The 93,063-nt window shown below is 70.8% G+C and carries 83 protein-coding genes, 1 tRNA gene and 5 pseudogenes; 46 read left to right on the forward strand and 43 right to left on the reverse strand.

Translation table 11 applies throughout. The annotated features are described in order from the left end of the window. Positions 1-58: 58 nt before the first annotated feature. From ACZ60Q_RS13115 to ACZ60Q_RS13140, 6 genes are all read right to left on the reverse strand, one after another. Positions 59-436, reverse strand: coding sequence for a VOC family protein (locus ACZ60Q_RS13115; RefSeq protein ID WP_469632511.1), 378 nt, complete (start codon positions 434-436; stop codon positions 59-61). Positions 437-490: 54 nt separating this feature from the next. Continuing rightward, positions 491-2,092, reverse strand: coding sequence for a sigma-70 family RNA polymerase sigma factor (locus tag ACZ60Q_RS13120; RefSeq protein ID WP_469632514.1), 1,602 nt, complete (start codon positions 2,090-2,092; stop codon positions 491-493). A gap of 277 nt (positions 2,093-2,369) precedes the next feature. Beyond that, positions 2,370-2,564: an antitoxin gene (locus ACZ60Q_RS13125; protein ID WP_469632516.1), complete on the reverse strand. Its 195-nt coding sequence runs from the start codon at positions 2,562-2,564 to the stop codon at positions 2,370-2,372. A 313-nt stretch (positions 2,565-2,877) separates the two neighbouring features. Beyond that, positions 2,878-3,903: an MASE1 domain-containing protein gene (locus ACZ60Q_RS13130; protein ID WP_469632519.1), complete on the reverse strand. Its 1,026-nt coding sequence runs from the start codon at positions 3,901-3,903 to the stop codon at positions 2,878-2,880. 63 nt (positions 3,904-3,966) lie between these two features. Then, a complete protein-coding gene (locus ACZ60Q_RS13135; protein ID WP_469632522.1) occupies positions 3,967-4,800 on the reverse strand; it encodes a PP2C family protein-serine/threonine phosphatase in 834 nt (277 codons plus the stop codon). A gap of 101 nt (positions 4,801-4,901) precedes the next feature. Further along, on the reverse strand, positions 4,902-5,522 hold the full coding sequence (locus ACZ60Q_RS13140) for a DinB family protein (RefSeq protein ID WP_469632525.1): 621 nt from the start codon (positions 5,520-5,522) through the stop codon (positions 4,902-4,904). A gap of 160 nt (positions 5,523-5,682) precedes the next feature. Here ACZ60Q_RS13140 and ACZ60Q_RS13145 point away from each other — a divergent pair, with 160 nt between their 5' ends. Beyond that, the gene (locus ACZ60Q_RS13145) at positions 5,683-5,952 is read left to right on the forward strand and encodes a hypothetical protein (protein ID WP_469632528.1); all 270 of its coding nucleotides are present in this window, start codon (positions 5,683-5,685) and stop codon (positions 5,950-5,952) included. A 17-nt stretch (positions 5,953-5,969) separates the two neighbouring features. Here the strand turns inward: ACZ60Q_RS13145 and ACZ60Q_RS13150 are convergent. After that, positions 5,970-6,042: transfer RNA gene (locus ACZ60Q_RS13150), tRNA-Trp, on the reverse strand. A gap of 199 nt (positions 6,043-6,241) precedes the next feature. Between ACZ60Q_RS13150 and mptB the strand changes: the two genes are divergently transcribed. The 3 genes from mptB to ACZ60Q_RS13165 all read left to right on the forward strand — a co-directional run bounded on the left by mptB (position 6,242) and on the right by ACZ60Q_RS13165 (position 10,339). Then, a complete protein-coding gene (mptB, locus tag ACZ60Q_RS13155) occupies positions 6,242-7,756 on the forward strand; it encodes a polyprenol phosphomannose-dependent alpha 1,6 mannosyltransferase MptB (RefSeq protein WP_469632530.1) in 1,515 nt (504 codons plus the stop codon). A 310-nt stretch (positions 7,757-8,066) separates the two neighbouring features. Then, positions 8,067-9,743, forward strand: coding sequence for an ABC-F family ATP-binding cassette domain-containing protein (locus ACZ60Q_RS13160; RefSeq protein ID WP_469632533.1), 1,677 nt, complete (start codon positions 8,067-8,069; stop codon positions 9,741-9,743). A gap of 35 nt (positions 9,744-9,778) precedes the next feature. Continuing rightward, complete coding sequence (locus ACZ60Q_RS13165) at positions 9,779-10,339, forward strand: AAA family ATPase (RefSeq protein ID WP_469632536.1); 561 nt, start codon at positions 9,779-9,781, stop codon at positions 10,337-10,339. 50 nt (positions 10,340-10,389) lie between these two features. Here ACZ60Q_RS13165 and ACZ60Q_RS13170 read toward each other — a convergent pair whose 3' ends face one another. The 5 genes and pseudogenes from ACZ60Q_RS13170 to ACZ60Q_RS13190 form a co-directional block, all read right to left on the reverse strand. Next, positions 10,390-10,614 (reverse strand): hypothetical protein, encoded by a 225-nt coding sequence (locus tag ACZ60Q_RS13170; RefSeq protein ID WP_398597932.1) that lies wholly within the window; start codon positions 10,612-10,614, stop codon positions 10,390-10,392. Between the two features lie 116 nt (positions 10,615-10,730). Continuing rightward, positions 10,731-11,353 (reverse strand): annotated as a pseudogene (locus tag ACZ60Q_RS13175) (hypothetical protein). Positions 11,354-11,425: 72 nt separating this feature from the next. Continuing rightward, complete coding sequence (locus tag ACZ60Q_RS13180; RefSeq protein WP_215109589.1) at positions 11,426-12,046, reverse strand: L-threonylcarbamoyladenylate synthase; 621 nt, start codon at positions 12,044-12,046, stop codon at positions 11,426-11,428. 127 nt (positions 12,047-12,173) lie between these two features. Next, a complete protein-coding gene (locus ACZ60Q_RS13185) occupies positions 12,174-13,190 on the reverse strand; it encodes a hemolysin family protein (protein WP_469632539.1) in 1,017 nt (338 codons plus the stop codon). Next, complete coding sequence (locus ACZ60Q_RS13190; RefSeq protein WP_469632542.1) at positions 13,187-14,524, reverse strand: hemolysin family protein; 1,338 nt, start codon at positions 14,522-14,524, stop codon at positions 13,187-13,189. Before ACZ60Q_RS13190 ends, ACZ60Q_RS13185 begins: the two co-directional genes overlap by 4 nt. A gap of 384 nt (positions 14,525-14,908) precedes the next feature. Here ACZ60Q_RS13190 and ACZ60Q_RS13195 point away from each other — a divergent pair, with 384 nt between their 5' ends. The 3 genes from ACZ60Q_RS13195 to ACZ60Q_RS13205 all read left to right on the forward strand — a co-directional run bounded on the left by ACZ60Q_RS13195 (position 14,909) and on the right by ACZ60Q_RS13205 (position 16,623). Next, entirely contained in the window at positions 14,909-15,874 is a 966-nt protein-coding gene (locus ACZ60Q_RS13195) for a sporulation protein (RefSeq protein WP_469632544.1), read from the forward strand. Positions 15,875-16,046: 172 nt separating this feature from the next. Beyond that, positions 16,047-16,352 carry a hypothetical protein gene (locus ACZ60Q_RS13200; RefSeq protein ID WP_469632547.1) on the forward strand — a complete coding sequence of 102 codons (306 nt, stop codon included), beginning with the start codon at positions 16,047-16,049 and terminating at the stop codon, positions 16,350-16,352. Positions 16,353-16,452: 100 nt separating this feature from the next. Next, the gene (locus tag ACZ60Q_RS13205; protein WP_469632549.1) at positions 16,453-16,623 is read left to right on the forward strand and encodes a DUF6381 family protein; all 171 of its coding nucleotides are present in this window, start codon (positions 16,453-16,455) and stop codon (positions 16,621-16,623) included. A gap of 72 nt (positions 16,624-16,695) precedes the next feature. Here ACZ60Q_RS13205 and ACZ60Q_RS13210 read toward each other — a convergent pair whose 3' ends face one another. Then, positions 16,696-18,204 (reverse strand): hypothetical protein, encoded by a 1,509-nt coding sequence (locus ACZ60Q_RS13210; RefSeq protein ID WP_469632552.1) that lies wholly within the window; start codon positions 18,202-18,204, stop codon positions 16,696-16,698. A gap of 644 nt (positions 18,205-18,848) precedes the next feature. Here ACZ60Q_RS13210 and ACZ60Q_RS13215 point away from each other — a divergent pair. Next, positions 18,849-19,349, forward strand: coding sequence for a GNAT family N-acetyltransferase (locus ACZ60Q_RS13215; protein WP_469632554.1), 501 nt, complete (start codon positions 18,849-18,851; stop codon positions 19,347-19,349). A gap of 266 nt (positions 19,350-19,615) precedes the next feature. Here the strand turns inward: ACZ60Q_RS13215 and ACZ60Q_RS13220 are convergent, their stop codons facing one another. Beyond that, on the reverse strand, positions 19,616-20,128 hold the full coding sequence (locus ACZ60Q_RS13220; RefSeq protein ID WP_469632557.1) for a DinB family protein: 513 nt from the start codon (positions 20,126-20,128) through the stop codon (positions 19,616-19,618). Between the two features lie 197 nt (positions 20,129-20,325). Here ACZ60Q_RS13220 and ACZ60Q_RS13225 point away from each other — a divergent pair. Then, a pseudogene (locus ACZ60Q_RS13225) lies at positions 20,326-20,410 on the forward strand (aminoglycoside 3-N-acetyltransferase); the annotation flags it as partial. Between the two features lie 14 nt (positions 20,411-20,424). Here the strand turns inward: ACZ60Q_RS13225 and ACZ60Q_RS13230 are convergent. Then, positions 20,425-22,839, reverse strand: coding sequence for a polysaccharide lyase 8 family protein (locus ACZ60Q_RS13230; RefSeq protein ID WP_469632559.1), 2,415 nt, complete (start codon positions 22,837-22,839; stop codon positions 20,425-20,427). A gap of 400 nt (positions 22,840-23,239) precedes the next feature. Between ACZ60Q_RS13230 and ACZ60Q_RS13235 the strand changes: the two genes are divergently transcribed. From ACZ60Q_RS13235 to ACZ60Q_RS13255, 5 genes are all read left to right on the forward strand, one after another. Further along, positions 23,240-24,379 (forward strand): substrate-binding domain-containing protein, encoded by a 1,140-nt coding sequence (locus ACZ60Q_RS13235; RefSeq protein ID WP_469632562.1) that lies wholly within the window; start codon positions 23,240-23,242, stop codon positions 24,377-24,379. A gap of 223 nt (positions 24,380-24,602) precedes the next feature. Continuing rightward, positions 24,603-25,904: an ABC transporter substrate-binding protein gene (locus ACZ60Q_RS13240; protein ID WP_469632564.1), complete on the forward strand. Its 1,302-nt coding sequence runs from the start codon at positions 24,603-24,605 to the stop codon at positions 25,902-25,904. Between the two features lie 77 nt (positions 25,905-25,981). Next, positions 25,982-26,992, forward strand: coding sequence for a carbohydrate ABC transporter permease (locus tag ACZ60Q_RS13245; RefSeq protein WP_469632566.1), 1,011 nt, complete (start codon positions 25,982-25,984; stop codon positions 26,990-26,992). Beyond that, positions 26,989-27,918, forward strand: coding sequence for a carbohydrate ABC transporter permease (locus ACZ60Q_RS13250; protein WP_469632569.1), 930 nt, complete (start codon positions 26,989-26,991; stop codon positions 27,916-27,918). Before ACZ60Q_RS13245 ends, ACZ60Q_RS13250 begins: the two co-directional genes overlap by 4 nt. Next, complete coding sequence (locus tag ACZ60Q_RS13255; RefSeq protein ID WP_469632572.1) at positions 27,915-28,952, forward strand: hydroxyacid dehydrogenase; 1,038 nt, start codon at positions 27,915-27,917, stop codon at positions 28,950-28,952. The genes ACZ60Q_RS13250 and ACZ60Q_RS13255 overlap by 4 nt, the downstream gene beginning before the upstream one ends. Before the next feature lie 68 nt (positions 28,953-29,020). On the opposite strand, the gene ACZ60Q_RS13260 is transcribed toward ACZ60Q_RS13255, so the two are convergent. Further along, on the reverse strand, positions 29,021-29,890 hold the full coding sequence (locus tag ACZ60Q_RS13260) for a class II fructose-bisphosphate aldolase (RefSeq protein ID WP_469632575.1): 870 nt from the start codon (positions 29,888-29,890) through the stop codon (positions 29,021-29,023). A gap of 51 nt (positions 29,891-29,941) precedes the next feature. Next, complete coding sequence (locus ACZ60Q_RS13265; RefSeq protein WP_469632578.1) at positions 29,942-30,829, reverse strand: SIS domain-containing protein; 888 nt, start codon at positions 30,827-30,829, stop codon at positions 29,942-29,944. Between the two features lie 505 nt (positions 30,830-31,334). Between ACZ60Q_RS13265 and ACZ60Q_RS13270 the strand changes: the two genes are divergently transcribed. Beyond that, positions 31,335-31,880, forward strand: coding sequence for an AAA family ATPase (locus tag ACZ60Q_RS13270; RefSeq protein ID WP_469632580.1), 546 nt, complete (start codon positions 31,335-31,337; stop codon positions 31,878-31,880). Between the two features lie 84 nt (positions 31,881-31,964). Here ACZ60Q_RS13270 and ACZ60Q_RS13275 read toward each other — a convergent pair whose 3' ends face one another. Beyond that, entirely contained in the window at positions 31,965-32,300 is a 336-nt protein-coding gene (locus ACZ60Q_RS13275; protein WP_469632582.1) for an antibiotic biosynthesis monooxygenase family protein, read from the reverse strand. Next, positions 32,297-32,585, reverse strand: a pseudogene (locus ACZ60Q_RS13280) (ATP-binding protein); the annotation flags it as partial. The gene ACZ60Q_RS13275 and the pseudogene ACZ60Q_RS13280, both read right to left, overlap by 4 nt. A gap of 598 nt (positions 32,586-33,183) precedes the next feature. On the opposite strand from ACZ60Q_RS13280, the gene ACZ60Q_RS13285 reads away from it, so the two are divergent. From ACZ60Q_RS13285 to ACZ60Q_RS13295, 3 genes are read left to right on the forward strand one after another with little or no spacing between them, the layout of a single operon-like run. Then, complete coding sequence (locus ACZ60Q_RS13285) at positions 33,184-34,293, forward strand: FecCD family ABC transporter permease (protein ID WP_469632585.1); 1,110 nt, start codon at positions 33,184-33,186, stop codon at positions 34,291-34,293. Continuing rightward, positions 34,293-35,075 (forward strand): ABC transporter ATP-binding protein, encoded by a 783-nt coding sequence (locus ACZ60Q_RS13290; protein WP_469632587.1) that lies wholly within the window; start codon positions 34,293-34,295, stop codon positions 35,073-35,075. The genes ACZ60Q_RS13285 and ACZ60Q_RS13290 overlap by 1 nt, the downstream gene beginning before the upstream one ends. 16 nt (positions 35,076-35,091) lie before the next feature. Then, positions 35,092-36,114, forward strand: coding sequence for an ABC transporter substrate-binding protein (locus tag ACZ60Q_RS13295; protein WP_469632590.1), 1,023 nt, complete (start codon positions 35,092-35,094; stop codon positions 36,112-36,114). Here the strand turns inward: ACZ60Q_RS13295 and ACZ60Q_RS13300 are convergent. Next, complete coding sequence (locus tag ACZ60Q_RS13300) at positions 36,074-37,039, reverse strand: NAD-dependent protein deacetylase (protein ID WP_469632782.1); 966 nt, start codon at positions 37,037-37,039, stop codon at positions 36,074-36,076. The genes ACZ60Q_RS13295 and ACZ60Q_RS13300 overlap by 41 nt on opposite strands. Positions 37,040-37,328: 289 nt before the next feature. Between ACZ60Q_RS13300 and ACZ60Q_RS13305 the strand changes: the two genes are divergently transcribed. Further along, a complete protein-coding gene (locus ACZ60Q_RS13305; RefSeq protein WP_469632593.1) occupies positions 37,329-37,907 on the forward strand; it encodes a snapalysin family zinc-dependent metalloprotease in 579 nt (192 codons plus the stop codon). Positions 37,908-38,106: 199 nt separating this feature from the next. On the opposite strand, the gene ACZ60Q_RS13310 is transcribed toward ACZ60Q_RS13305, so the two are convergent. Together ACZ60Q_RS13310 and ACZ60Q_RS13315 are read right to left on the reverse strand one after the other, a co-directional pair. Then, entirely contained in the window at positions 38,107-39,291 is a 1,185-nt protein-coding gene (locus ACZ60Q_RS13310; RefSeq protein WP_469632595.1) for a GDSL-type esterase/lipase family protein, read from the reverse strand. A 43-nt stretch (positions 39,292-39,334) separates the two neighbouring features. Continuing rightward, a complete protein-coding gene (locus ACZ60Q_RS13315) occupies positions 39,335-39,907 on the reverse strand; it encodes a TetR/AcrR family transcriptional regulator (RefSeq protein WP_469632597.1) in 573 nt (190 codons plus the stop codon). Positions 39,908-39,989: 82 nt separating this feature from the next. On the opposite strand from ACZ60Q_RS13315, the gene ACZ60Q_RS13320 reads away from it, so the two are divergent. From ACZ60Q_RS13320 to ACZ60Q_RS13330, 3 genes are all read left to right on the forward strand, one after another. Next, entirely contained in the window at positions 39,990-40,481 is a 492-nt protein-coding gene (locus ACZ60Q_RS13320; protein ID WP_469632600.1) for an FBP domain-containing protein, read from the forward strand. A gap of 343 nt (positions 40,482-40,824) precedes the next feature. After that, a complete protein-coding gene (locus ACZ60Q_RS13325) occupies positions 40,825-42,075 on the forward strand; it encodes a cytochrome P450 (RefSeq protein WP_469632602.1) in 1,251 nt (416 codons plus the stop codon). Positions 42,076-42,080: 5 nt separating this feature from the next. After that, entirely contained in the window at positions 42,081-42,278 is a 198-nt protein-coding gene (locus ACZ60Q_RS13330) for a ferredoxin (protein ID WP_469632605.1), read from the forward strand. Positions 42,279-42,362: 84 nt separating this feature from the next. Here ACZ60Q_RS13330 and ACZ60Q_RS13335 read toward each other — a convergent pair whose 3' ends face one another. The 3 genes from ACZ60Q_RS13335 to ACZ60Q_RS13345 all read right to left on the reverse strand — a co-directional run bounded on the left by ACZ60Q_RS13335 (position 42,363) and on the right by ACZ60Q_RS13345 (position 45,597). Beyond that, the gene (locus ACZ60Q_RS13335; RefSeq protein ID WP_469632607.1) at positions 42,363-42,917 is read right to left on the reverse strand and encodes a tellurite resistance TerB family protein; all 555 of its coding nucleotides are present in this window, start codon (positions 42,915-42,917) and stop codon (positions 42,363-42,365) included. Between the two features lie 147 nt (positions 42,918-43,064). After that, complete coding sequence (locus ACZ60Q_RS13340; RefSeq protein WP_469632609.1) at positions 43,065-43,721, reverse strand: DedA family protein; 657 nt, start codon at positions 43,719-43,721, stop codon at positions 43,065-43,067. Positions 43,722-44,724: 1,003 nt separating this feature from the next. Beyond that, the gene (locus ACZ60Q_RS13345) at positions 44,725-45,597 is read right to left on the reverse strand and encodes an alpha/beta fold hydrolase (protein ID WP_469632612.1); all 873 of its coding nucleotides are present in this window, start codon (positions 45,595-45,597) and stop codon (positions 44,725-44,727) included. Between the two features lie 479 nt (positions 45,598-46,076). Here ACZ60Q_RS13345 and ACZ60Q_RS13350 point away from each other — a divergent pair, with 479 nt between their 5' ends. Further along, on the forward strand, positions 46,077-46,334 hold the full coding sequence (locus tag ACZ60Q_RS13350; protein WP_469632615.1) for a hypothetical protein: 258 nt from the start codon (positions 46,077-46,079) through the stop codon (positions 46,332-46,334). Positions 46,335-46,456: 122 nt separating this feature from the next. Here ACZ60Q_RS13350 and ACZ60Q_RS13355 read toward each other — a convergent pair whose 3' ends face one another. Both ACZ60Q_RS13355 and ACZ60Q_RS13360 read right to left on the reverse strand, forming a co-directional pair. Next, the gene (locus ACZ60Q_RS13355; RefSeq protein ID WP_469632618.1) at positions 46,457-47,002 is read right to left on the reverse strand and encodes an MOSC domain-containing protein; all 546 of its coding nucleotides are present in this window, start codon (positions 47,000-47,002) and stop codon (positions 46,457-46,459) included. 676 nt (positions 47,003-47,678) lie between these two features. Continuing rightward, a complete protein-coding gene (locus ACZ60Q_RS13360) occupies positions 47,679-48,272 on the reverse strand; it encodes a TetR/AcrR family transcriptional regulator (protein WP_469632620.1) in 594 nt (197 codons plus the stop codon). A 159-nt stretch (positions 48,273-48,431) separates the two neighbouring features. Here ACZ60Q_RS13360 and ACZ60Q_RS13365 point away from each other — a divergent pair, with 159 nt between their 5' ends. Then, positions 48,432-49,112 carry a nitroreductase gene (locus tag ACZ60Q_RS13365; RefSeq protein WP_469632785.1) on the forward strand — a complete coding sequence of 227 codons (681 nt, stop codon included), beginning with the start codon at positions 48,432-48,434 and terminating at the stop codon, positions 49,110-49,112. A 351-nt stretch (positions 49,113-49,463) separates the two neighbouring features. On the opposite strand, the gene ACZ60Q_RS13370 is transcribed toward ACZ60Q_RS13365, so the two are convergent. Then, positions 49,464-50,282: an APH(3'') family aminoglycoside O-phosphotransferase gene (locus ACZ60Q_RS13370; protein WP_469632623.1), complete on the reverse strand. Its 819-nt coding sequence runs from the start codon at positions 50,280-50,282 to the stop codon at positions 49,464-49,466. A gap of 115 nt (positions 50,283-50,397) precedes the next feature. On the opposite strand from ACZ60Q_RS13370, the gene ACZ60Q_RS13375 reads away from it, so the two are divergent. The 4 genes from ACZ60Q_RS13375 to ACZ60Q_RS13390 all read left to right on the forward strand — a co-directional run bounded on the left by ACZ60Q_RS13375 (position 50,398) and on the right by ACZ60Q_RS13390 (position 53,902). Next, complete coding sequence (locus ACZ60Q_RS13375; protein ID WP_469632625.1) at positions 50,398-51,024, forward strand: class I SAM-dependent methyltransferase; 627 nt, start codon at positions 50,398-50,400, stop codon at positions 51,022-51,024. Positions 51,025-51,114: 90 nt separating this feature from the next. Then, positions 51,115-51,798 carry a response regulator gene (locus ACZ60Q_RS13380; protein WP_469632628.1) on the forward strand — a complete coding sequence of 228 codons (684 nt, stop codon included), beginning with the start codon at positions 51,115-51,117 and terminating at the stop codon, positions 51,796-51,798. Then, the gene (locus ACZ60Q_RS13385) at positions 51,795-53,318 is read left to right on the forward strand and encodes an ATP-binding protein (RefSeq protein WP_469632631.1); all 1,524 of its coding nucleotides are present in this window, start codon (positions 51,795-51,797) and stop codon (positions 53,316-53,318) included. Before ACZ60Q_RS13380 ends, ACZ60Q_RS13385 begins: the two co-directional genes overlap by 4 nt. Continuing rightward, positions 53,315-53,902, forward strand: a complete 588-nt coding sequence (locus ACZ60Q_RS13390) for a hypothetical protein (RefSeq protein WP_469632634.1) — start codon at positions 53,315-53,317, stop codon at positions 53,900-53,902. Before ACZ60Q_RS13385 ends, ACZ60Q_RS13390 begins: the two co-directional genes overlap by 4 nt. A gap of 136 nt (positions 53,903-54,038) precedes the next feature. On the opposite strand, the gene ACZ60Q_RS13395 is transcribed toward ACZ60Q_RS13390, so the two are convergent. Further along, positions 54,039-57,380: a S8 family peptidase gene (locus tag ACZ60Q_RS13395; RefSeq protein WP_469632636.1), complete on the reverse strand. Its 3,342-nt coding sequence runs from the start codon at positions 57,378-57,380 to the stop codon at positions 54,039-54,041. A 182-nt stretch (positions 57,381-57,562) separates the two neighbouring features. Further along, positions 57,563-58,111 carry a GNAT family N-acetyltransferase gene (locus ACZ60Q_RS13400; RefSeq protein WP_469632638.1) on the reverse strand — a complete coding sequence of 183 codons (549 nt, stop codon included), beginning with the start codon at positions 58,109-58,111 and terminating at the stop codon, positions 57,563-57,565. Here ACZ60Q_RS13400 and ACZ60Q_RS13405 point away from each other — a divergent pair. Continuing rightward, the gene (locus ACZ60Q_RS13405) at positions 58,110-58,868 is read left to right on the forward strand and encodes an urease accessory protein UreD (RefSeq protein ID WP_469632641.1); all 759 of its coding nucleotides are present in this window, start codon (positions 58,110-58,112) and stop codon (positions 58,866-58,868) included. The genes ACZ60Q_RS13400 and ACZ60Q_RS13405 overlap by 2 nt on opposite strands. A gap of 54 nt (positions 58,869-58,922) precedes the next feature. On the opposite strand, the gene ACZ60Q_RS13410 is transcribed toward ACZ60Q_RS13405, so the two are convergent. Continuing rightward, positions 58,923-60,413: a carboxylesterase/lipase family protein gene (locus ACZ60Q_RS13410; RefSeq protein ID WP_469632644.1), complete on the reverse strand. Its 1,491-nt coding sequence runs from the start codon at positions 60,411-60,413 to the stop codon at positions 58,923-58,925. Positions 60,414-60,439: 26 nt separating this feature from the next. Beyond that, entirely contained in the window at positions 60,440-61,369 is a 930-nt protein-coding gene (locus tag ACZ60Q_RS13415; RefSeq protein ID WP_469632647.1) for an MBL fold metallo-hydrolase, read from the reverse strand. Between the two features lie 173 nt (positions 61,370-61,542). Between ACZ60Q_RS13415 and ACZ60Q_RS13420 the strand changes: the two genes are divergently transcribed. After that, positions 61,543-64,341 (forward strand): helix-turn-helix transcriptional regulator, encoded by a 2,799-nt coding sequence (locus ACZ60Q_RS13420; protein ID WP_469632650.1) that lies wholly within the window; start codon positions 61,543-61,545, stop codon positions 64,339-64,341. 154 nt (positions 64,342-64,495) lie between these two features. Here ACZ60Q_RS13420 and ACZ60Q_RS13425 read toward each other — a convergent pair whose 3' ends face one another. The 5 genes from ACZ60Q_RS13425 to ACZ60Q_RS13445 form a co-directional block, all read right to left on the reverse strand. Continuing rightward, positions 64,496-65,752: a sugar ABC transporter permease gene (locus ACZ60Q_RS13425; protein WP_469632652.1), complete on the reverse strand. Its 1,257-nt coding sequence runs from the start codon at positions 65,750-65,752 to the stop codon at positions 64,496-64,498. Next, positions 65,749-66,591 (reverse strand): ATP-binding cassette domain-containing protein, encoded by an 843-nt coding sequence (locus ACZ60Q_RS13430; protein WP_469632655.1) that lies wholly within the window; start codon positions 66,589-66,591, stop codon positions 65,749-65,751. The genes ACZ60Q_RS13425 and ACZ60Q_RS13430 overlap by 4 nt, the downstream gene beginning before the upstream one ends. Positions 66,592-66,705: 114 nt before the next feature. Continuing rightward, positions 66,706-67,785 (reverse strand): substrate-binding domain-containing protein, encoded by a 1,080-nt coding sequence (locus ACZ60Q_RS13435; RefSeq protein WP_469632658.1) that lies wholly within the window; start codon positions 67,783-67,785, stop codon positions 66,706-66,708. 106 nt (positions 67,786-67,891) lie between these two features. Beyond that, a complete protein-coding gene (locus tag ACZ60Q_RS13440; protein WP_469632660.1) occupies positions 67,892-69,364 on the reverse strand; it encodes an FGGY family carbohydrate kinase in 1,473 nt (490 codons plus the stop codon). A 75-nt stretch (positions 69,365-69,439) separates the two neighbouring features. Next, the gene (locus tag ACZ60Q_RS13445) at positions 69,440-70,495 is read right to left on the reverse strand and encodes a 2-hydroxyacid dehydrogenase (protein WP_469632663.1); all 1,056 of its coding nucleotides are present in this window, start codon (positions 70,493-70,495) and stop codon (positions 69,440-69,442) included. A gap of 231 nt (positions 70,496-70,726) precedes the next feature. Between ACZ60Q_RS13445 and ACZ60Q_RS13450 the strand changes: the two genes are divergently transcribed. From ACZ60Q_RS13450 to ACZ60Q_RS13460, 3 genes are all read left to right on the forward strand, one after another. Then, complete coding sequence (locus ACZ60Q_RS13450; RefSeq protein ID WP_469632666.1) at positions 70,727-71,377, forward strand: histidine phosphatase family protein; 651 nt, start codon at positions 70,727-70,729, stop codon at positions 71,375-71,377. A gap of 5 nt (positions 71,378-71,382) precedes the next feature. Beyond that, positions 71,383-72,159, forward strand: coding sequence for a DeoR/GlpR family DNA-binding transcription regulator (locus ACZ60Q_RS13455; protein WP_469632668.1), 777 nt, complete (start codon positions 71,383-71,385; stop codon positions 72,157-72,159). Positions 72,160-72,323: 164 nt separating this feature from the next. Next, positions 72,324-73,796 (forward strand): FGGY-family carbohydrate kinase, encoded by a 1,473-nt coding sequence (locus ACZ60Q_RS13460; RefSeq protein WP_469632671.1) that lies wholly within the window; start codon positions 72,324-72,326, stop codon positions 73,794-73,796. 115 nt (positions 73,797-73,911) lie between these two features. On the opposite strand, the gene ACZ60Q_RS13465 is transcribed toward ACZ60Q_RS13460, so the two are convergent. Beyond that, complete coding sequence (locus ACZ60Q_RS13465; protein WP_469632674.1) at positions 73,912-74,817, reverse strand: SDR family oxidoreductase; 906 nt, start codon at positions 74,815-74,817, stop codon at positions 73,912-73,914. A gap of 35 nt (positions 74,818-74,852) precedes the next feature. Here ACZ60Q_RS13465 and ACZ60Q_RS13470 point away from each other — a divergent pair, with 35 nt between their 5' ends. The 5 genes from ACZ60Q_RS13470 to ACZ60Q_RS13490 all read left to right on the forward strand — a co-directional run bounded on the left by ACZ60Q_RS13470 (position 74,853) and on the right by ACZ60Q_RS13490 (position 80,266). Beyond that, positions 74,853-75,413, forward strand: coding sequence for a TetR/AcrR family transcriptional regulator (locus ACZ60Q_RS13470; protein ID WP_469632676.1), 561 nt, complete (start codon positions 74,853-74,855; stop codon positions 75,411-75,413). 181 nt (positions 75,414-75,594) lie between these two features. Then, positions 75,595-75,993, forward strand: coding sequence for a hypothetical protein (locus ACZ60Q_RS13475; RefSeq protein ID WP_469632678.1), 399 nt, complete (start codon positions 75,595-75,597; stop codon positions 75,991-75,993). 101 nt (positions 75,994-76,094) lie between these two features. After that, entirely contained in the window at positions 76,095-78,401 is a 2,307-nt protein-coding gene (locus ACZ60Q_RS13480) for an MMPL family transporter (RefSeq protein ID WP_469632680.1), read from the forward strand. 4 nt (positions 78,402-78,405) lie between these two features. Beyond that, positions 78,406-79,590: a sensor histidine kinase gene (locus tag ACZ60Q_RS13485; protein ID WP_469632683.1), complete on the forward strand. Its 1,185-nt coding sequence runs from the start codon at positions 78,406-78,408 to the stop codon at positions 79,588-79,590. Position 79,591: 1 nt separating this feature from the next. Continuing rightward, the gene (locus ACZ60Q_RS13490) at positions 79,592-80,266 is read left to right on the forward strand and encodes a response regulator (protein WP_469632686.1); all 675 of its coding nucleotides are present in this window, start codon (positions 79,592-79,594) and stop codon (positions 80,264-80,266) included. Positions 80,267-80,736: 470 nt separating this feature from the next. Here ACZ60Q_RS13490 and ACZ60Q_RS13495 read toward each other — a convergent pair whose 3' ends face one another. Then, a complete protein-coding gene (locus ACZ60Q_RS13495; RefSeq protein WP_469632788.1) occupies positions 80,737-81,528 on the reverse strand; it encodes an alpha/beta fold hydrolase in 792 nt (263 codons plus the stop codon). 743 nt (positions 81,529-82,271) lie between these two features. Between ACZ60Q_RS13495 and ACZ60Q_RS13500 the strand changes: the two genes are divergently transcribed. After that, the gene (locus ACZ60Q_RS13500) at positions 82,272-82,481 is read left to right on the forward strand and encodes a hypothetical protein (protein ID WP_469632687.1); all 210 of its coding nucleotides are present in this window, start codon (positions 82,272-82,274) and stop codon (positions 82,479-82,481) included. 17 nt (positions 82,482-82,498) lie between these two features. Here ACZ60Q_RS13500 and ACZ60Q_RS13505 read toward each other — a convergent pair whose 3' ends face one another. Continuing rightward, a complete protein-coding gene (locus ACZ60Q_RS13505) occupies positions 82,499-83,266 on the reverse strand; it encodes a thioesterase II family protein (protein WP_469632690.1) in 768 nt (255 codons plus the stop codon). 307 nt (positions 83,267-83,573) lie between these two features. Here ACZ60Q_RS13505 and ACZ60Q_RS13510 point away from each other — a divergent pair, with 307 nt between their 5' ends. The 5 genes and pseudogenes from ACZ60Q_RS13510 to ACZ60Q_RS13530 all read left to right on the forward strand — a co-directional run. After that, positions 83,574-83,969, forward strand: a complete 396-nt coding sequence (locus ACZ60Q_RS13510; protein WP_469632693.1) for a hypothetical protein — start codon at positions 83,574-83,576, stop codon at positions 83,967-83,969. Positions 83,970-84,135: 166 nt separating this feature from the next. Continuing rightward, positions 84,136-85,038 carry an ABC transporter ATP-binding protein gene (locus ACZ60Q_RS13515; RefSeq protein WP_469632696.1) on the forward strand — a complete coding sequence of 301 codons (903 nt, stop codon included), beginning with the start codon at positions 84,136-84,138 and terminating at the stop codon, positions 85,036-85,038. Further along, entirely contained in the window at positions 85,035-85,820 is a 786-nt protein-coding gene (locus tag ACZ60Q_RS13520) for an ABC transporter permease (protein WP_469632698.1), read from the forward strand. The genes ACZ60Q_RS13515 and ACZ60Q_RS13520 overlap by 4 nt, the downstream gene beginning before the upstream one ends. Before the next feature lie 26 nt (positions 85,821-85,846). Beyond that, positions 85,847-87,145 carry a sensor histidine kinase gene (locus tag ACZ60Q_RS13525; protein ID WP_469632701.1) on the forward strand — a complete coding sequence of 433 codons (1,299 nt, stop codon included), beginning with the start codon at positions 85,847-85,849 and terminating at the stop codon, positions 87,143-87,145. A 29-nt stretch (positions 87,146-87,174) separates the two neighbouring features. Then, positions 87,175-87,457 (forward strand): annotated as a pseudogene (locus ACZ60Q_RS13530) (response regulator); the annotation flags it as partial. Between the two features lie 302 nt (positions 87,458-87,759). Here ACZ60Q_RS13530 and ACZ60Q_RS13535 read toward each other — a convergent pair. Together ACZ60Q_RS13535 and ACZ60Q_RS13540 are read right to left on the reverse strand one after the other, a co-directional pair. Further along, complete coding sequence (locus tag ACZ60Q_RS13535) at positions 87,760-88,653, reverse strand: S1 family peptidase (protein WP_469632704.1); 894 nt, start codon at positions 88,651-88,653, stop codon at positions 87,760-87,762. A gap of 820 nt (positions 88,654-89,473) precedes the next feature. After that, the gene (locus tag ACZ60Q_RS13540) at positions 89,474-89,734 is read right to left on the reverse strand and encodes a sigma factor-like helix-turn-helix DNA-binding protein (RefSeq protein ID WP_469632706.1); all 261 of its coding nucleotides are present in this window, start codon (positions 89,732-89,734) and stop codon (positions 89,474-89,476) included. 207 nt (positions 89,735-89,941) lie between these two features. Here ACZ60Q_RS13540 and ACZ60Q_RS13545 point away from each other — a divergent pair, with 207 nt between their 5' ends. Beyond that, positions 89,942-90,889 carry a transposase domain-containing protein gene (locus tag ACZ60Q_RS13545; protein ID WP_469632790.1) on the forward strand — a complete coding sequence of 316 codons (948 nt, stop codon included), beginning with the start codon at positions 89,942-89,944 and terminating at the stop codon, positions 90,887-90,889. Between the two features lie 133 nt (positions 90,890-91,022). Beyond that, positions 91,023-92,518 (forward strand): annotated as a pseudogene (istA, locus tag ACZ60Q_RS13550) (IS21 family transposase). A 75-nt stretch (positions 92,519-92,593) separates the two neighbouring features. Here the strand turns inward: istA and ACZ60Q_RS13555 are convergent. After that, positions 92,594-93,063 (reverse strand): integrase core domain-containing protein (locus ACZ60Q_RS13555; protein WP_469632708.1); only part of this gene is annotated, 470 nt, incomplete at its 5' end.

The following is a 93,063-nucleotide window of genomic DNA, read 5'->3' on the forward strand; positions in this document are numbered from 1 at the left end:
GGGACGGGCCGACACCCGCCCCGGACGGGCCGGGTGCACGCGTGCGGTGCCGGAAGGGTCAGTTCCGAACCAGGCAGAAAGGGTGCCCGGCCGGATCGGCGTACACACGCCAGCTGCGTTCCCCGTCCCCGGCGTCGAGCAGGGACGCTCCGCCCGCCAGAACCGCGTCGTGCGCCCGTTCCTGGTCGGTGACGCCGAAGTCCAGATGGAACTGCTGGGGCGGATCCTGGCCGGGCCAGCCAGGCGGCCGGTGGTCGGCCACCCGCTGAAAGGCGAGGACGAGTCCACCGGGCGTGTGCAGCGTGGACCAGTCGGCGTCGCACTCCCATCGCCGGTCGGTGCGGTCGACCTCGCCCCCGAGCAAGGACGCGTAGAAGCCGGCCAGTTCTTTCGGGTCCGGGCAGTCCAGTGCCACGCACTCCACTTCAGCGATCATGGCCGCATCCTAGAGGCGTCTCGCCGATGGCCGTGACCACCTGTCCCTGCGAACTCAGCGGGCCCCGAACACCTGTGTCCACACCGGACCGCCACCCGAATTCTGCTTACCCACGCCGATCTCCTTGAAGGAACAGTTGAGGATGTTCGCGCGGTGGCCCGGGCTGTCCATCCAGGACCGCATCACGTCGGCCGGGGTCCGCTGGCCCTTGGCGATGTTCTCGCCGTAGGTGGACCATTGGTACCCGGCAGCGGTCATCCGGTCGCCGGGATCCCTGCCGTCCTGCGAGGTGTGCGAGAAGTAGTCCTTGGCCTCCATGTCGGCTGAGTGCCGTTGCGCGGCGCTGTTGAGCTGATTGTTGACGGTCACCGGACCGCAGCCCTCCTTGGCCCGCTCCGCGTTGACAAGTTCGGTGACCTGGCCGGCGGTCCCCGCCGAGACGGGCGGTGCGGGCGCCGGCCGGTCCGGCTTCGGGACCGGGGTGGCGGTGGTGGGCGCGGGCGGTGGCGGGGTGCTGTTCTTCGGCTTCGCCTTGGGCGTACGGGTGGGACTCGGAGACGGGGAGGCGCTGGGCGACGGGGACGTGGGGGCAGAGGGAGTAGGCGACAACGTCGGTGAGGCCGACGTGGGTACCTGGGAGCGGGGGGCCGGGTCGTCGGCGGTGACGGTCCTCGCGTCCCGGTCGTCGCCGTCGGTGTGGAGGTGCACCACCACGCCGCCCGTGCCGAGCGCGGCGACCGCGACCGCGGTGGCTATGGCTGATGTGCGACGGCGTCGCCGTGTCTGCACCCGTCTGCGCTCCGCGCGCCCCGCCCCGGCGCCGTGCGAGCCAGGACCGGGCGCCTGGAGTCGCGCAGCCGTGGTGAGCAGTTCGGGAGCGGCCGCCGTCCCTGCCGCGGCCATCGGGACCAGTGCGAGACCCACCAACAGCCCTTCGGCGGGCACAAGTCCCGAGCGGTGTCCCGAGCACACCGTGCATTCGCGGGCGTGGCGGGCCAGCCGTTTGCGCCACAGGGCGGAGGGGGTGCCGTTCCAGCCGACGGCGATGTCCTCCAGCAGCACGCACGGCGGTTCGGCCGCCAGCGCGCCCACTACGCCCCTCGCCGTCTCCAGTTGGGCCTTCATCCGCTGCACCCGTACGGCGGTGTGCTGCGGGGAGAGTTCGAGAGCCGCGGCGACCTCGGCACGGGACAGGTGTCCGGCGGTCTCCAGCCACCACAGCGACAGCAGGGCGCGGTCGTCCTCGTCCAGCCAGCGCGTCGCCTCCGCGACCTGGCGGCGCTGGCCGGTCAGACCGAGTTCCAGGATGGTCACCTCGACGAAGTCCGCCCGGGGATCCGGCAGGTCGTACGCGGCGTCCAGCCGGTCCGCCGGTATCGCACCGGACTGGCTGTCGCGCCAGTGCGTGCGTACCTCGTTCATGGCTATCGCCACCAGCCAGGAACGGAAACGCTCCGGGTCGCGCAGTTCGGACAGGCCGCGGAGCATGCGCAGCACCGTCTCCTGCACCACGTCGTCCACGTCAGCATGACCTTCCAGCGCACGTCCGACGACGTTGTACAGCAGCGGCAGGTACGCCGAGACGAGCTGGTCCTTGGCCTGCTGGTCGCCGCCCTGCGCCGCCGCGATCAAGACCGTCGGGTGATCCTTGCCCATGCTGTGCTCACTCTTCCGGGGTCCGGTGCTGTCACTTCCCACACTCGGGAGACGTTGTGCGGGCGGGACGATAACAAGAATCCGGCGGGCAACCCAGGACATCTTTGCCGCCGCTCTCCGCCACCGGGTCCTGTCGGTCCCCGTGGTGTCCATGCGCACGCCGGTCCCGACATACTTCGCGCACCGGTCCGTGCCACAGAAAGCGATCCGTGGCCCGGACCGGTGCGCGGGGCGGACGGCGGCCGGGCGGCGACTGTCCGGTCACCGGCCGGGCGGCTCAGGCGCGGGGCGGCCCGTCCTGGTCGCGGTCCGCCCCGAGCTGCTGCTTGAGCTTGTCCTGGCCGGTGTCGACGTGACCCTTGTACTTGCCCTTCGTACGGTCGTCGACCATGTCGCCGGCCTTGTCGATGCCCTTGCCGACCTGCTCCTCGTGGCCCTTGAGCATCCTCTTGATCTTGTCCAGTGCGGACATGCGTCCTCCTTGTCGACTCTGCGCCCCCAGCTCAAGGGTCACCGCACCGGGCACCGACCGCATCCGAGCCGGGGGACGGCGAGGACGCCGACAGGTGGGACGGACGAGGGCGGGAAGTGTGAAGCCGCGCCGACTGGGCACATACCGGTTGACCAGGAGGAGGTGGTGGCAATGGGCCGCATCCGAGTCGTCGTCCGTCGTCCCCCGCCCCCTTCGGGGCCGCCGCCGCTGGATCTACGCACCCCGTCCGGCCGCCCCCTGCCGTACTGACGGTGGCGCTCCCGCCCTTCGAGGCACCGGCGCGCCCTGCGCGCTACCGGTGGTCCGGGTGGGGGCCGTCGTCGAGGGAGCCGTGTGGTCGCTGCCTGTCCTCGTACCGCGCCGCGGCCGGCCCCGACAGCGGCGCCAACTGCTCCACCAGGGCCTCCAGCTCCTCGACGGCGTATTCCGTCTCGCGGCGGATGTTCTTGTGCTCCGCGACGACGGCCCCGAGGAGCAGCGCGGTGAGCGCGACGCTTCCGTTGAGCAGGGAGAGATTGGCCATGATCTCCATCAGGCTGTGCCCGGCGAACGGCCCCACGGCATCCGTACCGGCAACGATGGCGAGCACCGAGACGACCAGGGCGCACGGAGCGCTGCCGGGCAGCTGGAAGCGCAGCGCCGCCCAGATGATCACCGGGAACACCAGATAGATCATCGACAGTGAGCTGCGTGTGGCGATCAGTGATGTCACGACCACGACGACCGCGAGGACCGTCGCCTCCAGCCACCGGTCGGACGGGCGGGGCCACCGCACCCCGCGCAGGACCAGCAGCACGGGGGCGACCACCAGGACCCCCATCGCGTCCCCCGCCCACCAGGACGACCAGACCAGCCAGAACCGTCCCGGTGGAACCTTGCCGTCGAGCAGCAGCGTGAAACTCCCGATGGTGGCGCTGATCAGCATCCCCGCGAACGCGCCGAGGAAGACCAGGCAGACCCCGTCCCGCAGTCGGACCAGCTCGCTGCGGAAGCCGACCCTCCGCAACAGTGCGTACGAGGCGAGCGGGGCGACCGTGTTGCCGAACACGATGGCCAGACGGCTCACGGTGAACGCGTCGCCGATCTCGGAGACCGTGACGAGTGTGCCCAGCGCGATGCCCGGCCAGACGCGGACGCCCAGGCACAGCAGGGCGGCCAGTGCGATCCCGGTGGGCGGCCACAGCGGAGTGACGACCGCACCGTCCACGACGACCTGGCGCATCAGCCCTAGATGCCCCGCCAGGTAGTAGGCGCCGGCCACGCCCAGGATCTGCGCCACGTACACGGTCCGACGTCTGGCTTCTCCGGTGCGGATCACACCACTCATCAGACACCGACCGCCGCTGGACTCGGCAGGTGACACGCGCGGTACGGTCAGGCGTCACCGTGGTCCGCGGCGGGCTGCGGCATGCCGCAGGACCAGTACGGCGGCATCGTCCTCGTGTCCCGTCACCTCCGCCGCGCCCAGGACCTCGTCGGCAAGGCGCGCCGCGCTCGCCCCGGCGTGCGCGGCGACCAGCTGCCGTACTCGCTCCAGGCCGTCCTCGATGAGCAGCGACGGCCCCTCGACGACCCCATCGGTGAGCAGCACGATCGCCCCGTCGGAGTCGAGGGTGCGCCGGGTGACGGGATAGCCCTCGCCGGGCTCGATGCCCAGCGGCATGCCGCCCGGGTCCTCCGTGACGCCGGACCGCCCCTCCGTGGTGGCCCACACGCAGGCCACGTGCCCGGCCCGTGCGCTGTGCAGTTCCCAGGTCGCCGGGTCCAGACGCATGAAGGTACAGGTCGCGAAGAGGCCCGAGTCCACGGACACCAGCAGATCGTTCGTCCGGCCCAGGACCTCTCCCGGGTCGGACGCCGTGCCCGCGATCGCCCGCATCGCGATACGGACCTGCCCCATGAAGGCGGCGGCCTCGACATCGTGACCCTGCACGTCGCCGATGGCGAACCCGAGGGCCCCGTCCGCGAGCGGGAAACCGTCGTACCAGTCACCGCCGATGTCCAGACCGTGGCGGGCGGGCGCATAGCGTGCCGCGGACTGGAGACCGGGGACCGTTGGCAGGGCCGCCGGAAGCATGTCGCGCTGGAGCGCCTGCGCGAGCTCCACCCTGGCCTGGTGCAGCTCCACCTCGCGCCGAGCGCGGGCAGTGAGGTTCTGGAGGGTGTTGAGCAGGTCTTCGGCGGTAGCCGAGCGGGGAGTCCGACGCCGGTTCATGTGTCGCTCCGCGGTGCGTTATGTCCCTGAATCATAGGGCGGGCGACCCTGAGCGGCGACTGCGGAAGCTTTCGCGTACTCGCCGGCCGGCGGGGCGCCGCTCAGGACGGCCGGGCGCGGTACAGATCGCGGAGCAGGGCGATCTCGGCACCGTGGTGCAGCACCTCCTGGTTGACCCACCAGACGATGTCGACGAAGAGATCCTCGGCGTCGCTGCCGTTCGGATACGTGCTGTGGCCGACGGTGTCCAGGGCCGCGTCGTCGGTGGCGAGCAGGGCTTCGCGCCAGGCGGCGGACGAGGTCTCGAAGGCGGCCACCGCCCCGGCGGCGTCCCCCGGAGTGCGGTAGCTGTCGCGCCTGAGCACCTTGTCGCCACAGGTGTGGTCGGCACGGAGGGTGAGCATCTCGGCGAGATGGCTCAGACGCCACGCGATGGTGGTGAACGGCGGAGGGAAGGGATGCGGGGAGTCCGCCGAGTCCCGCCCCCAGTCCCCGGCTCCCGTCAGAGCGCTCGCCCGCGCCCCGGGGCCGTCGCCGCGACGGCGTACGGACCAGCAGTCGGGCACGGGTTCCCAGAGGTGTTCGTCATCACCGAGCGGAGTGACGTCGATGCCGACGCCGTTGCCGCTGTCCATGACGGGACCTGCCAGGCGGGCGAGGAGACGCTCGCAGGCGAAGTCGAACTGCTCCAGCAGCGGGATCAGTCGTGGTGGGAGGGCCATCGGTGGAGCGTGTCACGGCCGACGGGTGGGCGCGCACCCATTTCCAGCGGCCACCGCCCCGCGGATCCGCCCCGGCGGGGGGTCTCGGGCGGGCGGCTGACGTTGGCCGGATGGACCCTCGTACCGAGCCGTTGTCAGTGCCCGGTGGGATGCTGCCCGCATGGACGAGCTGATGAGGCAGCGACGGGTGTACGGCACCGACCACGACGACCCCCGCCCCGGGCCGAGGCCGGGGCACGACTACCGGGAGTTGGTGGGCGGCCCACTGGACGGGCTGCTGCTCGACGTCACCGGCTGGGGCGAGGCGGATCTGCGCGACGGCGTCGGGCTGGTCACCGAGATCGGCGCCTACGGGCCAGGAGGGCGTGCCGAGTACGGACCGCGGTCGCCGGACGGTCACCAGTGGGACTGGCGCGGCGACGTGCGGTGAAAGGCCGGGGGTGACGGCAGGGGCGGCAGGAATCGAACCTGCGACATTCGCTTGTGGAGACCGCCGCTCTGGCCGCTGAGCTACGCCCCTTGGCTACGGGTGAGGCGTGCCACGCGCGCGTGCCCGAGCACCAACGGATCTACGTGGGCGCTGCGTTGAACCCCGTCGCGCGGCACGGCCCCACGACCGGCCGGGGCCGGATGCGGCGCGGTGCCGCCCCCGGGGTGCCGGGCAAAGCCGGGGGAGGGGCTGCGGGCGGGGCCCGGCCCGCACGATAGGTTGACCGGTCATGTGGGCTTTGAGCGCGGTCGGGCACCGTCGGCTGGGTGCGGCAGGATCTGTGGCGATCGTCGTCGGCGGCTGGTTCGCCGGAAAGCTGCCGGTCCATGACCCCTGGGGCCTGTGGACCGACCACGGGTCCGCCACGAAGGCGGCGGCGGCCGTCCTCGCCTACATGGGCCTGACCGTGCTGGTCGTGGCCTGGTGGCAGTACGGCAAGGCCGCCTCCACCGTCCGCGAGACCCTCGTCACCCTCGCCTGGTGGGCGGCCCCGTTCCTGCTCGCGCCCCCGCTCTACAGCGCCGATGTCTACAGCTACATCGCCCAGGGCGCGATGGTCCTCGAAGGGCACGACGTCTACACCGTCGGCCCCTCCGCCTTGGACCCCGGCGGAATCGGCGGTGACGCAGCCGCGAGCGTCGGCAACCACTGGCGCGACACCCCGGCCCCGTACGGACCGCTCTTCCTGCTGCTCTCGGCGGCCGTGGCCTGGATCACCGGCGCGACGATCGTCCCCGCCGTCCTCGCCATGCGCGTCGTCGCGCTCCTCTCCCTCGCTCTGATCGTCTGGTCCCTGCGCCGCCTGGCGCGCGAACACGGCCGCAGCGAGAGTCGCGCCCTGTGGCTGGGAGCGCTCAACCCGCTGCTGCTGATGCACGTGGTCGGCGGCGTGCACAACGACGGGCTGATGATCGGCCTGATGCTCGCCGGCCTGGTGATCGCCCTGCGCGGCAGATGGATCGCGGGCAGCGCTCTGGTCGGCCTCGCCATGATGGTGAAGTCACCGGCGGCCGTGGCACTCCTGTTCATCGGGGTTCTCGTGCACGCGTCCGCGACCGGCCCCCAATGGCGCCGCTGGGCCAAGGGACTGCTCGCGCCCGGCCTGATCGCCTGCGCGGTCGCCGGAGGGGCCACGCTGATCAGCGGCACCGGCTTCGGCTGGCTTCACACCCAGGGCGTCGCCGCGAACATTCACACCGCGCTCTCCGTCACCAGCGACGTCGGCCTGGGACTGGGGGAACTGGCCCAGCTGTTCCTGGGCGTCGACGCGGAAACGGTCAAATCCGCTGTCCAGACACTGGGCCTGGCGGTCGCGCTCGGCGTGATCGTCGTGCTGGCCCGGCGTGCGATGCGGGGCGGGATGACGCCGGCCCACGCCTTGGGCCTCTCGCTGCTCGTCCTGGTCGCCCTCTCGCCCATGGTCCAGCCCTGGTACCTGCTGTGGGGCATGGCCGTCGTCGCCGCGACCGAACAGTACGGCCGCCTCTCCGCCGTCCTGATCGTGCTCTCGGCGGCGCTGGTGTACGAGACCCATCCCATGGGCGCCACCCCGCCCTACGGATTCGCCCTGGCCGGGCTCGCCGCCGTCCTCGGCACCCTCGCGCTCCGGCGGACCCCCGTCGTGCCGCCCGGCGTCCGGCTGCCCGGCCGGCGGGGTCCCGCGGACCCGGCGGACCCGGCAGAGAACCGGGAGACCTCCGTGTCCGCCACGTCCCCTGCCCCGGCACCGCGGAACGCTCCCTGAAACAAAGCCCCTCGACGCCCGGCAAGATCCTCGGCTACGCTGATCGGGTCCTGTTGTCTCCGATAGAGGTGGACGTTGCGCATCTGAGGTCCGCGATCATCGCGCGGTACGGCCCTGGCCCGTACACGGTCACGACGCTGTCGGCATCTCTGCCGTCCGTGGCTTCCGCGTGGATGCGACCTCGGTGCTGAGCCGTCCCTCACCTTCGCAGGACTGTTCCTCCCACCACCTTCCGGCTCCGGCCGGGTCGCCGCGTGCTGTTCGCATACGAAGCCCCCCGTTCCTTCTGCTTCCGACTGCGAGAACCACCATGAGCCATCCCACCGCGCCCAGCGCCTCCGTGGCAGCCTCCAACCTCACCTTCCGGTGGCCCGACGGCACGACCGTCTTCGACGGACTGTCCCTCACCGTCCCCCGGGGCCGCACCGGTCTGGCCGGAGCCAACGGCGCCGGCAAGTCGACTCTGCTGCGCCTGTTCGCCGGACTCCTGCACCCCTCGGAGGGGTCCGTCACGGTCGGCGGCAACCTCGCCCACCTGCCCCAGAACATCACCCTGGACACCGGCCTCCGGGTCGACGCGGCCCTCGGTATCGCCGAACGGCGTGCCGCCCTGCGCGCCATCGAGTCCGGAGACGTACGGGAGGAGCACTTCGAGACGGTCGGCGATGACTGGGACGTCGAGGAGCGCGCCCTGGCCACCCTCGGTTCCCTCGGGCTCGGCGGCATCGAACTCGACCGCACCGTCGGGCAGTTGTCCGGCGGCGAGACCGTCCTGCTGCGCTTGGCCGCGCTGCTCCTGGAGCGCCCCGACGTCCTGCTCCTCGACGAGCCGACCAACAACCTGGACCTGTTCGCCCGCCGCAGACTCTACGAAGCCGTCGACTCCTGGCGCACCGGGATCCTGATCGTCGTCAGCCACGACCGGGAACTGCTGGAGCGGGTCGACCGCATCGCCGAACTGCGATCGGGCTCGGTCAGCTGGTACGGAGGCGGCTGGTCCGCCTACCAGGAGGCTCTCGCCACCCAGCAGGAGGCCGCCGGGAGGATGCTGCGCGCCGCTGACGCCGACGTACGTCGCCAGCAGCGCGAACTGGAGGAGACCCGGATCAAAGTGGCCCGGCGCCAACGCCACGACAAGAAGCTGGACGGCCAGCGGAAGGCCCCGCGCATCGTCGCCGGGGAACGCAAACGCTCGGCCCAGGAATCCGGGGACCGGCTGCGAGGCCTGCACGAGGACCGCCTCGACGATGCCCGCGAGCGCAGGGAGGAAGCCGCCGAAGCCATGCGCCGGGACGCCGAGATCAAGGTGAGCCTGCCCCACACCGCAGTGCCCGCGGGCCGCACCGTCCTGACGGTACGGGACCTGAGCCTCCCCTACGGACGGTTGCGCGAGGGCAGTCTCCAGGTGAAGGGACCCGAACGCATCGCCCTGGTCGGGCGCAACGGTGCGGGCAAGACGACCCTGCTGCGGGCGCTCACCGGAGAGCTCGCGCCGACCACCGGGGAGGCCACGGCCGCAGTGCCACTGAAGTTCCTCCCACAGCGGCTGGACGTCCTTGACGACGAACTGAGCGTCGCCGCCAATGTCGCCCGCACCGCCCCGGGCACCACCGACAATCAGATCCGCTCCCAGCTCGCCCGGTTCCTCTTCAAGGGGGCCCGCGCGGAGCAACCGGCGGGCACCCTCTCGGGCGGCGAACGCTTCCGAGCAGCCCTCGCGGCGACGATGCTCGCCGCCCCCGCCCCGCAGCTGCTTCTGCTGGATGAGCCGACGAACAACCTCGATCTTGCCAGCGTGCGGCAGCTGACGAGTGCCCTGGAGTCCTACGAGGGCGCGCTCGTCATCGCCAGCCACGATCTGCCGTTCCTGGAATCCGTGGGCATCACTCGCTGGATCCTGCTGGACGAAGCACTGCGCGAGACCGATGCCGAGGAGGTCCGCGTACGGTTTGGGAGCCCGGATTCCACTCCGACGGGTACGGCGTGACACCGACCGCACGATCGAAGGATGAGGAGAAGCGGATGAGCACTGACCTCGGCCCCTGTGTCGTACTGATCACCGGTGTGATGGCCGCGGGGAAGTCCACCGTCGCCCAGCTCCTGGCGGAGAGCCTGCACCGCGCGGTCCATGTGCGCGGAGACGTGTTCCGCCGCATGATCGTCTCGGGCCGCGCGGAGATGACACTCGACGAGGCGGAGGAGGCACGGAGCCAGCTCGACCTGCGCCAGCGGCTCTCGGCACAGGTGGCCGACGTCTATGCGGACGACGGCTGGACGGCCGTCGTCCAGGACATCGTCCTCGGCGAGGACCTGCCCCGCTACGTCGCCAGGGTTCGCACCCGCCCGTTCCACGTCGTCGTGCTCGCCCCCTCGCCCGCAACCGTGCGCGAGCGAGAGGAGACGCGGGCGAAGACGGGGTACGGGGAGTGGACTGTCGAAGCGTTCGACGCCCATCTGCGGAGGGGGACGCCCCGTATCGGCCTGTGGCTGGACACATCCGGTCAGACACCCGAGGAGACGGTTTCGGCCATCCTCGACGGGCTGCGCGGGGTAAACGGAGATCCGTGGGCCCGGGGCCGCTGAGGGGCGGCGAAGGGCATGCCCAAGAGATAGGGCGGGTGCGGCGCGGCCTCTCAGGCCGCCTCGTAGTGGTGGGCCCGCCCGCCCCGCCACTCCACCCAGACCGGGTTGTCGAGGATCCGGTCCGCTTCCTCGAGGCCGGCCTCGTTCAGGAACACGATCACGTCGTGGTCGCTGTGGGCCAGCCCGAGTATCTCGTCCCGGCCCTCGTAGTGCACGGTCACCCGGCGGCCGCCCGAGGGGGTCGGACGGTGGATGACGATCGGGGGATGTGCCATGGGTCCACCCTGCGACGCGCCCCGCACCCTCGCATCCCCGGCCCGCCCCTGCCGACGGCGAACCGAAGCCGCTCCCGAAATGGTTCCCGCGCCCTCCCCGAGGGCCGAGAAGGGCCTCACCGCCCGGCGGACCCGAGTTCCACCGTTGTGGTGACACGCACCAGGGAGGGGGCGCGCGGCGCGGAACCGAACCCGAAGGCGACCGGCGGATCGAGCGGCGTGAGCCGCCCCAGGCTCGCCCCGTCCAGCACGGCGTCGGCGGCCACGACCGGCCGCAGCCCCCGCGCCCCGTACCACTCACGCCGCCCCGGACCCGCGCGGCCCAGGGTGCGTACGCCGGGCATCAGCAACCGGGCCGGCACGCGTCGCACAGCGCGGCCCAGACCGGGCTGCGGGCGAGCGGGGCCGGTACGGCGGACAGCATCAGGCCGAGGGCGGAACGGCGTCCTGTCCGCAGCCGCAGACGCAGCGGTCCGGCCTCGACGAGCCAGGTGTCGCCGGCGATACTGACGGCCACGGGCACCACCTCGATACGGTCGAAGCGGTATGTGGCGGCCACGAAGTCCGCGATCCGCCGGGACGGGGCCAGCAGGACCCGTTCGCCGTCGGGATGCTCGACCATGACGTCGCTGAACGCCCCGAATGGCGAACCCGGCCAGTGGCCGACCACCAGCCGGGTGCCCGAGGCGGTACCCACACCGGCGATCCAGCCGTCGAACCGCAGTCGCTCACCTGTCACGCCCACCAGTCTCCCCGGTCATGGGCGGCGGGGGCGGACGGGCGACCGGCGCGGCGGGCCCCGCCGTACGGGCTACTCGAAGCGGGACGTGTCCCCGGCTCCGCGGCGCACGATCTCGGGCTCGTCGCCGGAGAAGTCGATGACCGTGGTCAGTTCGGTTCCGCAGTCGCCCGAGTCGATGACGGCGTCCACCTCGTGGTCGAGCCTCTCCTTGATCTCCCAGCCCTGCGTCAGCGGCTCCTCCTCGTCCGGCAGCAGCAGGGTGCTGGAGAGCAACGGCTCGCCGAGCTCGGCGACCAGCGCCTGGGTCACGACGTGGTCGGGGATGCGCACGCCGACCGTCTTCTTCTTCGGGTGCAGCAACTGGCGGGGAACCTCCTTCGTCGCCGGAAGGATGAAGGTGTAGCTGCCGGGCGTCGCCGCCTTGACCGCCCGGAACACGTCGTTGTCCACGCGGACGAACTGCGACAGCTGCGCGAAGTCGTGGCACACCAGCGTGAAGTGGTGCTTGTCGTCGAGGTTCCGGATCGACCGGATCCGGCCGAGGGCGTCACGGTTGCCCAACTGGCAGCCCAGTGCGTAGCACGAGTCGGTCGGATAGGCGACGAGCGCGCCGGACCGGATGCTGTCGACCACCGTGCTGATGGTGCGGGGCTGAGGATTTGCGGGGTGCACGTCGAAGTACTTGGCCATTTGCCGAGCTTACGCGCTCGGGCGGGACCGGTAGCGCCCTCCGCCGGGAAGAGAGTAAGAGGCGGCCCGTCGTGCGACGGGCCGCCTCTTCTTCCGCTTCACGCGGTGGCGTTCACCGCCGGGCCGGTCAGACCGCGGCGGCCCCCACCAGCTCGTCCAGTACGTCCTCCATGGTCACGAAGCCGATGACCGTGCCCTTGCCCCCGGCGACCGCCGCGAGATGCGTACCGGCGGCACGCATCGCGGTGAGGGTGTCGTCGAGCGGAGTGTCGATCTCGACCCGGATGACGGGGTGGAGGGCGCTCGTGGGCAGTGCCTTGGCGCGCTCCGTGACACCGAGGGCGTCCTTGATGTGGAAGTAGCCCAGCAGCCCGTCGTCGGGTCCGGTGACCGGCAGCCGGGAGAACCCCGAGGCGACGGCGGCCCGCTCCAGACCCTGTGGGGTGATGCCCAGGTCGACGGTGACGGTCCGGTTCAGCGGGACCATCACCTCGCCGACCGGCCGGGTCCCGAGCTCCAGCGCGTCCCGCAGACGCTCCCCGTCGGCGGGGGCCAGCAGCCCGGCGTCGCTGGAGTCCTTGACCAGCCGCACGAGCTCGTCGTCGGTGAACACCGAGGCGACCTCGTCCTTGGGGTCGACCTTGAGCAACCGCAGCAGCATGTTGGCGAAGGCGTTGATGCCGAAGATGACCGGGCGCAGCGCCCGGGTCAGGCCGACCAGGGACGGCCCCAGCGCCAGCGCGGTGGCGACGGGGGCCGCCAGCGCGATGTTCTTCGGGATCATCTCGCCGATGAGCATGTGCAGATACGTCGCCAGCGTCAACGCGATCACGAAGGCGATCGGGTGGACCAGCGCCTCCGGTACGCCGACCGCGTCGAACGGCGGTTCCAGCAGATGGGCGATGGCCGGCTCCGCGACAGCGCCCAGCACCAGGGAGGAGATGGTGATGCCGAGCTGCGCGGTGGCCATGGCGGCCGACAGGTGTTCCAGGCCCCACAGGGCGCTCTTCGCGCGTCGGCTGCCCCGTATGGCCTGCGGCTCGATCTGACTGCGGCGGACCGAGATGAGGGCGAACTCCGCGCCCACGAAGAACGCGTTGGTGAGGAGGGTGAGCGCGCCGATGGCGAGCTGGACAGCGGTCATCGGGCGTCCTCCTCCACAAGGGCCGGCGCCGGTGCGGGCGCGCTGATCCGGACCCGGTCGGCCCGGTGGTGCTCGATGTCGAGCACGTCGAACTGCCAGCCGCCGACCTCCACCCGGTCCGTACGGACCGGAATGCGGGCCAGCTGGTTGGCGAGCAGGCCGGCAAGCGTCTCGTAGGGGCCTTCCGGCGCGCCGAAACCGATCCGGTCGAGCTGGTCCAGCCTGATGCTGCCCTCGGCCTCCCAGACCGGGCGCCCGTCGCCGAGTGGCTCGGCCGGTGCGAGGTCGGGACGCTCATGCGGGTCGTGCTCGTCGCGGACCTCGCCGACGACCTCTTCGACGATGTCCTCGACGGTGGCGACCCCCGCCGTACCGCCGTACTCGTCGATCACCACCGCCATCGTCCGGTGCTTGCGCAACTGCGCGAGCAGCCGGTCGACGGGCAGCGAGTCGGGGACCAGCAGCGGCTCGGTGGCCAGCGTCGTGACCGGGGTCCTGGCCCGCTCGGACTCGTCCAGGGCGAGCACGTCGCGGATGTGGACCGTGCCGATGACCTCGTCCAGGCTGTCCCGGTAGACCGGGAAGCGGGACAGGCCGGTGGCCAGCGTGAGGTTGGCGGCGTCGGCGGCGGTGGCGTGCGCCTCCAGCGCCCGGACGTCGACGCGCGGCGTCATCACGTTCTCGGCGGACAGCTCCGCCAGGTGCAGGGTGCGGACGAACAGCTCGGCCGAGTCCTGCTCGATGGCTCCCTCGCGGGCGGAGTGCTGAGCGAGCGCGATCAGTTCCTGTGGCGTACGGGCCGAGGCCAGCTCCTCGGCCGGCTCCAGGCCCAGGCGGCGCACAAAACGGTTCGCGGTGTTGTTGAGGTGCCGGATCAGCGGAGCGAAGCAGGCCGTGAAGGCCCGCTGCGGGGTCGAGACGACCTTGGCCACCGTGAGCGGGCTGGAGATCGCCCAGTTCTTCGGGACCAGCTCACCGATGACCATGAGGACCACGGTGGAGAAGGCCACACCGAGGAGGGTGGCGACCGTGGACACGGCGCCTGCCGGAAGTCCCACAGCCTCCAGCGGGCCGCGCAGCAGCACCGCGAGGGACGGCTCGGCCAGCATGCCGATGACCAGGGAGGTCACGGTGATGCCGAGCTGGGCCCCCGAGAGCTGGAAGGTGAGCCGCTTGGCTGCCTTGAGCGCGCTCTCGGCGCCACGCTCCCCGGCCTTCACAGCGCGTTCGAGCTCGCTGCGCTCGATGGTCGTGAGTGAGAACTCGGCCGCGACGAACACCGCACAGGCCAGTGTCAGCGCGAGGGCGAGAAGAAGAAGGGCCACTTCGCTCACCGTGTCACCTCCGTCCCCTGGTGCGTGGGATCAGGGATGACACGGTTCGTACTGGGAGGCTCACCCATTGCGGTGCGCAGCTCCTTCTCTGTTCGGGTCGTCGGGTTCGACGGTGGAAGAACGGGTGTGAACCCGCCCCATAGATAGTAAAGGGAGCGCAAAGCAATGGGGAGTGGCGGGTGTCACACGGAGTGCCGCCCCGGACGGTCACATCATCCGCGACCTTGATGGCCGGAACTGTGCGTAGTGGTCGCTTGCTTGGGAAACCCTTTGCTTCACGGGAGGTTCTGCCCGGCGAGGTGGCTCACGCACCCTCGATCACCCATCCACAGAGATCACCCATCCGTAGAGATCATTCATCCACAGAAGGAGCGGACGCCGCACATGGTGTTCAAGAAGTTGCTCGGAGCCCTCGGGGTCGGCGGACCCTCGGTCGACACCGTTCTGGAGCCCGGCCCTGCCCTGCCCGGGGGTCTCCTCACCGGAGAGGTCCGCCTGCGGGGTGGCGGATCGGACGTGACGGTCGACCGGATCTCGCTCCTCCTCGTCGCTCGGGTCGAGATGGAGGGCCAGGACGAGGAGCAAGAGGGCACGGTCGTCCTCGAACGGTTCACCGTCGGCGGCGGATTCCGGCTGGCGGAGGAGGCCGAGCACATGGTTCCGTTCGCCGTCACCCTGCCGTGGGAGACACCGATCACCGAGCTCCACGGCCAGCACCTCGGCCCCGTGCTGGGCATCCGGACGGAGCTGGAGGTCGCGGGAGCGCGGGACAAGGGCGACCTCGACGCGCTCGCGGTGGGACCGCTGCCCGTGCAGGAAGCGATCCTGGAGTCCTTCGGGCAGCTCGGTTACGCGTTCAGGGCGGCCGACCTGGAGCTCGGACACATCCGCGGCACCGGTCAGCAGCTGCCCTGCTACCAGGAGATCGAGATCCTCCCGCCGGCCGGTCACGCGCATGCCGTCAATGAGATCGAGGTGACCTTCATCGCCGCGCCGGGCGGTCTGGAGGTCGTGATCGAGGCGGACAAGCGCGCCGGACTGTTCTCCGAAGGCCACGACACGGTCCACCGCTTCACCGCCTCCCACCACGCGGTCCCGCACACCGACTGGAACGCCCAGGTCGATGCCTGGCTCAAGGAGGTCATCGCCGGTCACGAGAGCCGTGCGACGCCGCCCTCGGGCACCGAACACCACGGTGCCCAGCACCGGGCGGGTCCCGGCGCGGGTGCGGTGGTGGCCGGGGTCGCGGCCGGCGCGGCCGTCGGCGTCGTCGGTGGCATGGTCGCCGCCGAAGTCATCGACGAGATCGGCGACGCCTTCGAGGGCGAGGAGGGCGACGACGAGGGCTGACCCTCCCGTCCGCGCGCGGTCCGGCGCGGCGCGGCGGGCGGGACGTCTTCCGCCCGCCGCGCTCGCCTCCGCCACGCTTGCCTCCGTAGGCCATCGCCCTCGTCGGTCATCGCACAAGGGATCCCATGAACCCCGAATCCCGGACGCCCGATCCGAGGCACGACCCGCAGACGTGAGCGAGGCGACCGTCGAGGCACTTGGGGCCCTTTCGGAGGCGCTGAACACCGTCGGGAGTGCCCGCGGCGCCTTCTACGACTCCCATCAGCTCACCGGAAGCGCCGACCTCGCGCTCGACGACGCCGTACGACTGCTCCGCGCAGCGGGGCACGGGCAGCACGCCGAGCGGGTCGAACGGGTCGAACGGGTCGAACGGGTCGAACGGGTCGAACGGAGGATCCCCGGCCGCAACGTGATCCCGGGCGCGACGTTCCAGACCGTCGAGGAGTGCAACCGCCCCTCCCTCCGTCACCGAACGTAGCCGCACGAGATGCGGACCGGGCGGACTCCGGTGACGCTGGGGCTCCGGACGCGCACGCGACGTTGGTTGCCGACGGAGGACCGATGACGGAGGACATTCCATGAACCTGTACGACACTCCGATGGAGCGGGTCCGCCGCACCCGTGAACGCGCCGAGGAACTGAGCCGTGCCGCAGACCGGGCCACCGACCCCGAGCACCGGCAGCGGCTGCGGGAGAAGGCGCTGCGGCTGCTGTGCGAGGACCCGGCGGCCGACTCCTGGCCCTCCTAGGGCCTGTCGACTGCGTCGGTGAGCGCGACACCGTCACTCGGCTGAAGCCCACCCATCGAACGCGGCGACGTCCTAATCCCTTACTTTGAGGAAGCGCATCCGGGTTGCGCCATTGCTGTCGGTGCCGCCGGCCTCGGCGTCGGTGATCTTGCCGCCGGTGAGGACGAACATCAGATGCAGGCGAACCGTCCGGGGGCCGGAGGCGACCATGTACTCGGTCATGATGTGTGTGGTTCCGCCTTGCTGCTCCTGTCTCGCCGCGTTGATCGCCGCGATCTGGGTGAAGCTCGTCAGGAGGGTGTCCGTGGTCTCGTCCCTGAGCCAGCCGATGATGTAGCCGCTGCCGCCGGTGGCGGAACCTAGCGCGTACCGTACGTCGCTGTCGATGTGGTAGACGCCGGCTTCCGGGAGCACGATGTCCGACTCGGGAATCGGCACGTCGGTACCGGCCCGGGCCAGGAGGTCGGCGTGCTGACGCTCGGAATTGAGGAATGCGCTCACCGGCGTGAGGCGGGCGCCGATCTCCCACCTCTCAGGGCAGCCGGGCGTCCTGGTGATATCGATGTCCACCGACCGTTCGGTGCTGCTGTTGCCGCCAGGAGCGAGACCCGTCAGGTCGATCCGCGGCACGAGTAGCCCACCGGTCGTGTTGCGTGCGGCATTGCACGGGGACGGGTCCAGAGCAGGTGTGTCGGGCGCGTACAGACATCCGTCGCTGCCCCGGGTGATGGCGTTGCCCCGGTCGGTGGAGATGCATGGAGGGAGGGCGGTGGCGCAGCCATCCTGGCAGGAGGCGACCGGGACGACCGGTGGGACCGGGGCGTAGGGAGTCGAGCCGTCAAGGGTGTCGGTCGTGCAAGTGACCGCGCCGTCGCAGTTGCGGCAGGTCGTCCGGAGGAACGGTCTGCCACAACCCGGGGCGGACGCCTGGACGGTGAGGACGAAGCTGTCGACGGTCCACTGCTTGGGGCCGACTCGGCAGGTGTCGTCGTTACCTGTCTCCAGGTTGAGCTCGACGACGATCTTTCCCGCCAGGACATCCGCGAGGGGCACGGTGGTCGGTGGGATGACGCCGTTGTCGTCCCCACCCGCCGGTAGATCGGGTGGGCCCAGGAGATCGGTGTGGACCGGGTTCGCGCCGTTCCACAGAGCGAAGCGGCCGTAGAGTCGGCAGGCCGTGTTCCTGCCGTCGTTGTGGACATGGACCGTGGCGCTGATCGTGACGCCGGTGGGGTTGCCGCGCAGCGACGCGGGGTCGATGTGCACGACGCCGGCGAGCCAGGTGTGCTGGCCGTTGTGCGTACCGTCGTCGGCCGGGAACCTTCCTGTGCCGCTGCTCAGGATGGTCTGGGCGACGACAGGGTCCAGTGCGGCGTGGGTGTTGGCGATGGTGTAGTAGGGCGTCGGGTCGGTGCTGATCGCGGTCGCCGCGACCCGGTACGGCGCGGAGTCGCGCAGGGGGGTCGTCTCGCAGTGCTCGCACGGCTTGGAGCCGGGACACGCCACGGGAGGGCAGGCAGGCTTGGAGGGCTGACAGCCGCCGATGGTGATCGGGGACTGCCCGCAGCCGCATCCACTCATGATTCAACTCCGTTCGGAAGATGGGGTGATGGTGGTGCTGGTGAGCTCCATGCCGCTTTGGGGAGGCGGGGCCCTGAGGGGATGGTGCGCCCGCTTGTCGGACGAGACGGAAGAAGAGCCGAGCTGAGGCCGGTCCGTTGAGGGATGCCGACGGACCTGAAGCCTGTCGCGTGGCCGAGGAGTGGGAGAAGACCGGCCGGCGGCCGTTCGCCGGGGTGCGTCCGACGCGGCGGCGACCGTCATCCGGCTGCGTGTTCCCGCAGCCGGTCATGTTCTTGGGGTGGGAGACAGAAGCGGCCATGCCGGCCCGTCTTCGCGATTCCGCTACTGGGTAAACCGCTGTGGGCGCTGGGGCATGGGCATATCTGAAGCTCAGTTACTTGTCTTCTTCGTTGCCATCCCTAAGGTACTATCCCGTGATCTGTCTGGCATTACCTCGTTAGAGTGGCTGATTTCCCCGTTGAGGTGACCGAGCGCTCACCTCTCTTCCGGCGTACGAACCGGGGGACGGCCGATCGGGCCCACTGCACCCGGACCGCCCTGCTGATGCGGAAGGGGGCGACCGGAGGCTTCAGGTCCAGCCGGTCCCTGTGCGGGAAATATCGATGGCCCGGGCAGTCGTCGCCCGGGTAGCGTCACGCGCCGTGACCCCGACTCTGCGCACCGAGAGGCTCCTGCTGGAGCCGTACGTCCCCGAGGACGAAGAGGACTTCGTCGCCCTGTTCCAAGACACCGAGGTGTCCCGCTGGATGGGCGACGGTCCTTCCACCGAGGCGGACGAGAGGGCCCTGTTCGGGCGGGTCTTCACCAAGGTCTACGCCCAGGACCTGTTCGCCGTCTGGGCCGTCCGCCGCGACGGGCTCCTCATCGGGCACGCCGAGATCAAGCGGACCGACGCCGTCGACGGCCACGAGATCATCTACGCCCTGGCCCCCACGGCATGGGGCTCCGGCCTGGGAACAGAGTTGGCGCAGGCCGTCGTGGCCCACGGCTTCGGCACCCTCGGACTGACCGAGGTCCACGCCACGGTCGCCGCCGCGAACGAGGCCTCGCTGACCCTGCTGCGCGGAATCGGCTTCAAGTACATGAGGGACATCGAGGAGGACGACGGCGGTACCACCCGCGTGCTGACCCGTCGCCGCTGAGGCGAAGAACCCGCCCCTCACCCGGCCGACTCGCCGCTCGCCGGATCCCGGTGGGCCAGGATCGGATTGCCGAGGTTGATCGAGGCGTGCAGGGCGCCAACGTGGGGGCGAGGGCGGGAGGCGTCGGCTGCGAGTCATGGCGCCGAGTCCACGAGCGCGCCCGCCGTGGTCGAAGGGCGTACGGGACGGCTCGAAGGGCGTACGGGACGGCCGCTGTTCGCCCCTGTGGCCGAAGGCAGTACATGCCCGCCGCGACCCGCGGTCTCTCAGGCCCCCACCGCGCCGTCGACCCCTTCCCGCAGCAGGTCCGCGTGACCGTTGTGGCGGCCGTACTCCAGCAGGACGTGCACCATGACCATCCGCAGGGAGACCTCCTTCTCCCAGCGCGGCTGACACCCCACCAGATCCAGTGAGGGCGCCTCCCGTTCGATGCGGCGCGAGTTCTCCACCTCCGCCTCCCAGGCTGCGAACGCCTCCTTCCGGGTCGAGGTGCTCACGTCGTACGCCGCCTGGAAGTCGAAGGCCTTCTCCGACCACACCATCGGGGCCGCCTCGTCCTCGAACACCCTCCGGAACCAGGCGCGTTCCACCTCGGCCAGGTGCCGCACCAGAGCCAGCAGCGACAGGGCGGACGGAGGCACCGACCGCTCGCGCAACTCCTCGTCGCCCAGCCCCGCGCACTTCATGGCCAGGGTCTCCCGCTGGTAGTCGAGAAAGGCCCGCAGTGTCTCGCGCTCGCTCCCCAGCAGCGGGGGCCCGATCCGGTCGTCGTTCGTCATGTGATGTTCCCCGGTCCGTGTGCCGACCGACAGTATGACCGGCCCGCGTCAGGCGGGTTCCCTCCGGACGACCAGGGTGCTGAGGCATGGACGAGAAGGAACTGCTGGGACGCTCCGACGGACCGGTGCCCCGGGACCGGATCCGGGACGACCTGGCCGGACTCGGCCTCGCCCCGGGCGACACCGTGATCCCGAGGGGCAGGAGCCCCTTCTCGGCGATCGTGGGGGGGCATGCTTGCCGCGGGCATGGGGCGGGAGGGCTTCGTCGGGGCGGCCAAGAGCCCCGCCAAGGCGGTTCAGGACAGCCGTACCCTGACCGTCTGCGTCGCCCCGCGCGTCCCGGACAGGTCGCCGAAGACGAGGCGCAGCGACGCCCCTGTGGTCGCCGATGTCACCGTCGCGGGCTTCGACACGACCGAGGCGACGGCCCGGTTCCAGGTGAGCGTCACACTCGTCCTCATCCGCATCGGGTCGCTCACGCACACCGTCGCCGTCCCGTCGGTGTGCTCGGTGACCATCACGGAGCAGGGGGCGTCCGCCACCAGCGGCCCGACGCTCCCGCCGAACCAGAAGTTGACGGCGGTCAGCCCGAGCGAGTCCACCGACACCCCCTGCTGATCGTCCGTGTTGGCGAGCACGCGAAGCCAGCCGCTGTCCGCCGCCCGTGCCGTCGTGCGCTGTTCGGACGCGCCGGGCAGGAGCTGATACGCGTACGTGGCGTCCGAGGGGTCCTGACCGTGGTCGAACCAGAGGGTGAGGTACTTCCGGGAGACCGGATCCGTGGAGCCCGCCCTGTTGATGTCGCGCCAACGGCCCGTCCGGTTCTCCCGCAGCGCCTTCACGGTGGCCCCGCCCGGGAAGACGTAGCCGCCGTGCCCGGCGAGATGCGCCCAGGACGCGCCGGCCAGGGTCTCCGACCAGGGGAACGTCAGGGGGGTGACCGAGCCGTCGACGGTGAGCGGGGCGTTGCCCGTCGGCCCGAGGTTGCGGTTGTCGACGGTGGTCTCCACGGCTGCACCGTCGCGGCTGTGGATGCCCGCGCCCAGGCACACGACGGTGTCGTCGAGGAAGAACCATGACTTCTTCGCCATCAGCGTGCTGGAGAGTCCCTTGAGGTACTGCCCCACGGCGGCCCGCTTCTTGTCCGTGACCCCGCCGACCCAGTTCACATCGGGGAGGGCGATGCCCCAGTCGCCGCCCGCCCCATCGGCGAGCACCTTGCGCGAGGTTGTGGTGCCGGGCAGCCGGTACGGGTCGACAGTGGGCCAGAAGGCGTCGCTGTACTGGCCGTTGGCGAAGGTGTCGCCCCACCAGGAGAGCATCCCCGCCCCGGTGTGCCAGCCGCGCAGATTCTCGCCGTTGCCGGCCTCGTAGTAGGTGATCCGCCGGTCGGCCATGCTCAGTGAAGCCGCCCAGCCCGGACGGCGGTGGGTGGCCCGCGCCATGTCGGGGAAGAGCCGGTGGCCCTCCGGCTCGTGGACCGCGGGCAGCGAGGTGTCCTCCAGGACGTCCTTGATCCTGGCCAGCGCGGTGAGCCCGAGTGAGGGGTTGCTCAGCGGCGGGCTGTAGTAGTCGCGCTGCGACCAGCCCTTGACCAGCCCCCGCCACCGGGTGTTCTCCGCGGCCGACGCGCCCCGGCCCAGCAGCACGATGGAGGCGAGGATCGGGTGCCCGCGCCGGTGGTCGTCGGCCTCGCCGCGGCTGATGGCACGCCCTGCGACGGCGTCCATGACGAGGCCGTTGAAGAGGAACGGGGCCCAGGCGTTCTCCACCGCGTCGAACACCACCTGCCGCTTCGGGTCCGTGACCTCCCATGTGGTCCCCTTCAGCAGCGCGAACAGCAGGCCGAGCCCGCCGAGCATCACCGATCCGTAGCTGCCGGTGTAGGGCACGGTGGTGTGCTGGATGAAGGAGCCGTCGGCGTACAGGCCGTCGCCCTTGGTGACCAGCGGGAAGACGGGGGAGAGGGCGTCCCGAGCCAGCGTGATCTTCGCCGCGCTCCCTCCGACGACCCCGCGCAGGGCCAGGACCCGGCACAGGTCGACCCGGTTCGCCCCGGTACTGGTCCCGGTGTACGAGGCGACCGCGGAGTCCGGCACGAAATGGTCGACGGCGGCGCAGTAGCGCGTGAGCCGTTCCGGGGTGAGGGCGTCGTACATCAGGACGCACACGTCCAGCAGGGCCTGCGGCGCGCCGATCTGCCAGCTGTACCAGTTCCCGTACCGGGCCCGGCCGTCGTTGTAGACCTGGGTGTTGAGGTGTTCCAGGCCGGAGAGCACAGCATCGCGCAGCCCGGTGTTCCCGGTCAGGCCGGTGCCCTGCTGGCGGTAGGCCTGGGCCATGGTGTTCAGGCGGACGAAGCTGTCGGCCATCCGTCCCGAGAAGACGTACGACTCGGCGTCCGTGTCCGGGTCCGGATCCGCGAACACGGCGTCGAGCCAGAGCGATCCCTCCGCCGGCGCCATGGTCTCCAGCAGGCGCGAGGCCTTCGCGCCGAGATCGGCCAGCCGGCTCTTGAAGGGTTCGGCGGTCGGGCTGAACCCCTCGCCGAGGATCAGCGCGCTCCAGGTGGTGCGGAGCGCGGTGTACGGATCGTCCTCGGGGGCGGCGGAGGCGGCGCCGGGCGCGGCGAGCATCAGTGTGCCGCCGCCAGCGGCGGTGAGCGCCGCGGAGGTGGCCAGGAAGGTACGGCGGGACCAGGCAGAAGTCATGGGGGAGCTCCGGGTCGGTGACGTGTCTCCGCCGAGAACCCGGCGCGCAGGGCGCTGAAGTGTTCCCGGGATCCGACTGTTCTGAGCGGGCGGGCACTTTCTAGCAGCCGCCAGGCGACTCGCTCAATGACTTTGGCCGAATTGATTGTATCGATCGTTTCCTGGGGCGTGTATGTCTCGGTCGATCGTGCCCCGGCGCGCGCCCGTCGCGCCGGGGCAAAACCCCGGTCGGATCGTTTCGAGCGGATGTGATCGATATGGTTGAGGCATGCCGGACGGATCCCGGGCGGCAGCCGTACGGGGACGGGAGTCCGAGCGTTCCCCCGCCCGGGCGGCGGTCCATCGGCCGCCGGAACACCGTCAGGCCCGAGCCCAGCCGTCTCCGAGTCCAGGGGGATCCATGCGACTGCACGTCGACCAGCGCCACGAGCGGGTGCTCGAGCTCGTCCGCGAGCGCGGCAGCCTGCGCGTCGCCGAACTCGCCGAGGAACTCGGCATGTCCGCCGTCACGCTGCGCCGGGACGTCGAGGCGCTGGCCGCACAGGGCCTCGTGGAGCGGCTGCACGGCGCGGTGGTGTGGCCCACCGGGCGGTCCCGGCCCGCCCCCGCCCCCTTGCCTCCCGCCGAAGGGCTGGTGGTGGGGATGGTGGTGCCGACCACCGAGTACTACTACGCGGACGTCGTGCGCGGCGCCCGGCAGGCCGTCGAGGCCGCGGGCGCCCGGCTGACGATCGGGCTCTCCCGCTACCTCCCCGACGAGGACGCCGCCCAGGCCCGCCGGCTGCTGTCCACCGGTGCCGACGGGCTCCTGCTGACGCCGAGCTGGGAGCGTGGCCGCCCGGAGCGGGGCGAGGGGCTGTGGACGGTCGAGCAGGAGGTCCCGGTCGTCCTGGTGGAACGCTCGGCACCCCTCGGTCATCCGGCGGCGGGCCTGGACCGGGTGCGCTCGGACCACGCGCACGGCGCCGCCGAAGCGGTGGCGCACCTGGCCGGGCTGGGCCACCGGGCGATCGCGCTCGCCGTGCAGGACAGCCCGACCGCTCCCCGGCTCCGGATCGGATACCGGGCTGCCGTGGAGGCGCTGGGGCTGAGCCCGGTGTCGGCCGCGCCGCTGGACGACGCCTCCTCGCGGTCGGAGGCGAGGCGGTTCGAGCGGACGCTGGAGTACCTGTGTGAGGCCGTGGCGAGCGGCAACGTGACCGCCGCGATCGTGCACAGCGACGCGGACGCGATCGTCCTCATCCCACGGCTCCAGGCCCGGGGTGTGCGGGTGCCCGAGGACCTCGCGGTGATCGCGTACGACGACGAGGTCGCCGGACTCGCCGACCTGCCGCTCACCGCGGTGGCCCCGGACAAGCACGGCGTGGGGGCCGCCGCCGCCCGGCTCCTGCTGGACCGTCTGGGTGTGAGGGAACCCGGAGCGACGGACCCGAGGGCGGGCGCGGGGGAGGCGGGCCGGGGTTCGGCTGCCCGCAGGCACCTGGACATCCTGCCGGCCCTGCGGATCCGGGTCTCCTGTGGGGCGGCCGTCGCCCCCTGACGGAAGAAGTACCGCGAGGAAGAGCCGTGCCCGGGCCAACAGGCCCTGCGGGCACGGCTCTTCGCATGCCCGGGGCCCGATGGTGTCAGGGGCGGACCCCGGTCCGTCGATGATCGATTCGATTGAATTGGTTGTTTGCTCTTGACGGCGATCACTTCTGCGCAAAATGATGTGTGCCGTTCACCTCATCTCCCGCAGTTCGAGGTACCGTAGGAGACGGCCCATGCCCTGTATCGCCCGCACGTCCCGCCTCGCGGCGTCCGCCGCCTCACTCGCCCTGCTCGTCACCGCCTGCGGCGGTGGATCGGGGTCGGACGCCTCGGGTCCCGACGACGGCAAGCCCGTCACCCTCACGTTCTGGTCGTCCGCCCTGGGCGCCAAGGAGACGGCCGACGCGTTCAACAAGACGCAGACCGGCGTCAAGGTCACGTTCTCGTTGGTGCCCGCGGGGCCCGAGGGCGTCACCAAGCTGTCCAACGCGGTCAAGGGCGGCAACGCTCCCGACGTGGCCACCATGGACTACTCCGCCCTGCCCGAGTACGCCAGCGAGGGCAACCTGGTGGATCTCACGTCCAGCTCCGGCGACATGGTGAAGAAGGAGTTCCCCGAAGCGGTCCAGTCCCTGGTCAGTCTCGGCGGCTCCACCTGGGCGGTCCCGTTCGACGTCACGCCCATCCAGCTCTTCTACCGCAAGGACCTGTTCAAGAAGCACGACGTCGAGGTGCCGACGACCTGGGCCGAATACCGCACGGCCGCCGAGAAGATCCACCGGGTCGACCCCGACATCACCATCACCAACTTCGGCGGCGGCGACCCCGCCCTGCTCTCCGGTCTCGCCTGGCAGGCCGGCGCCCGGTGGTACGGCACCAACGGCGACGCCTGGAAGGTGAACATCGACGACCCGGCCTCCCGTAAGGTCGCCGCCTACTGGGACGACCTCCTCGCGGACGGCCTCGCCTCCAAGACCCCGCTCTGGGGCGAGGGCGAGGCCAAGGAGCGTTCCACCGGCAAGGTCGCGACCGTCATCGGCGCCGCCTGGAGCGCGGGGACCTTCCCCGTCAGCTACCCCGACAGCAGAGGCAAGTGGGGCATAGCGCCCCTGCCCACCTGGGACGGCGAGCCGAGCACCGGCATGTACGGAGGAACCTCCTACATCGTGCCCAAGGGCAGCGAACACACCGAGGCTGCCGTCGAGTTCATCAAGTGGGTCACCACCGACCCCGCGGCCATGACCGCCCGCCTCAGCTCCCTCAAGGCCCCCAGCAGCGCCCTGCCCGCCAACGAGGGCATGCGCGCCGCGGCGGCGAAGGAGTTCGACACCTCCTACTTCGCCGGTCAGGACGTCTACGCCGTGGCCGGCGAGGCCGCCGACACCATCGTGCCCGGCTGGACCTGGGGCCCGGTGCAGCAGCAGGTCATCTCGGCGCAGATGGCCGCGGGCAGCGACCACACGAAGATGCTGAGCTCCGGTCAGGCGAAGGGCGAGGCGGCGGTCACCGACCGCGGCCTGAAGCTCGACAAGTAGCCGCACGGCTGCCCGGGACACACCGGGCCGGGCAGCCCGTCCCCCTCTCCCACCCCATCCAGCCGAAGGAGCATCAGGTGGCAGCCCCACTCGCCCGGCCGGCCAAGACCCCGGCACCCCAGGCCGCGCCGCCGCCCACGGGTGCCGCCGCTCCCGCCGGTCCGGCCGCTTCCGCCGGACCGGAGAAGCCTGGCTCTCCCGGCACCCGACGCGGACAGCGCCGGGCCGTCGCTCTGTTCACGATCCCGTTCTTCGCACTCTTCACCGCCGTCACGGTCCTGCCGATGATCTACGCGGCCTGGATGAGCCTCTACCGCGAGGAGTCCTCCGGCCTGGGATTCGGCGGAACCGAGCGCGTCTTCGCCGGGTTCGGCAACTTCACCGAAGCCCTGGGCAACGAGGCGTTCCTCCGCTCGTTCGGGAACATCGCGCTCTACTGCGCGCTCTACATCCCCACGATGGTCGGCGGAGCACTCATCCTGGCCCTGCTCGTCGACTCGACCATGGCCCGGGCCCGGCGTTTCTTCCAGATCGCCTACTTCCTGCCGCACGCGGTACCCGGCCTGATCGCCTCGCTGATCTGGCTCTACCTCTACACACCGGGGCTCAGCCCGATCACCGAAGCCCTCGACGCGCTCGGTGCCCACTGGAACTTCTTCGGCCAGGACGAGGCGATCTTCTCCGTCGTCAACATCTCCGCCTGGCAGTGGACCGGCTACAACATGATCATCTTCTACGCGGGACTCCAAGCGGTTCCCCGTGAGGTCCTGGAAGCGGCGACCGTCGACGGAGCCGGAGCCCTGCGCACCGCCCTCCAGGTCAAGATCCCCATGATCCGGCCAACGGTCGTCCTGACCTTGCTGTTCACCTGCGTCGGCGCCATCCAACTCTTCGACGCCCCCAAGCTCGTACAACTGCGCGCCAACACCATGGGCGAGGACTGGTCACCGACCATGTTCATCTACGCCGCGGCCTTCAAGGGCCACGACTACGGCCTGGCCGCCGCGAGCTCCCTCCTGCTCGCTCTCGTCGCCGGCCTGCTGTCCTTCGTCGTCACCAAGCTCGGCAACCGGTGGAAGGCCTCATGAGCACCCAGACAGCCGCCCCCGACGCACCGCCCGCGCCCGCTCCGTCCCGCCGCGCCGGACGCGGCTCGGCCCCGCCGACCGACCGCCGCGGCCGGGGGATCACCTCCCGCGTCATGGTGAACGGCGTCCTCGCCGTCGTCGCCGTCTACACCCTGATGCCGCTGACCTGGCTCCTCATCGCCTCCACCAAGAGCTACCGGGACCTGTTCTCCACCAACCCGTTCAGCCTCGGCGACTTCCGGTTCCTGGCCAATCTGAACGCCCTCCTCGAATACAACGACGGGGTCTTCGTCCGCTGGCTGCTCAACAGCCTCCTGTACACCGTCGTCGCCTCCGGGCTCTCCACCCTCATCTCGGTGGCCTGCGGCTACGCCTTCGACAAGTACGCCTTCCGCGGCCGGGAGAAGTGGTTCGGGGTCGTCCTCGTCGGCGTCCTCATCCCCTCGACCGTCGTCCAGCTCCCGCTCTACCTGATGGCCTCCGAACTCGGCCTCGTCAACACCTACTGGGCCGTCCTGATCCCCAGCCTGGTGAACCCGTTCGGCGTCTATCTGGCCCGCGTCTTCTCCGAGGGCTACGTACCGGGTGAAGTCCTGGAAGCGGCCCGGATGGACGGGGCGGGGGAGGTACGGACCTTCAGAGAGGTCGCCCTGCCGATGCTGGCACCCGGCTTCGTGACCATCTTCCTGTTCTCCTTCACCGCGAGCTGGAACAACTTCTACGGCGCGCTCATGATGCTCAACGACGACCGGCTCTACCCGGTCAACCTGGGCCTCTACCTGTGGAACCAGAACGTCTACCAGCAGCCGGAGCTCTATCCGCTGGTCATCATCGGCTCGCTCGTCGCCGTCGTCCCCCTGATCGTCGCCTTCCTCTGCCTCCAGCGCTTCTGGCGCTCGGGCCTCACCGCAGGAGCCGTCAAGTGAGCCACTCCGCCGCGCCCCAGCGGACCCGCCCCCGCACCGTCCTGGCGATGAGCGGCGAGACCCGTGCGGCGATCCTGCCCCCGGAGGTCCTGGACCGGCTCGCCCGTGTCGCCGACCTCGTCCCCGGCCTCCTCGTCACCGACTTCGGCGCCGACGACCCCGCCCAGCGCACCGGGCTCCACGAAGCGGAGGTCCTGTTCACCGGTTGGGGCTGCCCGCCGCTCGGCCCGGCGGCCCTGAGCGCCATGCCCCGGCTGCGCGCGGTGGTCCACGCGGCCGGCTCCGTGAAGCACCACATCACCCAGGAGGTCTGGGACCGGGGCATCGCCGTCAGCACCGCCGCGACGGCCAACGCCCATCCGGTCGCCGAGTACACGGTCGCGGCGATCCTCTTCGCCAACAAGCAGATCTTTCAGAGCGCCCGCGTCTACCGCGAGGCACGATCCCGGGTGAACCTCCTGAGGCGGTTCCCCGCCGTCGGCAACTACCGCCGCACCGTGGGCCTCGTCGGCGCCTCCCGCATCGGACGCCGCGTCGTCGAACTGCTGCGCCCCTACGATCTGCGCGTCCTGGTCCACGACCCGTACCTGGACGAGGGCGCGGCCCGGACCCTGGGCGTGGAGCGCGCGGGTCTCGACGCCCTGGCGGAACAGAGCGACGTCGTCAGCATCCACGCCCCCGAACTCCCGGCGACCCGGCACCTGTTCGATGCCGGGCGTCTCGCCCTCTTGCGGGACGGGGCGACGCTCGTCAACACCGCGCGCGGCTCCCTGGTGGACACCGACGCGCTGGTGAAGGAACTGGTCACCGGACGCCTGAACGCGGTGCTCGACCACACGGAACCCGAAGTCCTGCCCGCCGACTCACCTCTCTACGACCTGCCGAACGTCCTGCTCACCCCGCATATCGCCGGGTCCCAGGGCGGCGAGCTCCACCGGCTCGCGGACGCCGCGGTCGACGAGCTCGAACGCTACGCGCACGGACTGCCGTTCGCCCACGCGGTGGACCCCCGAACCCTGCACCAGCAGGCCTGACCCGTCCCCGTCCCGTACACCACTCCCGCCCGCCGGGGACGCCCCATCGGGACGCCCCCGGCGTACCGTCACGCGGCGTGCGCCCGCCCCGGAGGCAGGACCGAGATCATCCGGGCCACCGTGCGGGCCATCGCGTCCCGGCCGTCCGCCAGATAGCGGCGTGGGTCCACGCCCCGGTCGTCCCGGGCCAGTCGCTTCCGTATCGCCGCGGTCATCGCGATGTTGAGCGCGGTGCCGATGTTGACCTTGCGGATCCCACCCGCCACGGCGCGGGCCAGTTCCGCGTCGGAGGCCCCGGACGAACCGTGGAGCACCAGCGGGACCGGCACGGCCGCACACAGCCTGCCCAGCAGGCCGTGGTCGATGACGGCGTCCCGCGAGGTCATGGCGTGCGAGGTGCCGACCGCCACGGCCAGCGCGTCGACCCCGGTGGCCGCCACGAACGACCGTGCCTCGTCGGGATCCGTACGGGCCCCGGGCGCATGGGCGTCGAGCGCCGGCTCCCCGTTCTTCCCGCCGACCTGTCCCAGCTCCGCCTCCAGCCACAGACCCCGCTCGTGCGCCCATACGACGGCGGCGCGGGTGGCCGCCAGGTTCTCCGTGTACGGCAGCCGGGCGGCGTCGAACATCGCCGAAGTGAAACCGCAGTCCGCCGCCCGGTGCAGCAGGTCGGTCGACTGCACATGATCGAGGTGCAGGGAGACGGGGACGGCGGCCTGGTCTGCCACCTCCGCCGCGGCGCGCGCCAGGGGCCGCGGCCGGCCCCGGTGGTAGGCGACCGCGTTCTCGCTGATCTGCAGGATCACCGGCGCCCCCGCCGCCTCCGCGCCCTCGGCGATGGCTTCCGCGTGTTCCAGGGTGATGACGTTGAACGCGGCGACCGCACGGTGCAGTGCGGTGGCCTCGGCGATCAGATCGCCGGTGGCGGCGATGGGCATGGCGACTCCGGGGTGAGGGACCGTCGGGCGGGAAAGGGTGGCCGGGGGCCGTCAGGCCGTGCTGCTGAGGATGACCGAGCGGGTGAGGTGGCGCGGCCGGTCCGGGTCGAGACCTCGGGCGTTCGCGATGGCCAGCGCCAGACGCTGCACCCGGACCAGCTCAGCCAGCGGGTCGAGACCGCCGGCCACCCATCGGGCCCCGGTCGCGTGCACCTCGTCCATCAGTCCGGACGGGGCCTCGCCGAGCATCCAGGTCGCGGTGGAGCGGGTGGAGATGCTGATCGGGCCGTGCCGGTACTCCATCGCCGGGTACGCCTCGGTCCAGGCGAGCGCGGCCTCGCGCATCTTCAGCGCGGCCTCGTTGGCGAGCCCTACGCTCCAGCCCTGCCCGAGGAAGGTGAACTGGCCGCACTCCACCAGCCCGGTGGGCAGCGGCTCGGCGAGCGCGACCTGGGCGTCCTCGACCACCGCGTCGGTGTGCAGGCCCAGATGGGCGCGGAGCAGGGTCAGCGCCGAGGTGGCGAAGCGGGTCTGCACGACGGACTTCTCGTCGGCGAACTCGAGCACGATCGTGTCGTCGGCCATCGCGGCCATCGGGGTGTCGGGGTCGCCGATGACCACCGTGCGGCGGGTCGTGCCACCGATCTTCCCGAGGAGTGCGAGCACCTCCGTCGTGGTGCCGGAGCGGCTCAGCGCCACGACCCGGTCGTAGGAGCGGCCCGCCGGGAACTCCGAGGCGGCGAAGGCGTCGGTCTCGCCCTGGCCGCTGCCCTCCCGGAGAGCCGCGTAGGCCTGGGCCATGAAGTACGACGTACCGCAGCCGACCACGGCGATGCGCTCGCCGGCCGCCGGAAGCCGGTGGGCGAGCCCGGCCGCCATGCCGGCGGCCACCTGCCAACAGTCGGGCTGACTGGCCAGCTCCTGAGCCACGTGCGTCATCTGTGCTCCCTGTTCCCGGCGATCGGTGCTCGAAGCTGCATATTAGGCAAGCATTTCAAGCAATATCAAGCAGATGGGTGGGGGGTCCTCGCAAGCCGCTGGGCGAACCCCGGCCCGATGGCGCAGCCGCCGGGCGAACCCCGGGACGAGGGCGTGGCCGCCTTGCGAACCCGGGCCGATGCCGCGGCAGGGGGATCCGGGAGGCCGAAGAGGCGCTGCGCCGGGGCGAGGTCGCTCTCCCCGATGCCGCACGAATGACCGCGTCGAGCGTCCGCGGGTGGGTGAAGAACAGCGCGGCGCCACGATTCCCGCCCGCGGATGCCATCGAGTACATCCGCCGCGCCGCGCGCAGGCCGTGCCCAGGGGAGGAACACCACGACACGCTCCGCACCGGTGGCCGGGTCGGTCGACCCGACCACCGCCGGGCCGCCGGGAGGAGAGCGTGCACCCTGGAAGTGACTTGAGCGAAGGGTTCGGTCGTGGCCCGGGCCCGGCAGCGGCTAGCGTGTCCTCCGTGAATGTGGGGACCGAAGTGACCCGGCTGATCGTCCTGCGCGGCAACAGCGCGTCGGGGAAGTCGAGCGTGGCGGCCGGTCTCCGCGGCAGCTTCGGCCGTGGACTGGCCGTGGTCGGCCAGGACAACCTCCGTCGCACCGTGTTGCGTGAACGCGACCGGCCGGGGGCGGCGAACATCGGTCTGATCGACCTGACCGCCCGCCACGCCCTGGACGCCGGCTACCACGTGGTGGTCGAGGGCATCCTCTACGCCGACCACTACGGCGACATGCTCGCCCGGCTGCGTGCCGACCACCGGGGCCCGACCCACGGGTACTACCTGGACGTTCCGTTCGCCGAGACCGTGGCCCGGCACGCCACCAAGCCGATCGCCGACGCGGTCGACGAGAACCAACTGCGGGACTGGTACCGCCCCCGCGATGTGCTGCCCGGCGGTGTCGAGACCGTGATCGGTCCCGACACCGTCCTGCCCGGGATCGTCGACCGCATCATGCGCGACACCGGCCTGGCCGGCCTGCCGCCGGTCGACCGCTGACGTGCCCGGCCCCGGTAGGCGGCAGCGACCTGCCCGGCCGGTCATGGGCCGGACCGGGCAGGTCATACATCTGTGCCCGCTCGGCTACGCGCCGGTCGGGGCGGCCTGCTGCACGACCTCGAAGGACCACACCGCGGACCCGCTGGCCGCAGGCTTGGGGCGCTCACCGTCACCGCTCCCGGAGCCGCCGCCCTGGTGGGCCGCCTTCATCGGCCCCTCCATCCACGCCTGGAAGGAGGCCTCGTCACGCCAGCGCGTGTAGACGAGATAGTCGTCCGTGCCCTCGACGGGCCGGAGCAGCTCGAACCACTCGAATCCGTCGGAGCCCTCCACGGCATGGGCCCGGGAAGCGAAGCGCTTCTCCAGCGTCTCGCGTTGTTCCCGGGGGACGGTCAGTACATTGATCTTGACTACGCTCATGGCTCCATCCTGCCGTACGGCTTCCTGACTCCGTCGGCGGCCGGGGCTGTCGCGGGGTGTTCCACCGTGCTGCGGATCCCGCCCTCCGGGCGCGGGGTGAGGGCGAGCGTTCCGTCGTGTGCGCGGGTGATGGTCTTGACGATGGTCAGACCGGGGCCGACGCCCGCGTAGATGGGTGTGCAACCGTTCGGCGCCGCGCCGGAACGGTTCAGTGAGTGTCGAGGCCAGTTGTGGGGTGGCTTGCGCACCGCTGTTCTCGACCGTGAGCACCACGGTCTCCCGGCGGCCGCCGCCGTGTGGCTGGATCTGTTCGGCGGGCCGCACACCGACCAGTCCGATCCGGGCGGCGACCGCACCGCGGTCAGCCACAACGCGCACCGCGGTCAGCCACAACGTCGGCGCCGACAACCCCGACGCGGCGGGTACCGCCCGCGTGGTGCGGATCGCCCCGATCCTGGTCCGCGGCGTGGAGCCGGAGAGCTCGTGGCCACGGCCCACGGCCCACGACCGGCAGCGGCCACCTCCCGGTGGCGGCCCGCCCCAGCTGGTGAACACCGCGAAGGCATCCGGACACGTCCGGGCCTTCCTGCCGCCTCGGAGCGGGCAACCGAACCTTCCGCGTGCCGCCGCTGTTCACCTTCCGCCCGGGGAGGGGGAACAGACGCGCTAGGCTGCGTTCCGCCACGGGGGAAGTCCGGTCGAAATCCGGCGCTGACCCGCAACGGTAGACGGAGCCGCTGGGTTCCGTGAGCCCGATCACCCGTGGCGGAGAAGGCTCCTGACGATTCGCCGTGGACTGCGAATGGGCGCTGCGCGGGGCGGCCGCCGTCCGGGGCCGCTCCTCATCGCGCGACGCACGGCCCGAGGCGAAAGCGACCGGTCTGTGGCCACGTCTCTCGACCGCGTTCCCTCCAAGCCGTCGCGTCCCGCGCACGTCGGCACCGGACCTGCTCCACCCAGACGGGTGCCCCTGTCGCTCCTGGTTGCCGGCCTGGGGCTGGCCCTGCCCCTCTCGCTCGTCTGCGGTGCGGCACTCGGGGCGTCGGGACTCTCCTGGGCGGAGGTGACGCGCTATCTGTGGGCAGGGCTGACCGGCGGAGCCATCAGCCCCGACGAGGTCCCGGCCTACACGATCGTCTGGGAACTGCGCCTCCCACGAGCCGTACTGGCCGCCGTCGTCGGGGCCGGCCTGTCCGCCATCGGGGTCGCCGTCCAGGCCATGGTGCGCAACGCCCTGGCCGACCCGTTCGTGCTCGGCATCTCCTCGGGCGCGGCGGTCGGCGCCAACGCCGTACTCATCTTCGGGGCCTTGGGAGCGCTGGGCATCTGGGCCCTGTCAACGGCGGCGTTCCTCTCCGCACTCCTCGCCATGCTGCTCGTGTACGCGGTCGCCCGCACCGAACGCGGACTGACCCCGCTCCGGCTCGTCCTGACGGGGACCGCGATGTACTACGGCTTCTCGGCAGTCACCACGTTCATGGTGTTCGCGGCCGAGCGCGGGGAAGCGGCCCGCTCCGCGATGATGTGGCTGCTCGGCAGTCTGAGCGGGGCCAACTGGGCCGCGGTGCCGATCGCCGCCGCAGCGGTGCTCGCCGGCCTCGCGCACCTCGGCTGGTCGGCACGGCGTCTGAACGCCCTCGCCATGGGGGACGAGACCGCCGCCGCACTCGGGGTCGACCCCGGGAGACTGCGCAAGGAGCTCTTTCTCGTCTCCGCGGCCGTCACCGGGGCGGTCGTCGCGGTGAGCGGAGCGATCGGTTTCGTCGGCCTGATGGTCCCGCACGCCGTACGGATGCTGGTCGGCGCGGACCACCGCCGGCTCCTGGCCGTCGCACCCCTGGCGGGAGCCGTCCTGCTGATCTGGGTGGACATCCTCTCGCGCTTGGTGCTGGCGCCGGCCGAGCTGCCGGTGGGCGTCCTCACCGCGGTCATCGGCGTTCCCTGCTTCATCCTCCTCATGCGCCGGCGCGCCTACTCCTTCGGGGGCATCTGATGCGGATCGACATCGACGCGCTCACCGTCGAGATCGCCGGTGCGCGGCTGGTGGACCAGGTCACCCTGGGCGCGGCCGACGGGCAGCTCGTCGGCCTGGTCGGTCCCAACGGCAGCGGGAAGTCGACCCTGTTGCGCTGTGCCTACCGGGCCCTGCGCCCCTCGGCCGGCGCCGTGAGGATCGGCGGTGAGGACCTCCACGCCCTGAGCGCCCGGGAAGGCGCGCGCCGACTGGCGGCCCTTCCGCAGGACGCGGTCGCCGCATTCGACTTCACCGTCGCCGAGATCGTCGCCATGGGGCGGTTGCCGCACCAGGGGCCGGTGGCCCGGGCGTCCGACGAGGACCGCCGCCTCTGCGACGAGGCGCTGGAGGGGGTCGGCGCTGGACACCTGGCCGAACGCGGCTTCCTCACCCTCTCCGGCGGCGAGCGGCAGCGCGTCCTCATCGCCCGCGCCCTCGCCCAGCAGCCCCGGGTCCTGGTACTCGACGAGCCCACCAACCACCTGGACATAGCCCACCAGTTGGAAGTCCTCGCCCTGGTCCGCGGCAGCGGCCTGACCGTGCTCACCGCCCTGCACGACCTGAATCTGGCGGCCCTGCACTGCGACCTGGTCCATGTCATCGACAGCGGCCGGATCGTCGCCTCCGGGGCCCCGCAGGCGGTCCTGACCACCGAGCTGCTGGCCGACGTCTTCGGCGTACGGGCGCACCGCGTCGCACATCCGGAGACCGGCGCGCTCCAACTGCTCTTCGACCTTCCCCGTGCCCGTCCCACCTCCTGAAGGAGCCCCGATCACCATGCCCAACCCCCTGCGTCCCGCGGCCCTCGTGCTCGTGGCCGCCTTGGCCCTCACCGGCTGCGGAGCGGATGTCACCTCACAGGCCGACGGGAAGGACAGCGAGTCCGGGGCCGACCGCCACTACCCGGTGACCGTCGAGAACTGCGGGGAGAGGAAGACGTACGACAAGGCCCCGCAACGCGTCGTCACCAACGACACCGGCATCACCGAGATCATGTTCGCCCTCGGACTCGAGGACCACATGGCCGGGTACGTGATGCCCGACGACAAGGGCGACATGACGTCCGTCCCCTGGAAGGACGGCTACAAGAAGACCAAGTGGCTCTCCAAGGAGCGGATCAACAAGGAACTGGTCCTCGATGCCCGCGCCGACCTGGTCTTCGCCGGCTGGAACTACGGATTCAACGAGGGGGAGGGTTTCACCCCCGCCGAACTGGAGCGCGTCGGTATCGACTCGTACCTGCTCAGCGAGTCGTGCCGCAACGGGCAGGGCAAGTCCCGCGGAGTCATGCCCCCGCTCGAAGCGCTCTACACCGACCTGCGGAACCTCGGGAAGATCTTCGACGTCGAGGACCGGGCGGACACCCTCATCACGTCATTCCGCGAGGAGGTCGCCGACGCACGGGCGAAGGCGGCCGAGGGCGGCGACCGCCTTCGCGTCTTCCTGTACGACGACGGGAAGGACAAGCCGCTGACCTCGGGCGCGTACGCCGGACCGCACGACATCATCACCAAGGCCGGCGGCGACCACATCATGAAGGATCTCAAGGACAGCTGGACGACGGTGGGCTGGGAGACCGTGGTCGACCGCGACCCCGAGGTCATCGTCATCAACAACTACGGCGACACCGGAGCGGACGAGAAGCGGCGGTTCCTGAAGTCCTACAAGCCGCTCGCGGGCGTGTCCGCGATCAAGAACGACCGGATCGTCGTACTCGACTACGTGGACCTGGTCGAGAGTCCGCGCAATCCCGCGGCCATCAGCTCGCTGGCGGAGGACCTGAGGAAGTTCGCCCGGTAGAGCCCGGTGACGCCCCGCCACCTCGTCCGGTCCCTGTCGTCGCGTCGTCGTCGACGGGAACGCCCAGCCGGCCGGCCGCGGTGGTGAGGGCGTCACCCAGCGGGAGAGCGATACGGGTCAGGGCGTGCCGGTCGCCCCGGGTCGGGTCCCTGTTGACGATCAGCACCGGCACGCCCGCCCGCTCGGCCTGGCGGACGAACCGGAGCCCGGACATCACCGTCAGCGAGGAGCCCAGGACCAACAGGGTGCCGGCCCCGCGGACCAGTTCGCGGCAGTGTTCGACCCGCTGCGGGGGCACGGACTCGCCGAAGAACACCACATCCGGTTTGAGGGTCCCGCCGCAGACCGAGCAGGGGACCATGCGGAAGTCCCCGACCTGCTCGTTTGTGAGATCCGCGTCGCCGTCCGGGTTCATCGGGGCGGCCACCGGCGCGAAGCCCTCGTTGGCCGCCTCCAGTCGGCTCGCCAGCTCGGGGCGTGGGCTGAAGGCGCCGCAGGACAGGCAGACGACCCGGTCCAGACGGCCATGGAGGTCCACGACGTCCGCGCTGCCGGCGGCTTGGTGCAGGCCGTCGACGTTCTGGGTGATCACGCCCGAGAGCAGTCCCCGCCGCCCGAACGCGGCCACGGCCCGGTGCCCGGCGTTGGGCCGGGCGCGGCCGAACGTACGCCAGCCGAGATGGCTGCGCGCCCAGTAGCGGCGACGGGCTCCGGCGTCGGCGGTGAAGTCCTGGTAGGTCATCGGGGTGTGGCGACTCAGGCTCCCGTCCTCGCCCCGGTAGTCGGGGATGCCCGACTCCGTGGAGATGCCCGCACCGCTCAGTACCAGCACACCGCCACCGCGCAGCGCCTCGACGACCGGCCCCAGGTCCGTGGTGCCCGGTAGCGGCTCCTCGGTGGAGGTCCAGCTCAGGGTGGGTCGCATGCGCATGCCCTCAGGGTACGGAACATGTCCCCGGTGGCGACGGTGCCGGGCGGCAGGGCCGCCGGCGCGACCCGATGGGACGAAGGTCCCCGGGCCGAAGATCCCGGCAGGGTGCGTTTCCGGCCTCATGTGCGTGGCAGGTGCATGATCAGGCCGCGATCGCGGCATAGGTTCTGCGGCCCCGGGAGGATCGGCGACCGGCCCTTGCGTCCATACGGATCGCCGTGACCGTCCTCCCACTCCCTTGGCTCCGCGTTGAGCCGAGCCCCCCATGAGTGAAGGGACAGCAATGCTGGAATCCAGATGGCTCAAGGCAGTCGGTGTCGCCGCGGCGATCACCCTGGCCACAGCTACGGCGGCGCAGGCCGCTCCCGCGCCGGACCCGGCGACGAAGGGTGTGTCGGCGGTGGTGACGCTCCGGTACGACGACAGCCGGGCCGGCGGCTGGGAGGCAGAGATCGCGTCAGGCGTCGCCTCGTGGAACTCCAACGTCGACAACGTCAAGCTGGTCGAGGCCGCACCCGGCACGCGTGCCGAGATACAGATCGTGGCCACCAGCGGCTGGCCGCAGGCCACTCTCGGTCCGGTCCGGCCCGGCGGCCAGGTCAGGGTGGAACTGGGCAGCCAGGCGGTTGCCCAGGGGCACGACAAGACCCGTATCGCCGCTCACGAGATCGGCCACAGCCTGGGTCTGCCGGACACCAAGCCCGGCCCCTGCTCCCAGCTGATGTCGGGATCCAGCGCCGGTATCAGCTGCAAGAACGCCGTACCGAACGCGGCCGAGCAGTCCCGCGTCGAGTCCGCCTACGCGGGCGGCCTCGCCCCGCGTGTACCGGCTGACGGGCGCGTCCTGGTGGACGCCCCGTAACCGGTCGTACGAGGACACGCGAGGTGTCGGCCCCGTCCTGAACCGGCGCACGGTCACTCGTTCCCGGTCGGCCCGCCGCCGGAACCGGGAAGGGGTGAGCGGCTTCGGCGATTCAGTGATTCTCCGTGCGACCCGAACGGGGCGTGGACGGGATCACCGCTTCTCCGCGCCCCGTACGCGCGTCGCATCGGCCCCGGCGTCAGCGGTTCTTCGGGGTGAACGGTCCGTCGTGACCGAAGGCGAGGCGGGCGAAGCGTTCGGCGATGCGTCGGTGGGCGGCGGGGTCCGGGTGCAGATCGTCGGGCAGCGGGAGCGCGGCGTGGTCGCTCTCGCCGTAGAGGTCGAGGCCGTCGAGGTAGTGCAGATGGGGGTCGGTGGCGGCGCGGTGGGCGACGATCCGGGCCAGCTCGCCGCGGATGACGGCGAGAGTCAGCTTCCCGGAGCCGCTCTCCGTCGGGTCGCCCATGGCCTTGAACCGCAGCAGCCCTTCGCTCATCGCGCCGTAGTCCGGTGCGCTGGGGCCCGGCGTGGTCTCGTGGATGGGACAGCAGATCGGCGAGACCACCAGCAGCGGTGCGATGGGATGGCCTTCGCGGATGGTGTCGAGGAAGCCGTGGACGGCCGGACCGAACGCGCGCAGCCGCATCAGGTCGGCGTTGACGAGATTGATGCCGATCTTGACGCTGATCAGGTCGGCGGGGGTGTCCCGCATGGCGCGGGCGGTGAAGGGGTCGAGCAGGGCGCCGCCGCTGAATCCCAGGTTGATCAGCTCGGCTTCGCCCCGGTTCGCGGCCAGGGCGGGCCAGGTGCCGGTCGGTGTGGTGGCGTTGGATCCGTGGCTGATGGAACTGCCGTGGTGCAGCCAGACCGGCCTGCCGCTCGGCCTGGGGCTCCGGAGCGGCGCGTCGGTGCGCAGGGCGACCAACTGCGTGGTCTCGTCGTGCGGCAGCCAGATCTCGATGTCCTTCTCCTCGTCCGGCAGGCCGCTGAACCGGAGCGTCTCCATGGGGCCGGGCCGGGTCCGCGAGGTCATCGAGGCCAGATCGATGGTGAGCGTGTCGCCGTCGGGGGCACTGGCCCGGGCGGCAGGGCGGCCGTCGATGAGGAGCTCGTACACGCCGTCGGGGCGCGGCGGCGCCCCGGGATAGACCCGCTTGGTGGCCACCACGTCCAGCTCGACGGCGGTGGCCCGGGTGCGGAACGCCAGCCGGACCCCGGAGGGCTGCGATTCGGCCATGGCCAGTTGGCCGTCGGGAATCTGCCGCCGCGCCCGGGCGGGCAGCCGGTGCGGCAGCACGCCGCGCTCGGTCCGCTCCAGGTCGAGCGCGCCCCGCACGATGTCGGTGCTGATAGGGGTCGTCGTCCAGTCGTGCCGGGTGGTCATGTTCTCTCGGTCTCCTCGTTCGTCGAGGGGGTGGGAGGTGGGGTCAGGAAGGGACGGGCCAGCTGCGCAGCAGAGAGTCGAGCGCGTCGAGGATCTCCGTCCAGCTCTCCTGGGAGTCGGGGGAGCTGTGGCTGAAGCCGCCGGCCGTCTCCAGCCCCACATAGCCGCTGAAGACGCTGCCCAGGAGCCGTACCGCGTGTGTCTGCTGGAGCTCGGTCAGGTCGTAGCCGCGCAGGATCGCCCGCATCATCCGGGAGTGCCGGACGCCGGCGCTCGCGGCAGCCGCGTCGGCGTCGAGCCGGAACCCGGCAGCGGCGAAGCGCCCCGGGTGCTGGAGGGCGTAGTCGCGGTAGGCGTTGGCGAAGGCGCCGAGCGCGTCCCGGCCGGCCCGCCCCGCGAGTGCCGCCGACGCCTGGTCGGCGAGCTCCTCCAGGACCAGCAGGGCGATCTTCGTCCTGAGGTCGTGGGCGTTCTTGACGTGCGAGTACAGGCTCGCGGTCCTGACGCCCAGCTTCCGGGCGAGCTCCGCCGGGGTCACGTGCTCGAAGCCGGCCTCGTCCGCCAGCTCGGCCCCTGCCCGTACGACGCGTTCCACGGTCAGTCCTGCTCGTGCCATGCGACCCTCCGAACGCTCACTTGTGATTGCCTAAGGAAATGTATATTTGCCTAATGAGATTAGGCAAATTAGCGTGAGCTCCATGGAACCCCTGACCGAGCAAGAGATCCGTGCCGCCTTCGTGAACTGCACCAAGGGCGAGGCCAAGCGCCTCTCCGTTCCCCGCGACCTCGCCGACCGGCCCTGGGCAGACCTGGACTTTCTGGGCTGGCGCGACCCCCAGGCCCCCGACCGGGCCTACCTGGTGCTCGCTTCGGGGGAGGGCCCCGTCGGCATTCAGCTGCGCTCCTCCGGCGCCGGATCCCGGGGGACCCGCCGCAGCATGTGTTCGATCTGCGTGACCGTCCACACCGGAGGCGTCTCCCTGTTGGTGGCCCCCAGGTCCGGGAAGGCGGGCCAGCAGGGCAACTCGGTCGGCGCCTACCTGTGCAGCGACCTCGCCTGCTCGCTCTACGTGCGGGGGAAGAAGGACGCGGGCGTCGGGGCGCGGCTCCATGAGTCGCTCACCCTGGAACAGCAGATCGAGCGGACCGTGGCGAACATCAAGGCGTTCATCGTCAAGGTGATGGTGTGACCCCACTCGCTCTGCGGGGGTGTGGCCGTGCGACACGGCTAGGGCGGGCGCGCTTCCGCTGATCGTGGACAGTGGGTTCGACGGCATGGTTCCGGACGTCGCGGTGAACGGTTCCAGTCATGGAGGGGGCGGTACCCGCTCCGGCGTCACTCCGCCGCACCCGCTGGGCCTGGGCGAATGCGAGACCGTTCGACCGTGTGCGAAAGACACCGGCCAGATCTGCGGTCCCGTGAAGTGGCCGGTCCGAGCGTGGACCCAATAGGTGCCTGGGGCATCCAATTGGGTGAGGTGTGGAGCGACCCGCTCCGTACCGATCACCGAGCACTGCGAGGCGACCGCTCCCATGACGGAATCCACGACGGAACCGGCCCGCCAGGACCCCGCTCTCACCGGCCCTTCCGCCGAACCGGCCTCCGCGACATCCTTCCCACAGGACCGCGAGTGCCCCTACCACCCGCCCACCGGGTACGAACCGCTGCGCGCGGAAGGGCCGTTGAGCCGGGTCACCCTCTTCGACGGACGTCCGGTCTGGGCGGTTACCGGCCACTCCCTGGCCCGTCGGCTGCTGGCGGATCCGCGGCTGTCCACCGACCGTACCCACCCCGACTTTCCCGTTCCGGCCGAGCGGTTCGTGAACGTGCAGGGGCGACGCGTGGCTCTGCTCGGCGTCGACGACCCCGAGCACAACACCCAGCGCAGGATGCTCATCCCGAGCTTCTCCGTGAAGCGGATCGCCGCGCTGCGTCCCCGCATCCAGGAGACGGTGGACCGGTTGCTGGACGCCATGGAGCGGCAGGGGCCGCCTTCCGAGCTGGTCGCCGACTTCGCACTGCCGGTGCCGTCGATGGTGATCTGCGCGCTCCTCGGCGTTCCGTACGCCGACCACGAGTTCTTCGAGGGCTGCTCGCGGCGGCTCCTGCGGGGTCCGGGCGCTGCCGATGTGGACAAGGCCCGGATCGAGCTGGAGGACTATCTGGGCGCCCTGATCGACCGCAAGCGGGTGGAGCCGGGGGAGGGGCTCCTGGACGAACTGATCCACCGGGACCACCCGGACGGGCCCGTCGACCGCGACGACCTCGTCTCGTTCGCCGTGATCCTGCTCGTCGCGGGGCACGAGACGACGGCGAACATGATCTCGCTCGGTACGTTCACGCTGCTGAGGCACCCCGGTGAGCTGGCGGCTCTGCGGTCCGGAGAGACGACGACGGCGGCGGTGGTCGAGGAACTGCTGCGTTTCCTGTCCATCGCCGACGGTCTGCAGCGGCTGGCGACCGAGGACATCGAGGTGGCCGGGGCGACGATCCGCAAGGGCGAGGGAGTGATCTTCTCGACCTCGCTCATCAACCGCGACACCGAGGTCTACGAGCATCCGGAGACGCTCGACTGGGACCGGTCCGTCCGCCACCACCTCGCTTTCGGCTTCGGCGTCCACCAGTGTCTGGGTCAGAACCTGGCCCGCACCGAGCTCGACATCGCCCTGCGCACGCTCTTCGAGCGGCTGCCGGCGCTCAGGCTCGCCGTGCCCGCGCACGAGATCCAGCACAAACCCGGGGACACGATCCAGGGGCTGCTGGAACTGCCCGTGGCCTGGTGAGCGGCATGGGTGTCCAGATCGACAAGGATCGCTGCGTGGGGGCCGGCATGTGCGCGCTGACCGCACCGGACGTGTTCACGCAGGACGACGACGGGTTCAGCGAGATACTTCCCGGCCGCACGGCGGGGACGGGGGTCCACCCGCTGGTGCGAGAGGCGGTACGGGCCTGTCCGGTCGGGGCGGTGTCCTTGACCGACGACTGACGTGACGTACGGGCCGGGCCCGGCGGGACGCAACACGATGACGCCCGCCGGGTTCCGGCCGCTACGGGAAACGCGCCGGCCGGATCAGAGGCCGAACTCCTGCGGGGACACCCCGAGAGCCATGCACGCTTCCCGCAGAACCTGCGCCTCGGCCGGAGCGATGTACCCGTCCGCACCGGCGATCACAAAGCCGGTCTGGATGACCGCCTTGGCCTCCACGGGCTTCTTCGCGGCCTTGGCGATCTCCTGCATGGCCTCGGTCCTGCCCTGCTGGAAGTTGAACATCATCTGATCGACATGCTTGTTGAACCGCTGCCGCAACTGCTCGGGAGGGAAGTTCTGCAGGACGTCGTTCTGCAGGATCAGCGTCTCCACGTGGTGCCGCTCGGCGGGGTCCACAGACCCGTCGGCGGCCGCGACCAGAGCGCACATCGCCATGCTGGCGTCCCGGTACGCCCCGCTCTTGAGCTCCGTCTTGAGGGAGCCGAGCTGCGACTTGAGCAGCCCCACCAGCTTCTCCTTCGAGCCGCCCGCGGCCCCTGTTCCCGCCTGCCGCTGGCCGCCGGGGCCCCTCGTGCCCTGCGACTGCTGCTGCTGCAACCCCTTGGCCTGGTCCTTGATGCGGTCCCACATAGCCATGCGTGCCACCTTGTCGATCGGATCGATGGTCCGCGCAACGTGCGCGGCCTCTTGCAACCATTCTTCGTGGACAGCCCGTTGGCGGTCCACGCCCGGTGACCGGTGAGCCTCCCGGAGCCAACGGCTCCGGGAGGCTCATAGAACCGATCACGCGTGGTCCTTCTGCCGATCACCTCGACGGGAACGCAGCCTGCGACCGACCGCCACGGCCAGCGCCGCGACCGCCACCACCAGGACGACCTTCGAGAGCACCCCGACGTAACTTTCCACGAGGTCCCACTGATCACCCAGCAGATACCCGGCCATGACGAGGATGAAGTTCCATATGAAGCTGCCCAGAGCGGTGAGGAGCACGAAGATCGGCAGAGGCATCCGCTCCAGGCCTGCCGGGACGCTGATCAGGCTGCGAAAGATCGGAATCATTCGGCCGAAGAAGATGGCTTTCATGCCGTGCTTGACGAACCATTCTTCGGTCTTCTTCAGATCCGACACCTTCACCAGAGGAAGCCGCTCCCACAGGGCGTACATGCGCTCCCGGCCGAAGAGAGCGCCGATCTGGTAGAGGGCGACAGCGCCTACCACCGAACCCAGCGTCGTCCAGAACAGGGCGGAGAACAGGCTGATCACTCCCTGCCCCGCGGCAAAACCCGTCAGCGGCAGAATGACTTCGCTCGGCAACGGCGGGAAGAGATTCTCCAAGGCGATCGCCAGCCCGGCCCCGGGGCCGCCCATGGTTTCGACAAGGCTGGTCGCCCAGCCTGCGATGCCGCTCGCCGGCTCCGAGGCGAGGGGGAAATACTGCATGTGGGTCTGCTCCAGGACTGAGTAGGGAGCCGAGGTCGGGGTGCTGACCAACTCGGCGTCATATCTGTTGGGGCTGGAAATCCCATAGAATCCGAAGAATTCGATCGGATATCGAGAGAGGGGTATCCGAGGGTCCATCGCGAGCGAATCGCGGCGGAATTCCGCGTGACGCGGGACGTAAGGGCACGTATCCGCGAGCGGGAGATCAGGGCCTGGGCGCCGGGGGTCTGCTCACCGGATGGGCCGAGCGTGATGCGACTCGCCGGGTCGAGGGCCGAACTGCTCGCTTGGCGTCAGGCTGTGATCGGCCCGGCGCTCTGCCGCAGGGTGGATCGGAAGGCTCGCTCAGCAGCGAAGGATCCGGACATGGGCAGGGCTTCGCGATCCTGAGTGCGAAGAATGCTGCCGGGCGACATCCGTCGCGCAGTCGTGGAGATCCGGTGATGAGGAGGGGACGCCTGCCTGCACGGGAGGTGAGGCCGTCATGCTTCCCGCTTTGTGGCGGTGCTGGAGAGTGACGTCACCGTCCACGCCCTCCAGCGGAGTGTTCGGGCCTGACCCGTCGAATACGGACACGGCGTGAGAATGAGCTGCCGTGCCGACGGTCTGCAGGGTCTGAGCGGAGGAGCCGAGAGTGAACGCGGAAATCATCAGGAGCACGGCGATACCGGCGTAGAAGGCCAGCATCTCCCTGCAGCGCATTCCTACGCTCCCTGTCCCGGTCGATTCGGCTCGTAGGGCGAAGTGCCGAAGCCGCTCGGCGAATTGCCGCCGCAAGACGTCACTCTAACAGCCCGAACTGAAGCGAACCTGAAGCTCATTTCGCCGTACGGCTCACGCGCTGCGGGCGGCTGCGCGTGAGACGGGAACCGGCCGGGCGGGCGGCGTCGCGTCGGCCGCAGCGTCCGGCGGGCGTTGGGATGCGCACAGTACCGGTCGTGGACGGCGGCCGGCATCGGGCGCACACCGCCTCCGGTTCACCGCCGAAGAGGTTCTGGCGTGGTCAGACCGTGCTGTGGACGCGGCCCAGGAAGTCGCGGACGAGCGTGGTGACCGCGTCACCGGCGCTCTCCAGCAGGAAGTGCCCGCCGTCGAGGAGGTGGATCTCGGCGTCCGGGACGTCGTCGGCGAAGGCGCGGGCGCCGTCGGGGCCGAAGATCGGGTCGTTCCTGCCCCATACCGCGAGAACCGGCGGCCGGTGCGCGCGAAGGTAGGTGTGCAGGGCCGGGTACAGCGGCGAGTTGTTGGCGTAGTCACGGAACAGCGACAGCTGGACCTCGTCGTTGCCGGGGCGGGAGACGAGGGCGAAATCGTGGTGCCATGTGTCGGGGCTGACGGTGCTTGCGTCCGGAGTGCCGGTCACGTACTGCCACTTGATGCCGTCCAAGGTCAGCGCGCCGCGCGCTTTCGCCTCGTTCTCCGGTGTCTGCTCCCGCTGGTAGTCCCGGATCGGCTTCCAGAAGCTCTCGACGAAGCCCGCGTCGTATCCGTTGCCGTTCTGCGTGATGATCGCCGTGATGGCCCCGGGGTCGGCCAGCGCGAGCCGCCAGCCGATCGGCGCTCCGTAGTCCTGGACGTAGATGGCGTAGTGGCTCACCCCCAGTTGCTCGAGCAGTCGCGCGGTCAGATCGGCCAGCGCGTCGAAGGTGTAGGTGAACGCGTCGGCCGAGGGTGCGGCGGAAAGACCGAAACCCAGGTGGTCGGGCGCGATCACGTGAAAGCGCCCGGCCAGCGCGGGAATCAGGTCGCGGAACATGAATGAACTGGTCGGGAAGCCGTGCAGCAGCACGACCGCGGGTGCGTCGGCGTGGCCGGCCTCACGGTAGAAGATCCGATGCCCTTGTACGTCCGCGTAGCGGTGGTGGACCGTAGCCATGACTAACCTCTCTGTGGAGATGTAGTGGTTAGGTCCATCATGCCGCTCGGAACTAACCTGTCAAGTGGAGGTTGAGGGGTTGGGTGGGATGGGGGTGGAGGCGGGTGAAAGCCTGTTGTCCGACGTGGGCATGTCGAAAATTACGGAGATGTTCGGAAGGTGTCCTTCCGCCCGGTGCGATGGCTAGAGTCCGAGGAATGGAGACCATGGGGAATCGACGGGCGAAACGCGTGACGGCGGCACTGGTCGGTGCCGCGGTGGCGGTGGTGTTCGGAGTCGGCGGCGCGCTGGCCGTGGGTACGTCGGACGATGGGCCGGTCGGTCCGGAGCCGGTGCCCGCCGAGAGCGTGCCCGCAGGATCGAGCGGTGGCGGCGAAGTCGCGGGCGGCGCTGACGGTGGCGGGAGCGTAGGTGGTTCCGGCGGCGCTGACGGTGGCGGGAGCGTAGGTGGTTCCGGCGGCGCTGACGGTGGCGGGACTGTGAGTGGTTCCGGCGGGTCGGACGGTGGCGGGAGCGTAGGCGGTTCCGGGTCCTCCGGAGGCCCCGAGCCCAGCGCCCACCCGAGCGGGCCGGATCCCACCGGTGGGCCCAGTCCTTCGCCGACGGATCCGGTCGACCTCGCGGAGGTCGCCCAGCGGATCGACGACCTGGAGAAGAAGGTCGACGAGCTGCCCACGAAGAAGGATCTGGCCGACGCGCTGCGCGCGTTCGCGGACTCCTTGGAGCAGCAGGGCTGAGGGGGAGGCCCGTGATGTGGCCCCGGTGTCGGCTTCTCGGCCCCGACGGTGCCACGTCCGCGGCAGGATCCGGCGGCCGGGCTGCCGCGGCCGGGTAGCTCCGCGTTCCCGGGGCGGGCCGTCTAGACGCGTTCCAGGGCCCGGTGGGGGAGGGGCGGCAGCTCGATCTCGACGGTGTCGCCGGCCCGGACCGTCCCACCGGCACGGACCACGGCCATGACGCCCGCCTTGAAGGTGAACTCACCCGACACGGGATCCAGGGCGAAGACCTCGCCCAGCAGCCCGCTGCGGAAGTCGTTGATCTTCGCGCATGGATTGCGCAGCCCGGTCACCTCGAGCACCGCTTCCATGCCGAGGCGCAGCAGGGTTCCGGTGGGAAGGCCGAGGAGGTCCACTCCCGCGGTCGTGATGTTCTCGCCGAGTCGGCCCGCCGACACGTCGAAGCCCTTGAGCGCGAGCTCCTCGAAGAGTTCCTCGTGCATCAGGTGGACCTGGCGCAGGTTGGGCAGGTCCGGTTCGTACGTCATGCGGAACTGGTGGCGAATCGTCTTTCCCGCATGCACGTCGCCCTCCACGCCGAGCCCGGCGAGCAAGGTGATGAACGGGTGGGTGGGTTTACTGAACGCGTACCGCTCGTTGCGGCTCACCGCGGTGACCTGGCCGCCCATGGTGCCCTCCGTATGTTGTCGTCCGTGGCTGTCTGATCGTACGAAGGGCCTGTCCCGGGCCCGGATGCCGGTCAGTACGGCAGCCCTGGGAGGCGGCTCGCAGGGCGGCCAGGACGCAGGTCGTGATCTCGGCGCCCGACGCCTCGGGATCGTCCGCGTGCCGCTGGGCGAATTCCTCCGCCGCCGCTCGCGGTTGAGCCTTGCCGCGTGCACCTTCGTCCCCAGCGGGTCGGCGCTGCCGCCGGATCGCCGGGCGAAGGGTTCCGCGAGGGCCGGCAGGGCATCGTCGTGGGCCTGGAGTCGGATGGCCCGCAGCGCGGGTCGGTGGACGTCATCCGGGTCAGGTCGAGGATGGCCGGAGCCGCGGGTGGCAACGCGCCGCTCCGGCTGGACCGCGTCACGAAATCCAGCAGTGTCACCCCGGGCGGCCACGCGGCCGGTCGGTCCACCGCCGTCTCGAGCCCCGCCGAGAGCGGCAGCAGGGCGCGGCTCTCGTTGGGGAAGTGGGCGCCACGGCGTGCGGGGCGAGCTTCCCACGGCCCGGGCGATCATGTTCGCCCGTGGTGCCGGTGACGCCCTGACCAGCCACGTGTTGCGATGCCCCCTCGAATTCGCCCGGTCGAACGACGGGGTCTTCACCACTGGCCTCGGTATACCGGTAACTCGGCGCGGCCTGTCAGTCCGTGGTCGGCAGCGCGTTGTCCAGGAGGATCTCCGCCGCCGTCCGCGCGTGCCGGCCGTAGTCCGCCTCGCCCAGCACCATGGCGCGGCTGGCGGCGCCGTCCGCGAGGGTCACGAGCTGCTCGGCGAGGACGGCGGGCCGACGGCAGCCAAGTTCCGCAACCAGGTTCGCCACCAATCGCACCATCAGCAGTTTCTGTTCGCGGGCGTAGGAGTGGACCGCGTTCCGCGGGTCGGGGAACTCCACGGCGGCGTCGATGAACGGGCATCCGCGCACGGGATCCGTGCCCGCCGGGGGCGGATCGAACAGCGCGAGGATTCTCTCCCTGGCGGGGACCTCCTCGCGTACCAGCGCACCCTCCAGGGTGCGCCCCGTCGAGGCGAGGTCCTTCAGGTGGGCGAGGACAAGCTCGTCCTTGGTTCGGAAGTGTACGTAGAGCGTGCGTTTGGACACCGGCGCCTGCTCCGCGATCTGCTCCATGCTGGTCGCGTTGATCCCCTGGACCGCGAACAGTCCGGCCGCGGCGGCCAGGATGCGCTCCCGCCCTCCGCGACCCTGCCGTCGAGATGCCGTCGTCACCGTGGTCATGACGTAAGTATACGTTCTCGTTTACTTGAGAGGGGGTAGCTGGTTATGCTGTTTCAGGTAAACGGCTACGTTTACTTAAGTGATCCTGAGGAGAGTTCTATGAGCGGGCCGGTCTTCACCCGGATGCGCACGAGCCAGACACCTGCCGACGGGACGCAGATGTGCGGGACACGATCGTGGGAGTGCGCCGAGCAGCTGATTCGCGGGCGCCGCGCGACCCGCGCGTTCCGACCCGACCCGGTGCCCGAGGACGTTCAGCGCGCGGTCTTCTCCCTCGCGGGCGCCGCGCCGTCCAACTCCAACGCCCAGCCGTGGCGGGTCGAGATTGTCGGCGGCGCGCCGCGAGACCGTCTGGCCGATGCCCTGCGGGCGGCCCACACCGAGCGACGCGTCACGGCCGACTACCCGTACTCCGAGGACATGTACGCCCCCGTCCACCAGGAACGGCGTGCCGCCTTCGGCGCCGGTCTGTACGGAGCGCTGGGCATCGGCCCCGACGACCACCCGGCCCGCGCGGCCTACGACACGGAGAGCATGGGCTTCTACGGAGCGCCCCACGCCGCGTTTCTGTTCGTCACCGGCGACGGCGGGCCGCGACTGGCCGCTGACGCCGGCGCCTACCTGCAGACGCTGCTGCTGGCCATGACCGCGTACGGCGTGGCCAGTTGCCCGCAGGGCCTGCTCAGCTTCTACGCCGACACCGTCCGCGACGAACTCCGGGTAGACGAAGGGAAGCTGCTCGTGGGGATCTCCTTCGGCTACGCAGACGAGACCGCGCCCGTGAATCGGGTCGCGACCGACCGGGCGGCCTTGGAGACGACCACTACCTTCCACCACTAGAGTCCGTCACGAAATTGCTGGTCACAGCCACTCATTGAGGACTACGAGCAGTACGGTCGGCTCGTATCGGAGGCATGTCCGTCGTATCTCGTGGCGGCAGCCCGGTGGCGCTTGAGGCGATTGACGCCGCATTCCATCGCATGGCGCTCGCGCTGGTCGGCCGGATCAGAGCGCGACGGCGCAGCCAGGCGCGGTTCCCGCAGGAGGCGTACGCCTTGTCGGCACGCGCCCGGTCGGGACGGGCACGCGGCCGTGTGCCCGTCCCGACGCTCCGCGGTGACTCCCCCTCCACCGTGCAGCCGCCCGCACCGGACCCGGCTCCCGGACCCGGCCTGGTCCAAACGAAAGAACCTAGCCCCAGGTGAGCGGGTCGAGATGGAGGTAGAAGCGCAGGCGCTCATGATCCGGGGCGGTGCCGTACCTCTCGGCGAACGCCGCGTCCGCCACCTGCGCCCGCTCCTCGTCCACCCATGTCTCGCGCGCATTGGCGAGCAGCAGCGCCAGGTCGGTGTGACGGTCGGCGGCTCCGAGGCGGCCCAGGTCGATGAAGCCCGACACCTCCAGGGTCTCCGGATCGAGGATGATGTTGGGCAGACATAGATCCCCGTGGCAGACGACGGTGTCGGAGGCCGCCTGATCCCGTCGCCGAGGGATCTCCCCGGTGAGGCCGGCCAGCAGCTCAGCGGGGGGCACGCGTTGCTGCTCCACGGGGAGGAACTCCGGATTCACGGCGCCACGGTTCACGACGTCGCGTGCGACGGCGACCACGGAATCCAGCCCCCGGCGGAACGGGCACGAGGACACGGGTACCTCGTGCAGCCGACGGACCGCGTCCGCGATGCGTCCCCAGGAAGCGCGAAGATCCTCCGCGCCCACCTGATCGGCGGGTACGCCGGGGACGGCACCGGTGACCAGGCAGGCGCCCGCGTCACCGGCGTACCAGTCAAGGACCCGGGGACCCGGTATGCCCTGACCGCTCAGCCAGGCGATCCGGTCGCGTTCGGCCTCCAGACCGGCCGTATCCGCGACGGGCACACACTTGGCGTACCGGGTGGCGTCCGCACGGCGGAAGACGGAAGCACCCGATTCGCCCGCGGTGACAGGAGACCATTCGCCCCCCACACCGAGCAGTACCGGCGAGAGGGCCCTGGGTCCGCAGCGATCACTCATAGCGGCGACCTTACCGAACCGGCGTTCCGGGCCGTCCCGGAGCCACCCGAACCGGACTCCGTGTGACAGGCTCGTTTATGCTCCCGCTGGGGGCTGACCGGAAGGCAAGCTGAACATGACTGGGCAACGCGACCGTTGGGCGGAACTGACCGGTGGACAGGCTGGGGAGGAGTACGCCCAGCGGTTCGCACGGCTTGCCGAGTCGGGCCACGACATCCATGGCGAGGCCTCCTTCTGCGCCGCGTTGCTGCAACCGGCCGCCCGGGTGCTCGACGCGGGCTGCGGCACCGGGCGGATCGCGATCCGCCTTGCCGAACTGGGCCACCACTGCACCGGAGTGGACGTCGACTCCTCGATGCTCGCCGTCGCACGACGCGAAGCACCCACGCAGGACTGGCTCCTCGGTGACCTGGCCCGGCTGGACACCCTCGGCCTGGGACCGGACTTCGACCTGGTGCTCGCCGCCGGAAACGTCATCCCCCTGCTCGCCCCCGGCACCGGAGCGACCGTCGTCGGGCACCTGGCCGCCGCCCTGCGCCCCGCTGGTCTGCTGGTCACCGGCATGGGACTGGACGCGGCACACCTGCCGCTCGACGAAGCGCCGGTGACCCTCGCCGAGTTCGACCAGTGGTGCGCCCGGGCCGGACTGACCTTGCGGCAGCGCTACGCGACCTGGAGCGGCGACCCGTACGACGAAGGGGGCGGCTACGCGGTCAGCGTGCACACCCGCCCCGCCACGTGAACCCGAGGCCTTTCCGGGGCCGTTCCTGCCACTCGCTCACCGATAGCCCCTCTCGCGATCTTTCCTGTCCCAGGACCTGGAGAAACCGGCATGTCACGCGTCGTCCTTGTCGAAGATGATCCGTCCGTACGCGACGGGGTCGAGATGGGGCTGCGCCGGCGCGGGCACGAGGTCCTCGCCACCGCGACCGGCGAGGCCGGCCTGGAGGCACTGGAAGCGTTCCGCCCCGACCTCCTGCTGCTCGATCTGATGCTGCCCGTGATGGACGGCGTCGAGGTGTGCCGCCGCGTACGCGCGAACAGCCAGTTGCCGATCATCATGCTCACCGCGCGCGGCGATGACGTGGACATCGTCGTCGGCCTGGAGGCCGGTGCGGACGACTACGTCGTCAAGCCCGCCCGTACCGAGGTCATCGAGGCCCGCATCCGTGCCGTGCTGCGCCGCATCGAAGCCCCGGTCGGTGTGCGGCCCGCCGTCGAATACCACGGCGACCTGGACATCGACCGGGCCGGTCACACCGTCCTGAAGTCGGGCCGGCCGGTCGCCCTCGCGCCTTCCGAGCTGAAGCTGCTGCTGTTCCTGTCCGCGGCACCGGCAAAGGTCTTCAGCCGACAGCGGCTCCTGGAAGAGGTCTGGGACCACAGCTACCACAGCGATGTGCGCCTGGTGGACGCCTGCGTGCGCCGACTCCGCATCAAGATCGAAGACCTGTCCGACAGCCCTCGGTACATTCAGACCCTGCGGGGATTCGGCTACCGCTTCGGCCCGTTGTGAAGATACCCGGAGCGGCCGCCGCGTTCGGGGTACGCACCCGGCTGGTGCTCGCCTTCCTTCTGGTGGCCGTGGTCAGCGCGGTCACGACGGCCGCGTTGACCTACCGGGAGGCGCGCAGCGCCGTCCTCGAACGCGCACAGGACACGGCCGTCGCCTCCTTCCGCGAGGAGGTCGAGCGGTTCGTCCCCGGCCTGCCCCTGGACCTGGAATCGGTCCGGTGGGATCTGTACAACATCGCGGCCCGCTCCAAACCGCATCCGTGGATCGTGTTCGCCGAGTACGGCTCGGTGCGCGTCTCCTCGGGCGACCGGCCCGTCTCCGGTGTGCTGACCGGGGAGCTGCGCCGCGCCGCGCGGACCTCGCCGCACGGCAGCTTCCAGCGGGTCGTCAAGGACGGGAACGCGTATCTGACGATCGGGATGCCGGTGATGACCCGGGTCGTCGCGGGCGGTGGCACGGTCCCCAGCGGTCTGGTCCTCTTCGCCGTGATGCCGATGGCGAACGAGGAGGCGGACATCGAGGCACTGGTGACCGCCGCCCGCGACGGTGCGCTGCCGGGACTGGCCGTGGCCTTGGTGCCCGCCCTGTTCGCGGCCCGCAGCGTGCTGCGCCCCGTCCGCGAACTGCGGCGTGCCGCGCACTCCATGGGCGGTGGGCGGCTCGACACGCGGATCACCGTACGCGGCAGGGACGAAATGGCCGACCTCGCCAGGACGTTCAACAGCTCGGCGGCCCGCCTCGAACACTCCGTACAGGAACTCCGGGACGCCGGGGCGCGGGCCCGGCGCTTCGCCTCGGACGTCTCCCACGAACTGCGCACCCCCCTCGCGGGGATGCTCGCCGTCACGGACGTGCTGGACGAGGACGCCGGGACGCTCGACCCGGACACCGCCCGGGCGGTGCGCCTGATCAGCGCCGAGACCGGCAAACTGGCCGTGCTGGTGGAGGACCTGATGGAGATATCCCGCTTCGACGCCCGCGTGGCCGGACTCAACACCGACGAGGTGGACGCGGCGGAGACCGTACGCAGAACCCTGTCCAGCAGGCAGTGGCAGGACCGGGTCCGCACGGAGCTGCCCGAGGGCGTCCGTATCCGCCTCGACCCGCGCCGCTTCGACATCATCGTGGCCAACCTCGTCGGCAACGCCCTGCACCACGGAGCCGAACCGGTCACCGTCCGGCTGTCGTCCCGTGCGGACGCTCTGATCACCGAGGTGCGCGACAGCGGCCCCGGTATCGACCCTCGCGCGTTGCCAGACATCTTCGACCGCTTCTACAAGGCGGATGCCGCACGTTCCCGCTCATCGGGCAGCGGCCTCGGACTCGCGATCACCCAGGAGAACGTGCGGCTCCACGGCGGCACGATCCGCGCGGAGAACGCACCGGGCGGGGGCGCGCTGTTCACGGTGGAACTCCCCTTCCACGGGCCCGCCTCAGGGCGCGGTACGCCGGACGATCCGGAGGCCTCGCACGGCCCAGTACCGGGAACCAGCCCTGACCGCACGGAGGCCACCGCATGAGGAAACAGACGTTCCGCACGGTCCGGGCGGCCCTGCTGCTGGTGCTCGCCGGGGTGACGCTCTCCGGCTGCGGTATCCAGGAGACGGGCGTGGTCGCGGCCGGAAGACCGCCGGTCGGCGACCTGTTGCCACCGAGTGACGCACGGTTGCTGTTGTTCTTCCTCTCTCCCGACGACGAACTGCTGCCCGTGCCACGGACCGTCGACGTCCCCTGGCAGGACCGCCCCGGGAGTTCGCCCTCGGAGAGCGAGGAGATGAGCGAGGCACTGTCGCCCCTGACGGCCATCACCACCCTGCTCGACGGGCCGAACAAGGCCGAACGGCGGGCCGGGCTCCGCAACGCCCCCTCGCTGCCCCGTGAAGCCTCCGCCGCGGACCGGGTCGTGACGGGCGGCTCCACCGTCGAGGTCAGGCTGGACCTGCGGGTGAGGCGGCTGACCGCTCCCGCCCGTGACCAACTCGTCTGCACGGCAGCCTTCGCCGCGCACGCGCAGGGCGCCCTGTCCGTCGCTCTGGTCGGACGGGACGGTCGCCTCGCCCCTGCCGACTGCTCCCTCCGCCCGGTCCCGGCTCCGGCACGCTGAGCGCGCCGGGGGGACGGGAAGGGGCCGTCGGCACCGACCGCGACGTCGACGGCACGACAGCGGCCCGCCGGAACTCGGGTTCCGACGGGCCGCCTTGCCCGGCGTCACCCCGGGCGTTGTTCCGCTCGGCGGATCCTTACCTGCCGAAGAAGGCGTTGTGGATCGTGACCGTGGACTCGTTGTCGCTCGTGTCGGTGACGACCGCCTTCAACGAGATCGCCTTGCCCTTCTCCGGGGCGTTCACGGTGACCTTGCCCGCGGTGACCTTGGCGGGCAGCCACTTCTCGTTGTCGTACGACACCGTCACCCGAAGCGACTTCAGACCGGCTCCGGCCGCCGCTCCCTGCACCACGACGGGGAACGTCTGCTTGGCGCCCGCCGGAACGGTGGAGTCCAGCGCGAGCTGCGGCAGGAAACGGACCGTGGAGACCGGCAGCGTCGCAGGGGTTTTGGTGCGGGCCGAGGTGAAGGTCCACGAGGCGTCGATCCGGTTCCCGGCACGGTAGACCGCCGGGTTGCGGTTGACCGTGGTCGACACCTTGTACGTGGCCGACTCCGGAGGCAGTGCGAAGAACCGTTCGTCGATGGCCGCGTCCTCCTTCGCGTACAGCACGCCGTCGCGGTGGATCGTGGTGCTCGCACTCGCGTACCGGGCGAACCCGGGGTGGCCCGGCCCGTCGCTGACCAGCGCCAGCGAGCCGTAGATGTTGTCGCCGTCGCGTACGATCCCGTCGCCCGCGTTCAGCTGCGGCCCCATCACCCCGACGTGGAAGTTCTCGGTGTGCGTCGTCCCCGGCTCGAACCGGCGTGTCCGGTCGAGGGAGTAGGCCCCTTCGATCTGCCGGTTGCCCGCCGCGTCCTTCGGACTCAGCACACCCGCCGAGATGTTCCAGACGGCGTCGTCGTCCGTGGACAGGTACACCTTCCGGGTTCCCGGCAGCGGATGGGCGGTGAAGGCCGGGTCGACACCCCCGTTCGCCAGTTCGCCGTACGCCTTGACGATGCCGTCGAGGCCGGGCACGGAGGACCCGATCCCCACCTTCACCAGGGCCATGTTCTTGTTCGTGTAGGTCTTGTTGTAACCGGTGGCCAGCTTGGGGACCAAGCTCCCGGCCAGCGCGTTGTACTCGGTCGCGCCCTGCTTCCAGTGGGCCGACCACTGCTGGTAGAGGGAGGAGTCGCCGGTCACCGGAGAGCCCTGGTACGCGGTACGCACGTTGTCGAAACTCGTGAAGTCGCTCCACAACGTGATGCCGACGTCGGGCGTGTTGAGGCTGTACATCATCCCCGCGCGCGTCGGCTTGGCCGTCGCGTCCGGCACCTTGAACGACACCGGCCGGGTGGTCCGGGCGTCGAGGTCGACCGTGGTCGGGCCGGTCACCGAGAACCGGGGGTTGTTGATGAGGTCGGCGCCCTTGCCCGGAGCCGCGGGGTCGACCAGCATGTCGGCCGACAGGTTGTAGGTGCCGCGCGGCAGCCGGACGGTGACCGAACCGGACGACAGGTCGGGGAAGAACCGCCGGCCCGAGGCCTCGCCGTCGTACCCCTTCAGGTCCGCCTGCCAGCCGGTGCTGCGCGCACCGTCGCGTCCGGTGCCGTTGAAGGTGACCTCGTACGACTCGGCCTCCCGCTCCACCGCCGCCGCCGTGCGCACGCTCTGGCCGCCGCCGGACGCCACGACCGTGGCCGCGTAGGAACCCTCGACCGTACCGCCGAGGCGGGTGTCGGCTGTCAGGTCCACGGCTGCGGTGCCGCCCGCCGGGACCGTGACCCGCTGGGCCCCGAGGCTGAAGAACCCGGCCGGGGCGGGCTGTCCGTCCCCACCGGTGGGCGCGGACAGCGACAGGTCCAGCGTCACGTCGGCGCTGCCGTTGTTGCGGTACGTCACCTGTTTGGTGACGGGGGTGTCGTCGGTGTGGGGCCAGGCCTGGGTGCCCAGGTTCACGGAGACCGGCTCGGCGACGACCGTCTGGTCGATCGCCTTGTCGACGGTGAGCCGGCCCGCGCCCTGCTGGAAGACCGAGTGGGAGCCGTCCTTGGCCGAGCCCGTCAGGGCGGCCTTGATCTGTGCGCCCGTCCAGGAGGGGTTCTTCTGCTTGAGGATCGCCGCGGCCCCCGCGACGTGCGGAGTCGCCATCGACGTGCCGTTCAGGCTGTGGTACCCGGGCGGGTTCTGCCCCGTTACGCCCGCCGCGGCGGCCGCGGTGATCGACACGCCCGGCGCCGTGATGTCGGGCTTGACGGCCTTGTCACCGGTACGGGGGCCGGCGCTGGAGAAGTCGGCGATCAGGTCGTTGTCGTCGACGGCGCCGACGGTCAGGGCCGCGTCGGCGCTGCCCGGCGATCCGATCGTGCCCTGGCCGGGCCCGCTGTTGCCCGCGGCTATCGCGAACAGGACGCCCTTCTCGGTGGAGACCTTGTTGACCTGGGCTTCCAACGGGTCGATTCCGGGCGTGTCGATGCCGCCCAGGCTCATGTTGATGACGTCGGCGCCCTGGGCTACGGCCCAGTCGACCCCGGCGATGATGCTGGAGTCGTCACCGGAGCCCTGGTCGTCCAGCACCTTGGCGTTGATCAGCCGGGCTCCGGGGGCGACGCCCTTGAACCGGGCGTCCTTCGCTCCCGTGCCGGCCGCGGTGGAGGCCACATGCGTGCCGTGCCCGTCACGGTCCTGAGCGTCCGGGGAGGCGCTGAAGTTGCGCTCCGCGGCGACCCGGCCCGCCAGGTCCGGATGGGTGGCGTCGATGCCCGTGTCCACGATCGCGATCTTCACACCGGTACCGTCGAGCGACTTGGCCCAGGCCGCCGGGGCGCCTATCCGGCCGGTGCTGCGGTCGAGCGACGCCTTGCGTACACCGTCGAGCCAGATCTGCGCGATGCCGGACGTGGTGGCCGCCGAACCATCGTCCCGCTGACGCGTCAGGGCGTCCCACAGCGCGCCCTTGTCGGCGGTGGCCGCGACGCTGGTGACGGCATCGGCGTCGAGGGCCGACAGGGTCCGTCGGACGGTGGTGCCGTCCGCGGACCGCACCTCGGCACGGGCGGAGCCGGCCGCCGCTCCCCGGTAACCGACGATCACCTTGAGTCCGGCCCGGTGGGACTTGAGGCTCTCCGGCTTGGCGAGTGCGGTGATGTCGAACAGCCGTCGGTCCAGCCTGCCGTCGGCGATCAGCTGCCGGGCGTCACGGGGCACCACATGGGTGCGGCCGTCGTGGATCTCGGTGAAGAAGGGGATGTCCTCCCGGCCCTTGGCCCGCTGGATGCCACCGACCCGGCCCTTGGCGTCCACGAGGACCCGGTCACCGGTGATCAGGGTGACGGTGGTGGTCCGGCCGTCTGCCTTGAAGGCTTTGGAGGTGACCGGGGATGCCGTGTCCGGGGCGCCGGTCTTCCCCGACGCCGGACCGGTCATGCCCGCCGTCAGGGCGACCGAGGCCGCGGCTACGAGCGCGTACGCCCTCGTTGATCTTTTTTGCAAGATGGCCCCTGCTCAGGAGTGGTTCGGGCGGGCGAAGGCCCGGCCGCACGGGGCGCGTTCGGATACGCGTTGGGCCCCGGATTCCTGAAGTATGCCGAGGCCGTTCGGATGCACTCAATGATCGTTGTGTAACAGCCGACCACCCTGATCCGGCTTACTCGCGAGGATGTGCGGCCGCTGGATCAGCCGGACGGTGTGACCGCTCTCCACACGCCCGACCACTGCTCGGCGCCGTACTCCTCATACCGTGTCACCTCGGTGAACCCCAGCTTCCGAGCGAGGCGCATCGAGGGGCTGTTGGCGATCCGGGTGCGGAGCACCACCGGTTCGCCGGGACGCGCGGCGGCGAACCAGCCGAGCGCGGCGGAGCACGCCTCGGCGGCGTACCCGAAGCCCCAGGCTTCCGGCAGTAGCAGGTAGCCGAGCTCGGTCTCCCCGGCATCCGGACGGAGGTGGTCCGGGCGCTCCGCGGCCCGACGGTCGAGGGTGATCGTGCCGATCATCGCTCCGTCGAGCTCCACCACGAAGAGGCCCCACCGCCGCCCCGGCACCTCGGGGACGGAGCGTTTGAGAGTGTCGCGCGGCCGGGGGCCACCGATGTGGACGCCCACCTCCGGCGACGCGAACAGCTCGATGAACGCCGCACGGTCCCGCGCCCCGGACTCACGGAGCACGAGCCGTCGCGTCCTGATCGGGGCAGGCGGCCAGGTGACGCTGTCGAGTTCAGCCATGGCGGGCAACCTATCGCGCCTCCACCCGCGCCCCCTGCGGCCGGTCGCCCTCGGGGCGCTCGGGGCCGTCCTGGGCGTGAGGGAGGAGGCGCTGTCTCCCGGGGCGTTCCTCGCCCCTCGCCCTCTGCTGCCGTGCGCGGACCGCCTGCGGATCGCCCTCGTCGGCACCCGGGCGGGGCTGCTGGCCGGCGACGGCCTCCGGCTGCACGTCTCGGTCGGCCCGGGGGTCCGCCTGGAGCTGGTCGAACCCTCCGGTCTGGTGGCGTACGACCACCGGGGAGGCAGATCGGCGTGGCGGGCCAGGGTCGACATCGCGGCAGGAGGCCGACTGGACTGGGACGGGAAGCCGTTCGTCGTCGCGCACGGGGCGTGGGTCGACCGCACGATGGAGGTGACCCTCGCGCCCGGCGCCCGGATGCTTCTGCGCGACACCCTCGTTCTGGGCCGCTCCGGTGAGCGCGGCGGCCGCATCCGGGCCAGGACCCGAGCCGTGTACGACGGCCGGGAACTGCTGGTCGAGGATCTCGACCTGACCGACCCGGAGGCGCGCGAACTTCCCGGCATCCTCGGCCCGAACCGGATCATCGGCTCCGTCACCGCCCTCGGCGCCCGCCCACCCGGACCGCCCCACCCCTACCGGACGGACGTGGCGGGCCCCGGGGCCCAGGTCCGGCTGCTGGACACCGAGGCACCGGCGATGGAAGCGGAACTGACGGCGCTGCACGAACACTGGCGGGCCGAGTACGTACGCGCATGACGCCCGGGGGTACGCGGATGTCCTTCGGCTGCCGGTGAGCCGCCCCGCGAACAGTCAGCTCCAGGCCCGTCGTTCCCCACCGCGGGGGTCGTCGACCTGGCACCACTCGGCGTCGATGAGCATGGTGGCCCTGCGCTCGTTGTCGTACGGCTCCCAGCCCGGGTCGCCGGTCCTGGCGAACCGGATCCAGGCCGCGTGCATACGGGCGGCCAGATCGGTCGGGGGCGCGTCCGGGCCGAGCAGCGCTGTGGGTCCGTGCAGCCGGGACAGGTGGGCGAGGTCGAAGACGAACGGCAGCTCGACCGCATGGCTCGCGCCGAGCTGCCCGTCCAGGGCGTGGGAGCGCCAGGTGAACTCGTAGGCGTGGGTCGCGGATCGGGAATGCGTCGAGTGCGCCCCGGCGAGAGCCCAGGTGCCCGCGCCGAACAGGGCGTCGCCCATGACGGCGGAGCGCAGCGCGCCGAAGGACGCCTCGGGCCGCGTCGCGCGGTAGGCGGCGACGAGTCGTGCCGGATCGGGGTGCGAGCGCGCCGCGGCGTCATCGACGTCCCCGGCCGTCGAGGTGTCGTACGCGCCCGCGGGAACCACGTACAGACGCCCCTCCTCGGCGTTGGTCCCGATGAGCAGATCGACGTCGGCGCCGAGCCCGGCGGCGACGGACACGGCGGGCTGTATGCCGAGGACCAGGCTGAAGGGGCTGAGCCCGATCAGCGGGTCGTGGTGCGTTGCGGTCCGCAGGTCGATGCCCGGGAGCCGGGAGGCGGCCTCGACCAGCCGGTTGTCGGAGACGTCCGCGAACGCGTCGGCACGGGGCTCGATGCCCAGGGTCCCGGCCGCCGCCCGGGTGACGCGGGCGGCCTGCTCGGTGGTGAACGCCCCCAGTCCGCTGCCGCTCTGGACGATGGCCCTGCGGAAGAGGCCCGTGGCGTCGGGAGTGGCGAGGACGCCGCCGACGATCGTCGCTCCCGCCGACTGACCGAAGAGGGTGACGTTGTGCGGATCACCGCCGAACGCGGCGATGTTGTCCCGTACCCAGCGCAGCGCGGCGACGACGTCGAGCAGGCCCCGGTTGGCCGGCGCACCGGGCAGATCGAGGAACCCGGCGATGCCGAGCCGGTAGTTGAGGGTGACGAGGACGACGCCGTCACGCGCGAAGGCGGAGCCGTCGTACAACGCGGACCGCGTCGATCCGGCGACGAATCCGCCCCCGTGGACGAACACCATGACGGGCAGGTCACCGCCCGTGGCGTCGGGCCGGAAGACGTTGACGGTGAGATAGTCCTCGCCGCGACTCCAACCTGTCCCGAAGTAGGGGGACATGTCGATACCGCCGAGTTCGCGCCCGGACTGCGGCGCGTTGGGCCCCGGAACGGTGGCATCGCGCACACCGTCCCAGCGATCGTGCGGCCGGGGCGGCGCGAACCGGCCGGCGCCGATGGGCGGAGCGGCGTAGGGGATGTTGAGGAAGGCGGTGCCGTCGGCCTGTCGCACGCCTCGGACAGCGCCCTGTTCGGTCCGCACGACGGACTCGGGGTCGTGGTTCACAACGGTTCCTTTACACACGGTGGGCTTCAGACCTGCTCGGAGGGCGCGACGTCGGCGTGCGGTGCGAAGGGCGCCCAGCCCTGGATCGCGAACGCGCCTCCCTCCCGAACCACTTCGACCGCGCCGTGGCCGCCCAGATGCGCGGGAATCACGAGCGCTTTCTCGTCGGCTGCCCGGCCCAGAACCTTGCGGCGGGTGGCGCGGGCGCCCGCCGGGTCCTCGCAGAAGCAACTGTTGTCATCAGGTCGAAGGATCTGCACCGGGCTGTGCAGCAGATCTCCGACGAACACCGCGCGGTCCGTCCCGGAGCTGAGGGACAGCACCGAGGAGCCCGGGGTGTGCCCGGGAGCGGTGTCCAGGCGCAGGCCGGCGTCGATCTGATGGCTGTTCTCCCACAGCCGGGTCAGGCCGGCCCGGTGGACCGGGGCGACGCTGTCCTCGAAGACATTCTGATTTCCCCGGCCGAGCAGCGGTGTATGGCCATTGGCCGGGTTCCAGAAGTCGAAGTCGGCCTTCGGTATCAGATAGGTGGCGTTGGGAAAAGTGGGTACCCAATCCCGCCCGTCCAGATAGGTGTTCCAGCCGACGTGATCGATATGCAGATGTGTATTGATCACGATGTCCACGTCCTCGGGCCGGACATCCGCCCGGTCGAGATTCGCCAGGAAGTCCGTCCGGAGGTGGCTCCAGACCGGCGCGTACGGGCGCTCCTTGTGGTTGCCGACACCGGTGTCCACCAGAATGGTGCTGCCCTCACTGCGCAGCACCCAGGTCTGGATCGCGGAGTTCACGATAGTGGTCCCGGAATCCAGGAAATGCGGGCTCAGCCAGGATGCGCCGTCCTCCCACACCTCCTTCGGGGTTTCCGGGAAGAAGGTGTCGGGCGTCATGCCGACGGGGCCGAAGTATTCCGGTACCCGGGTGATCTCGACCTTGCCGAGCGTGATGTGGTCCATGGGGAATCCTTGGGAAAGGGGAGGGTTTCCCGAACCGTACGAGCCGCTCCGGCGGGCGCGGTATACGTCAGGTGACTGCACCTGTGCGCAGCCCGGCACGGGAGGCGTCGCTTGTAGCCTGGGTGGGCAGGGACGACGGCCTTCCTTCGCGAACCCTCACTCCTGGAGACCCCGTGGACGAGCACACAGGCGGCCTCGGCGCGGCCGCGGCACCGGAGCGGGGCCGGGGCGAGCCGTTCGTCGGCCGGAGCGCGGAGCTGGCACGCCTCCTTCGCGCGGTGCATCCGGCGTCGCCCGACCCGGTGGTGCTGCTGGTCGGGGACACGGGCATGGGCAGGAGCGCCCTGCTGGACCGTACGGCGCAGCGGGCCGAAGCCGGCGGCGCCCGTGTCCTGCGCGCCGAGGGCAGCGCGTCGGAATCGAGCCTGGCGTTCTCCGCCCTGCATCAATTGCTGCGGCCGGTGACGGCGGAGATCGACGGGCTGCCGGAGAAGCAGCGGGCGGCCCTGCACACCGTCTTCGGCACCGAACCCGGCACCGAACCCGGCACAGCCGGTCAGCCGACCGCACCCGGTCCCATGCTGATCGGGCTCGCCCTGCTGAGCCTGCTCTCGGCCCTGGGCGAGGCGCAGCCGGTGCTCGTGGTGCTGGATGACGCCCAGTGGTTCGACCGCGGTTCCCTGGACGCCCTGTCCTTCGCCGCCCGACGGCTTCAGGACGAACCGGTCACGATGCTGATCGGCGCCCATGGCGGCGACCGCCTCGCGGGATTCGACCGGCGGCTGCCGACGCTCACCCTGGGGCCGCTCGACGCCGCCGAGGCGAACCGGCTGCTGGACCAGCAGCCGAAGAGCCCTACCGGCCACACCCGGACGCGCATCCTCGACCAGGCGGGCGGCAACCCACTGGCCCTCGTGGAGCTGGCCAGGGCGGTCTTTGCCCCGGACACGGCCGCGAACCCGGCCTCAGCAGGTCCGCTGCCACTCACCGACCACCTGGAGCGGGTCTTCGCCGCCCGGCTGAACGGCCTCCCCGCCGCCACCGTGCGGGCCCTGCTCCTCCTGGCCGCCATGGACGGCACCGACGCCGCGATCGCTTTCCCGGCGGGGCTGCCGGACGCCGAGGACGACTCCTGGTGGCCCGTCGAACAGGCCGGACTGGTCCGCCGGACCGGCCGGGCTCTCCGGTTCTGCCACCCACTGGTCCGGTCCGCCGTCTACCACGCCGCGTCCACGAGCGCCCGGCGCGAGGCCCACCTCGCGCTCGCCGAGCTGTTGCGGCACGAACCGGACCGACGCGCCTGGCATCTGGCCGCCGCCTGCTCGGGGCCGGACGCGGCGGTGTCGGCCGAGTTGGAGCGGACCGCCGACCGGGCCCGCCGTCGTGGCGGCCACGCGGCGGCGGCCGAGGCCCTCCAGCGTGCGGCGGAACTCGCACCACGCCGCGAGGACAGTGCCCGGCTGTTCGTCGAGGCCGCCGGAGCGGCCGTCTTCACCGGGGACCTGGCCCGGGTCGAGGAACTGGCCGCCTCGGCACGGGCCCGCACGGACGACGCGTCGCTGCTCGCGTCCGCCGCCGTGCAGGCCGGCCGGCTCGCGGTGCTGACCGTGCGCCACACCGTCGTCTTCGCCCGGCTGACCGGGGCCGCCCGGGAACTGGCGGACACCCGGCCCGCGGCCGCGCTGGACCTGCTGGCCGGGGCCGCCGTGGTCCGCTTCTACTCCGGGGAGGAGACCCAGCGCCACCGCATCCAGGACCTGCTGGGCCGCCTCGCCGAGGACTCCACCTCCGGGGACCTGCGTAGCTGGGTGAAGGCCGTGTCGGACCCCCGCACCGACCGGGCCGAACTGCTCTCCCTGCTCCCGCGCTCGGTCGCCGGGGCGAACGCCGTGCCGGAGCGGCTCATCACCCTCGGGATCATGGCGTGGCTCCTGGACGAGACCCCGCTCGCCGTCCGCTGCTTCGACGAGGCCTTCGACCACTGGGAGGCGCAGGGATCCCTGCCCGCGGGGCTCGGGGGCGCGGTCGCCTGGGCCTATACGGAACGGGGGAGGTGGGACCAGGCACGTGAGGCCTCCGCCCGCACCACCGCCGTCGGCCTGGCGGCGGGCCTCGACCACGCCGTGGCCTGCGCCGCAGCCGTGGACGCCACCGTGCTCGCCCAGCAGGGGAACACCACCGCGGCCCGCGTCCGGGCCGGCGACGCGCTCGCCCTGATCGACCCGCTGGAGAGCCGTTCGGTCTCCGTCTACGCCCGCCGTGCGCTCGGGGCCGCCGCCGCCGCGGAGGGCGCGTACGCGACCGCGTACGACCAACTCCGCATGGCCTTCACGGACGACGGCGCACCCGTGCACTACCACGCCTCCTACCCGGCCCTCGCGGATCTGGCCGCCACCGCCGTGCGCTGCGGGCGGCGCGAGGAAGCGGCCGCGATCGTCGAACGCTCCGCACGCACCCTCGCGGACAACGCCTCCCCCCGTCTGCGCGCGCTGATCGACCGCGCCCGCGGCCTGCTGGCCGACCCCGAGGACGCCGAGCAGCACTTCCGGGCGGCCCTGGCCGACCCGGCCCTGGCGTACTGGCCCTTCGAACGCGCGCAGACCCTGCTCGACCTCGCCGAGTGGCTGCGCCGCCGTCGGCGCATCGCGGAGGCACGGGCACCGCTCACCGAAGCCCTGGAGATCTTCGTACGCCTCGGAGCCCGCCCGTGGATCGAACGGGCCCGGGCCGAATCGCGCGCCGCCGGCCTCGGTGTCATGGACACGGCCCCCGGCGCGCTCGCCGAACTCTCGCCGCAGCAGCGGCAGATCATCAACCTCGCCGCCCGGGGACTGACCAACCGCGAGATCGGCGAGAAGCTCTTCCTCTCCCCGCGCACGGTCGGCTCGCACCTCTACCGCAGCTTCCCCAAGCTGGGCATCACAGCCCGCTCCCAGCTCCGCGACCTCATCGAGGGCGTCCCAGCACCGTGAAGGGGTTGCGCACCGCCCCCGTCCAGCGGTGCGGCACCGCGCGTCCGGTCCGCAGTGTGTGGCCCTGGACGAGCGGCCGCTCGTACCTTCTCCCGCACGACCTCCCGGAGATGGACGGTGGAGACCACGGAGCCACCGGACACGTGCGGGTACCTCAGGCCCTGCCGTGGGAGACCCGCGAACGCCGGGCCACGGCATCCAACGACACCGCCAGCAGCAGTACCCCGCCGGTCACCATGAAGCGGTACGCGGAGTCGAGATTCAGCAGGGTGAGCCCACTGGAGATGGACTGGATCACCAGAACACCGAGCAGAGCGGCGAACGCGTTGCCCCGGCCACCGAACAGACTGGTGCCGCCGATGACGGCGGCCGCGATGGCGTTGAGGTTGACGTCACCGCCGCCGCTGCTCTGGTTGGCCGCCGCGAGCCGCGAGGCGGAGAGGATGCCGCCGACGCACGCGAGCGTCGCACACAGCACGAACGCGGTGGTGAGGACGGCCTTCACGTTCACCCCCGCACGCCGGGCGGCCTCCATGTTGCCTCCGACCGCGTACATCGACTTGCCGAACGAGGTGCGGGACAGGACGTAGTGCAGCGCAAGCACCAGGGCGAGGAAGAACACGAACATCCAGCCCACCCCTCGGTCCTGGTTGAGATACCGGACCGCCGCGCCGAGGCCGGCCAGCAGCGCCAGACTCCGTCCGGCGAGCAGACGCCGGGAGGCGGCGGTGAGCCCTGCCCGACGGCGCTCCGACGCACGGGCGGCACCGGTCGCATACAGCACCGCCGCGCCCGCGACGACCAGCGTGTACGCCAACCATGGGGGCAGGAAATGGAGTTGGGCGAAGGTCACCAGGCCCGACTCGAAGGGCAGATTGATCGAGCCTTGGGGCCCGAGTATCCACAGCTGCACTCCGAGGAAACCGAGGAGCCCGCCGAGGGTGATGACGAAGCTGGGCACCCCGATCCGGTTGTGGACCTGGGCGTAGAACCAGCCGATCAGACCCGCCAGGGCCAGCGAGACGGCGACGGCGAGCCAGGCCGGCAGCCCTCGGTCCACGAAGAGGACCGCCAGTACGGCAGCGCCGAGGCCGCTGATCGAGCCGACCGACAGATCGATCTGGCCGACGAGCAGGACACAGACGACTCCCAGGGCGATGATGCCGACCGGCACGCTCTCGAGGGCGAGGTTCGTGAGGTTCGCGCTCGACAGGAAGATGGGGTTGAGGATCTGCATCACGACCCAGATCACGACCAGCCCGGCGAGGACGGGCAGCAGGCCGAGGTCGCCGCCGCGCAGCCGAACGGACAGCGCCCGCAGGCGGTCGCGCGCACCGGTGGGCCGGGGCGTCGGCTTGAGGAGGCCGCCCGGGGAGCGCTCCGGGCCCGTGACAGCGGCCGGTTCCGTCATGTTGCTTCCCCCTTGTGCGCCGCTTCCGTTCGGTCGCCTGTGGCCCGGTCGCGGCCGGCTCGGCGGCTGACCACGTTGTCGGTGGCTCCGGTGATGGCCGCCACCAGCTCCGACGCCGTCGTCCCGGCCGCGTCGAAGACGCCGTTGTTGCGGCCGAGCCGCAGGACGGCCACGGTGTCGGCGACGGCCCGCACGTCGGCGATGCTGTGGCTGACCATGATGACGCCCAGGCCCCGCTCCCTCAGGCGCTCGATCAGGTTGAGGACTTCCGCCGTCTGCGCCACGCCCAGGGCGGCCGTCGGCTCGTCCAGGATGATCACCTCCGGGTCACCCAGGAGGGTCCGCGCGATGGCCACCGTCTGCCGCTGGCCGCCGGACAGGGCCGCGACCGGGACGCGTACCGAGGGGATCTTCGCCGACAACTCCCCGAGCAGAGCGAGGGAGCGGACCTCCATACCCACCTCGTCCAGGCGCAGCCCACGCATCTCGCGTCCCAGGAAGAGGTTTTCCACCACGTTCAGGTTCTCGCACAGGGCGAGGTCCTGGAACACGGTCGCGATGCCGAGCCGTTGCGCGGTGGCCGGGGAGGGGATCGTCACCGTCCCGGCGCCGAGACCGACGGTTCCGGCGTCCGGCCGGTACACCCCGGAGAGGACCTTGACCAAGGTGGACTTCCCCGCGCCGTTGTCGCCGACCAGAGCGACGACCTGCCCCGCGGCGACGTCGAGGTCGACATCGGTGAGTGCGGCGACGGCGCCGAAGGATTTGCTGATTCCGCGCAGCGAGAGCAGCGAGCCACCCGACGCCTCTTGAGGGGAGGGCAAGGAGTCAGCGGACATGGACCGACCTTCCGAGGCGAGCGGGCGGGCGGGAGAGTGGTGGCCCCGGCGGGGCGGGGAGGCGATCCGCCAGGGCCACCGGACGGCCGTGGGCACCACGGGCGGGCCGCTGGACTACGTGAGGCCCAGCTCGGCACAGCCGGCGGCGTACGTCGCCGTGCACACCTCAGCGGTCTTGAGCGGCTTTCCGTCGCCCACCAGAACCTCCGCGATGTTCTCCCGGGTGACCACGGTGGGGGTGAAGAGTTCCGAGGGGGTGCCGAAGAGCGTGGTGTCGCCCCGGGGCTTCTTTCCCTGGGCGAAGGCGTACGCCGCGGTGGCGGCGGCTTCCGCGACGGTCCTGATGGGCTTGGAGATGGTGTTGTACTGGTCGCCCTTGACGATCCGCTGGGCGGCGGCGAGTTCGGCGTCGTTTCCGGTCACCGGTGGCACGGTCGCCCCGGCCGCTTTGAACGCGGCGATGGAGCCGCCGCCCGTGCCGTCGTTGGCGGCCACCACTCCGGCGATCCTTCCCGGGAACTTGCTGATCTGACCGCTGACCCAGCTCTGCGCCTTCCCCGGTTCCCAGGCAGGGGTGTCGTACTCGGCGAGGAGATCGAATCCGCTGGAGTCGACCGCGCTGTGTATGCCCTTCTTGATCAGGCCGGCCGCCGCGTCGGTCGGCGATCCGTTGACCTGGAGGAGACCGCCCTCGGCCGAAGTGGCCTTGAGGTGCTCCACCAGGGACGTGCCGATCATGGAGCCGATCTTCTCGTTGTCGAAGGAGACGTAGTAGTCGGCCTCGACCGCCGGGATCGGCCGGTCGTACGCGATGACGGGGACCCCTCGTCCCTGTGCCGTACGGACGGTGCCGGCCGCCGCGGCGGAGTCCACCGGATCGATCACGATGACGTCGGCGCCCTGCGCGAGAGCGGAGTCGGCCTGCTGCTGTTGCTTCACCGCATCGCCGCCCGCGTTCTGGTAGAGGACCTCGCAACCACCGCAGAGATCCTTCACCTTGCCCTTGAAGAGGGGGGCGTCGTACAGCTCGTACCGGGTGGAGGCGATATCGGGCATCAGGAACGCGATCTTCGCGTCCTTCGGTGACCTGCCGTCCGCACTGTTCGGCGCTTTCGCCGTACAAGCGGCGACGGAGACGATCACCGCCATCACGGACAGGGCAGCGGCGAACGATCTGCCAGAGCGTTGCTTCACTGGAATCTCCTGGTCTTCAGGCGGAGAGCCCTCCTTCGCGTCAAATTAACAGCGCACGTGTTATTAGTGTCAATGGGCATGTCATAAATAACAGGGACCCGCCCGTTCAGAGACGTCCACGTAACCGCGCGCGAGCCCCCCACTCGGTCCGGGCCGTGGCCAACTCCGCCCGGTACCGCTCGTATCCGTCCTCGTACAGCGCCCGTACGTCCTCACGCGGATCGACGACCTGGTGGCGTCCCGGCGGCGCCTCGTACCCGGGGGACAGGGAGGCCCTGGCGACGGACACCACACCGAGCGCCCCGACCTGCTCCTCCAGCGGAACGCGGACGGGCCGGCCGAGGACGTCGGCGATCAGCCGCGCCCACATCACCGACCGGGTGCCGCCGCCGCACAGGGCGAGGGTGCCGCTCAGTCCCGCCGTGTCCAGGCAGTGCCGGGCCGCGTAGCCAATGGCCTCGCAGACGGCCCTCACAGCGTCCTCCCGGCCCGTCCCCAGGCTGAGCCCGTCCAGTCTGCCCTGGGCCGACGGCTCGACGAACGGGGCCCGTTCGCCCGCTTCGGACAGGAAGGGGAAGGCGTGGACGCCCCGGGCTCCGGGCGGGCTGTCGGTCAGCAGCGCGTCCACATCCGCCGTGGTCGCGCCGACGAGGGCGAGCACCCACTCCAGCGCCGCCGTTCCCACCATGGCGGGCATGGCGCGCAGCCACCGGCCGGGGGTGGGCGTGCACAGCCACATGCCGGCCGGTTCGGCGAGCGGGTCGAGATCGACACGGTCGGTCAGCACCTGGCTCGCGAGGGTCGTACCGAGGATGAGCACGCCGTCACCCACCTCGCGCACCCCGCTCCCGATCGCACAGGCAGGCAGGTCGTACGGCCCCGCCACGACCGGCAGCCCCTCGGGCAGCCTCAGGAGTCCGGCGCCGCGACCGTCCAGTGCGAGCACCGTTCCCGGAGCGGCGGGAAGAGGCAGGAGAGCCGCCCGTTCCCCGACGCCGCAGGCTGCCAGGGCCTGGGGCGCGTAGCGGCGGGTACGGGGGTCGAGGAACGGCAGCGTCGCATCGGACGCGTCGAGGCACACCCGGCCGGTGAGGCGCTGGGCGACCGCGTCGACGCAGTACCCCGCGACGGCGGCCCGGTCCAGCGAGTCCGGCTCGTGTTCCTGGAGCCAGTTCAGCAGCGGGCCGTGGCACCCGGGGAACATTCCGGAGCCCGTGTGCGCGTAAGCGGTGCCGATCGTGCCGTCCGTCATCCAGCGGGTCACCAGGGCCGAGGCCCGGGCGTCCATCCACGAGATGGCGGGCCGCACCGGGCGGCCCTCGGAGTCCCGCAGCCACAGACCGTCCCCCTGTCCGGTGAGCGCCACGGCGTCCGGCCGCCCGCCGACCGCGGCGGCTACCTCGCGCACGACGTCGCCGACACCGGCCACGACGTCGTCGAGGTCCTGCTCGACCCGCCCGCCCGGCAGCATGTCCGGATGCGAGCGCCGGCTCGCTGAGGCCAGTGCGCTGCCGGTCCCGTCGAATGCCACCGCTTTGGTGACCGATGTCCCGATGTCCACACCGATGATGGTGCTCACCCCTGGTGCCTCCTGTACGAGCCGATGCGAGCCGATGGGTTCCCGGGCGACGGGTCACTGCGACGGCGGCGGCCGTCAGAGCCGACCGGCCGCAGGGACGTCATGGTTCGCGAGGTGGGACAGCTCCTCCCCGCGCAGGAAGCGGCCGACCTCGGCGGCGGTGATGGCCGCCGCCCGGTGCGCCGTCTGCCGGGTCGCGCCCGCGAGATGGGGCGTGGTGATCACGTTCGGTACGTCGCGCAGAGCCCAGTCGGCGGGGACCGGCTCGACGTCGTACACGTCGAGGGCGAGCGCCCCGAGAGCGCCGGCGCGCAGCAGCTCCGGCAGCGGTGCGTGGTCGAGCAGGCCACCACGGGCGGAATTCACCAGGACCGCGCCGCGCGGCAGCAGCCCGAGGCGGCGGGCGTTGATCAGGTGGTGGGTCTCCTCCGTCAGGCGGGCATGCAGGCTCACCACCGAACTCCGGCTCAGGAGGGCGTCCAGCTCGACCGGTTCGACCCCGTCCGCCTCGACCGCCGCACGGTCGGCGTACGGGTCGGCCGCGAGCACATGGGCCCCGAAGGCGCGCATCACACGTGCCACGATGCGGCCGATGGCGCCGTAGCCCACGAGCCCGACCGTGGCACCGCCGAGCTCGCCGCCGCTCTCCTCGTACGCGTACAGATCGCCCCGCCAGACGCCCCGCCTGAGCTCCGCGTCCGCGGTGGTGATGCGGCGCATCGCGGCGAGCATCAGCCCCACGGCGAATTCCGCGGCGGCCGGAGCGTTGCGCCCGGGGGCGAAGCTGACCCTGACTCCGTGTCGGGTGGCCGCGGCCACGTCCACATTGACCGGCCCTCCCCGGGAGACGGCGACGAGACGCAACGCGGGCGACGCGGCGAACACCCGCTCGGTGAACGGGGCCATCTGCGTCACGCAGACCGAGGCCCCGGCCAGCGCCTCGACGAGCTCGTCCTCCGTACCGCTCGCCTCCCGGACCTCCGCGACCGGACCGAAGGGTTCGTGGGGCCAGGGGAGGGTCAGCTCCGCGAACTCCGGGAGCTCCCGGCCCGTGCGGGCCAGCTCCTGGCTCACTGCCGCGCGAATCAACGAGGGACGGACGAAGTGGTCGCCTGCGGCGAGGATGCGCATGACGTCGGATTCCTTCTGCGAGGAGAGCCGGTGGGGTTACGTGGCGAGCAGGTCGGACCGTGAGCCGGGCCGCGACGGGCCGACTCCGGGCTGTGGAATTTCTGTTAAATTTAACAGCGCTCACGTGAACCAGCAATGCGCCCCGCGCGTACGGGCGGCGGCTTCGGCAGCCGCCTCGCTAGCGGCACCGGATGCGCCTCGACCTCGCCTCGACCTCGAAGGGCCCTCTCCATGACCTCTCGTCTCCTGTTGGTACGCCACGGCGAGACCGAGTGGCACGCGGAGAACCGGTACGCCGGTGTCACCGACGTCGCCCTGACAGCCAGAGGCGTGGCCCAGGGAGCCGACCTCGGATCCTGGGCCGCCCGCAACGGCGTGAACGCGGTTGCCTGCTCCCCGCTCGGCCGGGCCCGCAGGACGGCGGGCCCCGCGGCGGCGGCGCTGGGCCTGGCGGTGGACGTCCAGGAGGGGCTGCGGGAAGTGGACTTCGGATGGGGCGAGGGCAGGACCATCGAGGAGATGGCCGAGGAGGACCCCGAAGCCGTACGACGGTTCCGCGAGGACGCCGAATCCGGCGCCTTCCCCGGCTCCGAACCCGTCGTCCTGGCCGCGGCGCGGGCGACCGGCTCCCTGCGCGACCTCGCACACCGCCACCAAGGGGGAAAGGTGCTCGTCGTCGCTCACAACACCCTGCTGCGCATCGCCCTGTGCGAACTGCTCGGACTGCCCCTCGGGCACTACCGCCGGATCTTCCCGCGACTGGACAACGGGGCCGTCACGGAGATCGAGATCCGTGGCACCAGGACGGCGCTGCGCTCGCTCAACGTACCCACCGTCGCGCCCCCCGCCCCCGCGCCCGGCCCGGGCCCTGCGGGACACTGACCCCCATGACCAAGAGATCCGCCGAAGAGCGGCGACGGCTCATCGCCGACCATGTCGTGGAGCAGGGCACGGCCACGGGCGCCGCCCTCGCCCAGCTCGCGGGCGTGAGCCTGATGACCGTCCACCGCGACCTCGACGACCTCGCGCGGCAAGGGGTGCTGCGACGCTTCCGCGGCGGCGCGTCCGCCCTGCCGTCCACGGTGTTCGAGTCGAGCCTCGACTACCGGCTCGGCGTCAATACGGCGGAGAAGAACGCCGTCGCGCGCGCCGCCGCCGCGCTGGTGGAGCCCGGAATGTCGGTGATGCTCGACGATTCCACCACGGTCCTGGTCATGGCCGGCCTGCTGGTCGACCTCGCCCCCCTCACCGTGGTCACCAACGCCCGGCGGGTGCTCGACGTCTTCACCGGGTGCGAGGGCATCCGCCTGATCGCCCTGGGCGGCGAGTACTCGCGCACCCATGACTCCTTCCTGGGCATGCCCTGCGTCGAGGCGGTCGAGGCGCTCTCCGTCGACCTCGTCGCGGTGTCCACCTCGGCCCTCGACGCCAGGACGGCCTACCACCAGGAGCAGGACGTGGTGCTGGTGAAACGGGCGATGCTCACGTCGGCGGCGACGAAGGTGATGCTCATGGACCACACCAAGCTCGCCCGGACCGCGCTGCACCGGGTGGGGCCCATCGGCGACCTGGACCATCTCGTCGTGGACGACGGGGCGGACACCGAACTGCTCGGCAAGCTCCGCGAACGGACCCGGGTGACGGTGGCGGCCGTCGCACCCTGAAGCCGCACCTCCCTCCGGAAGGCTGTTCCTCGCGCCAGGAGGCTGATCCTCCCGTCATGATGGAACGCATGTTAATTTCACACACAGGCAGCCACCGAGATGGACCGCCCACCCGATCGGTGGACACCTGAGGCCCGTCCCGTCGGGGAAGGACGCTTTCCGCCATGAGCAGTGCATCCCGTCGCGCCACTCCCCACTCCCCGGCCGTGATCGGCGTCGACGTGGCGACCGCGTCCGTCCGCGTGGTGTGCGTGGACGGGCAGGGGCGCGTACTCGCCGAGGCTCGGGGCGAACTGCCGCCCCCCGTACGGACCACCGCGGGGACGAGCGAGCAGGACGCCCGGTCATGGTGGCCCGCCGTACGGTCAGCGCTGCGCCGCACCACGGGCGCGCTGCCCCGGGGCGGCCGCGAGGTGATCGCGGTGGCCGTGTCCGCCACCTCCGGAACCATCGTGCCCACCGGCGCCGGCGGCGTCCCGCTCGGCCCGGCCCTGATGTACGACGACCGGCGGGCCGTCGACATCAACGCCGAGGCCCAGCTGGCCGGCAGCGCCCGGTGGGACGCGCTCGGCCTGTCCGTGGGGCCCACCGCGGCGCTGGGCCGAGCCGTCTGGTGCCTGCGGACGTACGGCTCAGGCCTGCGCCACGTCCTGCACACACCTGACGTCGTCGGGCGCGAGCTGACGGGCCGTCCCGTCGCCACGGACTGGAGCCACGCGCTCAAGTCCGGCTACGACGCACGTGCTTCGGAGTGGGCGCACGAGGTCTTCGACGCCTTCGACTTCCCACTCGCGCTGCTTCCCTCGGTGCGCGCCCCCGCCACGGAGGCCGGAGTCGTCGGCCCGGAGGCTGCCGAGCTCACGGGCCTGCCCGAAGGGTGCTCCGTACGCCTCGGGATGACGGACGGCTGCGCGGGCCAGATCGCCACGGGGGCGGTCGAGCCGGGCCGCTTCGTGGGCGTGCTCGGCACCACGTACGTTCTCAAGGGGGTCTCCGCCGACCTGGTCCGCGATGCGACGGGATCGGTCTACAGCCATCGGCATCCCGACGGCTGGTGGCTCCCCGGCGGGGCGTCCAACACCGGAGGGGAGTGCCTGGCCGACGTCGACCCGGCCCGCCTGTCGGCGCTGGACGCCGCCGCGGCGGCCCGGGGCCCCGCTTCGTACGTGCGCTACCCGCTGCGCCGCGACGGCGAACGCTTCCCCTTCGTCTCCGGCGCGGCGCGCGGATTCGAGCTGGGCCGCCCACGCGACGAGGCGGACGCCCACCGGGCCGCACTCGAAGGAGTCGCGTTCGTCGAACGCCTGGCCCTGGACCGGGTCGAGCGTCTGGGCGTTCCGGTGCTCGGCCCCCTGCACGCGGCCGGCGGGGGCAGCCGCAGCGCCGTGTGGACGACGATCCGGGCCACCGTCCTGGACCGCCCGATCCGGGTCGTCGAGCGCCCGGAGACGGCCTTCGGCGCCGCACTGCTCGCCGCGACCGGCACGCTTCACGAGGACCTCGCGGCGAGCGCGGCGGCCATGGTGCGCGGCGGCGCCCTCGTCGAGCCGGTTTCGGAGGAACGCCCCGCCCTGGACGATGCCCACGGCCGCTTCGTCGCGGCGCTGCGCGAGCGGGGCTGGCTCCCCGAAGACTGACGCGGCGTGACGGGCTGATCCCCCCGAGGGCTTCCTGGATCAGCCGCCGCTCGCGACCGGAGCGGTCGCGTTCACCGTCACCGCGTCGGTGGCCGCCGCCGGACATCGGGTCGGCTCACTCGACCGTTCCGGTGAAGTCGCAGGCGTGGTCGTGGGCCCACTGCGCGTAGGAGCGCCCCGGCCGGCCGAGGACCTCGGCGAGGGTGAGGTAGAGGTCCTCGGAATCGGGGTTCGCCTCGCGGGGTTCGTCGGCGACGCCCTCCACCCCGTCGTAACTGGTGAGGCCGTACAGCCAGTCGGCGTTGTCGGCGGCGAATCCGCCCTGTTCGCGGTAGAAGCTGAGCGCCTGTTCGGGCGTCACCTCGTCGAGGGCGATGTCCTCTCCGACGGCCGCGGCGATGGAGGCGACCTGGTCGCGCTTGGTGAGCGTATCGGGGCCGACGATCGTGTCGATGCGTCCGCGGCGGTCGGGATCGAGCAGATCGGCGACGATGACGTCGGCGATGTCCTGCTCGTGGATCGGGTTGCCGGTCTGGTCGGGGAACGGCTCGACCACCCGTCGGCCGGAGCGGATGGACGGCCCCCAGATCAGCAGGGCGTTGGTGGCGAACTCGCCGGGCCGGACGATCGACCAGTCGAGCCCGGACGCCCGCACCGCGCGCTCGACGGGCAGGTTGTAGGTGGTGTCGTGGCCCGCGGTCACGGCGGCGGACGATACGACCACGATGTGCTCGATCCCCGCCGCCCGCGCGCACGCGATGACCTCGACGGCCGTGTCGGGCACCGCGATGAGCACCAGTGCCCTGGCCGTCTCGAAGGCGGTGCCGAGGGTCGACGGCTCGTGGACATCGCCGGCCACCACCTCCACGGCAGGAGGCAGACCACTCCGCAGGGGCCGCCGGGACACGGCACGCACCGGCCGGCCGCTGCTCAGCAGCCCATCGACGACACGCCGCCCGAGCACACCGGTCGCACCGGTCACCACGGTAAGAGGCAATGAACTATCAAAATGAGACTTCATAGTCTCATAATGGCACTGTGCTTTATGATCTGGCAATGGAGTTGTCACCACAGAAGCAGCGCACGCGCCGAGCCATCCTCGACGCGGCGGCCGGTGAGTGGGCGCAGGATCCCGCCGCGAGCCTGGGGTGCGTCGCCGCGGCGGCCGGGGTCGGCCGGGCGACCGTCCACCGCTACTTCCCCGACCGTGAACACCTCCAGTCGGCGCTCACCAGTGACTCCTGGGTCGCCCTCCACGCGGCGATCGTGGAGGCCGCTCCCGGCTCCGGCCCAGTACGGGAAGTGATCGACCGGATCGTCAGCGCCATGGTCCACGTCGGCGACCGTGTGCTGTTCCTGTTCGCCTCGGCGGGGGAGGACCCCTCCCCCGCCGACGCCTCGATCGCGGGTGCGGTCGACGAGATCCTTGTCGCGGAGATCCAGCGAGGGCAACGGGACGGCGAGCTCGACTCCACCGTCCCGGCCCAGTGGCTCCAGCGCATGGTGTGGAGCATCGTCTACACCGGCCTCCATGCGACCGGCGACGGGCTCGTCGCACGCCACGGCGTCGATGACCTGATCCGCTGGACCCTTCGCGGTGCCATCAGCGCGCGATGAGGCGGGTGCTGGCACGTCGGGGCGGCTCGAACGGGCCCGTGGGCCAGGGCGCTTCGGCGCGAGAGGGGACTCGGGAGAACCGCTGCCACAAGCACCTTGCCATGCTGGTCGGACCTTCTGCTTTCACTTGAGAAAGCACGTGCTGTCCTGCCGTTTCTCGTGTGGAGCCCGGGGCGCCGGAGTGCTGCCGCCCTGGGCGTCGACCCGAACCAGATCTCCGCGCTACGCGACCACGACTACCCTGGGACGCACTGCAGGCCTCGACGCTGAACCGGCCGCCACCATCGAACGTCTCCAACAGGACCGCGTCGAGGTCGCGACACTGCCGAGTGGGACCGCCGCGACCGATCTGCCACTCCGGTTCGCCGAGGCGGACGACCCCGCCGAACTGCCCTTCCGCGCACTGCGCGTGAAGCACCCCGGACTGGACGACCTCTCCTCGGACGCCCCACACGGCCCGGACCAAGCCGCGCAGACCATCGGCAGAGCGATCACCGGCCTCCGCAACCCCGCCCGGGCCGACGTGATGCGCCGCCTTGGGTCCCTACTCGCACAGCCGGAGGGAAACACGACCGTCTGACCCGGCACCCGGAGCGCCCCCCGTGTCCACCGGTCGGTGGACAACAGGTTCAGTCGGCAGGACGTGTCGGGCACCGCACCCCTCCGGCCAGGATCTCGGGCATGAGACAACTACCTGTACGTATGGCCCGATGGAGCGCCCGGCACGCCGGGCGGGCGATCGCCGGCTGGTTCGCGTTCGTCGTCCTGTGCCTCGTGGCCGGCATCGCGCTGGGCACCAACGAGGCCACCACCAAGGACTTCTGGGTCGGCGAGGCGGGACGCGCCGAGGCGACGGCGACCGAGGGCGGCCTGGAACGTTCCCCCACCGAGCGGATCATGATCCGGGCCAGGTCGGGGGAGCTGGACATGGCGGCGGCAGGCGCGGCGGCCCGGGACGTGACCACGCGGATGCGGGACCTGCCCGAGGTGGAGAGCGTGGCCGCTCCCGTCCGCTCGAAGGACGGCGAGGTCCTGCTGGTCTCGGTGGTCCTGAACGGCCCCGAGCTGGAGGGGAAGAGGAACGTCGTACCGCTCCTGGAGCAGACGGCGGCGGTGGGTGCCGACCACCCGGACCTGGTGGTGGAGGAGACCGGATCCCCAGCCATCAGCAAGGGAGTCAACGACCAGCGTGGTGAGGATCTCGCGCTCTCCGAACGCATCAGCCTGCCCGTCACCGTCATCACCCTGCTGATCGTGTTCGGCTCGGTGATCATGGCGGGTGTGCCGTTGCTGCTGGCGCTCTCCTCGATCGCCGCGGCGATCGGGCTGTCCATGGTCGCTTCGCACGTCATACCGGACGCAGGGGTCGGGATGAACCTCATCCTGCTCATCGGTCTGGCGGTCGGTGTCGACTACACGCTCTTCTACCTGAAGCGCGAACGGGAGGAACGGGCGCGGGCGGGCGGACGGCTCGGCCCGGAAGCTCTGGTGGAGCTGGCGGCGGCGACAGCGGGCCGTGCCATCGTGGTCTCGGGTCTCGCCGTGATCGTCTCCACGGCCACTCTGTATCTGGCCACGGACGTCATCTTCTCCTCACTGGCGACCGGGACCATCCTCGTCGTGGCCGTCGCCGTGGCCAGTTCGCTCACTGTGCTCCCCGCGCTGCTGGTCGTCATCGGCCGCCGCGCCGACCGCCTCGCTCCCCGCCGGGCCGCCCGCCGGGCCGCGCGCGGCAAGCCGGCCCGGGCCGAGAAGCCGGAGACGGGACGGGTGTTCGCCGCTCTTCTGCGCCCGGCCCGGACCCGCCCCGCCCTGACCCTGTGCCTGTCGGTCCTCGTCATGCTCGGTCTGGCCGTGCCCGCGCTCGGCCTGAAACTGATCGACCCGGGCAAGGACACCTTCTCCCGCGATATTCCGGCCATGCGGGTGTATGACCGGCTGACCGAGAGCTTCCCCGAACTCTTCGTCACGCACGAGGTCGTCACCCGCTCCACGCCGGAGCAGGCGGCACAGGTGAAGCGGGCCCTGGAGGATCTCGGCCGACGGGCACAGGCGGACCCCCTGTTCACACAGGCCCCGAAGAACCCGAAGGACACGAAGGGGCCGACGAACCCTACGACCCCGAAGAACCCGGAGACACCCGAGACGCCAGATACATCGGATATATCGGATACGCCCGAGGTGACGGTCCGTACATCGGCCGACGGCCGGATCAACGTGCTGGAACTCTCGGTCCCCCATCCCGCGCCCTCCGCCGAGGCGATCGAGTCGCTCACCCGCCTCCGCCAGGACCACATCCCCGCGACCGTGGGCCAACTGTCCGGCGTGGAGACGGCGGTGAGCGGCGATGTCGCCCGGGGCCGCGACTACGTGAGTCACGAGAGCGCCAAGCTGCCACTGGTCCTCGGCTTCCTGCTGCTGACGACCTTCCTGATGACCGTGTGGGCTTTCCGCTCGGCGGTGATCGGCGCGATCGGCGTCGTACTGAACCTGCTCTCCGCCGGCGCCTCGCTCGGCATACTGGTCCTGGTCTTCCAAGGGACGTGGGCGGAGGGACTGCTGGCCTTCGACTCCCTCGGGGCGATCGCTTCCAGGGTTCCGCTGTTCCTCGTGGTGATCCTCTTCGGCCTGTCGATGGACTACCAGGTGTTCGTGGTCAGCCGGATCCAGGAAGCCAGGCAGAACGGCATGTCCGCCCGTGAGGCGGTGCTGGAGGGCATCAACCGGTCGGCCAAGGTGGTGACCAGCGCGGCGATCGTGATGGTGACCGTGTTCGGCGCGTTCGTGGCCCTGCACCTCACCGAGATGAAGCAGATGGGGTTCTGCCTGGCCGTGGCCGTACTCCTGGACGCCGTGGTCATCCGGCTCATGGTGCTGCCGTCGGTGCTGTTGCTCCTCGGTGAGCGTGCCTGGAGGCCGGCCCGGCACCCCGGCCGGGTCGGGCGGGCGGAGAAACCCGCCGCCGGGTCCCTGGCGGAAGTAGGCTGACGCGGTGAATCAACGGCCGCAGCCCGAAACCGTGTTGACCGTACCGTCGCTGCACCGGTGGAACGCGGTCTTCTGGGTGCTGCTGGGCATGGTTCCGCCGGCCCTCGCCGTCGCCGACGCACCCGGTTCGACGCGCTACCCGGTGCTGGGGCTGCTGGCCGTGCTCGCCCTGTCGTACGGCGCGGTGGGGCTGTTCCCCGGCAATCCCGCCCTGCGCCCCCGCTCCTACCTGTACGTGATCGTCGTGGGCCTCGGAGCCATGTCGTACCTGCTCGACGGCAGCGCGGCGCTCTTCGTGGTGACACTTCCGCACTTCTGGATCTACACCACGGGCGCGCGTTCCGCGATCGCCCTGAGCGGTCTCGCCGCGGTGGGCGTCGTGGCCGGCAACGTCGTACGACAGGGCTGGGACGGGGAGTTCTTCACCGGCAACGTGATCTTCACGCTCATCGGGTACGCGGCAGGCGTGCTCATCGGGCTGGGAGTGCGTCACGTCAGCGAGGACGCCGACGAGCGGGCCCGTCGGCTGAGCGCCGAACTGGAGGAAGCGCGGCTCCGGCTGATCGAGGCACACCACCGCCAGGGAGCGGCGGACGAGCGCGAACGTCTCGCGCGGGAGATCCACGACACGCTCGCCCAGGGATTCGCGTCCATCATCGTGCTCGCGGAGGCGGCCAGATCCGGTCTGGAGACCGACCCGGGCAGGAGCGGTAGACACCTGCTCGCGATCGAGAACACCGCGCGCGAGAACCTCGCCGAGGCGCGCGTCCTTGTCGGCTCGGCCCCGGAGAGCGGTGTCGCTGCCGGCTCGGTGTCGGACACCCTGCGACGGACCCTGCTGCGGTTCACCGAGGACACCGGGACCGACGTCACCTCCGAACTGCCGGACGTCACCTGTGACCAGCAGACCCGCATCGCTCTCCTGCGCTGCACCCAGGAGTCCCTCGCCAACATCCGGAAGCACGCGGCGGCCTCCACCGTGGAGGTGGTCCTCACCGCGCAGCCGTACGGGATCGAGCTGGAGATCACCGACGACGGCGCAGGCTTCGTGACGGAGGACTCCCACGGCTTCGGGCTGCGCGGAATGCGCCAGCGCCTGGCCGAGCTCGGCGGCGAGCTCACCGTGACCAGTTCGGTCGGTGACGGTACACGTGTCCTGGCCGTGATTCCCACCGACGGGCAGAGCTGAGATGACAGACGGGCCGACAGTGGAGAAGAAGCTCCGGATCCTGGTGGCGGACGACCACACGGTGATGCGCGCGGGGGTCGTCGCCCTGCTGGCGGACGAACCCACCATCGAGATCGTCGGCGAGGCCGAGGACGGCCGGGCGGCCGTCGTTCTCGTCGAACGGCTGGAGCCCGACGTGGTGCTGATGGATCTGCGGATGCCCGTCCTCGACGGGGCGAGCGCCACCGCGGAGATCGTCGCCGGGCCCGCACGGACCCGCGTGCTGATCCTGACCACGTACGAGACCGACGCGGAGATCGAGCGCGCCGTCGAGGCGGGCGCCATCGGCTACCTGCTGAAGGACGCCACCCGCGAGCAGTTGGTGGACGCCGTCCACTCCGCGTCCCGGGGCGAGACCGTGCTGGCTCCGCGTGTCGCCGCGCGGTTGGTGGCACGGATGCGGAGACCGACGCCGGTGACGCTGACCAGACGGGAACTCGATGTGCTGGGCGCGGTGGCGGACGGGCTGTCCAACGTGGAGATCGGCCACAGGCTGGTCATCGCGGAGGCGACCGTGAAGACGCATCTGCTGAGAGTCTTCGCCAAACTCGACGTCGGCGACCGTACGCACGCGGTGGTCACGGCACTCGAGCTAGGTCTGCTGGAAGGATCCTGGGGGCGAGCGGAAGGCGCCTGACCTCTCTCTCGCCGAACACCGGGCAAGGCGGTGAGAACCGGCCACCGGCCGTTGCGCGACACGGCTCGTAGGAGAGGATCCTGCCGAGCAACAGGCGTCGGACCCGGGTGGAACCCCTCGCACCGGTTCGTTCGCGCGATCGGAGGGCGGGCCGGTCCCCTTCGGGTGGAGGCCGACGCGAGGGCGATCGCGGTGCGGGCGGCGGAGTGGGGTGGGGGTGTGGGCACGCCGGATGAGACGGACGGTGACTGGTTCGGCGCCCCGGAGAGGGCGGTACCGGATGGCCGGAACCCGTCTGCCCGGGCTGGAAGGCTCGGCCGCCATAGTCGCCCCGCTGTCCTCGGGGAGCGGCTCGTTGTCCTCACCTGGCCGGCCATCGCGGTGAACGTCGCCGCGTACACCGTCGTCGTCTGCCTGCCGGAAGACCCCATGAAGATCACGTCCGCGTCCACCGCGCGCCAGGCCTGTCCCTACGGCCGCGGGACCGTGGTGAGGAAGTCCAGGACGAGGGGACTCGCATCGGCGCGGAACTCCTCGAAATAGGCGTGCCGCGCTCCGGGAATCATGTGTAGACGGGCACCGGGGATACGGTCCGCGAGCAGGGGAGCGTTGGCGGCGGGGTTGAGGAGGTCATCGGAGCCGTGTACGACCAGTGTGGGTGCGCCGATGCCCGGCAGGAGCTGCCAAGCGTCGTGCTGGTTGCTGGCAGCCAGGTGGCGCCGTTGGGCGTGGGCGGGCATTCCCGGGTCGCCGAGCGTCCGGTACGGTCCGGGGTTCGCCGCCGGCCAGGCCGGGGTGTACATCAGCTCCAGCAGGGCCCGCCGCGCCGCACCCGGTTGGGTCTGCACCAGGGACCTGCGTACATCGTCGGTGCGTTCGACGGCGTGCGGGCCGCCGGGTGAGGTGCACCCGAGTACCAGGGCGCGTACCCGTTCCGGATGGCGTGCCGCGAGCTGCTGGGCCACGCGCCCGCCCATGGACGTCCCGTAGACATCGGCCCGTTCGACACCGAGGTCGTCGAGCACCGCGATCACGTCCAAGGCGAACAGCTCGGTGCTGTAGGGCAGATCGGGCTTGTCGCTCTCCCCGGTACCCCGGTAGTCGAACGTGATGGTGCTGCGGGCGCCGTGGAAGTCGTCGCGCACCGAGTCCCACCAGTGGTGGGTGTTCGCCTGACCCGCCAGCAGGAGCAGGGGAGCCGCCCCTTCGCCTTGGACCTGATAGGCGATGCCGACCCCGTCGGGCGTCGTCGTGTGCGGCATGCTCGTCCTCACTTCTCACAGGGTCGGTGGCCGGGGGAGTACCGACCTGTTCGAGCATGTGCCTCCGCGAGTCCCACGGACCCCTGTTCCCTGTCGGGTCGTGCTCGATGTAGTCGGCTGTGCAGTGGAGCGCGTGGACGGACTCGCGACTCGCGGTCGTCGTCGGCTCACTCTTCCAGAAACCCCGTTCGTACCTCCCGCCACCGGCCCGGCCGCGCCATGTCACGCTCTGCCCGGCGGCTATCTGTGCTGCCGGGGCGGATCGGAAGACTCGTGCCCACCACTGTCGACTCCGCTCCCGGTCCTTCTCCGGCAGCACGGCGACGACGGCCCGATAATCGGTTCCCGGGCACGGTTCGCTCGCCCACGGGGACCCCCGCCAGACCGGGACCGTGCAGAGGTTCAGGCTGGTTGATGGTGTGTGAGTGGTCTGGTGGGGGACGCACGGACTTGGTCGCCGGAAGAGCAGGGGTCTGCGCGGTTGCCGGCGGGGTCGGCGTTCGTGGGGTGCCGGGCCGGGTGGGGGCTGAGGCTCTGTTCAAGGTGTCGGCCTGGGCCGTGGACGGCGGGGTGGCGGTTCGGGGGCCGGCAGGTACCTCAGGCGCCGGGGACTGGCCTTCCGGCGGCCGGACGGGCGGGCCGTCGAACAGGGTCCGGAAGCGGTCCGGGTGTGGCACGGGGAGACCCCCGTTCGAGGACGTCCGGTCCTGGCTCGCCGGCCACGAGGAACAGGACTGAGGTGCATGTGCCGCCCTCGTACTCACCCGGAGCTGAACCCGGACGCGCTCGTCGACGCCGACCTCCGACGCGGCCTGCTCCACACCCACCGGGCCGGGAACCGGACCGAACCCGCTGCCGGGAGCCGCAGGTTCTTCCACCGACGACAACGTCAACCCCAGTTCGTCACCGGCTACTTCGAAGCCCCGCACGTCCGCTGCACCCCCGACGAGTGAATCCAAAGTGTTTCTGATCAATAGCGTCCGGTGGTGGCGGGTGCCAGCCAGGCGGCGATTCTGTCGGTCACGGCGGGGGCGTGGTTGTTGAGGTAGAAGTGGCCGCCCGGGTAGACGGTCATCTCGAATGGTCCGGTGGTGTGGTCGGCCCATGTGCGGACCTCGTCGGTGGTGGCCTTGGGGTCGGCGTCTCCTGTCAGGGCGTAGACGGGTGTCGACAGGGGCGGGCCGGGCGTGTAGCGGTAGGTTTCAGCGGCTTTGTAGTCGGCGCGGATCGAGGGCATGACCATGCGCTTGATCTCGTCGTCCTCGAGGAGTTGGGACTGGGTACCATCCAGGCGCCTGATTTCTTCCAGCAGGCCTTCGTCGTCGCGTAGATGGACCCGTTCGTCCCGGGGTGCGCTCGGTGCGCGCCGCCCGGACGCGATGAGCGCGGCGGGCAGGCTGCCCTGTGCTTCCATGCGCAGGGCCACCTCGAAGGCGACCGAGGCGCCCAGGCTGTGTCCGAACAGTGCGAGCGGTTTGTCCTGCCACGGGCCGAGGACCTCGACGATTCGGTCGGCCAGGTCCTGCACTGTTTCCAGGCACGGTTCGTTCCTGCGGTCCTGCCTGCCCGGGTACTGCACGGCCAGGGTCTCGATGTGCGGAGCGAGACGTTGGGAGACCGGGTGGAAGTAGCTCGCGGAGCCTCCCGCGTGCGGGAGACAGAGCAGCCGGACCGGTGCCTGGGGTGCGGGGTGGAAGCGGCGTACCCACAGGCCGCCGGTGTCACTGCTCGTCGCCATCGTATTCGTCGTCCCTTCCGACCGGTGTCGTCCCCCCTGGTGTGGGGCAACGTCCTCGGTGTTCGCCGCCTGCGCCGTCACCGGCGCGCGGCCGCATAATATCGGCCCAGTCCCAGACGATCGCAGCGTCACCGGCCGCCGACAACCCCTAACGATCGCGGACGACCGCCCGGTCGGCGCCGGCAAGGGCCCAGTCGCGTCCCGCATGTGCCCCTGTTGGGCGGTGCGGTGCGGGGGGGAGGGAGCATGGTGAGCGGTTACCGCCCTCCAGTGTCGCCGTCTGGGGACTGGGCCGCCCCTCAGCGGGGTGGCGTACTGCGGCGACACCGATGAACTCACCGCGACACTCCCCAGTTTCGCCCGCTACCTCTTGCCGGGCGGCGTCATCGTCATCGAACCCTTCTGGCTTCCCGAGGACTTCCTGGAGGGCTATGTGGGCACCGACACCGTCGAGTCGGACGGGCGTACCTACGTCCGCGTCTCCCACTCCGTCAGGGACGGCGGGGTCAGCCATATGGAGGTGCACTATCTGGTGGCCTCGGCGGAGAGCGGTATCTCGCACATCTCCGACGTGCACCGCACCACGCTGTTCACCCGCGAGGAGTACGAGAGCGCCTTCGCCCGCGCGGGCTGCGAGGTCGAGTACGTCAAGCACCCGCTCGCACCGCGTGGCCTGTTCGTCGGGACCGCCCCTGCCCCCTGACCAGCAGCCGGGGGACAGCCCAGCCGACGCGGAGGGAACCCCGAGACGACGTCAGGGTTGTAGGGGGCCGCGATAGGGGGGTGTAAGGGGGGCAACCGATCGGTTGACCCCCCTGCGAGCGTGATGGGCGATGTGCCGGTCCGTACCGGTCGGGCACGGTGGAGACATGACTCTCATTGAAGTGAGCGACCTGCGCAAGAGTTACGGCGGGCGCCCCGTCGTGGACGGCGTCTCCCTCGCGGTGGAGGAGGGCGAGATCTTCGGGGTCCTCGGCCCCAACGGCGCGGGCAAGACCACCACCGTCGAGTCCATCCTCGGGCTGCGCGTGCCGGACAGCGGAACGATCCGCGTGTGCGGGCTGGACCCGGTCGCCGACCGGGCGAAGACGACCCTCATTGTGGGTGCGCAGCTGCAGGAGAGCGATCTCCAGGGCAAGCTCACCGTCTCCGAGTCACTCCAGCTGTTCGCCGCCTGCTACCCCCGCCCCGCCGACTGGCGCACCCTGGCCGCCCGCCTGGGCCTGGAGGAGAAGCTCAACACCCGCTTCGCGCAGTTGTCCGGCGGCCAGAAGCAGCGGCTGGCCATCGCGCTCGCCCTGGTCGGCAACCCCCGTGTCGTCGTCCTGGACGAGCTGACGACAGGCCTGGACCCCGCGGCGCGGCGCGAGGTGTGGTCGCTGATCGAGGACGTCCGGGCGAGCGGCGTCACCATCCTCCTCGTCACGCACTTCATGGAGGAGGCCCAGCGGCTGTGCGACCGGGTCGCGATCTTCGACCGGGGGCGGGTCGCCGCACTGGACACCCCGTCCGGTCTGGTGGCGCAGTCCGCGAGCGGCACCGTCATCTCCTTCACCCCCTCCCGCCCGCTGGAGGAAGACGTCCTTGCCGCCCTGCCCGGCCTCGCCTCCGTCACACATCGTGAGGGAAGAGTCACCCTCGCCGGTACCGACGAGACCGTCAACGCGGTGATCAGCCTGCTCGCCCGCAACCGGGTGAGTGCCCACCAGTTGCGCGTCACCGACTCCACCCTCGACGATGCCTTCCTCAACCTGACGGGAGCCGACGCATGAGCGCCGCCACCGCATCCCCGGTACCTTCCACCACCGCCTCGCCCCGTCCCGGGCGGGCCGTGCTGCGCGCCGAGCTGATCCTGTTCTTCCGTGAGCCCGGCTCGGTGTTCTGGGTCATGGCCTTTCCCACCCTGCTGCTGCTGATCCTCGGCTTCATCCCGTCCATGACGGAGCCCAAGGAGGAGATCGGCGGCCTCTCCACCATCGAGGCCTACGTACCCGTCGCCGTGCTCCTCTCGATGATCATGGCTGGTCTGATGGCCATGCCCCCGGTGATCACCGGCTACCGTGAGCGCGGCATCCTGCGCCGGATGTCCACCACCCCCGTGCGCCCCCTCGCCGTCCTCGGAGCCCAGGTGGGACTCCACGCCGCCGCCTCGCTGATCTCCGCCGTCCTCACCCTGGCGGTGGGACGCGTCTTCTCCGACGTCGCTCTGCCGAGCCAGGTCCTGGGCTACCTGTTGACCCTGCTGCTGGCGGTGGTGTGCGTCCTGGCGCTCGGCGCGCTGATCTCCGCACTGTCCCCCACCACGAAGATCGCCCAGGCGGTCAGCATCTCGGTGTTCTTCCCCGCGATGCTCGCAGCCGGTGTCTACCTGCCCATCCAGCAGATGCCCGAACTGATGGCCGACATCGTGGAGGCGCTGCCCTTCGGCGCTGCCGCCCAGGCCCTGAACCAGGCCACTGCCGGCGACTGGCCGGACTGGATCCACCTCGGCGTGCTGGCCCTGTGGACGCTGGTGCTGTCCGCGGCCGCCGCGCGCTGGTTCCGCTGGGAGTGACGAAGGTGTCACGGGCGCCGGGTGCCATGGCCGATACTGAGCCCGTGGCACCCGACGCATCCTCCCCGGTCAACGAGCCGCAGACCGCGCACCACACGCAGCCGCGGTTACTCCTGCGCTTCAGCCCCCCCGTCCTCCTCGGCCTCAGCCTGGTGCTCGCCGCGGCGACCTCGCCCCTGATCGGCATGGACGGCGCCGACTGGCTGACGACGGGGATGCTGGCCGCCTCGGCGCTCGCCCTGCAACTGTGGTGGGACCGGGTGGCACGTGGCAGGCCCGGACCCAGCGCTACCGGCGCCACGTACTACGCGCTCCGCTCCGCCCTTGCGTTCGGCCTGGCCTGGATAAACCCGTTCTGCGCCTTCTACGCGGCGGTCGGGTGCTTCGACGTCGAGCGGCTGGTGCCCCGCCGCTGGATTCCCCTCGGCCTGCTGGCCACCGCCGCGACGATCGCCGGCGCACAGATCGGTGGCCTGCCGTCCGACGACACGGTGAGCTGGGTGTTCTACGGCATGCTGGTCGCCGCCAACATGGGCATCTTCCTGACCGTCCAGCAGGACGCGGGGAAGGAGGAGGACCGCGCACGGAAACGGGTGGAGACCATCCGCGAGCTGGAACACGCCAACGTCGCACTGGAACGGGCCCTGGTGGAGAACGCCGCCCTGCACGACCAACTCCTGCTCCAGGCACGGGAGGCCGGGATCGCCGACGAGCGCCGCCGGCTGGCCGCGGAGATCCACGACACCGTCGCCCAGGACCTGACCGGTGTCATCACCCAGCTCCAGGTCGTCACCGACACCCAGGAACAGGGCGCGGCCCGCGTCCATGCCGAACGAGCCCTGCAACTGGCCCGCCACAGCCTCGGCGAGGCACGCCGCGCCGTCGCCAACCTCGCGCCCGTCGCGCTGGCCGAGGACGACCTGCCCGAGGCGTTGAAGAAGACCGTCGTCCGCTGGTCCGAACGCACCGGCGTCCACGCAGAATTCACCCTCACCGGCACCGACGAGCCGCTGCACGAGGAGGTGGAGGCGACACTGCTGCGCATCGCCGCGGAGGCGCTGTCCAACACCGCACGCCACGCGAAGGCCACCCGGGTCGGCGTGACCCTGTCCTACATGGGCGAGGAGGTCGTGCTCGATGTGCGCGACGACGGCCACGGCTTCGTCCCGACCGCCCTGCCCGAGCCCGACACCGCGTCCGGATTCGGCCTGAAAGGCATGCGCGCCCGCGCGGAGCGGCTGGCCGGTGAGCTGACCGTGGAGTCCGAACCGGGCCTGGGTACCGCCGTGTCCGCACGCGTACCGTCGGTGCCCCATGAACGCTGAGAACACCGGGGCGATCACCCTCCTGATTCGTCGACGACCACCCCGGTGGTGCGCGACGGCCTGCGCGGCATACTGGAGCCCGCGGACGGCTTCACCGTGCTCGGAGAGGCGTCCGGCGGCACGGAGGCGGTGGAGATGACATTGCGCATGGACCCGGACGTCGTCCTGATGGATCTGCTCATGCCGGTCGGCAGCGGCATGGAGGTCATCGCCGAGCTGACCCGCCGTGGCGCACGGGCCCGCGTACTGGTACTCACCACCTACGACACCGACTCCGACACCCTTCCCGCGATCGAGGCCGGGGCGACGGGTACCTCTTGAAGGGCCTTGACCCCGGTACCTGGCAGAGGATCGCGTACCTTCACACCATCGGTGACAGGGTTCATCGAAGTGCTGCCCAGGGCCGAGGACGGTCGTTCATGCTGACCATCGCCGGCTTCCCGTCCTTGGGCGCGAATCCAGCCAACGCGCCCGCGGCTCATGTGACATGCCACGGTGAGGTTCGCCGGCACGACGAGGGCGGACCGCGCGAGAGCACGGTCCGCCGGGGCGGGTCGTTGCGCGGGGCCTCGGGCGCCCGGTCGGCCGTCAGCCCGAAGACCCGGTGGCATCAGCTACAGGATTGTCGCCCCGTAGGCGCTCAGCGCCTCGGTGGCGGGCTGGTAGAACGTCGTGCCGCCGGTCCGGCAGTTGCCGCTGCCGCCGGAGGTGAGACCCAGAGCGGTGCTGCCCGCGAAGAGCGCGCCACCACTGTCGCCGGGCTCGGCACAGACGTTGGTCTGGATCATGCCGTACACGATCCCGCTGGAACCGTAGTTGACTGTGGCGTTGAGGCCGGTGACCGTGCCGCTACGCAGCCCGGTGGTGCTGCCGCTGCGTTGGACGGACTGGCCCACGGAGGCGTTGCCCGCCGTCGTGATGTCCTGGTAGGAGCCGTTGTACAGGTAGACCCGGCCGTCGGCCGCCGCCGGGTTCGAGTGGCGGATGATGCCGTAGTCGTTGTTCGGGAAGCTGGTTCCGGTGCGCGTACCGATGGACCAGCTGGCGCTGATGTTGGTGCAGTGGCCGGCAGTGAGCGCGTGGGCGACGCCGTTGACCGACACGTTGAAGCCGAGCGAACAGCGGCTGCCACCGGTGGTGATGGCCTCGCCGCCGGCGATCAGTGGGGTGAACTTGCCTTCGGCGCGCTTGACCGTCAGTTCCGCCTTGGAGTTCGCCAGCGCATCGCTGATCTTGGCCAGTTCGGCCTTCGATACGGTGCTGTCAGCGGTGAGGACGATCTTGCCCGTGCTCGTCTCCGTGTACCAGGCGGTGCCCGCCACATCAGCGGCGAGGACGGCGGAGCTGGCGGCTGCGAGCTGCGATACGGTCGCCTTGGACTCCGCCTCAGGAGCGGCGACGGCCGAGGGGGCGGCCAGGGCGACGGCGGCCACCATGCCGGACGCCACGGCGAGCAGCCGTGCGTGTCTTGACGTGCTGCTGATCGGCGAGAAGCGCTTGAAGGTCACGAGATCCTCCGAGGTATGGGGGGCAGCCCTGGTCGGGTGAGGTTGGGCCGTTGGTGCGCGAGGTTCCCACCCAGTGGGTGTTGGGCGTGAACCTGCCAAGTTGCATGCTGGAATCGTTGACGGCGGTGGCTCCTGGCGCAAGGCCGGATTCGCGCCCGCGAGCCCGGAATGAGATGGAGGTCGACGAGTGGCGGTAGACCTGACCCATCTCGCATAAGTGCCCCCAAAAGGGAATTTGGGGTGTATGTGAAATAATTCACTGGACGGACACGGCGCTCATATGTGGCAAATGGTCGCGACGAGTCGTAAGCCGTTATTAATTTGTCATTTCTTTACATGTTGTTACTGTAAGTTGCGCCATGGTTGCGTATAATTCATCCCCCGCCGGAGGGTCTCATGGGTAGCGTGCATAAGCCATCAAAGGTGCATTGGTTGCAAACTTCCTTGGCAAGGTGATTGGGAAGTTATGGTGATGAATTGCACATTTGTCGTATCCTCTGGCTGGCTGAATACTTTCCTCCGCCTTGGAGGTACTGGCATCGCCGGTCCAAATACGTCCGGAGACGCCCTCTTGCGGACCAGTTCGGCGTGTGCAGCCGGTCCCCGGTGACGGCCGTTCCGGTGAGCGCGGCAAGCTCGACGCGACTCCGTGCGGGCCTTCAACGCCTCGCGACCGAACGGGCCGGGCTGCCCCTCATCGACCCGGCCGTTGTGCCTGGACCACGGCTCAAAGCATGGCGATCGGTCACGGCCCGCTGTCGGCCGATGGCGTCGTGATGACGCAAGGCGGCAGGAATTCATGGCCCTTGCCGCAGGCGTATCAACTTTCCGTGAGCATGCCGGTGCGTGGTTTCGTGAGGGTGCGGGAGATGCGTATCTGGGAGATGCCGAGGTGCTGGCCGATCTCGGATTGGATCCTCCCTTGTTCGAAGCGTAGGGAGGTGATGGTGCGTTCGCGTTCGTCCTGGGTCGCCAGCCGCGGGGCGAGTGCGGAGGTTTTCGACCCTTCCATGCCAGGGTCGATGCCGCCGGTGATGTCGGCGTAGTTCGGGGAGTCCTGGTCGGTCCGCGTCGATGGCATGTCGAGGGAACCGGCGGTGCACTCGTTGGCAGCGATGAGTCCGTCGATGATCTCGGGCCTTCACCCAAGGCCGGGTAGTTAACGTTTTCGCAGGTCACGCAAGCCAGTTGAAGGATTCCCCGGCGCAAGAGCAACGGAGCTCGTTGGTACAGGCAGTCGACCAAGGCAGCTTGTACTTGAGGAGCTCCGTTGCCGTTTCATGATGTCCTGTCGGCCCCGGTAGTGACCATCACCCGTACGGTCACAGTGGCCGCGGGCCGGTTCGCGCCCGGCCATCTGGGCGAGCTGACGGCTGTCGGGCCGTTCGAGCCGGTCGACGCGGTCCTGGCGGAGACCCGCTCGGTGCAGAGACGACTGTGCGATCTTCCTTCGCGGGTCGGGATCTACTTCCTGCTCCCGATGTGCCTGTTCTCCGAAGTCGGCTACCGGCTGGTCTGGGACAAACTGACCGCCGGGTTGGCCGAAGTGCCAGTTGCCTCTCCGACTCCGAAGGCCCTGCGTGATCTGCGCCGACGCCTGGGCAGTGCGCCGGTGCGGGCCCTGTTCGACGTTCTCGCGGGGCCTCTGGCCCGGCCGACGACACCCGGCGTGCGGTTCGGTCCGTACCGGACCGTGTCATTCGACGGCTGCAGCTCCCAGAAGGTCCCCGACTCCGGGCGGAACAGGGCCTGGCTGGGGCGAACCTCCCATCACGGCTATCCCACAATGGAGTTGATGACCCTGGCCGAGACCGGGACACGGGCCTTGCTCGGCGCGGTGTTCGGACCCACCGCCGAAGGCGAAACCAGCTATACCTCGCGCCTGCTGCATCTGCTGCGGCCGGACATGCTCGTCCTGTGGGACAAGGGCTTCGACGGCAACGACTTCCTCGCCGCCGTCACCGCGACCCGCGCCCAGTTCCTGGGCCGGCTCCGCAGCAACCGGCGAACCCCCTTTCTCGCACGTCTCGCCGATGGCTCGTATCTGTCGGTGATCGCCGCCCAGAGGGTCCGTGTGATCGACGCGACCGTCACGGTGACCTGCGCTGACAGCACCGTGTTCACCGGCTCCTACCGGCTGGCCACCACCTTGACCGACGCCGGCCGCTACCCGGCGGCCGTGCTTGTCGGCGGTCGTGGCAAAGTCCAGGTGTGCGGTCGGCCGGGTTCAGGCTGATGGCCACCGGAATTCCCGGTGGATGGCCGTCTGGCCTGTGGTGTTCCTGATCGCTTCCTTATGCGAAGAAGACCCCTCCGTCCGGTTTGCTGGTGTTTGCGAGCATCAGTGAACTGGCCGGAGAGGTCCTGTGATGAAGTCTGACAGAGAGATCATGGAAATCCTTGAGGCGTACGACCTGACCGGGACGGTCTGGTCGGCGGCGGCCTTGACGGGGCACGACCCGAAGACGGTCAAGCGATATGTCGAGGCCCGCAACGGCGGGCGCAATCCCTATGAGCGAGAGCCACGGCCGAAGACGATCGACGCGTTCCTGGAGAAGGTCGAGGAGTGGGTCGAGCAGTCGAAGGCGACGATCCGGATCCGCGCCGATGTGGTCCAGGAGAAGCTGCTGAAGATGGGCTACCGGGGCAGCGAACGCTCGACGAGACGGGCGGTGAACGTGGCAAAAGCGGCGTGGAAGGTGGGCAAGCGCCGAACGTACCGGCTGTGGATTCCCGAGCCGGGCCGCTGACTCCAGTTCGACTGGGGCGAGGGCCCGCGGATCGGCGGGCGGCGGACCTGGCTATTCTGCGCATGGCTGTCCTGGTCGCGGTTTCGGGTCGTCATCCCGGTCTGGGACCGCACGTCGGGCATGCTGGTGGCCTGTCTAGCACCACGCTCAGGCGGATCGGCGGGGCGCCGACGTACGTGCTGACGGACAACGCGAAGACGGTGACCGTCGAGCACATCGCCGGGATCCCGGTGCGGCATCCGCAGATGGTCGCTGCGGGCCGGCATTACGGCTGCCAGGTGGTCAGCTGCGCGCCCTACGATCCCGAATCGAAGGGCGGCGCGGAGGCCACAGTCCGTATCGCGAAGGCCGACCTGGTGCCCACGGATGCGAACCTGCTACCGGCTTACGACTCCTTCGCCGATCTCACCGATGCCTGCCTGACCTGGCGCGATGCGGTGAACTCACGCCGTCGCCGGGCGACGGGGCAGATACCCGCGAGCCGACTCGACGTCGAACGCACCACACTGCATGTCCTGCCCATCGAGCCGCTCGCGCTCGGCGAGGAACGCCTCGTCGGCTCGGACCGCACGATCAGCTTCAACTCGGTGCGCTGCTCAACTCCGCCCGGATATACCGGGGCGAGGGTGTGGTGCCGGGTGGCCGGCGAGGAACTGTCCATCACCGCCCGCACCAACTCCGGTGACCTGATGGAGATGTGGCGCCACCAACTCTCCACTCCAGGGGTTCCGCAGATCATCGACGAGCATTACCCCGACCATCCCGACGGCCGCAGCATCCACCAGCCCAGGTTGCAGCCCTGCTCGGAAGCCGAGATCGCGTTCGTAGGCATCGGCCCCGGCGCCGGACGCTGGCTCAAGGAAGCCGGACCCGCCGGCGCCACCCGCATCCGCGCCAAGATGGCCCGCGCAGTCGAGCTGGCCACCGTCCTGGGCAACGACAAAGCCGACCAGGCCCTCGGGCTCGCAGCCACGGCCGGGCGGTTCGCCGACGACGACCTGCTCTCCATCCTGGGACATCTCGCCGACAGCAAGCCCGCCGGAGAGGTCGTCCGCGTGGACGAAGCCCACTCCGTCCAGAACGGAACCAGAGGCTGGCAGGCCCTGGGCCAGTAGGCAACGGCTCAGAACAGTTGCAGCCCAGCCAGCCGAGCGGGGTCAGTCTGAACCGCCCCGGGTTCGGTAGAGAGCTCATATTATGGTTGTGACCTGGGGTTTCTTGGATTCCATGTAGTGATTGGCCTCGTACTCGACGGGCGGAGCATGGCCTATCTCACCGTGGAGCCTTCGGTGGTTGTACCAGTCGACCCACTCGGCGGTGGCCAGCTCGAGCTCGGAGAGGGTCTTCCAGGGCCGCTGCGGCTTGATCAACTCGGTCTTGTACAGGCCGATCGCGCTCTCCACCAGGGCGTTGTCGTACGCATCACCGACGGAGCCGATCGAGGCCGCGATGCCGGCCGCATCCAGATGTTCGGCGAGCCGGAAGCTGGTGTACTGGCTGCCCGCATCGCTGTGGTGTATCAACTCGCCCCGGACGTAGGGGTGTTCATCGCGGTCGTGCTGCCACAGCGCCATCTTCAGGGCGTCCAGAACGAGCTGGGTCTCCTTCGACGTGGCGGCGGACCAGCCGACGACCCGACGGGAGAAGGTATCGACGACGA

It is taken from the genome of Streptomyces sp. NPDC104313, assembly GCF_055583985.1.

Excerpts from the sequence above, each read along its gene's own strand:
- ACZ60Q_RS13115 (WP_469632511.1), bottom strand. The coding sequence starts at position 436 with ATGATCGCTGAAGTGGAGTGCGTGGCACTGGACTGCCCGGACCCGAAA.
- ACZ60Q_RS13120 (WP_469632514.1), bottom strand. The coding sequence starts at position 2,092 with ATGGGCAAGGATCACCCGACGGTCTTGATCGCGGCGGCGCAGGGCGGC.
- ACZ60Q_RS13125 (WP_469632516.1), bottom strand. The coding sequence starts at position 2,564 with ATGTCCGCACTGGACAAGATCAAGAGGATGCTCAAGGGCCACGAGGAG.
- ACZ60Q_RS13135 (WP_469632522.1), bottom strand. The coding sequence starts at position 4,800 with ATGAACCGGCGTCGGACTCCCCGCTCGGCTACCGCCGAAGACCTGCTC.
- ACZ60Q_RS13140 (WP_469632525.1), bottom strand. The coding sequence starts at position 5,522 with ATGGCCCTCCCACCACGACTGATCCCGCTGCTGGAGCAGTTCGACTTC.
- ACZ60Q_RS13145 (WP_469632528.1), top strand. The coding sequence starts at position 5,683 with ATGGACGAGCTGATGAGGCAGCGACGGGTGTACGGCACCGACCACGAC.
- mptB (WP_469632530.1), top strand. The coding sequence starts at position 6,242 with ATGTGGGCTTTGAGCGCGGTCGGGCACCGTCGGCTGGGTGCGGCAGGA.
- ACZ60Q_RS13160 (WP_469632533.1), top strand. The coding sequence starts at position 8,067 with ATGAGCCATCCCACCGCGCCCAGCGCCTCCGTGGCAGCCTCCAACCTC.
- ACZ60Q_RS13165 (WP_469632536.1), top strand. The coding sequence starts at position 9,779 with ATGAGCACTGACCTCGGCCCCTGTGTCGTACTGATCACCGGTGTGATG.
- ACZ60Q_RS13170 (WP_398597932.1), bottom strand. The coding sequence starts at position 10,614 with ATGGCACATCCCCCGATCGTCATCCACCGTCCGACCCCCTCGGGCGGC.
- ACZ60Q_RS13180 (WP_215109589.1), bottom strand. The coding sequence starts at position 12,046 with ATGGCCAAGTACTTCGACGTGCACCCCGCAAATCCTCAGCCCCGCACC.
- ACZ60Q_RS13185 (WP_469632539.1), bottom strand. The coding sequence starts at position 13,190 with ATGACCGCTGTCCAGCTCGCCATCGGCGCGCTCACCCTCCTCACCAAC.
- ACZ60Q_RS13195 (WP_469632544.1), top strand. The coding sequence starts at position 14,909 with ATGGTGTTCAAGAAGTTGCTCGGAGCCCTCGGGGTCGGCGGACCCTCG.
- ACZ60Q_RS13205 (WP_469632549.1), top strand. The coding sequence starts at position 16,453 with ATGAACCTGTACGACACTCCGATGGAGCGGGTCCGCCGCACCCGTGAA.
- ACZ60Q_RS13210 (WP_469632552.1), bottom strand. The coding sequence starts at position 18,204 with ATGAGTGGATGCGGCTGCGGGCAGTCCCCGATCACCATCGGCGGCTGT.
- ACZ60Q_RS13220 (WP_469632557.1), bottom strand. The coding sequence starts at position 20,128 with ATGACGAACGACGACCGGATCGGGCCCCCGCTGCTGGGGAGCGAGCGC.
- ACZ60Q_RS13230 (WP_469632559.1), bottom strand. The coding sequence starts at position 22,839 with ATGACTTCTGCCTGGTCCCGCCGTACCTTCCTGGCCACCTCCGCGGCG.
- ACZ60Q_RS13235 (WP_469632562.1), top strand. The coding sequence starts at position 23,240 with ATGCGACTGCACGTCGACCAGCGCCACGAGCGGGTGCTCGAGCTCGTC.
- ACZ60Q_RS13240 (WP_469632564.1), top strand. The coding sequence starts at position 24,603 with ATGCCCTGTATCGCCCGCACGTCCCGCCTCGCGGCGTCCGCCGCCTCA.
- ACZ60Q_RS13250 (WP_469632569.1), top strand. The coding sequence starts at position 26,989 with ATGAGCACCCAGACAGCCGCCCCCGACGCACCGCCCGCGCCCGCTCCG.
- ACZ60Q_RS13260 (WP_469632575.1), bottom strand. The coding sequence starts at position 29,890 with ATGCCCATCGCCGCCACCGGCGATCTGATCGCCGAGGCCACCGCACTG.
- ACZ60Q_RS13265 (WP_469632578.1), bottom strand. The coding sequence starts at position 30,829 with ATGACGCACGTGGCTCAGGAGCTGGCCAGTCAGCCCGACTGTTGGCAG.
- ACZ60Q_RS13275 (WP_469632582.1), bottom strand. The coding sequence starts at position 32,300 with ATGAGCGTAGTCAAGATCAATGTACTGACCGTCCCCCGGGAACAACGC.
- ACZ60Q_RS13290 (WP_469632587.1), top strand. The coding sequence starts at position 34,293 with ATGCGGATCGACATCGACGCGCTCACCGTCGAGATCGCCGGTGCGCGG.
- ACZ60Q_RS13295 (WP_469632590.1), top strand. The coding sequence starts at position 35,092 with ATGCCCAACCCCCTGCGTCCCGCGGCCCTCGTGCTCGTGGCCGCCTTG.
- ACZ60Q_RS13300 (WP_469632782.1), bottom strand. The coding sequence starts at position 37,039 with ATGCGACCCACCCTGAGCTGGACCTCCACCGAGGAGCCGCTACCGGGC.
- ACZ60Q_RS13305 (WP_469632593.1), top strand. The coding sequence starts at position 37,329 with ATGCTGGAATCCAGATGGCTCAAGGCAGTCGGTGTCGCCGCGGCGATC.
- ACZ60Q_RS13310 (WP_469632595.1), bottom strand. The coding sequence starts at position 39,291 with ATGACCACCCGGCACGACTGGACGACGACCCCTATCAGCACCGACATC.
- ACZ60Q_RS13315 (WP_469632597.1), bottom strand. The coding sequence starts at position 39,907 with ATGGCACGAGCAGGACTGACCGTGGAACGCGTCGTACGGGCAGGGGCC.
- ACZ60Q_RS13320 (WP_469632600.1), top strand. The coding sequence starts at position 39,990 with ATGGAACCCCTGACCGAGCAAGAGATCCGTGCCGCCTTCGTGAACTGC.
- ACZ60Q_RS13325 (WP_469632602.1), top strand. The coding sequence starts at position 40,825 with ATGACGGAATCCACGACGGAACCGGCCCGCCAGGACCCCGCTCTCACC.
- ACZ60Q_RS13330 (WP_469632605.1), top strand. The coding sequence starts at position 42,081 with ATGGGTGTCCAGATCGACAAGGATCGCTGCGTGGGGGCCGGCATGTGC.
- ACZ60Q_RS13335 (WP_469632607.1), bottom strand. The coding sequence starts at position 42,917 with ATGGCTATGTGGGACCGCATCAAGGACCAGGCCAAGGGGTTGCAGCAG.
- ACZ60Q_RS13340 (WP_469632609.1), bottom strand. The coding sequence starts at position 43,721 with ATGCAGTATTTCCCCCTCGCCTCGGAGCCGGCGAGCGGCATCGCAGGC.
- ACZ60Q_RS13345 (WP_469632612.1), bottom strand. The coding sequence starts at position 45,597 with ATGGCTACGGTCCACCACCGCTACGCGGACGTACAAGGGCATCGGATC.
- ACZ60Q_RS13355 (WP_469632618.1), bottom strand. The coding sequence starts at position 47,002 with ATGGGCGGCCAGGTCACCGCGGTGAGCCGCAACGAGCGGTACGCGTTC.
- ACZ60Q_RS13360 (WP_469632620.1), bottom strand. The coding sequence starts at position 48,272 with ATGACCACGGTGACGACGGCATCTCGACGGCAGGGTCGCGGAGGGCGG.
- ACZ60Q_RS13365 (WP_469632785.1), top strand. The coding sequence starts at position 48,432 with ATGTGCGGGACACGATCGTGGGAGTGCGCCGAGCAGCTGATTCGCGGG.
- ACZ60Q_RS13370 (WP_469632623.1), bottom strand. The coding sequence starts at position 50,282 with ATGAGTGATCGCTGCGGACCCAGGGCCCTCTCGCCGGTACTGCTCGGT.
- ACZ60Q_RS13375 (WP_469632625.1), top strand. The coding sequence starts at position 50,398 with ATGACTGGGCAACGCGACCGTTGGGCGGAACTGACCGGTGGACAGGCT.
- ACZ60Q_RS13380 (WP_469632628.1), top strand. The coding sequence starts at position 51,115 with ATGTCACGCGTCGTCCTTGTCGAAGATGATCCGTCCGTACGCGACGGG.
- ACZ60Q_RS13390 (WP_469632634.1), top strand. The coding sequence starts at position 53,315 with ATGAGGAAACAGACGTTCCGCACGGTCCGGGCGGCCCTGCTGCTGGTG.
- ACZ60Q_RS13405 (WP_469632641.1), top strand. The coding sequence starts at position 58,110 with ATGGCGGGCAACCTATCGCGCCTCCACCCGCGCCCCCTGCGGCCGGTC.
- ACZ60Q_RS13400 (WP_469632638.1), bottom strand. The coding sequence starts at position 58,111 with ATGGCTGAACTCGACAGCGTCACCTGGCCGCCTGCCCCGATCAGGACG.
- ACZ60Q_RS13415 (WP_469632647.1), bottom strand. The coding sequence starts at position 61,369 with ATGGACCACATCACGCTCGGCAAGGTCGAGATCACCCGGGTACCGGAA.
- ACZ60Q_RS13425 (WP_469632652.1), bottom strand. The coding sequence starts at position 65,752 with ATGACGGAACCGGCCGCTGTCACGGGCCCGGAGCGCTCCCCGGGCGGC.
- ACZ60Q_RS13430 (WP_469632655.1), bottom strand. The coding sequence starts at position 66,591 with ATGTCCGCTGACTCCTTGCCCTCCCCTCAAGAGGCGTCGGGTGGCTCG.
- ACZ60Q_RS13445 (WP_469632663.1), bottom strand. The coding sequence starts at position 70,495 with ATGCGCATCCTCGCCGCAGGCGACCACTTCGTCCGTCCCTCGTTGATT.
- ACZ60Q_RS13450 (WP_469632666.1), top strand. The coding sequence starts at position 70,727 with ATGACCTCTCGTCTCCTGTTGGTACGCCACGGCGAGACCGAGTGGCAC.
- ACZ60Q_RS13455 (WP_469632668.1), top strand. The coding sequence starts at position 71,383 with ATGACCAAGAGATCCGCCGAAGAGCGGCGACGGCTCATCGCCGACCAT.
- ACZ60Q_RS13460 (WP_469632671.1), top strand. The coding sequence starts at position 72,324 with ATGAGCAGTGCATCCCGTCGCGCCACTCCCCACTCCCCGGCCGTGATC.
- ACZ60Q_RS13465 (WP_469632674.1), bottom strand. The coding sequence starts at position 74,817 with ATGAAGTCTCATTTTGATAGTTCATTGCCTCTTACCGTGGTGACCGGT.
- ACZ60Q_RS13470 (WP_469632676.1), top strand. The coding sequence starts at position 74,853 with ATGGAGTTGTCACCACAGAAGCAGCGCACGCGCCGAGCCATCCTCGAC.
- ACZ60Q_RS13480 (WP_469632680.1), top strand. The coding sequence starts at position 76,095 with ATGAGACAACTACCTGTACGTATGGCCCGATGGAGCGCCCGGCACGCC.
- ACZ60Q_RS13490 (WP_469632686.1), top strand. The coding sequence starts at position 79,592 with ATGACAGACGGGCCGACAGTGGAGAAGAAGCTCCGGATCCTGGTGGCG.
- ACZ60Q_RS13495 (WP_469632788.1), bottom strand. The coding sequence starts at position 81,528 with ATGCCGCACACGACGACGCCCGACGGGGTCGGCATCGCCTATCAGGTC.
- ACZ60Q_RS13500 (WP_469632687.1), top strand. The coding sequence starts at position 82,272 with ATGTGCCGCCCTCGTACTCACCCGGAGCTGAACCCGGACGCGCTCGTC.
- ACZ60Q_RS13505 (WP_469632690.1), bottom strand. The coding sequence starts at position 83,266 with ATGGCGACGAGCAGTGACACCGGCGGCCTGTGGGTACGCCGCTTCCAC.
- ACZ60Q_RS13515 (WP_469632696.1), top strand. The coding sequence starts at position 84,136 with ATGACTCTCATTGAAGTGAGCGACCTGCGCAAGAGTTACGGCGGGCGC.
- ACZ60Q_RS13520 (WP_469632698.1), top strand. The coding sequence starts at position 85,035 with ATGAGCGCCGCCACCGCATCCCCGGTACCTTCCACCACCGCCTCGCCC.
- ACZ60Q_RS13525 (WP_469632701.1), top strand. The coding sequence starts at position 85,847 with ATGGCCGATACTGAGCCCGTGGCACCCGACGCATCCTCCCCGGTCAAC.
- ACZ60Q_RS13540 (WP_469632706.1), bottom strand. The coding sequence starts at position 89,734 with ATGCCATCGACGCGGACCGACCAGGACTCCCCGAACTACGCCGACATC.